The organism is Ruegeria sp. HKCCD4884, assembly GCF_013110855.1.
Lineage (GTDB): Bacteria > Pseudomonadota > Alphaproteobacteria > Rhodobacterales > Rhodobacteraceae > Ruegeria.
Genome location: NZ_WVRJ01000012.1, coordinates 1 through 115,343 on the forward strand (window position 1 = coordinate 1; position 115,343 = coordinate 115,343).

Sequence of the window (115,343 nt, forward strand, 5' to 3'; positions counted from 1 at the left end):
GATCGAGCCAAAAAGCTCAGGGTCACGGTCCGATAGGGACTGGGTGAAAAATCCGTCTGTACGGTGCGGCGCATTCACGGGGCAATTCTCCTGTGGGAAGGGGTCGATGCAGTCCTCAGGGCCGCATCGACAAATTCGATTGGTATGTTGGGTGGATCAGATCACCCGATCGCGTGGCTCTCGGCCTTCGAAGAAGTCACTCAGGTTATCCAAAACCCTGAACCCCATTGCCTCACGCGCCTCGCGGGTGGCGCTGCCAAGATGCGGCAGCATCACGAGGTTGTCGCATTGCATCAGATCTGCACAGATGCGGGGTTCGCCATCGAACACATCCAGTGCTGCACCGCCGATCATTTCGAACATAAGCGATTGGACCAGCGCCCGTTCGTCGATGACTTCACCACGCGCCGTGTTGATCAGGAACGCGTCAGGTTTCATAAGGTCCAGCCTGCGCGCATTGATCATGTGGCGGTTCGCAGCCCCGCCGGGGCAATGAAGTGAGACGAAATCGCATTGCGGCAACAACTCATCAATTGACGTGACCTGAGTAGCATTGCACCGCGCCAATACAGCCGGGTCCACCGGGCTGCGGTTATAGACCAGCACGTCCATGCCAAAGCCGTGATGCGCACGGCGGGCCATCTCCTGACCGATGCGCCCATAGCCGATGATGCCAAGCGTCTTACCGCTGACTTTGGTCCCCACCAGATGCGTGGGTCGCCAACCGGTCCAGTTTCCGGCGCGCAACTCGCGTTCGCCTTCGCTGGCGCGGCGGGCCACCATCAGCAGAAGTGTCATGGCAATGTCCGCCGTGCACTCGGACAGAACATCGGGCGTGTTCGTCACGGTCATACCCAGTTCGCGGGCAGACGGCTCACAGATATGGCTGTAGCCCACTCCATAATTCGCAAGGATTTTTGTCTGCGCGCCAGATACGTCCAGCGCCTCGGCGCTGAGCGTATCGGTTACCGTAGGCAAGACCGCGTCATAGGATTTCAACGCCTGCCGGATTTCGGACGGGGACAAAGGTTTGTCCCCGGTGTTCAGCACGGTGTTATAGTTCTCGGCCAACTGCGCCTCGACGGCAGCAGGCCAGCGACGGGTCACAAGAACCGAAGGTTTGACCATCACGCAGCCTCCATCACACGCGCAATTGTTTCACCAATCACGGCAGGGTTTTCCGCCACGGTCACTCCAGCGGCAGACAGGATTTCGACCTTCTCGCTGGCGCTTTCGCCAAAGGCCGAGATGATCGCACCTGCATGGCCCATGGTCCGCCCTTTCGGAGCAGTCAGGCCCGCAACATAGGCGATCACCGGTTTGGTGATGTGGTCACGAATATACTCTGCCGCCTCGGCTTCCTGCGGGCCGCCAATCTCACCAATCATGGCGATGACATGGGTGTCTTCGTCGTCTTCGAACCGTTGAAGGATGTCCTTGAACGATGACCCGTTGATGGGGTCGCCCCCGATCCCGACGCTGGTCGAAACACCAATCCCGCGCTCTTTCAGCTGCGCTGCGGCCTCATAGCCCAGCGTGCCCGAGCGACCGATGATCCCGACATGCCCCGGCAGGTAGATGTGACCCGGCATGATCCCCAGCAACGCCTTGCCCGGCGAAATGGTGCCCGCGCAATTTGGACCAGTCAGAACCATACGTTTGTCCTTGGGATAGCGGTACATGTAGCGTTTCACCCGGATCATGTCTTGCGCCGGGATACCGTCGGTGATGCAAACGCAGTACCGGATACCGGCATCCGCTGCTTCCATGATCGAATCCGCTGCAAACGGTGGGGGAACAAACACAAGGCTAGCATCTGCGCCGGTCGCCTCAACGGCCTGCTTGACAGTGTCAAAAACCGGAACGCCTTCGACGGTTTCGCCTCCCTTGCCGGGAACAACGCCGCCTACGACATTCGTACCATATTTCAGCATGTCCTTGGTGTGAAACCGCGCCATCCGGCCGGTGATGCCCTGTACGATGACACGCGAGTCGCGATCGAGAAGAATGCTCATTACACAGCCCTCATCTTGGTGCCTTGGGTAAGGTCGTTTTTCCATGCGCCCACGGCGCGTTCTGCCGCTTCCATAAGTGTTGTGGCGCGAATGATCGGAAGGCCGGACTTGGCAAGGATTTTCTGGCCTTCTTCGACATTGGTACCAGCGAGCCGGACAACGACCGGAAGGTCGATATCCAATTCTTTCAGCGCCTGAACGACGCCCTCGGCCACCCAATCGCAGCGGTTGATGCCTGCGAAAATGTTGACGAGGATGGCCTGGACATTGGTGTCCGACAGAACGAGCCGAAACGCCTTGGCGACCCGTTCTGGCGAAGCCCCGCCCCCAATGTCGAGGAAGTTTGCAGGCTCACCCCCTGCCAGCTTGATCGTGTCCATTGTGGCCATCGCCAGACCGGCGCCATTGACGATGCAACCGATGTTTCCGTCCAAACCCACGTAAGACAGCCCCCGGTCCGCCGCACGGCTTTCGCGCGGGTCTTCCTGGCTTTTGTCGCGCAGTTCGGCGATCTGCGGGTGGCGGAACAGAGCGTTGTCGTCAAAGCTCATCTTTGCGTCCAACGCCAGAACGCGGTCGTCGCCGGTGATGACCAGCGGGTTGATCTCGACCATGGTGGCATCCAAGTCGCTGAACGCGGCATAGCAACCCTGCAGTGTGCGCACCATCTGCTGGATCAGCTTGGGTTCAAGACCAAGCTTGAACGCAATTTCACGCGCTTGGAATTCCTGAAGCCCAACTGCCGGTTCCACAATGGATCGCACGATGCTGTCCGGACGGTCGGCCGAGATATCCTCGATTTCCATACCACCCTCTGACGAGGCAACAATCATCACCCGCTGGCTGGATCGGTCCAGAACAAAGCCCAGATAAATCTCGCGATCAATCGGCACGGCGGCTTCGACGTAAACGCGGTAGATCCCTTTGCCTTCCGGCCCCGTTTGATGCGTGACCAGCTTGCGACCAAACAGGTCATCGCAGGCCTGATAAATCTCGTTTTCAGTGTTGCACAGCTTGACCCCTCCGGCCTTGCCGCGCCCACCCGCATGGACCTGCGCTTTGACGATCCATTTGTCACCGCCCAGCTCGCGCGCCCGATAGGCCGCCTGTTCCGGGCTGTAGGCAAGCGCGCCCGCAGGGACGTCCACCCCGAAATTGGAAAGAAGTTCTTTCGCTTGGTACTCATGAATATCCATCTGCAATCCTCCCGTTCATGCAGTGTGGTTAAGCAGCGATTGAAGTGCCGTAGCGGCTTTCAAGCAAAGCCTCGATCGCATCTCGATCAACCTCTCCGCCAAGCTCGCGCAGGGCTTCGGCGAATAGACGTACGATCCGGCTGACCGCGTCGCGGTTCAACTGATTGAGGATTCCGATCCGTACCTGTACCGGAGCGCTGAGAGTCGGCCAGATGCCAAATCCCCGTGCGCGGCAGTTCTGGACCAGCTCCATCTCACGCCCCGCCAGTTCCGGCGGCAGGTTCAGCACGACGAGGCTGGGCATGTCCGATGTCACTTCGCAGCCCATTTCGATCACCGCATCGCGCAGAACCTTCTCATGGGTACGGTAGGCCATGGCCCGCTTTGCGAGGCTCTCTTGCAGGGTCAGTCGCAGGGCTTCGTGGAACGCCGCAACGGCGTACCCCGAATGCGTCCGGTGGTATGTGCCTTTTTCTACGTCCTGCCCATCGACAATGCCCCAATGGCGCGCTTCAAAGATCGGGTTGTGAACATAGGAGTATGCACCTGACGCCTTCAAACTTTCGATATAAGCATCCGTAAAGCTGACCGGCGCGTAGGTCAGCGGCAGACAGCACAGACCTTTTTGCGGGCAAGACGCCCACCCGGCGATCCCGGGGTACTCGTCAATTGAAAAGTTATCCGCACCCAACGACGAAACCGCATCGATCAGGCCCATGACACCATTGCGTTCACAGGCATCCGAAAAGCCGCGCAGATCATTGACACGCCCGGATCCGGTTTCCCAATGCGCCATGAACGCCCATTTGGGCTGACGCTCCGCCAAAGCGGCGTCAACCAGTTCACCCGTCACCGGCTGACCGTGCGGAACCTCGATCACGGTGACACTGGCGGCTTGCGGGTCAAGCGGGTTGGATGCGTGTTCTTGAGGTGTAGCTGCCTTGATCCGCAGGGTCAGAGCGTCGATACCCGAGAATGTCCCGTTGGCAAACGCCACAACCTTGTCGCCAGGCATGACGGCAGAGAACATAGCGTCCAGAGCGCTCCAACCGGTGCCTGCGACCGCAAAAGTATACGTGTTGGACGTTCCCCAGATTTTCCGCAGCATGTGTTTGCACTCGATCATGCCCCGCAGAACGTCACCCTGCATGTGATCCGCCACGCCAGCGCTGCTGAAGGCGCGCAGGACACGGGCGTCGGTGTTGCCCGGTCCCGGGCCAGCGGCCAGAGTCTCGGGGATCTCAAGAGGAGGGAAAATCTGAAACGTCATTGTCTGTCATCCTCGGCGTTGGTCGGGCTCTTGGACCCGTCGTGTTTCGTTGCCGGACAGAAAACGCCGCCTTGCGCGATGACGCAACGTAACTTACTACTGCTTTAGGATGGCCAAAAGGATGGGGAATTTCCCACCCGAATTGGTAAAAATACCAAGGTATACTGAGTTTTCACCTACCCGTTTAGGTAGGAAATTGCGAAAGTTGGGTAAAAACAGATGATTGGCGCGCCAAGTACCCCTATTGATGTCATGCTGGCAGACGGCAATCCGCTGGTTCTGTCTGCCATGTCTGAAATCTTTGAACGTGACCCGCGATTCTCGTTGGTGGCGACGTCAGCCACCGCCGAAGGGTTCCTGGGAACCGTCATGCGAGTTCCGGTTCAGGTCGGGGTGGTCGACTGGAACCTCCCGGTGCTCGGAGCAGCAAAGCTGATCGAGGTTCTCCGAGAACAGGCCAATGCTCCACGGTTTGTGGTGTATGGGGATGTCACCAGCGAAACGCCGCGGCTGGCCATGCAAGCCGGGGCTGCCGGTTTTGCGGCGCGATCCGGCGAGGTCGAAGGCTTGCTTGAAACCTGCGCCGATGTGGCGGCTGGCAAAATGGTCTTTCCATTCATCGACGTTCGGAAAATGCAGCAGGACCCAATCCAAAGCCTGTCCCGCAAAGAACGCACCATTCTTGAAGCCTTGGCCCAAGGCATGTCAAATCGGGACCTTTCAAAAGAGCTTCAGATTTCGACGAATACGGTCAAATTTCACCTGTCCAATATCTATGACAAGCTGGCCGTGAAAAACAGAACTCAGGCCATAGCGTTTTACTATTCGTCCAGATCCGCACTGGATTAGGACCATGGTCCGAGGTCTGCTGTCCAGAATGCCCAGCGGCGCAGTGCTCACTAATTCCGTTTCTCCAAAGCCCAATCGTCCTTTATCCTGATCTTGAAAAAGCAGGAGCACCCCGATGGACATCACACCCCTCACCGGCGGCTTAGGCGCCGAAATCGACGGCGCCGATATTCGAGACAACGGGCAATTCCCTGATATCCACCAAGCCTTTGCCAAGTATTCCGTTATCGTCTTAAGGGGTCAAACTGCCACCCCTGAAGACCATCTGAACTTTGCTCGCAGCTTTGGCGCGATCAACGTCAACCGTTTCTTCAAACCGGTTGACGGCCATCCCGAGATTGCGACCGTTCTCAAAGAAAAAGACCAGAAAGAAGCGGTGGGTGAAGGGTGGCACACCGATCATTCCTATGACGAAGCGCCAGCCATGGGATCGATCCTGCATGCGATTGAGATGCCGCCTTATGGCGGAGACACGCTGTTTGTGTCTATGGCGGCCGCGTATGAAGCGCTCTCGGCCCCAATGCGTCAGTTTCTAGACGGGCTGACTGCTGTGCATTCTTCACGTCACGTCTTTGGTGCCGCCATACAAGACAGCGAAGCCGCCAAGAGCGGTCGATTGGGCAACGCAGACGCCGCAACACAAGATGCGCACCATCCCATTGTCATCACACATCCACTCAGCGGGCGTCGTGGTCTTTTTGTGAACCCTGTCTTCACAACGCATATCGAAGGGCTCAGCAAAGACGAGTCAGATGCAATTCTTGCGATGCTGTACGAACACTGCAAACAACCCGAGTTCCAATGCCGCGTGCGCTGGCGCGCGGGCGACATAACAATGTGGGACAACAGAGCCACATGGCACAAGGCAATCAACGACTATCACGGTTTTCGACGCCTGATGCACCGGGTCACGGTTGAAGGCGTGGCTTTGTCGACCCCTGCTGAAAACAAGGACAGCTAAGGAACAAATCCACTGGGCACGCCAAAAATCGGTGCATCCACACTGGAACCTGTCAAAGCGTCCATAAAAGCGATCAGATTCTGAATTTCCATGTCCGAGAGTTCAATCGGATCAATGTCAGTTTTGCTGCGTTGGCGTTCCATTTCCAGTCGATCATCCCAAACCAGAAAGTCAGCGTCGTGCAACCACGGAACCTGAGGCAACCCGGCCATATCGGGCGTCCAGGCATTAAAACTTGCTTGAGGGTTAAGATGATGGCGAATGACGCTTTCAAGGTCGGGGAAAGCCCCGTTGTGACCGTAAGGGGCTGTCAAAGCAACGTTGCGCAACATGGGGGTGCGAAACCTGTAGGCATCTTCCAACCGATTGCTTTCACCCATACGACCAACGTCACGCGCATACGGATCCCATTGACGGGTTCGACCCGGACCAAAAGGCGGAATGGCCAAAGCATGGAATTCCTGATCGGACATCAACGGTCCCGCGTGGCACGCGGAACAGTTTGCCTTACCATAGAACAGATCCATCCCGTCTTTTTGAACGGTTGATAACGCATTCATGTCCCCAGCAAGATAGCGATCAAATAGGCTGTCGGTGCTCCTCCACTCGATGGCCATGAACGCGGCCAAAGCGTTGGCGATATGGGTGATTGTGATGTCTTCCGTGGTTTCAATCTCATCAAACGCTGCGACCATTGCCGGGCCGTAATGGGGATCCGTTCTTACGCGTTTGGCAAGGATCGGCCACCCTTTGTCGATCCGATCATGGACGGCCCCGGTGACTTGGTTTTCGGCCACATTGCCCGCCATTTCGAATTGCGAGGTTAGCGGAAACAGCGCTTGCGCAGCGAGTAGTGAGTTCAAACCTTCCGGTAACCACTCCTGCGCGGGTGAGTTGAACCCGTTGCCGTAGACATCCGAAATGCTCAACCGGCCATCGTGAAAAACAGTGTGGATGTCTTTCGCACCGAGGTTCCAAAGCCCTGGCGAGTTTCTGGGAATGCGTTTACGGATCCTGTCTGCGCCGATGCCGGGTGTGCGCTCTGGCCCCAACCCCTGTCCGCCTTCCCCGATGCCAAGCGACAGCCCATCTGAAGTCCCGAAGTCCGGATGATGGCAATGCGCGCAGGATATATTCTGATTGCCCGACAGGATCGGATCGTAAAACAGTTGATGACCGATGGCGGCCTGTTCCATATCAAAAGGCAGGAAGTCATCATCTGTCAGAGGGCGCGGCACATCCTGTGCCGCCGCGCTCCCGGCCAAGAGGAAAGCAACCCAATGCGCCAGTTTGTACTTGCCCTTTGTCTGCTTGCCAGCCCGGCGCTCGCCGAACTGGAACAGGCGCGCGATTTGATGGAGGCCGGCGAGTTTGATGCCGCGCGCAAAGAACTGCTGCCCGCCGCCCGCTCGGGCAATGCCGAGGCCGAGGAATTGATCGGCGTGATGCACGGGCTGGGCCTGGGCGTCGAACGGGACTATGAGCGCGCGTTCGAATGGTATCTGCGCGCCTCGATGAAGGGGCATCCGGGGGCCCAGTCGGGGGTTGGCTGGTATTATGAGCTGGGTCTTGGGATGCCCGCGCCTGATCTGGTCAGGGCTTACATGTGGTACACGCTCAGCGCCATTGGGGGCGATCCCGACGCGGCGATCAGCCTTGAGGAAGTAATCAAGAAAATGTCGCCGGAGCAGATCGAAAGAGCGCATGTTTTGGTCAATGATTACAAAGGGTGGATGTACCCTTTCAGATGAGGGATCAAGCCTTAAGCGGTTTTGCAAACCGTTTCGGGGCATTGGTTACAGGGTCGATAATCGGGCCTGAGGAGTATTGGCACACAAAAGCCCGTCGTGGATTCGCAGTCGTATTCGCACCCGAGCTATGGAGCGTGAGGCTGGAAAACGCTACGATCGTGCCCGCCTTGCAGGTCATCGGCTTACCGGTTTCCTTGCCAAAATACCCGTTGAGTTCGTTACTTTCATCCTGCCATTCATGCCGTTCCAGACCCGGCTCGGCGTCCAAATCGCGCGGCAGGACATAGACACAGCCATTTTCTTCTGTCGCGTCATCTACTGCGATCCAGACGGTCAGATAGGGTGTGTGATCAAAGCCGACATAGGCGCCATCCTGATGCCAGGCAAAACTCGCGCCTTTGCCCGCACCTTTGACCACGAATTGTTCGTTAAACAGCATCGGATCTTCGATCCCGCAGGCGCTGGTGATCTCGGCGATTTTGGGGCCGAGCAAGAACTCTTCCAGCGAAGGAAACTCGGCGTGACGATGGCGCAGAAAGCGTCGCGCGTCGCCTAGCCCAATTTTGTGCACGTTGCCGCCGCCATCGTGGGCTGGCTCTTCCAGAAGCGTGTCGCAAGTGCCGCGTAGCATCTGCAGGTCTTCCGGGCTGAGTGCATCTTCGAAAACGAGGTAACCTTGGCGGCGAAATGCATCGGTTTGGTCGAGCATCTGAGTTTCTCCGGCAGCGGGGGCAGGCTTGCGCGCGACTGGGCCGCGCGCAGGGTTTTCTTGTAAGACAGCCTTACTGCGTCTCGGCAGCGCGCGTCGCCGCAATCTCGGCTTCGGCTTCGGCAACCGCTGCGGTCAAGGCGTCAAAGGCGGCTTCTCCGCCGTCGACATTGGCCTTGAACCAATCATAGACAGGTGCCGCAGCTTCCTTGAACGCGGCCTTCTCTTCCGGGGTCGGTACATAGAGATCGCCACCTTCGGCGACGAATTCCTCATACGCCTGGATCGACTTGCGCTTGGGCGAAGCAAATGTGGCCTGCTGCAGCTGATAGAATCCATCGACGATGACATTGCGCAGCTCTGGCGGCATCGACATGAACTTTTCGTTGTTCATAAACCACAGCGCACCCATATATGCATGCCCGTCCAGAGTGACATATTTCAGACCGGCATCAGGGAACTTCATGCTCATGATGTCGGTAATGCCGTTCTTGGATCCTTCAACAACACCGGTTTGGAACGAGGTGAACAACTCCGGCCACGGGATCGGTGTTGGGGCCGCGCCCAGCGCTTTGACCAGTTCCTGCGGCAGGTCTGCTACCACGGTGCGGATCTTCAGCCCTTCCATGTCGCCGGGACTTTGGATGCGGCGCTGCGTGTTGGCAAAGTTGCGCCAGCCGCCAGTGTTGCCAATTGTCATCAGACGCAGCGCGCCGCCCGAGTTCTCGGCGACCATTTCCTGCATTTTGGTCACAAAGGGCGAGCCGTTGGCCAGCGCAGCTTCAGCAACACGGTCATCCGACATCAGATATGGCAAGTCCAGAACCTGAACAAAGGGGAAGATGCCTGACGTGCCGCCCGAGGTTTGGATGACGATGTCGATTTGACCCTCGGCCACACCTTGCAAGCACTCGGCCCCGTTCGAGCACAGTTGTGTGCCGATGAACAATTCGACTTCAATCGCGCCGTTCGAGGCGGCCTCGACATAGTTCTTGAAGACGATCAGGCCGTCATAGTCCTCGTCGTTTTCGTTCGAATTGGCAGTGGCGCGCAGCGTGTAGTCGGCAGCTGTTGCCGCGATGGCAGACGCGGCCACAAGCGAAGTGGCCACCGCTGCGGTTTTGATGAAGTTTCTGAGCATGCGTTTCCTCCCTGTGGAACTCAGTTAGTTGGCAAATCCCGTTATCCTCGGGATCGTCATGGATAGTGCGGGGATATAGGTGATCAGGAAGATCACGATGATTTCGACCGCCAGGAACGGCAGGATCGCTTTGGCGATGGTTTCGACCCGTTCGCGCGAGACAGCAGCAGCGACAAACAAGACCAGGCCCATGGGCGGGGTGGCGAGGCCGACGGTCAGGTTGACGCTCATGATGATGGCGAAGTGGATCGGGTCAACACCGAGGCTGGTAAAGATCGGGCCAAGGATGGGACCAAGGATGATGATCGCAGGGCCTGCATCCAGAAACATGCCGACGATGAACAGCAGCAGATTGATCAGGAACAGCAGGATCAGCGGGTTTTCCGACAGGCTCAGGATCAGCGAGGCCAGTTGCTCCGGCGCATGGCTGAGGCTGACGACCGTCTTGAACGCCATCGCCGCGCCGACCAGCAGAAGGACAACGGCCGATGTCATACCTGCGTTGCTCAGCACCTCGGGCACTTCTTTCCATGTCAACGTGCGCAGAACGAAGAAACCGATGATAAAGGCATAGCCTACGGCGACGGCTGCAGCCTCGGTCGGGGTGAAAATACCGCCCAGAATACCGCCCAGAATGATGACCGGGGTCATCAGCGGGAAGAAGGCTTTAAGGCTGGCCTGACGCCGCTCGGGCCACGTGTATTTTCGGCTGGCAACGGGGAAGTCATATTTGTCAGCCATCAGTTTGATCATCAGCATCAGGCCGACGCCCACCATCACGCCCGGCACGATACCCGCAAGGAACAGGGCGGCCACGCTTTCGCCCATCACATAGGCGTAGATGATCATGATACCCGAAGGCGGAATGATCGGTCCGATCACAGAACTGGCCGCTGTGATCGCAGCGGCGAATTTGCGGGTATAGCCCTGTTTCTCCATCGCCGGGATCAGCATCGACCCCAAAGCGGACGTATCGGCCACCGCAGATCCCGAGAGGCCTGCGAACAGGATCGAACTCAGCACGTTCACATGTGCCAGACCGCCGCGCAGATGGCCCATAAGCGCCTGTGAAAATTCAACAAGACGGATGGTGATGCCGCCTCGGTTCATGAGCTCTCCGGCCAGCATGAAGAAGGGGATCGCCATCAAAGGAAAGCTGTCCATACCGTTATAGACATTGCGGTAGAGCAGCGTGATGTCGTTGGTCTGGCCGTTCAGCCACAGCAGGATACCGGGCGCGGCCAGAAGGGCGAAAAAGACCGGCAGGCCGATCAGCAGGAAAACCAGAAAGGTGGGCAGGAACCAGATTAGCATTTATTCGGCCCCCACTGCCGCATCAGGAATTTCGGGCAACAGGTGACCTCCGCCCAGCAGAGTGATGAAGGATCGCAGGATCAACTCGATATTCACCGAGATCAGCAAGATGATCCCCACCAACAGCGAGGCCATCATCCAGCTGCGCGGGATGCGGTACCATTCGTCGAACCCGAAAGATGTGGGCAGGTACAGCGCGGCGGTGGCGAACCTACCGCCAAAGCCAGTCACTTCGGACCAGCCGATATTGACGGCGACCAACAGCACGGCGAGCGAGATTACCAGCAGGAACAAGTTCAGCGTTTGGCCAATAAAACGCGGCAAAAAGCGCTCCAGCATGTCGATGGCCACAAAACCCCCGCGCCGAAACGCCGTGGGGGCCATCAGACCGGTCATCCACAACATGCAGAACCGCGCGGCCTCATCCGGCCAGGGCAGCGCATTGCCCAGAACGTATCGGAAGAACACCTGAATCAGGATTGCGATTACCATGAGTGCAATCGCAACGACACCAACCGCGCGGCCCAGACGCAGCACGGTTTCGTTCACGAATGCAATCGGCGCAAGCACCGATGCCAGTCCGCCCATGCGGATCCTCCCTTGTTCAGCCGCGGGTATGCCCACGGTCGTCAGATCGCGCTTAGTGCTGCGCGAATTGGCCGAGTTTCCCGGCGTAAAAGGTCAGCGCGTCTCCATCCGCCATGCTGGCCCGCAGAACTTTTCCTACGACAATAACGTGATCGCCCGCGTCGTGATACGCATGTTGCTCGCATTCAAACCGTGCCAGACAATCCGACAGGATCGGCGTGCCGTTTTCGCAGCGCTCATGCGCGATATCGCGCAGGGCAAAAGCGTCTTTCGAACAGCCAAAGCAAAGCTCGGCCTGTTCCGCCGACAGCACATGGACGCTGAAATGGCGGGCTTTGTGGAAATAGGGGAAGCGGCGTGAGTTGCGGTCGCCTGCCCACATGATCAGCGGCGGGTCCAGCGACAGCGACGAAAAGCTGTTTGCGGTGATGCAAACCGGGCCATCTGCGCTGTCGCAGGTGACGATGGTGACGCCGGTCGCAAAGCGGCCAAAAGCGTCACGAAGGGTGCGGGTGTCGTCCTTATGCGGAACGAAAGTATGGGTCATGTCCTTTGAGATTGCGTTCATCAAGGTACCTCTTGTCCCAGCGCAGCCTCATAAAGGCGATACCAGGCTTCGCGATCCAGTTTGACCTTCAACGCGTCCGAGGCGCGCTTGATCCGATCCAGATTGTTGGTGCCCAGAACCGGCAGGATGTTGGCCGGATGGGCCAGCAGGAAGGCCACGGCGACGGCGGCGCGGTCCACACCGAACTCGGCTGCGACTTCATCGGCCACAACGCCGACCGGAGGGTTTCCGGCCATCAACAGACCTCCGCCAAGCGGCGACCACGCCATCAACGGATGGCCGTATTGCTGGTGAAACGCCAGATCGCCATTGGTGAAGGGGCTGATCTCGCCCAGCGAGATCTCGATCTGGTTGGTGACCAGTTTGGTCTTCATGGCCGATTGCAGCAGCGACCAGTCCCAGGGGCGGAAGTTCGATACACCCACAGCGCCCACCTTTCCGCTGGCAACAACTTCGTCCAGCGCGGCACCGGTTTCATGGTGGTCCATCAGAGGGTCAGGGCGGTGGATCAACAGCAGGTCGATATGGTCAATGGCCATTTCTGTCAGCGAGGTATCGACCGACTTCACGATATGCGCACGCGACGTGTCGTAGTATTTCACCTTCGCATCCGCGTAACGGCCGACCGGGGCGATGATGTCACATTTGGTGACGATCTCCATCTTCTGGCGCAAGCTCGGGTTGGCGCGCAAAGCATTGCCCAGAACAGCTTCGGCTGCGTAACCACCATAAATGTCGGCCTGATCGAAGGTGGTGATGCCCTGATCCAAGCAGGCTTGAATCTTGGCCTCAACATGGCCTGTGGATGTATCCGCGTCATCGCCCAGCCGCCACATGCCATAGACAAGGCGGCTCATCTCAAGCGAGTCAGATAGTTTCACACGTTGCATCAGCGGCGTTCTCCGTTGCCCAGTGGGGTCGCTGGGGTCATTGCTGGCACGCGCCCGTAAGCTTCGGGCAGCGAGCAGGTTTTCAAGTTGGGCAGCACCCGAGCACCAAAATGCTTGGCCTCATCCATGTGCGGGTAGCCCGAGAAGATGAAAGCGCGGATGCCCATCTTCTGGTATTCCTCGATCTTCGACATAACTTGATCAGTCGATCCGACCAGAGCGGCACCGCAGCCAGACCGCGCCCGGCCAACACCAGTCCAGAGACCGGGTTCGACATAGCCGTATTCATCTGCCAAATCGCGGTTCTTGGCCTGATGCGCAACACCCAGCGACGTCGCGTCCAGCGCCCGTTCGCGAATGGCACGACCGTATTCGTCATCCAGTTTCGAGACGATGTAGTCCGCATATTCCTGCGCCTCAGCCTCGGTATCGCGGACGATCATGTGGACGCGCAGTCCGTAATCCAGCGTTCGATTGTAATTCTCGGCAACTGCGTGCACGGCTTTCATCCGTTCGGCCAGTTGGTCCTTGGTTTCAGGCCACATCAGGTAGACGTCGCAATGTTCACCGCACAAGTCCAAAGCCGAAGGTGAATATCCACCAAAATACAACAGCGGGCCGCCGGTCTGATAGGGTTTCGCAGGATCGGTCGTCAGACCCGAGAAATTGTACACTTCGCCGGCGTGGTTGATCTCATCCTGCGTCCAGGCCTGTTTCAAAATCTCGACCACTTCGCGCGATCGCTGATAACGGAATGCACTGTCGGCTTTCTCACCGGGGAAGTCGGATGAGATGATGTTGACGGTCAGCCGCCCCTTCAGCATGTGATCCAGCGTTGCGATGGTGCGCGCCAGCATGATCGGTTGCATCTCACCGCAGCGTACGGCGGCCAGCATGTTGATCCTGTCGGTGATCGGTGCGCAGCCAGCGACAAAACTCAGGGTGTCCTGACCAACTTGATACGAAGACGGGCACAGGATGTTGCGGAATCCCTGTGCTTCGGCCTCTTTCACGATGCCCGAGCAATGCTCCCAACTGGATCGAAGATCGCCGTCCGGCACACCCAGAAACTGATAATCGTCCGAGCAGAGCGCTGCAAACCACGATACTTCAGCAGCGTCCAGATCAGGGGATGTGATGGGGACGATAGTCATCTGAGTCGGTCTCCGCGCAGCGTGTGCATTTTCTCTTGCGTAGCAATCGCTTTGATGTAGATCAATAGTGTATCAATTTTTCCCGCGACCAAGTGAAGCGACTGACTGTGCCCTCTGCTAATCGAAATCCGAACGCACTTCCGGTTTACATCCAGATTGCGGAACTGCTGATCCGAGATGTCGCGGCAGGGCGGCTGATGGATGGAGAGCGCCTGCCGCCCGAACGCGAGATGGCCGCTGATCTGAATGTCTCGGTCGGGACACTGCGAAAATCGCTCGCCGAGCTTGAAAAAAAGGGAATGCTGGAACGCATCCAGGGTTCGGGAAACTACATTCGCGAAACGGGCACGCAGAGCAGCGTCTATGCGATGTTCCGGCTTGAACTGCCCGAAGGCGGTGGCCTGCCACGCGCCGATGTTCTGTCGGTTGATCATCTGGATAAACCATCCGATCTGCCGCAATTTGGTAAGTCGAGCCGAGGATCACGCGTGCGCCGGATGCGCTATTTGAATGACACAATCATAGCCGTCGAAGAAATCTGGCTGGACGAATCAGCAGGTTTGATCGACCGGACCCTCTTGTCCGACTCTCTTTACCGCTACTACCAACGCCAATTGGGATTTTGGATCATTCGGGCCGAAGACAGGGTCTCGGTCCAATCGCTTCCCGATTGGACGCCCGAAAGTTTCACCAAACCAGCGGGCCAAACAGTAGGGTATATCGAACGTTTCAGCTGGTCAGAGACCGCTGAACCCGTTGAATTCTCGAAAACATGGTTCGACCCGGATCGGGCCAACTACGTCCAACGTTTGAAGTAAAAGGAAACACGCATGACCCGGACCATCAACTACGGGCTGATAGGATGCGGCATGATGGGGCAAGAACACTTGCACAATATCGGCCTGTTGGAAGGGACGCGCGTGGCAGCGATTTTTGAGCCGGATCCGGTGATGGCAAAAGCCGCCAAAGCCATTGCGCCGGATGCCACGATGGTGAGCTCGGTCAAAGAGCTCCTGGCCGTCGAGGACTTGGATTGCCTTGTCATAGCAAGCCCTAATCACTTGCACGTGGACCAGATCTGCGAAGTCGCGGAAACGCGACCCCTGCCGCTGCTGGTGGAAAAGCCGTTGTTCACCGACCCAAAGGATGCGGCCCGGTTAGAAGAGGTTGAGCGTAGCTATCCCTGCCCAATCTGGGTTGCGATGGAATACCGATACATGCCCCCAATTGCTGCTTTGATCGACAAGGCGGAAGCAACAGGTGGCGTAAAGATGCTGTCTGTCCGCGAGCATCGTTTCCCATTTCTGGAAAAGGTCGGCCACTGGAACCGGTTTAATCGCAATACCGGAGGCACCTTTGTTGAAAAGTGCTGTCATTTCTTCGACCTCATGCGCTTGATCCTGCAATCCGACCCGGTGCGGGTTACCGCAAGTGGGGGGCAAGCCGTCAACCATCTGGACGAAAGCTACGAAGGCGAAACACCGGATATTCTGGACCACGGGTACGTTATTGTCGATTTCGCCTCGGGCGCACGCGCCATGTTAGAGCTGTGCATGTTTGCGGAAGGCTCTCGGTATCAGGAAGAAATTTCGGCTGTTGGACCCGACGCCAAAGTTGAGGCACTGGTTCCCGGACCAGGACGCTTTTGGCCTGATCATCTGGGGGAACCGCCTGTGCCCAAGGTCATCGTAAGCCCCCGCAACCCCAAGGGGCCTACGTCAATAGACGTCCCCGTAGACGCCAGAATACTGGCGGCCGGAGACCACAATGGATCGACCTATTATCAGCACCAAGGGTTTCTGGCCGTGCTGCGCGGCGAAAAGGCCCAACCCGATGTCAGCCTGAAGGACGGTCTTTGGGCTGTCAGGATGGGACACGCCGCACAACAGGCGATGGAAAGCGGCGAAACCGTACGCTTAGGCGGCTGACAAAAGCGTCATAAAGGGTTGAGTTCTCAAATCGTTTGGAACTCAACCCTTCTCGTACGACCGCCCGAAACCTTTGTGGATGTTGCTTGCACGGGATCCGCAAGCAGACATGGTCAAGGTTCATTTTGTCCGCGATGGTTTCCTCATCGGACGCGCATCTGGGCCTTTTTTCGCACGCACTTTAAAGGTCTTGGGCTTATCGCCGTCCTGTCGACTTTTGTGGCGTTCGGTCCGTGACCCCATCGGTTTCGACGGATCGGCCGCGTTTTTGCGCCGTTTGTTTTCCGCACCGCCGCTTTTACCCGTTGGTTTCTTTCCGGGGTTGCCCTGACCTACCTTCGGCTTTGCAGACTTTGGTTTGTCCGGGTTTTCCCGGCGCTTCTTCGGTTTTTTTGGGCTTGGTTCAAACTCAGCTGGTTTCGACGCGCCAGCGGGCTTGCTGTCTCGACGCGATGTGTCCGCTTTCCGATCTGGGCGTGGCGTTTTACGTGGTGCTTTCGGCGCAGCCGGGGGGCCTTTGGGCGAGGCGTCGAAATCCGGAACGCCCGGCAATTCGGTCAAGCGCGCGCCCTGTTCAAGATCAAGCTCAGGGCCAAGCTCGTTCTTCATCGCCGGTACTGCGTCGCTGAGGATTTCAACGAATGTTTCCTGGTACTGGACACGAATGGCCCCAATCGCATCTTTGGAGATCCCGGCATTTCGACACAGCATCGGCAGCAACCAACGCGGCTCAGCCCGCTGTTTGCGGCCCAAAGACAACGAAAACCAAGTGCTGGGCCCGAAATCCGAAGCCTCCCGCTTTTTACGGGCACCCGGTTCAGGCACGTCACCCAAAATCTCGGGCGCGGAATTGCGCTTGCGGTAGAGCCGCAGAAACGCCGCCGCAATTTTCTCGGCTGAATGCTCTTGCAACAGCCTTTGCGCAAAAGCCTGTTCTTCGGCGCTTGGCGATTGGCTCCATCCCGGATCGGACATCAGCCGTTCTTCATCGCGCGCAAGGACCGCTTCGGCGGAAGGTGGCGTACCCCATTCCGCCTCTAGTTTGGCGGATTTCAACAGGCGTTGTGCCTTTGACCGTTGGCGCCCAGGTACAATCAGCACCGAAGTGCCCTTGCGTCCGGCGCGGCCTGTTCGCCCGGACCGGTGCAACAGGGATTCCGCATTGGACGGCAGATCCGCGTGGATCACAAGTTCCAGCCGGGGCAGGTCAATGCCGCGTGCAGCCACATCTGTTGCGATACATACACGCGCCCGCCCGTCGCGCAGGGCCTGCAAAGCGTGGGTGCGCTCGGACTGGCTCAGTTCACCCGAAAGCGAAACCACCGAAAACCCCCTGTTGGAGAACTTCGCAGTCAAGCGGGCCACCATAGACCGGGTATTGGCGAAGATGATCGCCGTTTGCGCATCATGAAAACGCAAAAGGTTGATGATCGCCTTTTCGATGTCTGACGGGGCCACGGACAGCGCAAGATAGGAAATGTCAGCGTGCTGGGCGTCTTTGTTGCCGACCTCAATCCGACGGGCGTCTTCTTTCTGATAGGTCTGCGCAAGCTTGGCGATACCGCGCGGTACCGTTGCGGAAAACAGCAAAGTCCGACGGTTTTCCGGAGTGTGATCCAGAATGAATTCGAGATCCTCGGAGAACCCCATGTCCAGCATCTCATCCGCTTCGTCCAGGACAACCGCTTTGAGATCACCCAGATCGATCACGCCTCGCGACACGTGGTCTCTGAGACGACCGGGCGTGGCGACGATGACGTGTGCGCCGCGCTCAATCGCTCTGCGTTCCGTGCGCGCATCCATACCACCCACGGCAGATGCGGTAACGATCCCGGCTTCAGAGAAAAGCCAGTCAAACTCTCGCTGAACCTGCATGGCCAGTTCACGTGTGGGCGCGATGACCAAGGCCAAAGGGGCTGCCGGTCGATCAAACCGGCCGTCTTTGTCCAGCAGGTCCGGTGCAATTGCCAACCCAAAGCCAACCGTCTTTCCTGATCCGGTTTGCGCTGACACCAAAAGGTCAAGCTGGGCCAGCTCAGGCTGCGTCACCGCCACCTGAACGGGCGTAAGTTCGCTGTAACCTTTGTTGGTCAACGCCTGCGAGAGCGTCGTTGGCAGGTCGAAGGGGTTGGGCATACATCACCTTGCAGAAGAAAGATCACGCCCTTAACGACGATGGCAGAGTTTGTACAGCCTCGTTTGGGCCTGCAGGTTCGATCAGCAATGAAACAAACCGGAACCAGCAGGATTTGACTTTTTTGAACTGTTGATGCTCGCAGTCTTGAAGCCGTCAGTGAAATCCGCGCGGGACGCTTTCCGTCCACTCTTTGACCAAGACTTCGGCACCCTCGGCGCCTTCGATAGCCCGCAGTTTTCGTGTCAGGTAGAAATTCTGCGCATCACAATGTATCGAACTCTCGGTCTCAATCTCCACGTTCCAGTCCCCCCTCTCGAAGGTGAAACGCCATTGGCTGTTGAAACTGGCGGACGCCGGGTCGTCGGGGTGGATGCTGTAATGCATGGCGACATGGCTGCCAACGACCAGTCCGTGATAGGGATCGCGCGCTTTACCATAGTCGTCGAACGTGTCCAGAACGAGGGTCCCATCGTCAAGCACATGCTGATCGGATCGACCGGACGGCGCGCGCAGTACTTCTGTTTCCAGTACAGGAAAATCCCGTGCCGGACCCGGGTTCTGCGGTTCGATTTCCGCCTCAACCTCGCGCACGGGCAGTTGCAGAACGCTGCGGTCCAGATGAAGCGTGACCTTGGCCTGTTCCGGTGCGGGCCAAACAACGGGCCAATAGCTGGTCGACAGCGCCAGCCGCAGCCGGTGGCCTGCGCGCAGGTGATGGGCGCATTCGTTCAGCAGGATTTCCGCCTCATAAACCTGTCCCGGCACAAGGGTTTCGGGCGTTTCATGACTGGCATAATGGCAAAGATTGAGCGGCCTGTAGCTGATGCGCTGGGACACCCCTTGGGGAGAAACATCACACAGCCGCGCCATCAGTTGCGCAACCGGTTTATCGACGCTGAATGCAATGCGCAGCCGCGCCCGTCCCAAAATCTCTAGCGGTTCATCCAGCACGGCAGTGTCAAAGCATTGCGACAGCACATCATCGGGGGCCTGATCCCCGCACAGTTCATTGTCAAAGCGCATTCCCGGACAGAAATATCCGCTGGTCGCTCCAACACTGGCCGGGCTGCTTACGGTGACTGTACCGTTTGTAGGTCCGGCACCAAACCCGTCCTGCGTCAGGTACAGAAAGCGATCCTTCACATTGTCCGACGGCCAGTTCTGTTCGGCAATCCAGCGCCCTTTGCGTGGGCCATTCTGTTTGGTCGGTTGGAAGTGTTCCTGCATGAAAGTACGATAATCTGGCAGGTCCTCGGCCCCGTTCTGCCGCCCTTTGAGCCAGCGATCAAACCACGTAATCACTTCCGAGTGGAAATCGGATGGTGCAAGTTTTGAGATGTGTGGATAACGATGCTCCCAAGGGCCAACCATTGCTTTGGCCGGGACTTTCAAATGGGTCGCAATCGCGGAGGGCGCGTTGACATAGGCATCAGCCCAGCCTGTCATGGCCAGCACCGGAACTTTGATTGCATCCCAGTCCTCACACACGGATCCGTGTTTCCAAAACGCATCACGCGTGGGATGCCGCAACCAATCCACTGCGGAAAAGGGCAGCGTTTCCATCCGGTTCAGCCAATCCTCACGCCAATCCTCACGCAAGTCCGGATCCGCCGGTCGCGACAGATAGGCAAACATCTGACTGGCCCAGTTTGCATTATCGCTCAGCAGACAGCCGCCCATAAAATGGATGTCATCAGCATAACGATCCACGGTCGAAGCAACGGAAACTACGGCCTTGAGCGCCTCAGGCTGACGGTACGCCAGTTGCAGCCCATTGAAGCCACCCCAGGAGATCCCGATCATACCAATATTGCCGTCACACCAATCCTGCGCGGCAATCCACGCCAAGACCGCCTCGCCATCGCTCAGTTCCTGTTCGGAATACTCGTCATCGAACTGCCCGTCGCTGTCACCGGTTCCCGTGATATCCACCCGGACACATGCATAGCCCGCGCGGGCAAACACGGGGTGAGTAGATTCATCCCGAGGTGCCGTGCCATCGCGTTTGCGATAAGGCAGGTATTCCAGAATGGCCGGGCTTGGCCCAGTGACCGGCAACCAGATCCGAGCGGCCAGGTTGCGACCATCCGCCATTGGGATGAAGACATTTTCAATTACGCTATGATCATTTGTCACGAAGTATTCCCCTAGCGATTCTCTGGCACCCTAACCCCTTTTGGCTGCCGCACTTAACAACACCAGCGACACCGAAGCCCAAAAAAGACATTTGAAACAGAAAGCGCAGATCACCACTGGCCCGTTTGTCGGCAGGGTGAACGATACCACTGAATTTAACAGCTTCCCTACGGAGCGGCGGCAAGCACCTCGACTTCGACCTTGAACTCCGGCCTCGTAAAACCGCTGACGATCAACAGCGTCGAGCTTGGTAAGCGGCTGGTCGAAGCAATAAATTCATCCCGGGCGCGCATGTAGCCTGCCATGTGCGATCGGTCGGTTACAAAAGCTTTGATATGCGCTACATCCCCTGCACCCATACCCGCTGACCGCAGAATTTTTTCGATGTTTTGAAAACAGACAATCGCTTGATCATATGCGCCTTCCGGGACGCTTTCATCGGCGCGAATCCCCAATTGCCCTGAGGTTTGAACAAGCCTCCAATCGCGGGGAATTTCGACCCCATGCGCATAGCGCGCGAACGGAGGTGACATATCGGATGGGTTTAACTCTTTCATTTTCCTGTACTCTTTTCTGATTTTGAATTTTTCTTGCGAGTTCAAACTTTCTTTGCAAGTCTTAGCGCACTTCTCTGGCACGGATAATCCAAGGGCCACGTATTCCAGTTTCGTCAAGGAGGGCGATATGGGCAAACGTGGTCATTTGCTGTGTGTCGTGTACGCACTCTACTTCAATTTCGGTCCAATACCGGGGATCCACCCGCCTTGTCATACATCAGGGCGGGCGAACGAAGTCACCCGGTTGATAAGCGAACACGACCGACCTCCATCCAGTCGTTTCTGCCGTTCATCGAGCCGCCTGTTTGGGAGGCTCGCATGAGCATTCAAGGCTATTGGGCCAATCACAAAGCGCCGGATTTTCGCGATCTGCCAGATGATCTGGTTGCCGTTCTGCCAATCGGAGCCACAGAACAACACGGTCCCCATCTGCCGGTATCCGTTGACAGTGACTTGGTGGCCGCTGTGGTCGAGCGTACTTTGCCTCGCCTGCATGCGGAGCAGAACGTGCTGATCCTGCCGGGTTTGACCGTCACCAAAAGCGGCGAACATGATCGGCATCCCGGAACCCTCAGCCTGTCTGCGGATACTTTGCTGGCGGTGTTGCGCGACATCGGGGCCTCGATCGCGCGAGCAGGTGTACAGCGGCTTGTTCTGTTCAACGGCCATGGGGGAAACACAGCAGTGTTGGAAACCGCCGCGCGTGATTTACGGATCGCGCATGAGATGATCGTTGTTACATGCTCGTGGTTCGGTTTTTCCGATTGGGAAAACATCCTAGACCCCGATACTGCCTCGGTAGACTTGCATGCCGGAGAGTCCGAGACCTCCTCCATGTTGGCAGCTAAACCGCATCTGGTGGATATGAGCCGGGCGCAGAACTTTGTTCCCGCCATCCGCACATGGGAAAAGCAATTCAACCATATTGGTCTGACGGGGCAAGCCGCGCGGCCGGGCTGGATCATTGATGACCTGCATCCGGATGGGGCTTGCGGGGATGCCTCTGCCGCGACTCTGGAAAAGGGGGAACGCCTCTTGGATACAGCCGCCGACAATTTCGCCCAATTTCTGGCCGAGTTCGCCCGGTTCGATCACCGGAGTGGCGCGACATGAACATGCTGAATGCAACAGATTCGTATGTTGTCGAGAACGTGCTTGTCCCTGTCTCGCTCCTCTTGGACCCGCATGGTTTTGGGGGCACGCAGATTTCGGATTGTTTGGCGGGCGATCTGATTATCCGGGGCGGACAGGCAGTTTGCTTACGCCCTAGCACCGCGCCTTGTAATCCATCAGGTTTGATCACCCCGCGCCTGACCGAATGCCATGTGCATTTGGATAAATGCCACACAATCTCAAGAATGGGCCGGATTGGCGGAGATCTTAATGCCGCCATGGACGCCCAGCGCCGCGACCGCATGTTTTGGACGGAAGACGACCTGCGCCAGCGGGCCGAACGGGGACTACAAGAGTTGATGTCCTCGGGGTGCGGCATCGTTCGAAGTCATTTCGACTGGGCCGCTGATCCGGAAAGCACCTCGCCGCCTTTGGCATGGTCCGTGCTACAAGAGCTCGTGGTGGACTATCAGGATACGGTCCACCTACAAGTCGCTTCGCTGTTGAACACAACCGATTTGGCCGACCCGGCCAAAGCAGCTGCGATAGGTCGCGAGATCGCCCGTGGCAATGGGGTGCTCGGGCTGTTCGTTTTGAACCAACCGGATCGCCACGCCGCGATACAAGTTGCGGTTCAGCTGGCTGAAAAGCATGGCCTCGCATTGGATTTTCACGTTGATGAAGGGTTGCACCAAGGGCTGGACGGGCTGGAGATCATTGCAGACACCCTCATCGAGACCGGGTTTCAGGGCCCCGTGCTATGCGGTCACGCCTGCAGCCTGATCAACGTGGCGGGCGAGCCTTTGCAAGCGCTTTTGGACAAGATCGCACGGGCGGGGCTGACCATAGCCAGCCTGCCAACGTCCAACCTGTATCTGCAGGGGCGCAGCGCAGGCACACCAGACCGGCGCGGGATCACGCGGATCGGCGAACTGCGCGCCGCTGGTGTGCCTGTTGTCGTTGGCACCGACAACGTGCGCGACGCTTTTTGCCCCCTTGGACGCCATGACCCACGCAAAAGTCTGGAACTGGCAGCGCTTACGGCCCATCTGGACCCGCCATTTGGTGATTTACTGCCCATGATCACCACAAATGCGCAAACAGCGCTGGGTCTGTCACCAACCAACGTGGATGGGGCCGCAGTCGAAGACCTGCTGATCTTTGATGCCGCATCAACCTCGGACTGGCTGACCGGGACATCCGCACCCAAACCCTTGAAGCACGCTCTGACAGGAGAGATTGCATGACGTCGATTTCAGGAAAAAGCGATCTGGACTGGGCCGCGTTTGCCGAACGCCTCGCGCCGGTCGAAGTGATCGACGAACCCGTTCTGGTCAAGAAACGGTCGCGCGATTTCTTCTGGTACAGCCCTATTCTGAATCAACAGCTCAAACGCAGTTTTGGCGATCTGGTCGCCCTGCCGAAAACCGTTGAAGAGATGGCGCATTGCCTCAAGACCGCGTATGACGCAGATGCCCCCGTCGTGCTGCGTGGCGGCGGGACGGGCAATTACGGACAGGCCGTGCCGTTGCACGGTGGTCTGATCATCGAAACCACCCGGATGAACCGCGTATTGGAAATCGGAGACGGCTTTGTCCGCGCCGAAGCAGGCGCGCTGATGGCCGATGTCAACGCGGCGCTGATGGCGCAGGGGTGGGAAATGGCCATGTTCCCGTCGACGCAGGATATCGCAACGATCGGCGGGTTTGTCGCGGGCGGTTCTGCGGGCATTGGCTCGATTGCGAACGGTGTTCTCAGAGAGCCCGGCAACATCCTGCAGCTCAAGGCTCTGTCCGTCGAAGAAAACCCCCAGGAATATGTGTTCGAAGGTCAGGACGTTCTGCAAATACATCATGCTTGGGGCTTGAACGGGGTCATTACCGAAGTGACGCTGCGCACGGTTCCCCACCCGGATTGGATCGGGTGCATGGCGACGTTCGACAGCTACCAAGACTGCTACGCCGCCGGGTACGCGGTTGCGACCGACGATCAGATCGGATGTAAGCTGGCCAGCACTGTCGACGCGCGGATCGTGGAGTATTTCCCCCGACTGAAAGGCCATGTCCGGCCCGACAAGCACCTTCTTGTTTCGCTGGTACCCGCGACCGATATGGCCCGGTTTCGCGGCCTCATTGCGGATCTGGGCGGAAGTCTTGATCTGGAATTGACCGAAGATGACCGGAAGGCAGCATCACTGCCCCATGTGTTCGAATTTGCCTATAACCACACCACTCTGCAGGTTCTGAAAGCGGACCGGTCAGCGACCTACCAACAAATCGGCGTACCGGATGCATCCGACGCGGGCGCGGTTGCAAAGGTTGGTGCAGCCTTGGGTGACGATGTCTGGCAGCATCACGAATTCTCGTTGCTAAACGGCGAGGTCGTCGCCTTTGATCTGCCAATCATCTGGTACTCCACCGAAGATCGCCTGCGAGAGATCGGTCGAATTTACGAAGAACACGGGCACGGCGTGTTTGACGCCCATAGTTTCCATGTGGAAAGCGGTGGTTTGAAAACCGCTGACTATCTGCACCTCGCCTGGAAAAAACGACTGGACCCAAAAGGTTTGCTGAACCCCGGCAAATCCCGCGCCTGGGATCTGGTCAAGGATCTGCCACCCGAAGAAATCGAAGCCAAAGCAACCGTGTAAGAGGTCGCCATGTCCGCATTTGAAACACGCCCCCTGAACCCGCATTTTGGAGTTGAAGTGACCGGGATCAATCTGACTGACGCAACCGACAGCCGGTTGTTCGGGCAAATACGCGCGCTATTCGAAGAACATTCAGCCCTTTTGTTCCGCGGTCAGGACATCTCGGACGCCCAGCACAAGCAACTGGCCGAACTCTTCGGTCCCATCGAGGATCGCAAAGCTGACGAGCGCAAAAAGGGCGAAAAGTTCGAGGTTCCAACCGTTTCCAACGTGCGGGACGACGGTTCGATCACCGAAGAAATGGACCTGCACACGCTGAACCTGAAATCGAATTTTCTTTGGCATTCCGACAGCACATTTCTCCCCACACCGGCGCTGACGAACATCCTGATCAGCCGTGTCGCCACGACCGAGGGCGGTGCCACGGAACTGGCCAGCACCCGCGCAGCCTGGGCGAACATGCCCGAAGACATGAAGGCAAAGGTGCGCGGACGCGGCATCTGGCATCGCTATAGCCATTCGCGCAGCAAAATCTCGCCCGAACTGGCTGAATTGCCGATGTTCAACAAATGGCCGGACCAGCATTGGAATGCGTTGTGGCGCAATCCGGTCAACGGGCGCGAGGCGCTTTATATCGCGTCACACGCCTTCAAACTGGATGGCTACGACGAAGCCGAAGGCCAGTCGATCATCGAGGAACTCATCGACTTCTGCACGCAACCGCAGTTTGTCTATTCCCACAACTGGCAGGTTGGCGACGTACTGATCTGGGATCAGCGTGCGGTGCTCCATCGCGGCACGCCCTGGCCCTACGAACAGCCGCGCGTTCTGTCGAGTATCTGCTCGACCGTCACGGAAGCCGACGCAATCGAAACCATGCGCAGATCACATTAGAACCCGGCAACCCGGCCGGGCACCACATGGCGAAACCACGCCGCACACACCGAGGGGTCCACCTCACGACCAACAGAGAGGAAAACACATGACTTTCAGAACCCGTACAGGGAAACCACTGCCGCAAGTGATCACCGATCAGGCCCGGAAGGTCGGCAACGATGCGGTGAACCGCCGTGAATTTTTGGCCATCGCCAGTTCATTCGGTGCAACAGCAGCAACAGCTTATGCGATGCTGGGTCTGCCCGCGCCCGCCCAGGCTGCCACTGAACCAAAACAAGGCGGTACGGTGCGTATTCAGATGGATGTACGCGGCCTGAAGGACCCGCGTACATTTGACTGGAACGAAATCGCGAATTTTGCCAAAGGCTGGCTGGAAAACCTTGTCGCATACGAAAACGATGGAACCTTTTCGCCCGCGCTGCTGGAGAGTTGGGAGATTTCGGATGATGCGCAAACCTATACTCTGAACGTTCGAAAAGGTGTGACCTGGAATAATGGCGACGAATTTACCGCCGACGATGTGGCGCGCAACATCACCGGTTGGTGCGACAAGTCGGTGGAAGGTAACTCCATGGCCGGGCGTTTCTCGGTTCTGGTCGATCCGGAAACAGAGCGCGCGCTGGAAGGTGCTATCGAAGTTGTCGACACTCACACGGTTCAGCTGACCCTGCCGCGCCCGGACATTTCGCTGATCGCGGGCATGGCAGATTATCCAGCGGCCATCGTGCATTCGTCCCATGACGCGGAAAATATGCTGGGTAACCCGATTGGGACCGGTGCCTACTTGCCGGAAAGCCTTGAGGTTGGCGTAAAAGGCGTTCTGGTCCGCAATGACGACCACACCTGGTGGAATGCCGGCAACGGCGCCTGGCTCGACCGCGTCGAGTTCATCGACTTCGGAACCGACCCATCGGCCCACCTTGCGGCGGCGGATGCCGGAGAGATCGACATGGTCTATATCTCGGAAGGCGAGTTCATTGACATCCTGACCGGGCTGGACGGCTGGGTTGAAAACGAGGTTGTGACCATGGCGACCATCGTCATCCGCCCAAACCAACAGGCCGAAGTTGACGGCGTGCAGCCTTATGCCGACAAACGTGTCCGTCAGGCCCTTTCAATGGCGGTGGATAACGCCGTTCTGCTTGAACTTGGGTACGGTGGACGAGGAGCTGTTGCCGCCAACCACCATGTCGGTCCTGCGCATCCGGAATATGCCGATATCGGTATGCCAACCTATGATCCTGCCCAAGCACTGGAATTGATCAAAGAAGCCGGGATGGAAGACTATGAGCACGAGCTGCTGTCAATCGACGATGCGTGGCGCAAAGACACCACGGACGCCGTTGCTGCTCAACTCAGAGACGCCGGTATCAAGGTCAAGCGCACGGTTCTGCCGGGATCGACGTTCTGGAATGACTGGGCAAAGTACCCGTTCAGCTCAACCAACTGGAACCACCGTCCGCTGGGCGTCCAAATCTGGGCGCTGGCCTATCGGTCAGGTGAGCCATGGAACGAGTTCGGCTGGTCCAATCCGGACTTCGACGCAATCCTCGAACAAGCGCTTGCGACGCCAGACGTTGAGAAACGTCGCGAACTGATGGCGCAGGGCGAACAGATTGTCCGCGAAGACGGTGTCACGATCCAACCGTATTGGCGGTCGCTTTATAACCACACGCGCGAAGGGCTTGGCGGGGCAGCGCAACATATTTCCTTGGAAATACGCCCGGCCCAAATGTACTGGAGCTAAAACGCGACGGGGTGGCACAGACCACCCCGTCACATTGGCGGAGTAGGTTACTTTGTTAGAAACAATGGTCCTTGTTGCGCAATCCGCGGCTGTCTTTTTCCTTGCGGCTTGGTTGAGCACTGGGTTCGTCGAGAACGTCTTGCATCCGGACCTCAACGAAACGTTCACCGCGCAAGTGCTCAGCATGGAGCGGATGCAAGAAGAGTACCCCGAGGCGTATGAGGTCGTCGCCCATCGCAGCATCGAAAACCCCGCGATTCAAAAGATTCTGTTCAAACTGATTGTTTGCTGGGAGGGCCTCGCGACGCTTACGCTTTGGATCGGAGTCGCTTCGCTGATCCTCGCCACCATAGGTGTGATTGAGCCAGCCAACGCCAGAGCAATCGGGGTGCTGGGGGTTTTGTTGTTCACCGCCACCTGGGCTGGCTTTTTGATCGTAGGAAACTGGTTCTGTTATTGGTTTTGCCACGAAGGCGCGCAGAATACGCACTACCAGATGACGCTATGGGGTCTGGCAACGATAGTGCTCTTGATTGTCTTTTGAATCGTCACACTTGGTTTCACCCGCAAGCCAATTGCCACTAATGTCGCGACTATCCGCTGGGTCCAAACGCTGCCAAGGTTGTACGCCATGCAAAATGCGCGGTCTTGATCGTGCAGGGCTGAAATCTGGACGCGCTGTTTAAGTGGCCTCAATCGCTAACCACCCCAGGTATCTGACAGTCTGAAACCATTTGGAAACGGATCGCTTGGATCCAATCCGATCTGGCTGATCCCATAGATCCAACATTGCCCGGAAACACGGTTTTGGGTGGCTTGATAGGGCCCCACTTTGGTGAGGCTCAACAGCTCGGTTGTGAACTCTCCGCCGATAATCGAACGTGACACGACCCTGTCGCCGGGCAAGGCCAACCCCGTTGCGTGGCGCACTGCCATGTTGGCATTCGATCCGGTGCCACAAGGCGATCTGTCCGCGCGGCCCGGACGCAGTGTTGTGCAGGTTCGCACAGCGCCATCAGGATCTGTCGACCGGAACATGACATAGGCCAAACCGTTCAGGGCCGACGTGGTCGGGTGCGGAGCGTCCTCGATTTCGGCAATCAGATTGCGCAGGGCAACGCCCTGCGTTGCAAGCGCGCGGGCGTTGTCCGGCGTAATCGACAACCCGACCTGATCCACATCGACCAGTGCATAGAAGACACCGCCGAAACACAGATCATAGCGGATTGTTCCCCAATCGGGCGTTTGAATTTCAACGTCCTTCTTGGCCACAAAAGCGGGCGGCATATCCAGCGAAACCCGCGTTACCTTCCCGTCTTCACATGTGGCCCGTGCCCGTACAAGGCCCGCCGCTGTGTCCAGCGTGATAACGGTTTCGGGGCCGGTTATCGGGATCATCCCAGTTTCCAACAGAGCCGTCACAGCGCACATGGCGTTCGAACCTGACATCGCGTGCGCCTGATCCGGCTGCAGCACAATGAACCCAATATCTGCCTGCGGATCGCAAGCTGGAACCAACAGGCAAAAAGATCCTGCCGGGGCAGAACGAGGTTCCGAACAAAGCAGCTGGCGCAAGCTGTCATCGACCTTGTTCAGATGGTCCAGCTTGTCAGCCATTGTTGCGCCGGGGATGTCCAGCACTCCTCCTGTAACCACCCGGCCAATTTCACCGGCACAATGCACATCGACTGTTTGCAGCGTTCTGGACCAGCGCATGGTTTCTCCCTTCTCGTTACTTCAGGCCACCGCCTGAGCACCCGTGATTTCCACCACCGACCCACACAGATATTGCGCCTCGTCCGATGCCAGGAAGGCAACAAGCGCGGCGATCTCATCGGGCTCGCCAATCCGACCAAACGGCACCAGCGCATTCAGGTCATCAAGACTTCGGCCCGAACGCGCCAGATTGCTTTCCAACATCGGTGTCCGAACCTCGCCCGGGGCCACACCATTCACCCGAATGTTGTCAGGCGCATAGTCGCGGGCCAGGTTTTGGGTAAAGGCCACAACCGCAGCTTTGGTGGTGTTATAGGCAATATGGCCCGGCGCCGGATGCAAGCCCCATTGCGATGCGGTATTGACGATCGCCCCACCGCCTTGAATCTGCATCACCGGTATCACCGCCTGACACATATGGAACAATGCATCGACATTGACCGCAAAAGAATGACGCCAGTCTTCAGCCGACAACTCCATCAACGCGCCCCGGCGCATCAACCCGGCATTGTTGCAAAGCACGTCGATTCTGCGCCCGGCTTCGGTCCAGCGCTGTATAAATCCACGAATATCCGCGGGGTCCGTCAGATCAAAACCAAAGGCTTCAGCTGTGCCACCATTCTTTCGGATGTGCTGTGCGACGGATTCCGCCCCGGCGAGATCTGCGTCGGCAACACAAACCAAAGCACCTTCATCAGCAAGGCGCTGACAGATCGCAGCACCGATACCCCCTGCCCCGCCGGTCACGACAACTGATTTTCCCTCAAATCGCACCATCAGGACCTCATTTGACTTGCACCATTCACATCCAGAACCGCCCCGGTAAGCGACGCCTGTGACGGCCGCAGAACAAAAGCGACAAGCTCGGCGAGTTCCGTCGGCTCGGCCATCTGGCCCAGCGGAACACCCGAAAGGGCGGCATCTTCTCCATGAGTATGGACGTAGCTTTCGGACATTTCGGTCCGGACCCAGCCCGGCGCAATAGCCACTGCGGTAATCCCGTCAGCCGCAAAGCCGCACGCGATGCTTTGGGTCAGGTTGATCAAGGCCGCCTTGGTTGCACCGTATGACATTGCCTCGGCCCGATAGCCGCCTTGCCCAGCGCGTGAAGCCATATTGATGATCCTGCCGCCGCCACGCGCTCGAAAATGCCGGATCGCTGCACGGCTCAGGTCGGCGGCTGCCATCAGGTTAAGCTGAAGATCACCCTGCCAGGCCCTGTGCCAAGCCTCCAAAGGATCGTCCACGGACGAAACGGTCAGAACCCCGGCATTGTTGATCAGCGCATCTATGTGCCCAGCCTGGGCCAAGGCAGCGTCCCAAAGCGCGTTTGGCCCCATTGGGTCAGACAGGTTGGCCGCAAGCGCAATTGCCCCCAGCCCGAGATCCGTCGCCAGAGCGTCAGCACGGGCTGCATTGCTGTTATAGTGCAGCAGAACACGCGCGCCTTCAGCCGCCAATTCGCGTGCGATGGCCTGGCCAATCGACCCGGTAGCCCCCGTCAGCAGAACGGTTTTTCCGTGCAGATGACGCGTCATTTGACGCCTCCACCAAATGTTTTGCGGGCATCAGACAACCGCTGCAAAACACTGTCGAGCCCCGCCTTTAATGCGTCGGGACCACGGGCATCTGCAAAGACTTCGAACAATTGCGCGTTCAGCCCGTCCGGAGTGGAGTGTTCAACCCGCAGCGTTTCATAAGGCTTGTCACGATCCTCCATCATCGTGTGCGCGAGCCCGGAAAAAACGCCGCTCAGATAGCGCTGCGCGTCCACCCGCCCGATCCCATTGGACTGCATCCAGTCCGCGGCTGTACCCAGAATGCCGAAATACGTGCCCATCAGCGCGCTGGCTGCAGCAAACGCATCGAACTCCTCTACCGTTTTGGCACTGACCACCGTGCCCAACGCACCAAACAGATCCTCACCCAACGGGTCATGCGGAAACAGGACTGTGACACCGCGATGGTGGGCGACCGATGGCAGAGGGATTGATCGAAACAGGCGCACGTGTGTGCCAATCCAGCCTTGCAAAACTTCATGGGTCAGCGTGGCGATCAGGCTGCACACATGTTGTCCTTCGGAAAACGTCAGCGGAGACAGCACTGACCGGGCATCTTGCGGACGGACAGCCAGAAACACCAGATCAGAGCAATCAACAACCGCCTGAGCGGACGCGTGAACCTGCACCCGCGCGCTGCTGGCGGCCAGACGCGCGGACACTTCTTGGTTGCGTTTGGTTACGTGAACCTCTGCTATTTCCAGATCGGTCGCCAAAAGGCCGGTCACAACCGCCTCGGTGATCACTCCGGTTCCGACAAATCCCAAACGCAACTGTCGGGCTGACTTTTCGACCTGCATGATCCGCTCACATATGCCGGGTGACGCCGCCATCGACGCGCAAGGATTGGCCGGTGATATAGCTGCTGTCGTCGCTCAGCAGGAAGGCAGCCGCCTTCGCTTGTTCTTCGGCCCTTGCCAACCGGCCCAGCGCGGACATTTCCGCAAATTTATGCGGCAGATCCAGACTGTCGGTGAATCCCGGCAACAAACAGTTCATGCGAATATTCGCCGGGCCATAGCGATCTGAAAACTGTTTGGTAAAACTGGATACACCCACGCGATAAACACTTGAGGTCGGAAAGGTCAGCGACGGTTCGAAGGCTGAAAATGTGGTGATATTGACGATTGAGCCACCACCCTGCGCCTCCATCACCGGGGCCAGAAGCTTGGCCATCCGTATAACGGGTTTCAGAACCATCTCATGCGCGCGGTCCCAGTCTTCTTCGGGAATATCCAGCAAATCACCCTTTGGCGGCCCCCCCACATGGATCAGGCAGGCATCAATACGATCGTAAGTGGCCATGGCCAGATCAAAGGCGGCCTGTGTATCGGCGGCATTCTCTGCCTTGCCGCGATGCGCGACGCCGCCCAGTTCCTGCGCCAGTAATTCGCAGGAATCCGAAGGCGACATCAGCGCCAATTGGTACCCCCGCGCGTGCATCTCGCGTGCCGTGGCGGCACCCATCCCGCGTCCACCACCAATAACTAAACATGTATTCTCGGCCATGATCCGCTCCTGTTTCAGTGTCAAAATCGATCTATCCGATAGGGGTTCAGATCGATATCGGGCAATTCACCCGAAATAAGTTGTCCCATCAGCTTAGCGGTTGTCGCCGCATAGGTCAGGCCCAGATGGCCATGACCTGTGGCATAATAAACCCCGGAAACCTTGGCCGACGCAGACATCACCGGCACCGTGTCCGGGAAGGCAGGGCGATGGCCCATCCATTCGCTGGAATTGTCGATCCTGAGGTTCGGCAGAGCCTTGCGGGCACGTCTGACCGTGATCTTTGAACGCCGCCAATCCGGGGCCGCGTCCAGACCGGCCATTTCAACCGTGCCGCCCACCCGGATACCGCCAGCAGTGGGTGACACCATGAATGCCATGGCAGGCCAGATGATCGAATGATCCAAACGGATGCCCGGCGCGTTGATCTGGGTGTGATAACCGCGCTCAGTCTCCAGCGGGATGGGCTCATCCAGCTTCTTTGACAACCGAGCCGTAAACGCCCCGGCGGCAAGAACGACCTGATCCGCTTTTATCTGGCGCCCATCTTCCAGCCGCACGCTGGTGACCCGCTCGGCTCGCTCAAAACCAGTCACCTTACCGCGTTGAACCTGACCCCCCAGGCTCACAAACGCCTCAACCAGACGGGTTACAAAGGCATAAGGATCGCGCACCGTTCGGTTATCGGGCAACAGTACCGCCTTTTGAATGACCGGAGAGATTTCGGGTTCCAGATCGTGCAGAGCATCCCGGTTCAGCATCTCATAGCCAAATTCATGGCGGTCCAGCATCTCCAGCCGCTCCTGATCTGCAATGAACTCGGCCTCACTTGCATAAAGCGACAGGCAGCCTGTTGTGCTCAGATCACCGGCCAAGCCCAGCTCGGCCATCAGGTTCTCGGTATCGGCCAAGGAACGCTGGCACAGGGCCGCGCCTTGTGCTTCCAGTTGGCGCAGTTTCGATGGCCGCCCGGCCCAGAAAAACCGGGCAAACCAGGGAATCAAATGCGGTGCGTATCTCGGAGAAACACGTATCGGACCTTCGGGATGCAGAAGCCAGCCGGGCGTTTGCCGCCAGACCGACGGGCGCGAGACTGGCATAAACTCCGTCACTGCAATCGAAGCCATGTTGCCGTAAGACGCCCCGCGACCCGGCGTATCGGCGTCGACCAGCGTCACCTGACCACCGCGTTTTTGCAGCTCATACGATATGGCAGAGCCTATGATACCTGCTCCGACAACAACGCTGTGTTTGGGCTGATCCGATTGCATCTGGCGCCACCCTTCGTAGACTGAATGATGACCTGTCAGTGCCATCACTCAGAGATGCGGTTACATGGCCAGAATGGGTTGCATGGCCTCAGAAAACTCGGCTTTTTCCGCCTCGGTCAATGGGCCCAGCGGCGCGCGGCATTCACCCACGTCCAGTCCCTGCAATTCAGCCCCAAATTTGATCTTCTGCACGAACTTTCCGCTCTCAAGAATGTTCATGGCCCGATACAGCTTTTTCATGAGGTCTTTGGCAGCCACCAACTCCCCCGCCTTGTAAAGCCGGTCCAGCTCGCAGCAGGCTCTGGCCATGCAATTCGACGGCCCGCAGATCCAGCTGTCAGCCCCCCAGAACATGAAATCCAACGCGATGTCGTCAGACCCCGAAACCAACTGGATCTTGCCTTCGTAACGCGATGTGATGTCGATCGCGCGCTGCAAAACACCCGAACTTTCCTTGATGCCAATCACGCGCGGATTGTCGGCAAAATGGTCCATCAGATCAAATGAGATGTCGGCACCATCCTTGAGCGGATAGCTATAGAGCACGATGTTCACATCGACCTCGGCCAGAACCGTTTCGTAATGCTTGATCAATTCGTCCTGCGTGGGGCGCGTATAAAACGGAGGCGCGAGCAGAACGTTGTCATACCCGATCTCTTTCGCCATTGCTGTCTGTTCGATCACTTCGCGGGTAGCCGGGGCATTGGTGCCTGCGATCAGGATCTCATCGTCCTTGGCGAAATCCTTGACGAATTTCAGCACCTGACGGCGCTCATCGGTGGACTGGCTGAAATATTCCCCGGTCGAACCGTTCGGGACCCATCCGGTCACGCCCGCGTCGCGAAAATGAGTCAGCAGGTTTTCAAAAGCAGTGAAATTGATTTGGTCATCCGCACCGAAAGGAGTGACCAATGCAGGCATGACGCCCGAAAGTTTGACGTTAAAGCTCATTTGCGGTCCTCTTTTCCTCGCATCGCAAATCCCCCTGCCGCCCAACAGTGGGGAAGAACCACCGTCAAAACGCGCAACCGATACTGGCGCTCTTTTCAGAGCGGGAACACGGCAACAGCAGTCGACCGGGGACTTGATTCCTTTGTGGTTCCTTTCCGTGATTTCGCATATTGTCGATTATATGTCGACAAGATTCAAACGCGCGAAACCAACCAAATGGAGCTACGGAACGGCACAGGTACAACTTGGTGTTTGGGTTGCTGGCCTCCTTCACAAAACCGCGCCACGATACGGTGCCTCAGACAGCAAGCTACCGTTTGTCAGCCGATGCCTTGTCAACATCCTGCCTAAATGCTTGTTGTTGATACAAACCTCTTCTCGGGTCTTTGCTCCACTGTGGGAAAATGGAAATGAGCAGAAAACAGATGGAAACGAAGAAACGCGCCAAGGGCGGAGGGTCAAAATACGTCTACGAGACCCTCAAACACGAGATCCTGTCCCTGGCGTTGAAACCGGGAACGCCACTCGATGAAACCGGCCTGTCGGAACGGTTTTCCATGTCGCGCTCACCCGTACGCGAAGCGCTTGTCCGGTTATCCGCCGAAGGGCTGGTGGTCATGCTTTCGAACCGCTCGTCCCTTGTCGCGCCGATCAACTTGACCGAGTTTCCCCGTTATGTCGAAGCTTTGGATTTCCTGCAGCGGATCAACACAAGGCTAGCCGCGCAAAACAGATCCGACAGCGAGATAGAACTGATGCAGAAGGAAGCAGAGGCGTTTGACCAAGCCTGTATTGCAAACGACTATCTCGCAATGTCCGCCAGCAATCGCGACTTTCACATGACCATCGCCCAGGCAGGCAAAAACCCGTATTTGGCGCGCGCCTATGGCCAGCTTTTGGACGAAGGCCGCCGTATCCTTCATATGCACTTCGACTATATTCAGTCTTCAGCCACCGACACCCTATTGGGGTCAGAACACGAGGACATGATCACAGCGATCCGGGACCGTGACATCGCGCGCGCGGACCATTTGGCCCATGAACATACGCGACAATTTCACAAACGGTTCGTTGACTTCCTAAGTGCGCAATACAACGAAGATTTTGATTTCGCTGTGTCGACTTTGACCTAGAAACCTAGGCGAAATCAGCATGTCGTTCTATTGACCGTGCCAGTCCGCACAGGTCAGCGTTTCAATCACTGCCCCGCGCGGCTTGAACAGACATCGCGTCAGCGTGCTCAGGTTTGCGAAGCAAATCAAGGCTTCGCTGTATCTCGGGTTGGCTCAGGTTGCGGCCAATCAACACGATACGGGTCCGCCGGTCATTGCCGGTCCAGTTCTTCAACGGAACTGGCGGATCAAAGATGTGCTGGACACCGTGAAACGCAAACGGTGTCTCGATCCCTTCGAGAAACAAGATGCCTTTCACGCGCAGGATGTCGTAACCCTTGTAAGCGATCAAAGTGTCAAACCACTTGTCAAAAACTGCGTCATCCAACGCCTCATCCAGCACAATCGAAACGGATGAGATATCAGTGTCATGGCGACTAAACTCGGATGTCGTCACAGGTTTTGAAACGGACGTTGCCATCAAACCTGAAAGGTTGCCCAGTGGATCGTTGGCAACCTTGGGTGTCGTCCAGGAAATAGCCTCGTGTTGATGCGCGTCCTCGCGCATGCTCGTCAGGTTCCAAAGCTTTTTCAATGCGAATTCATGATCTAACCGGCGAAGAATGTCGGCCGTCGGATTCAGATCGCGCAGTCTGTCAGTCACGGCTTTCGCTGAAGCTTTGGAAACAAGGTCTGTTTTGCTCAGCACGATCAGATCGGCCATCGCGACCTGCGATACGGCCTCGAATTGGGCATCCAGTGTCGCGGGTCCGTTCACCGCATCCACCACCGTAACGACACCATCCATGCGCGTATTGCGCGCAAGAAATGAATCCACCAGCAGCGTCTGAAGGATCGGTCCCGGATCTGCCAGGCCTGTGGTTTCAATCACCACCCTGTCAAAGCTGAGCATACCTTCATCCCGCTGCGCGAGCAGTTTGACAAAACTGTCCGACAGATCACCACGGATGGAACAACACAAACAACCCGACGACATCAGCATGACATCGCCGTCCACCGTTTCGATCAGGTCATGGTCCAGCCCTGCTTCACCAAACTCATTCACAATGACCGCAATACGTCCCGAAGATGAATCCGAAAGCACCTGGTTCAGCAACGTTGTTTTCCCGGCGCCAAGAAAACCAGTCAGCAACGTCACGGGAACGCGTAGGTCATCAGTTTGCTCTGGCTGAGATTGGGAGGCATGGGTCGTAAACATCGCAAGCTCTGTTTTGTAATAACATTACATCACTAAAGCGATTCAATTGTGCTGTCCAGTCAGGCACAGACCAAGTTGCTCAAGCGGCCAGGGAAAGGAACGGACATGCCAAAGACCAACGCCTTTGGTCCTCTTCACTGATCGGTCACCGGACGATCAAGCGCGCCGAAGGTGCTATGGAAATAAAACAGTGAACCGGTACTCTCGTTTTGCCGGATATTCACCACGCGTCCAATCATGAGCCTTTGATTGCCACAGGGGTGCACATCTTCGACAGCGCATTCCATGCACACCGAGAAATCCGGCAGGATCGGAAGCCCTTGCGTGCCAGCCTGCCATTCTAGATCCCTGAACTTGTCGTCGCTGCGACCAGCGAAATGCGCGGCAATCTCTTTTTGTTCGTCGCGCAGAATATGAACCGCATAAAACCGTGCGCGCGCAAAGCTATCGAAGCTGCGCGATTTGGGGCCGATCGTCCAAAGCACCATAGGCGGCGACAATGCAGCCGACGTAAAGCTGTTTGACGTCAGCCCAATTGGCCGCCCCTCAATATCCAAAGCGGTGACAATCGCGACACCTGTGGGAAAGTGACCGCAAGCTTGGCGGAACGCCGTTTCGTCCACGGATTCGTGTTCCGAAGCGGTTATTTTTGGGGTGCTCATAACTGTGCAACCTTGCGTGAGACAGAGCCACGCGCGCAACATTGCGTGGCGCGTGACCCTTGATTGCCTGGCAATAAAGACAAGAAAACCTGAACCCTAACCTGCAGTGCCGGTTTCTTTTTCATACCGTTCCGTGGCTTCAGCAACTGCCTTCAGTTGCTTCTCTGCCAGCCCATCACGGCGCGCTTGCGCGCGGTCTGCGGCTGCCTGCAAACCGCCACCGGAAGACTGGAAATGCGGCATGACTTCGCGCGCAAAAAGCTCAAAGCTTTTTGAGGTCGCAGCCTTGTTCGCCCAGTTATGCGCAAGCGTCAGGTAAGCACCGAACCCGCCATTGCTTTGTTCGACAAGTTCGTTGATCTGCTTGACCATCATCTCCGGCGTGCCGATCACTCCGAGACCGGCATTCACGAAATCTATCATCTCATCAAGATTGCCACCTTCGACGGCCATCTGCGGGAAGGCTGCCACGTTCTGGAAATACCTGAACCATTGGGTCATGCCGTATTTCACATCTTCACGGGCCTGTTCTTCGGTTTCCGCAAGGTGCATCAACCCGACCAACCGCCATTTCGCACGATCCGCGACCTGACCATATTCTGCCGCTGCCTGTTCCTGAATGGTCCAGTGATGTGCAAGAACATCCATGCCCACGGCAACGGTTGCGCCCAATGACAGCAGCCCAGCCCCGTAGCGCCCGGCCAGTTTTGCTCCGGAAGGCGAGGCCACGGCAGCTACAGCCAGATCGAACAACGGATCGGAATACGGACGCAGATGCAGCCGCGCATCTTTCAACGTCAGTCGGTCAGACTGGTAGTTGACCGGCTCGTCCGTCGTCAGCAGCTTATAGGCAATATCAATGTATTCCTCAAAGATCGGGCGCATCTGCTGAGGTTCGAGGCCAAGCATGGATGCATCCGTAGGCAAGGCACCTGGCCCCATGCCGAACATCACGCGCCCACGCGTGAGATGATCCAGCAGAACCATGCGTTCTACTGTCCACAGTGGGTTGTGATAGGGCATCGACACGACGCCTGTCCCCAGTTTGATGCGCTGGGTGCGCTCGGCGGCGGCCATGATGAAAATCTCAGGGGATGCGATGATCTCGCTACCAGCGGAATGATGTTCCCCGATCCACGCCTCATCATAGCCCAGCGTGTCCAGATGCTGGAGCAGTTCAAGATCGTCTTCCAGTGAAATCGTTGGGTTATGCCCCGGCGCGTGAAACGGAGCCATGAAAATCCCGAAGTTCATCCGCATAGGTATCCTCCCGTTAAGTCCATGCGGCGCTGCTTGCGCGCAGCGCACCTTACTGCCGCTGACGTGGGACCACCCGAAACGTCAAGGCTCAAGTTCCGCTAAGTCAATCAAGCTGGCCCGATAAACTCTTGGAGGATTCTGTGAATTTCTTGCACAATCTTGCACAGGCTCGCGTTATCCCTGCCCTGCGAGTGGATCGGGAAAAACGGTTCACGTTCTGCGCAAAGATCCTGGTGTCACGCCCTTTATTTTCTTGAACACACGGTTCATGTGCGGTTGGTCATAAAACCCGCAATCCAAAGCGATGTTCTTTATGGGTTTGCGCGTGTTGCGTAATTGGGAAACCGCACGTTCCACCCGCTGCGTCAGGACATAATCGTGAAAGGAATGCCCGAAGGTCGATTTGAACTTGCGCATGAAGTTCCAGTCCCCAAGACCCATTTCGGCCGCAGCTTGTTCGTAAGACAATTTCTCGCGCAACTGGTCCTGAACAAAAGCGACAACGCGTTTTGTTTCAGCCCGCGAGAGTTTGCCAAAACGTGCGGCAGATCCAAATCGGGTGTCAGCATATTTCCGCAGCAGTCTGACCGACATCTCCCGTGCAGCCGCTTCGACGATCAAAGAGCCCCCAACACTGTTTTCTCCGACCTCGGTTTTGATAACCGAAACGCATCTGGAAATACCGGGGTCGCGTGCCTTCAAAGTATCCCGTAAGCGAATGTCGCGCACATCCTGTTCGTAGACTTCGTTGGCGACGCTCTCGACCAGTTCCGCGCTAAGATAGACATGAGATACTTCAACCGTTTCGGACCACGCCCATTCCGATCTGTCTGACTTATTCAAAAGTGTAAGATCACCCACTCCAAGGCTGTAGTCGCTCCAAGTGTTGCCCACTTTTCGCTGCACAGGTGTGCGGCCTTTGTCGTAGGCAATCACCAGAAAATCTTCCATTGGCGGCAGCTCGATTTCCATCCCAAGATGCCTGTAGCTTCGGTAATTGATGCCAGACCATCCGCGCCCGTCGCCACTGCCCAACAAATTTCCCGGTGCGTAGTCCGGGAGCTGTTTATAGGAAATTTCGCTCATTCTCCCTCCCCCTGAAGCTGAGCGCTCAAGGGCTCAACAGGCAATCGGTCGACAAACGTGTCAGGTCAGGCAACTGGTGGATACCTGACAAAGTAAACTATGGCCCCTCGCGACCTGTCAAGTTCAGGCGCTACAAGCCGGGTCACCGTGAACCCGTCTTGTTGACGTACACTTTATCCACTTGGATCAGTCTTTCCCGTTCAGTGAAGGCTTTTGGTCAAGACCCGCTCACATCAGTCCGGCAGGCTTCACTCGGTTGATTCCACGCGCACAACTCTGACAGCGGGATCCACCCGGCTATACGCCGCAAGCAAACGCTGGCTCCACTTTTGCGAGATGTAGTCGGCCATGAAACGCGACGGCGCATTAAGGGTCACAGACCCCCCTGCCCTTTCACCTTCGGACAGGTGCTGAAACCAACTGGCCCAAAGTTCAGGATCGCGACCGTGAAGAATCGACTGAACCTGTGACCATACATCACCCTCGCCAACTTCGCTGGTTGCAGGCTTGATTGCGAAAGGCACGATGTTTGTTTCCGCTTCAGGCTCATCTGTCATTCGCGCGTGGAAATCAGAACCTATGACCGGCCAGACCTCTTGCGTGTCGATCATGATCTGCTTGAGGTCAATTTCGTAAACGGCAACTCTGCCACGCGCCGCGGGTCTTTTGACCGTTACCCAGCCTAATGCGCGAAATTTGGACATTTCGCGCTTTACCGTCCTTTCGTTCACTGTCCAAAGGCGCGCAATTTCTTCACGCCCGATCGACAATTCATTGCTTCGCCAGTTATATCGGGTCGTAATCAAAGCAATGATGCGCAGGATACTGCGCTGTCGATGTTTGTCTCCGGACAACGCATGAACGGTCAGCGCAGAGAGTATATCATATTTCAAGGCCGCTGCATTACGCCCGACCGGTTTAGCCAGCTGCATACCCGTTCTCACCGCTTCATCTGCCTCAGACGGGTTTTCCCCGCCGTGTTCGCGCCGTTTGCCAACGCTTTTCGTCATCTTGGCCTAATTAGCGTCCAAAGCTTCGATTCTGTCAAGAAGAGTCTGAATTCAGGCGAAATTTGCGCCCATTCCAATTCAAATTAAAAAAAGAATCTGGTGAAGTATTGGTGAGGGGGGACATCTTGGTTGTCCCCTTATTTGCCCGTTGTGTCCCCCTATATATGGGTTTAGGGCCTCAGGCGTCCCCCTAAATACCGGGGTGTGAGGGTCTGTGTTCCATGTGGCGGCACGGTAGGGCTGCCGAATCGATTCCAACCCCTAAAGGCTTTGTTTTCTTACCCGTGGGTAAGATTGCAGTCTCATCATATTTTCTTTTGCGTAAAGTGCAAATCGGTCGTAAATAGAAAACGAACAGAAATTTACGTTCCAAACAAAGAGACCCGAGGCATGTACACGCACGAAGACCTGAACGCATTGCGTAACCAATCCCTTAAGCTGCAGGGTTGGATCCGCCAGCAGACCTTTAGCCCCGAGATGGAGAAAACCCTCCGCCGGTTTTCCAGCTGGGAGGTGTCCGAGTTGATCTTCCGGGTCAATCAATCGACCTTCCGAGGCAAGCTGGCGGCGGATCCTTCGCTGCCTGGTGGCGAGGTCGAGCCCGACGGTCGTCAGCGCTGGTTCAGCCTGGAAGAGGTGAACGAGTTGCGCCGCCGCCTCAAAGTGAACCGCAAGTCCCTCATGCCCCCGCGCCCGGAAGGCAAGCGCGCTATTCGTGCAGCCGTCGCCAACTTCAAGGGCGGTGCCGGCAAATCGACCGTGGCGCTGCATCTTGCGCATGCGTCAGCGCTGGACGGGTATCGTGTTCTGGTGGTGGACTTTGACCCGCAAGCGACCTTGAGCCATTCGATGGGCCTGACGGATGTTGCAGAAGACTATACTGTCTGGGGGATCATGGCGCGTGACCTTATCCGCGAGACGGAGCGCATGAACAACCGCCCTGTCGCCGCGCAATCGGGAACCGCCCTGCCCCGCCGCGAATTGCCGCCAGCAATTACAGATATGGGGCTTGGCGATCTGAGGATCTCTGACTTCATTCGCAAGACGTCATGGTCCACCATCGACGCGATCCCGTCCTGCGCTAACGCAGCTTTCGTCGAGTTTGCCTCGGCCCAGTACCGGCACCTAAACCCGGAATGGTCATTCTTTGCAGCCGTGTCTCGATACTTGGATCAGATACCCGACGACGCGTATGACCTGATCATTTTCGATTGCCCGCCGGCCATCGGGTATCAGTCGATGAACGCGGTTTTCGCGGCAGACATGCTGTATATCCCTTCAGGCCCCGGATATTGGGAATACGATTCCACCACGTCCTTTATCGGTCAGCTTGCTGAAGCTTTGGAGGATCTGGCCTACGGTTTCGACAAAACCTTACCCACGGGTAAGATCGGCCTGCCGAAAACGTTTTGCGAGTTGCGGTTCCTGCTGACGCGATACGAGCCGGGTAACGCCCTTCACCTGGCGATGTTTGAGGCTTTCAAGAAAGTCTTCGGTGAGCATGTCGCCGAACATCCGGTCGAGATGACGCGCGCAGTTGAACAGTCCGGCCGCTTTCTCAGTTCAGTATATGAGATGGATTACCGAGAGATGACGCGGGAAACCTGGCGCCGCGCTCGGTCGACTTTTGACAATGTGTATGAGGAATTCCGGGGCGTCATGCTGTCGGCCTGGGACAAGCTGGAGGATGAGGCATGAGCCGCAAGCGCAGAATGTTCGATATCGATATACCGGCCATGGATGACATTCCTGTTGGCAAGGTGCCGGACAAAGTACTGGAAAAGCGACGCGGCCCTATGGCCGCAGCGATTTCGGAAAATGCTGACGCGTTGCGGGATCAGCAATCAACAGAAGAAACTATTCGTGCCGAAAATGATGCGCTGGCGCATGAACTGGTTCGTTTGCGGAACGAAGGGCTTGTCACAGAGCATGTGGCACTGGCAGACGTTCTGACCGAAAAACTGACACGAGATCGCAAGCCGGGCCCTGACCCTGAATTGGACGAGCTCAAGGCATCCATTCGCGATATCGGATTGTCCAATCCGATTCGGCTTGAACGTCGTGCGGATGGTCGGTTCGAACTGATTCAAGGGATGCGTCGACTATCCGCATATCGAGCTCTGTTTGAGGAAACCGGCGAAGAGATATATGCGAAGATCCCTGCCGGTATTTCTGAGGCAAGTGAACTCGACAATAGTTATCGGCGGATGGTGGATGAAAACCTGATCCGTAAGGATATCTCATTCGCTGAAATGGGTGCGTTGGCGCGTGCTTATGCTGAAGACCCCGCAAATGATTGTCCCGATGTGGACAAGGCCGTGTCGAAACTTTTCAAGTCAGCAAGCTATACCAAGCGCAGCTACATAAGATCTTTTGCCAGTTTGCTGATGATGATGGACAAGGCGCTCATGCATCCGAATGACATTCCGCGCAATGTTGGAGTAGAGCTAAAGCGAAAGCTCGACGCAACGCCAGGTTTGGTACGACGTGTGACCGACACGTTGTTGAGTGAGCCGGATCGTGATGGTGCTCGGGAAGTTGCGATACTGCGGTCGTTCTTGGAAGAGCAAGAGCCCAGTGTAAGCAAGAAGCCGGCAAATGAAGGCAGCAGCAAGCCACGGCGGGCAAAGACGACGTTCCAGGTTTCGGGACGGGCAGGGGTCGCAAAATGCTCCGCCTCGAGCGGGCGCATAGAGTTAAAGTACGATTTGGATTTTACGCGGGTGGATCGAAGCAAACTGGAAGAAGCGATTTCGGCTTTCATTGAAGCGCTCCCCGAAGAAGACGATCTTACCCACGGGTAAGATTTCAAGCCACCTTGTTCTCAAAGACGCGGACACCTGTCCGCGTCTTTTTCAGTTGCACAGGTCGCCGTGTTGGTTCCTGTGCCCCGGAAACAGCCAGTCGCAATGGCGCGCAACGGTACAAAATGACACCGCTTCAAAATTCGCAGAGGCTGGCATAAGCCTTGTGCAAAATTGCGAATGAGGCAGTGGCAACTGGCTTGAACGTTCGTTGTGGTCTGAAGGCTCAAACATGCCCTCTGCAAAGGGACCAGGACCATGGCACGCGTCACGGAAGAATGGCGCAGTAGATTTGCGGCGCATCATTCGTAGCAAAAGGAAGCAAGCGCTGGAGCGTCACGGTCAACGTCGGGTGGTGAGGGCAGGGGGTAGACACAGGAGAATTCTGTGTAGTCTGACTGTTCGTCGCGAGCGAAACGATGCGTTCGAGATGGTGCTTATAGCTCCGCAAGAACAGTGCGTCGCGCTAGGCTGATCGGGAATTGCTGGCATTGTTTGAACCTCGTGATTTAAGGGAGGGTGACCGGTAGGGCACTGGAAACTGCCGTTCGCGATGTTTAACTCTACGGTGCTGCTATGGGTGAAGCGGATAGGGCGACTAACAAGGGCTTTATGTAATAAGCAAAACGCTCATAAAAAGACCATTAAATTCCTTGCGGTCCTCTACTTTTGATTGTGCCTGGATGTGTTGCAACCTTTAGGAGCGGCCAGAGTCAGCGCCTTACTGGACGCACTTATCCTGCGTTCTCGGAAAACAGCCGAAAACTGGAATTCGTAATGGTGGGGAATTGCCGCGTTCGACCGTGATCTACTCCAGATCCCGATACAAAAACCGCACTCTAACTCCACTGATGCTTTGCCATCTAAAAAGTTTGCGACTGAACCGCTTCGCAGACTGCCTGAACGGACTTAAAACCTGTCCAATCTGGTCGCCGATTTGTCGTTCAACGAGAAATTGCGAATGCAAAACGAGTTTTGTTAGTCTCTGGTCCTATGAACATCAACCAACTCAGAACCCTTGTCGTCGTCATAGATCAAAAGTCCTTCGCGGCTGCAGGCGAGGTGATTGGCTTGTCTCCCTCGGCTGTCAGTCTGCAAATCAAAGCGATGGAAGATGAGTTAGGGGTTTTGCTTTTTGACCGGATCAAGCGCCCCCCGGTTCCGACGGCGCGGGGGCGAGCCTTGGCGGAACACGCAAAAAAAACGCTGGAGTTGTTTGATACCTCTGCCTCGATTGCTCGTGGAGAGCTCGTTAGGTCGAAACTGGCCATCGGTGCTGTTCCAACGGCTTTGGCCAGTTTCCTGCCAGCTGGGTTGAAGCTGTTGCAATCGACCTATCCCAGACTTCAGATCGAAGTAAAAAACGGTAGTTCATCTGCGCTGGCAGACAGTTTAGCGGACGGGAAAGTAGACGTCGTAATTTGCACCAAACCGGTGAACCCCATCCCAAGTTTGGATTGGCACAGTATTGCCAGCGAGCCATTTGTTGTCGTTGCGCCTGCACATGCCAAGGGGGAAACATGGCAGGACCTGTTACAAGATCATCCTTTCATCTGGTTTAATCGCAAGACATGGGCCGGTCACAGCATCGAAGAAGAATTACGGGCGCAAGGTATTGAGGTGAAACGCGCGATGGAGGTCGACTCTCTGGATGCGATCTCCAACCTGGTTGGCGAGGGGTTGGGCGTGTCCATCGTACCCGTTTGCAAAGGAAGACGCCCGTTTTCGAACCGCTTGCGAACGCTGCCCTTTGGGGACCCTGTGTTCCACCGTGAGATCGGGGCCCTTACAAACTCGGATGGTCGGTCAGATTTTGTGATCGATACCTTCATCGAGGCGCTGCAATCAGCATGAGAAATTCTCATGTAAAAAACAAGAAATAGTAATTAACATAAAAATTACTGTTTCTGTTATGATATACGCAGTATTTAAGGCGTATGCATCATGATCCACGACGCTATTCACCCACGCGGCCCATGTTTCGAATTGTCCGATCGGCAGCGGGACCTGCAGGCCAAGGCACGCCAAATTGCCTGCACGGTGGCAGGCCCGCTTGCCACTGAAACCGACAGGACCGAGCAGTATCCCACACAGGTCGTTCAGGCGCTGACAGAGGCCGGGTTCATGGGGATGGGCGTCCCCAAGGCTCTGGGCGGGCCGGGTCGCAGCTGTTTTGATGTCGCGCTGGTGGTTGAGGAATTGTCTGCGGCATGTGGCGTGTCCGGGCGGATCGCCGTGGAAGGCAATATGGGCGCGGTTGGGGCGATTATAGCCTATGGTACTCAACAGCAGAAACAGAGCGCCGCATCTCATGTGCTGCGTGGTGACAAGCCGGCCATTTGTATCACAGAGCCAGAGGCGGGCAGCGCGGCGACCGATATGACAAGCACCGCTGTTCGGGATGGTGATGCTTGGGTCCTCAATGGCAAGAAACACTGGATCACGGGCGGCGGCATCTCTCAACTGCATCTGATTTTCGCGCGCGTGATCGATGATGGCGTCTTCAAAGGAATTGGCGGCTTTATGGCCTATCTTGGGGAAGACGGGCTGAAAATTGGTGCGCGCGAACCAACACTCGGATTACGCGGTATTCCGGAAACCGAGGTCATTCTGGATAACCTCCGCCTGCCAATGGATCGCCTGATCACCCCGCCCGAGGGGCTGGAACACGGTTTTGCCGGGCTGATGAACGCCTACAACGCGCAACGCGTCGGGGCTGCGACAGTGGCGCTTGGCATTGCACGTGGGGCATATGAGGTTGCTGTTGATTTCGTCAAAAAGCGGCAACAGTTCGGGCGCCCGATTGCTGAGTTTCAGGGATTGCAGTGGATGATCGCCGACATGTCGATGCAGATTGACGCTGCACGGATGATGATCTGGCGCGCCGCTGCCAGCGCTGAAACGCAGACCTCTGGTTTTCCTGATCCAATGCTGGCGGCGCAAGCTAAGGTGTTTGCCTCGGAAATGGCTGTGAAGGTCACCAATGACGCCCTTCAATTGCATGGTGCGCGGGGCTATTCGCGCAACGCGCCCGTCGAGCGGATGTTGCGTGATGCACGCATGTTCACCATTGGCGGAGGCACCGCCCAGATGCTGCGCAATCTGGTGGCGGGCAAAGCGCTGAACATGAAGACGCCGCAGACACGGGGCGGCTATCTTTCGAAGTCAGGCGAGGAATGATCTTTCAGGACCAAGTTCATGAATCTCAGATACGAGATCTCAAGTCAGGTGCTGCAAAAAAGGTTGCATTTGAACGTCAGACATTCACCCTGATTACAGCCGTAGTTGGAGGGAATGCTTATGATGGACGCATCTGAAGAGATTGCCGTGCAAAAGTCCTACTTCGATTGCCGGGGAATTCCCGTTTCATACCCGGACACGAAAGCCATCGAAGGGCTGGAACGCGCAATCGAGATGTCTCTGTCGTTTCGTGGCGATGCGATTGCCGAGATCGATACCGTTCTGGCCGAGCATCCTGATTTTATCATGGGCTGGCTGTTCAAGGCGGGCTGGCTGACGCAATCAATGGAAACGCGAATCTACGGTCTGATGGTCGAAGCGCTGGATCAGGCCGAAAAACGCCTGAGCACTGCCAATGACCGTGAGATCGGTCACTACGAAGCCGTCAAAGCTTGGGTCAACGGCGATTTCTACGGGGCCGTCCAGAAATGGGAGGCCGTGCTGTTCAAATACCCAATGGACCTGCTGGCGATGGAACTGGTCCATTACACCGATGTTCTGCTGGGCGACATTGCCGGACAGCGCGATGTCGTGGCGCGCGCCTCAACGCTTTGGGATGAAAGTGTTCCTGGTTACGAATTTGTACTGGGCTTCTATGCCTTCGGGCTTGAGGAGAACCGCGACTTCTCGCACGCTGAAGAACTGGCGCGTCAGGCTTTGGCTATTCGCCCGGATCATCCTTATGCGGTGCATGCTGTGGCACATGTGATGGAAATGCGCGGCCGTCAGTTGGGCGGCGTGCGCTTCATGAATGACCGGGCCAGCCAATGGGGTACGTCCAATTTCGCCAATCACCTTTGGTGGCACACCGCGCTCTATCATCTCGACATCGAACAATATGATCGGGTTTACGAAATCTTCGACACCCATCTGGATTCCCGTCAGAAGGATGGAAACAAATACGAGGAACTCGACGCAGCGGCCTTGTTGTGGCGGATCAATCTCGTCGGGCAGGGTTCAGGGGACCGGTGGAAACATCTGGCCGACAAATGGGAGCCCGCCGCCCAGGATACGCTTTATGCATTCAACGATGTCCACGCTATGATGACCTTCGTGTCGGATAACCGAGCCGAGGCACAGGACAAGCTTCTGTCGGCCAATGAGCGGTATCTTGAAAAAGCCTCGGACGCCAATGTCGCCATGAGCCGAGAGATTGGGATGCCATTCTGTCTTGCCATGCGGGATTTCAAGAACGAGGATTACGGTGCCTGTGTCGACCGGTTGTTGCCCGTGCGATATATGACCCATCGCTTGGGTGGCTCTTTCGCCCAGCGTGACATTATTGGGTGGACACTGCTGGAAGCAGCCCTTCGCGCAGGCCGGTTTGACCTCGCTCTGGCGCTGGCCAATGAACGAACTGCGTTGAAACCAACCTCTGCACAGAATTGGCGAGCCGTTGCGCGCGCCTTCAAAGGGTTGGGGGATGCGTCCAACGCTGACCGGGCCACGGCCAAGGCACAGTCTTTGATTCACGTATAGCCCAAGATCGGACCGGCGAAGAACGACGTTGCCTTCCAAGCGCGACACGTTAGAGCCACAGGCCCTTGTATCGGTCTGTTTTGCTAAATTCTGTAGTCGGTTTCTCAATCGCTTGAATGGCGACGGATCCACTACAAGACAGATTAGCTTTTCTACAAATCGTGCGGCTGAGCGTGCCTTGATCAGATATGGCGGCGGCGTTCTTTCCGGTCGCGAAGTTCATCGACAACGCCATCGCCACACGAGCAGCTGTGATTATCGTTCGGGGTTGGCGCAAACTCGATTACCCTCAGTTGATCCGTCCTTCTTATCACGTGCAGCCAGGGGCAAGCCCTAAGTTTGGTTAGCTTGAGTTAAGTTAAACTATCGTACCCTGCTGTTCAGATGTGTCCTTCAACATATCAACCAACGGCAACAAGTGTTCCTCATACTTGCGCCATTTTTCTTTGGACGATGCATAAAGCGGCTGGCGCACCTGCTGAACACTGGCCGTACGCACCCGCCTCTTGGACTTGTGGAAGTCAAGGCACGCATCATCCCAAGGAAGACCGCAATACTCAATCAATCGGCGCGCTTCCGAGTTGATGTCGTCAACCAAGGATTCATACCGTAACTCATGGAACGAGCCGGCAGGTAGGGTTTCGCGCCAATGTGTCATGATGCGGGCGTAATTCTGGTAGTATCGGCCAAGCTCAACCAGATCATAACTGTGATATTGGCTACGTTCGAACAGCCGGGTGTAGCAGGACAAGCACGTATCAAATGGGTTACGCACGACGTGAATGATCTTGGCATTGGGCATGATACCGTGAATCAGACCGACAAGCTGAAAATTGGATGGCATCTTGTCGACAATGCGGGACGCATCCGGGGCATGTTGTCTGAGAGCCTCGATATAAGAATCCGCTCTTTTGGTTAGCTTATTGCCAGGCATGGATTTAACGGCTTGCGGCACGTTGGCGCTGCTGTCAGCCAGCCGACCGAAAATGTTCTGCAGATCGTTCAGTTCTCCGGCGCCAAACACGTGGGGATGCGCGTTCAGAATGGATTCCGTCAGGGTTGTCCCTGACCTTGGCATACCAAGTACAAAGATGGGCCGGTCGCTGGGCACCGCGTACTCTCGCAACCGGTCGATCATGCTAGCGTCGAATGTGTTGATCAGATCATCGGTCAGGCGATCGTTTTCTGACGGATCGTAGTCGATGGTCGAGCGTTTGATTCCTGCGCCGGTCCTGAACTGTTGAAATGCCTCGTCGTGACGTTTTAGCTTTTCGTAGCATTCGCCCAGGGCATAATGAAAAGCCGCCGCCTTCTGAGGCAGCATTGCCGATGCTTCCGGCAGAGCGTTTTCCAGTGCTTGAAAAACAGAATTATCTGGAGTGATTTTCTCCAGCTTTGACAAAGCAATCATCGCATTCAGTTTATCATTGGCCGTCGTGGCCGCTTGTTTAAAATGCTCGCGGGCGGTGTCAAAATTGCCGCGTTCAATCTCGAGATGCCCCAATGCCAACCTGCTGGACGACATGTCGGGTTTCAGTTCCAATGCCTGTCGGTAAGACCTGATGGCCGCTTCAATATCCCCTAAATTCGCTTTGGCCATGCCAATCTGATGGCACGCCGACGCGTTTTCGTGATCAAGACGCAGCGCTTGTTCAGCCTCGATCAGCGCCAGTTTCGGGTGGTTCTTTTCATACAGAACCTGCGACAACCCCACATAGCTATCTGCCTTTTTGCCGTTCAGAGAAATCGAGTTCCGGAACGCGTTTTCCGCTTTGTCCAGATTGTTCTCAAGCAGGAACACCCGGCCAAAGTTTCGGTGCATTTCCGCGTCACGTGGAAAACGCTCAAGCTGAACTTCAGCAACGGCGCGAGCTTCAGAAACATCCTCTTCTTCAATCAGTACCGAGATCAGATTGTTAGCGGTTTCAGCGGAATCAGGGTTGATCTCTAGCGCTTTGCGATAAAACTCCTCGGCCAGCGTCCGGTCGCCATTGTCGCGTGCGATACTGCCCAAATTGTTGATTGCCCGGTCGAACTCTGGGTCAAGCGCCAGGGCGCGCTCTTGCGAGGTCTGCGCCTCAGCGAGATCACCTCGATCATAAAAGACGAGTCCAAGGTTCGAATGCGCTGCGGCGTTGCCCGGAGCCAAGCGGACGGCGCGGGTCCCGACCTCTAAGGCTTGATCCAGACACCCGTCACTACGGAGGATTTCGGTGAAATTTGTCAGAAAGGTCACGTTCTCAGGCTGCAAACGAACGGCTTCAGTCATTGCCTTCACTGCGGGCTCAGTTTGACCCGTTTGGAAGGCAATTAAGCCCAACATCTGATGCGCCTGTGCAAATTGGGGGGCTGCGCGAACAATATCCGAAAACAACTGAAAGGCCGGTTTGATTTGACTGCCTTGATAAAGCGCCATACCTTTCTTAAAGGCTTCCTGGACTGAGATCTGCTTGCCTTGGGTCACGCTGAGAACTCCATATTGTGACGCTTTAACCGTGCCGGGTTACTTCCCCACCACTGGCGGGAGCCGACTTTTGTTAGAGCAAACCCGAAACCTCGTCCATCCATCGGCAGTTCGCCCGAGGCAACAGCATTTTGTGTGTCTTTCTCGCCACGCCACCAGACTCACGACAAATTTGTTAAAATGCCATACTTACGCCTCACTCAATTTTTACCCACTCACCCTGAACAAAAAGAAGTTCCGAGGGGAGTAATAAGTGAAAAGTGGGAAATTGGGGCGGCACGTGAAAAACCACGTGGCCCGTGGCGGTCGAGTAGTGAAATGGAAAGGGACAGTGGCGAGTATGGCGCCTTCGGTGTTCCTCGCATCGGTTTCGGTGGTTGCGCTGTCCGTGGGGATGACAGCAGCAGATACGATTTCATCGATACAGAACACCAATCAAACGGTCACCACCGACGAAAATCACACCGTTACATCTACAGGCGCCGTCGACCTGACAACAAGCGGTGGCCCGGCCGTGACGATCGACACAAACTTCAGCAGTATTGCAACGAACAACGGCAGGATCTCCGGCCCATCTGTAAGCGCGGCGGTTGGGACCGGCCTGCTGTTGAACGGCGATCTGGCGACCACCGGTCAAATTGTGAACAACGGCACAATTGACATCGACGTAAACAGCACAAGTTTCGCGGCCGCAAGTGGCGTAACGCTGGCCGGACAAACCGATGGCGCGTTTGTCAACACTGGCACCATCAATGCAGATGCTAACGCAGCCTCTAGCAGCGCATCAGCCGTTGGGGTGATGTTTGCCGGTGATGTTGGATCGACGGCACTAATCCGAAACACTGGCACCATATCTGCGACCGCTTCGGGGTCGTCTACTTTTGCAGCTGCAATGGGTTTGGTGTTCGACTTCGACGTCGATACCAACCTCAACAACAGCGGCACGATTCAGGCCACAGCAAGGAACGCATCAACCCTTTCAGCAACCGGTATTCAAATTGATCTGGAGTTGAACGGTAACCTGAACAACTCGGGCACGATCACTGCGACGGCGAACGAAAACGGCAGTTTTGCGCGCGCCGCCGGTGTCCGTATTGGCGATGATGTCACTGGCAATATCAACAACAATGGCACCGTCACCGCACAGGCTGCTGGCAGTTCGTCTTCGGTTGAAGCGTTTGGATACGATCTCGACGGTGGCCTGACTGGTAATTTCAATAACTCCGGCAGTATCGTCGCTGTCGCGACCGAGGCGTTTTCCGCTCCGTTTCCACCTTTGCCCCCATTTTTGCGCGATCCTGACGTCGCTGCTGTTTTGATCCAAGATACGGTTCAGGGGAATATCAGCACTTACGGTACGGTGACTGTCAGAGCCACCAATACCAGCACAGGAAGTGCGACGGCTTCGGGCTTCCACCTCAAGGACGACCTGATCGGAGTTTTCTCAAACTCTGGTTCGATTTCAGTATCCGCAACCTCGCCTGACGACGGCGCCGAAGCTTACGGTGTCTATATTAGTAATGACTTGGACGGCGGATTCTCGAATTCCGGTTCAATCACCGTGACAGCGGATTCAGGCGACAACGACGCAGAGGCCTATGGCCTTTATGTTTCCCAGGACGTCAACGGCGATATCTTCAACAGCGGTAGCGTGCAGACACGCGCTGTAAACGGTACAACAGCGACCGCCGCAGGCTTCTACATCAACGGCGATTTGACGGGTAACTTTGACAACTCGGGTTCGATAAACAGTGTCGCCACCAACATTACAGATGACGAAGCCGAAGCTTACGGCCTGTATGTGGATGGCGACGTGACCGGCAACATCGTCAATTCCGGGACGATTTACGCGCAGGGGGATGGATCCTCTTCTGCGACGGTGGCTGGTTTCTACTTCGACTCAAACTTTGACGGAAACTTCACCAACTCCGGTTCCATTACCGCAATTGCGACGGATCAGACCGAAGAGGCTGAGGCTTATGGGCTCTATGTTGACGGCGACGCGACCGGCGACATTGTCAACTCCGGTACGGTTATTGCACGAGGTGACGGAGAAACTTCGGCTACTGTTGGCGGTTTCTACCTTGACGGGGCTTTGGACGGAAACTTCACCAATTCAGGTTCGATCACCGCGATTGCCACCGATCAGACCGAAGAGGCTGAGGCTTACGGGCTTTATGTCAACGACGACGTGACCGGCAACATCGTCAATTCAGGAACGATTTTCTCGCGCGCCGATGGGTATTCCGAAGCTACTCTGGGCGGTATCTATCTGGACGGCGATTTCACCGGTAACTTCACCAACTCAGGTTCAGTAACGGTTGTCGGAACGGATCAGACGGAGTCTGTCGAAGCGTTCGGTTTCTACGTCAATGACGACATGACCGGGAATATTGCCAACTCCGGTTCCATATCGGTTAACGCTAATGGCGAAACCGATGCTACCGCGGCCGGTATCTACATCGATGGCGCGCTGGCTGGTGACTTCTCGAACTCGGGTGTGATTACAGCAGTCAGCACCGATGTCACCGACGATGCAGACGCCTATGGTTTTTACGTCAATGATGGCATGACCGGTGACATTACCAACTCCGGAACGATCTCGGTTCGCTCCGATGAAGCCTCCGAGGCATATAATGGAGGCATCTTCATCCGAGACGGTTACGACGGCGCATTGTCCAACTCGGGCGTAATCGATGCGGTGAGTGTCTCGATCAGCGAAGACGCAACAGCCCGTGGGGTTTACATCCGTGGGGATACCACAGGCAGTGTGTCCAACAGCGGCAGCATCTCTGTCAGCGCCAATGGTGTCGAGAGAGCGCGCGCGCAGGCCATCCTGTTGTATGACGATGTGACAGCTTCAGTGACCAACACCGGTAACATCAGCGCCACGGTAGAGCTTACAAATCCGACCAGCAGCGCAGCTGCCATCGCTGCGGGCATCTATATCGAGAGTATGCAAGGCGGCCTTTCCAACAGCGGTACGATTACCGCAACGGCGTTGGGCGACGGGGCGGATGCCTTTGGTCTTTACCTCGAAGACATGCAGGGAACCTTTGCCAGCAGCGGTGAGATCTCTGCAACGGCCTCTGGTGCAGATGGGGATGCGCTTGGGATCTACATCGAGAACTTCGATGGGGTGATTACAGACATCGGAACGGTTTCGGCTTTGTCTGAAAATGGCGATGCATATGCGATCTATCTGGAGGGCGGTACCGGTACGCTGAACGTCGATACCGAGGATCGTGTGACCGGTACCATCCGGGTTGCGGCTCATGACGTTAACCTCGACGCGCGCGGCGGCAGCAATGTGTTCTTCTTCGAAGACGCTGCCACGGACAGCGGAACCTTTACGACGACCGTGTCTGATGACAGGTCGGCCTGGTACATTGAAGGCGAAGGCGGATCAAACCCGGTCTATGCAAGCGTCGACTCCGCGGATGTTTTCACATCGGGTGATGTCATCGCATCATACGGTGGGGTGGTTGGCAATGCCGGGCAAGCGTTGGGTTACAGTGCTCCGGCTCAGGTATCGCGAGGCCTGCCCTTCGCAGGCGGATCTCTAAATGCGTTCCGCCCTTATGTGATGGTCGACGCACAAGCGAAACGGTTCGAGCAATCTGACACTACGGACACGGATGTAGACATCCTGAACGGCAGTTTCGGTTTCGCAGGGCAGTTGGAAAATGGGACAGCTCTGGCCTTTGGCATTGGCGTGTTCACAGCCGATGGGGACAGCGACACAACTTCGTTCGACACAGATGCCGTTTACCTAAGCTTTGCCGCTGGCCGCCAGTTCGGTGCCTACACGGTAGAAGCAGATATTGGGGTTGGTTTCTTGTCGAATGACAAAACAAGGGAAATTAACGGCAGCCCTGACGCAAATGGAGACTACGACTCTACTCTCTATACGGTGAATCTTGGTATCGAGCGTTCATTCGAATTGCAAAACCAGTTCGATCTTCTGGGCTTTGGCAACGTTCGCTACACTCGGCAAGAAGACGATGGCTATACTGAAACCGGCTCACTCGCAAATGCAACGATTGGCGACGCGACAACTGAGGTGATCGAAGCCAAATTGGGCGTCGAGGCCAAAAAAGCCGTGACCAAAGGCGGAGCCATAATCGGTCAACTCAGCGGTGTGGTACGTCGCGATCTGGGTGATTCATCTGCTAATGTTACCGTGTTTTCAAGCAGCAACACGCTTGTATTCCCCAGTACCGACTTCACCGGAGGCAGTGTCCTGGTCGGCTATGAACATGACTTTCCATCCGGCCTTAAACTGGAAGTAAACGCGGAACAGGAGATTGGTGACGACGCTCAGGGACCGTTTGTAAAAGCCGGTATTAAGTGGTCGTTTTGACCCCTTGCAAACAATGGAAGGCAGCCATCCGGCTGCCTTCTCAAACCTGTGTCAATCTCCGGCAAGCCCCAAGTTCAAATAGGAACGTCAGAAAGTCGATCTAATTAGTGTCTCGATGACTTGGGAATAGGACGATGTTCAAAGAATTGGTCACCGTGACTTTGCCGATTAAGTCCCCATTGCGGACATTCCCAATGTGCATGGTGCCTCAGATCTTTCATAGTCAACTAAGCCCGACAACGTTGTCAATATCGCTCGTGTCCCAAGGGCTAGCCGAGGAAGAAGTCCCCAACTTCGCCACCTGCACATTGGTTCAATAGCCGATCCTGAATGCTCCCCGCGTCACAGCGATCTCGGTCCTAGCCGGGCTGAGAAACCGATGTGGTTTTCACACATTCTGTGCGAGGTGCCGATGACAGCTTTCCGCGGACCAGGGGGCCACCTCGAAACGGCCTGTGGCCACAATAACTTTTGAAGTAGTGTCTCGCAAGCGGTATGCGATAAGCTAAGCACCCTGGCCGCTATAGTACAGGGACTGGCAGCAAGGTGGTTTGCGACTGTAGAAATTCGCTTAACTAGTAGATGTCGGCATTGGGCTGGCGTGCTTCAACCTCGTTTTGTGGAGTTCCTAACGACGAGCCGTGCTTCGAGTCTTTCGGGTTTAGGAACTTGTTGGGTTGTAATCCAACGGGCCAGCGCGTCTGCGGCGCGTTCTCCCATTTGAGAAACGGGCAAATGGACGCTTGTAAGTGGCGGAACTGACACAGCCGAGGTTGGAAGATCATCAACGCCCACCATGGAAATTTGGTCCGGGACAGCAATCTTTTGGGCCTGAAGGCCCAGCAAAACTCCCAGTGCAACAACGTCAGATAGGCATAGAACTGCGTCCGGTTTTGTGTCCAGTTTGCCCAGCAGTTTTGCTATGTCCGCACCTCCCTGATGACTGATTTGTGTCTCGAAAGTCGTGAGCTCTCCGGTGAACGGAAAGGCCCTGAGACCGGCAAGACGTTCACGTGTACGGTCATTGTCATGAACAGGGCCATGTACGACTGCTATGTTCTGATGGCCGAGGTCGGCAAGGTGTTGTAAGGCAAGTTGTGCAGCAGACGCGTTGTCATATCCGATGGTCGGTAGCGGGTTTCCAGCGTCAAAGAAAGACGTGATGATCGTTGGCAGCATTGTACGCTCGATCAGATCGTGAAAGGCGGGGTTGTGCGTGGCCCCGGTGACGATCAGACCCTCTGCTCCGATATCCACTAAGCTTTTGGCTTTCTCGGCTTCGATATCAGGGCTCGAATCGGTGGTGGCTACAATCAGAGACAACTGATGGTCCGACAGCTTGCGTTCCAGCGCGGCAAGGAAGCGGGCAAAGATCGCGTTGTCCAGAGTGGGGACCAAAGCTCCGACAAACTTGGTGCGGCCCGAATTGATTGCACGGGCTGCGGCGCTGGGGACGAACTTCAATTCGGCTATGGCAGCCTGAACTTTCTCCAGCGTGTCTTTCTTTACCACTGTGGGATCGTTTAGTACGCGAGAGACCGTGGCAACGGAAACGCCCGCCGCCTTTGCCACATCTCTGAGATTTGCGCGCTTTTTAGGCAAAGAGGCTTTTCGCATCGTGGGTTTTGGTGTCCGTCTGAGAGGTTTCTAAGGAAAGAGTTGACATATGTAACCGGTTTCATCAAGCTCTGTAACTAGTTACATACTAGGAATCCATCGCCACCATGCTGGGATCATCTGTCTTACGAAAGTTTACGAATACTGGGTTTGACGGCCCTGGTCGCCGGTTTCCAGGCTTTCCGAAGACCTCTGGCACCTGCACGCATATCCTTGCCCCGCGCGAGGCCACGCAGCTGACCTTGAAGCAGGGAGATTTGCTTTCAATAGATGGGGTTGGACCTGCGCAACCGTTGGATGTGGTTGCGTTTACCGAGGATGGGCAACCGGCTCTGGCGGCGCTGGCTCTGACGGTCAGCGGGCAGATCGAGTGGGATGGTTTTGACGGCGCACGTCTTTCAGGTTGGGTCGCGGCGCAGGGCGGCGATATGCGGCTTCTCTGTCACAGGCTGGAGCAGGTGACTGAGGCCCTGATTCTACGCGCGGACCGGGCTCTGACCGTCTGGCTTGTTCGTGCCGCCCCTGTTGCAGGTTTGATTGAGGGCAGCGGGGCAGGATGCGTCACGGTTTTGCACAAGCCGGCAGTTACAAATGGGTCGCATCTGCCGCATTTGCTGGGGGATACGCGGGATGAATTCACTGTAACGCGCGGCAGCGCATTGGCCTACGAACTGAAGGCTGGAGAATTCGTTCAGATTATTGATGTCGAGGGTCAGCAATGTTCTGATTTCATGGCGCTGCGGGCCGATGGGCTGGATCGTGGCGAAGAATGGATGATCGACTCGACCGCCACCCGCTCGATGGTACGACGCGCCTATCCCGGCCCGGGTCTACTGGATAAATTCTATGATCGCGAAATGCGACCGCTGCTCAACGTGGTACAAGACACATGCGGGCGGCATGACACATTCGGATTGGCCTGCACCGCGCGTGGATATGAAGAGCGCGGGTTTCCGGGGCACGTGAATTGCTCGGACAATATGTCAAATGCCTTGGCTGCTTACAGTGTTGCGCGGCGGGCTGCCTGGCCTGCAATCAACTTCTTCTGGAACACGTGGATCGACCCGGCGAACCATCACATTCTGACCGAAGAATCCCATTCTCGTCCCGGCGATTATGTCGCCATGCGGGCGCTGGAGGATCTGGTCTGCGTCTCAACTGCTTGTCCGGACGATATTGACCCCATCAATGGCTGGAACCCGACCGATGTGCATGTGCGCATCTACCGTCCCGAAACACCCATCCGCCGAGCGGTTGCCTATCGCGAAAAGGAAGACGCGCCCATGTCGATCAGTCAGGAGTCCGCCTTTCACGACCGCCTATCGCCGCTGACCCAGCATTTTGCGCCTGCGCGCGATCTTTGGGCGCCTGTCAGCTACCCCACTTATGGCACGCTGGGTGAATATTGGGCCTGCCGTCAGGCGGTGACTGTTCAGGACATGAGTGGGTTGCGCAAATTCGACATTGTAGGCCCGGATGCTGAGGCGCTGATGCAGCTGGCGACAACGCGCAACGTGGCGAAGCTGCCGGTTTGGCGTGGGTCTTACACGTTGATGTGCGACGAAAGCGGTTTGGTCATTGATGATGGCACTTTGTTCCGCCTTGCGCCCGAGATTTTCCGCTGGTGCTGCGGGTCCGAGGAAAGCGGTCGGGCGTTGCAGGAACTGGCTGATGCGCGCGGTTTGCAGGTACGGGTTCATGCGCTGCGCGGTGCGATGCCGAACCTCGCCATTCAAGGACCGAAATCGCGCGACTTGATGCGCAAGATTGCCTTCACCCAACCGCATGTGCCCGGCTTAGATCATCTGAAATGGTTCGGCGTCACCGTCGCGCGGCTGAACGACCGCGAGGGCGCGCCGTTCATGCTGTCGCGATCGGGATATACCGGCGAATTGGGATATGAGGTTTTCTGCTCCAAATCCGATGCCGTCGCGATCTGGGATGCAGTGATGGAGGCCGGCGAGGAATTCGGGGCCACCCCAATGGGTTCGGCCGCGCTGGACATTATCCGGATTGAGGCAGGGCTGGCTGCGGCCAATGCCGAGTTTGCACCAGGTGTCGATGCGTTTGAGGCTGGTCTGGGCTTTGCCGTTGATTTGACCAAAACCGAGTTCACGGGCAAAGCCGCGCTGGAACGCAATGCGCGAGATCCGCGCCGCGTGCTGAAGGGGCTGTTGATCGGTTGCGATGATGTGCCTGCACACGGTGCCCCCATCTATGCGGACGAGCGGCAGGTGGGTGTGGTCACATCGGCCACACGCTCACCGATGCTGGAACACGCGATCGCAATGGCGCGACTTTCTGTCGAACACGCGGAGAACGGCGCCGAGTTGGAGATCGGCCAGCTCGACGGGCGGATGAAGCGCCTGCGCGCCACCGTCTCGGACACTCCATTCATAGACCCGCAACGCAAGCGGGCGCGCGCCTGACGGCGCAGATAACTCAATACAACGGGAGATAAGATATGAAGAAACTGACGCTTACAGCAACCTTGGCTCTGGCTTTGGGCGCGACGACGGCAATGGCACAGGACAAGGTCATGGTGGGTGAACCCAGCTGGCCCGGCGCCAAAATCATGAGCCGGGTGATCGGGCAGGTCATCGAAACCCGCCTGGGCGGCGAGGTCGGCTATGCCCCCGGCGCCAACGCGGTGATCTTTGCCGCCATGGATGGCGGGCGCGGCGACATTGACGTGCATCCTGATGTCTGGCTGCCGAACCAATCCTCCTTCACCGATGAATATGTCGACCAGAAAGGCTCCGTGGGTCTGTCCTCGGGCAGCTATGAAGGCCGCGCCGGGATTTGCGTGCCGAACTACATGGTCGAGGATCACAACATCCGCTCAATCTACGATCTGGCGACACCGGAGGCGCAAGAGCTGTTCGACTCGGATGGTGACGGCATGGGTGAGGTCTGGGTCGGTGCTTCGGGCTGGGCCTCGACCAACACATTCAAAGTGCGGGTGCGGGATTATGGGATCGAGACCTTCTTGACGCCGACCACCGAGGATGAAACCGTGTTCTATTCGCGTCTGAAAGATCAGATCGACCAGAAGAAAGGCGCGGCGTTTTACTGTTATGCGCCGCATTACGTCCACGCTTTGTATGACGTGACCATTCTGGAAGAGCCCGAGCATGACGCGGCCACCTACAAGATGGTGCAGCCGGATCAGGATGCGGATTGGTACAACAAATCGCACGTCAGCACAGGTGAGCCGGTCAAAACAGTGACCGTGGCGCATTCCAAATCACTCGACCAGCGCAACCCGGCGGCGGCCTCTTTCCTTGCCAATATCGACATGGATGCCGGTGAGTTGAGCGGTCTGACCTATGAAGTCGTGGTCAAAGGCCGCGACACGGATGAGGTCGTGGCGGAATGGATCGCTGCCAATGGCGATACCGTCGACAGTTGGCTAGGTCTGACCACCAACTAAAACCTGCGCGCCCCCAAGTGTCGGGGGCGCAACACAGCACAAATCCGATGGGGTCAAAATGACAGCGCAAATCGCAATCGACGCAAAGGGCGTGTGGAAAGTGTTCGGCGCGCGCTCGCAGGAAGCTTTGAACGCCATTCACAGCGAGGGGCTGAGCAAGGCCGAGGTGCTGGAGCGCTTCAACTGTGTTGTTGGCGTGGCTGATGCCAGTTTCGAGATCGAACGGGGTGAGCTTTTCTGTGTCATGGGCCTGTCGGGTTCGGGCAAATCGACCCTTGTGCGTCACGTGAACCGTCTGCTGGAACCCACCGACGGCCGTATCTATCTGGATGGCGACGATGTGATGGGTCTGAATGATGAAGGCCTGCGTGATCTGCGCAACCGTCGCGTTGCCATGGTGTTTCAGAATTTCGGCCTGATGCCTCACCGCACGGTCCGCGACAACGTGGCGATGCCGCTGGAAATACGCGGCACCGGCAAGGCCCGTCGCTGGGAAGAGGCCGACCGGGTGCTGGAACTGGTTGAATTGAATGGCTGGGAAGATAAATACGCCCATGAGCTTTCGGGCGGAATGCAGCAGCGCGTGGGTCTGGCCCGGGCCATCGCAGCCGACCCCGAGATTTTGTTGATGGATGAGCCGTTCTCGGCCCTCGACCCGCTGATCCGCAAACAGTTGCAGGATCAGTTCATGGAACTGAGCCACAAGCTGAACAAGACCACGATGTTCATCACCCACGATCTGGATGAGGCGATCCGCATCGGCCATCGCATCGCGATCATGAAGGACGGGCGCATCGTTCAGATCGGCACGCCGGAAGAGATCATCCTCAACCCCGCCGATGACTATGTGGCCGACTTCGTGGCGGGGATTTCCAAACTCAACATGATCTTCGCCCATGCGGTTATGAAACCAGTCGACGAGTTCGAAGCACGCCACGGCGAAGTGCCGGACGATGCAAAAGAGGCGCATCCGGAAATGGATTTGGCCGATCTGATGAACCTCTGTGTGGACGGCCATGGGATCGTGGCAGTGACGCAGGATGGCAAGACCGTGGGCGTGATCAACCGGGCGGGTCTGATCCGTGCGATTCAGGACAGTCAGGCATAAGGGGACCGCTATGAAACATGTTGATATGCAACAGATCCAACCGGAAACCGCCGACCGTTTGAATGGTCTGATCGGAGATTTCGTGGGGCAGGGGCAGACTTACTATCAGAAGACCTTTGCCTATATGATGCAGGCCCCCGGCTATCGCTTTACGCTGAACAAGGCGGCGGCGGTTCTGGGGCCGATCTGGTTCGGGGCACGCGGTCTTTGGTCGTGGTTCCTTGGGTTTCTTGTGCTGGAGACACTGGCTTATATCCAGATCGGTCTTGGCTTGTTTGGTGATTTGGGCCGCGAATTCCGCGAACGGGCGGCACAAATCGAGCAGACGCTGGAGCTGCGCCAACAGCAAATCGCTGCTGCGGAGCAATCCGGATCGGCCACATTGGAGTCTTTGAAACGGGCAGCAGAGTCCCTCGAAGGGGCTCTGGCGGGGGCGCAAGAGGCCGCGCAGACGGCGGATTCGACCGGGGTTACCTATTTGGTGATCGGAATCGTTTTGTTGTTGGCAGTCAAGTTTTTGGCTGCCTCGTTGGCCAATTGGACCTTAGAAGGGCAGTTCGCACGCTGGCGCTCGGACCCCAGCGTCGCCAATGGCTGGTCATTCCCCCGATTGGTTGTTGCGACGGCACTGACCGCCGTGGTGGTGATCCTGTCGATGATCAAGTTTGCGCAGCCGGATGCGGTGGCGGTGCTCAAAACCTTCCCGACCAACCGGGATTGGCGTCTGAACGTAGGCGACGGTGTGCAGGCAGTGTTCGAGTGGACCAAAACCGCCGGGCGTGGCTTCTTTGACGGGCTGACCTATGGGATGCGCACCCTGTTGGACTGGATCGAGGTCGTACTAGTCGATACCCCGTGGCCAGTGGTTGCGCTGGTGATCATCATGCTGGCTTACCTGTCGGCTGGTCCCCGCGTGGCCATCTTTACCGGCGCTGCGCTGGCCTATCTGGGCCTTCTGGATTTTTGGGAAAAAGCGATGACCACGATTGCCCTGCTGGGCGCGGCGGCGCTGATCTCAATCACGCTTGGCATTCCTCTGGGCATTTACTGCGCGCGCCGCCCGCGCGCCTTTGCCATCGTGCGCCCCATCCTGGATTTCATGCAGTCGATGCCGTCCTTCGTTTACCTGATCCCTGTAGTCGCGTTTATCGGTTCAGGCAAACCTGCGGGCGTGGTCGCGACCATGATCTTCGGCAGCCCGCCTGTCATTCGTTTCACAGTACTTGGCCTGCAACAGGTCCCGGAAACCGTTCGCGAGGCCGCCTTGGCCTTCGGAGCAACACCCCGATACTTGCTATGGCGCGTCGACCTGCCCTTGGCGCACAAAACCATCATGGCGGGCGTAAACCAGACCATCCTGATGTCGCTGGCTATGGTTGTCGTTGCGTCGTTGATCGGGGCCAAGGGACTGGGTGAGGATGTGCTCGAGGCGCTGCAATACGCGGCGGCAGGGCAGGGGATACTGGCCGGTCTTGCGATCCTTTTCTGCGCGCTCATCCTGGATCGGATCGTGGCCGGGAAGAAATGACGAGAAATAGTCAGGAGTCGTGCGTGCAGCTTTGAGCTGAGCGCACTGCCCTGGTTGCCACGTTGAGCTTAGGTCACGGACTGAGCATAAACAGTGATCAGGTTGCTGGCCTACTAACCGATCACACTCGCGGGGGCGCTCAGATCACCATATTGGGCAGTTGATTCGAGCAGGGTAAGCATCTCGCTCAGCGGACACACCAATCTTATTGACGCAGCCAACAATCCTGGCGGGACTTCCAGAAAGTTGTTTCCCTGCTCCTTTTTAGCATTGACCGGTTTGTTCATTGCTTCGCTTACTCAAATTACTCGGTCATTCTTGTTTGGTATGAACATCCAAATGTTGGGTTAGAACTCTTGGGATGGACGGCTAAAACCTGCTGTGATCCTATGCGGTCACAGTTCATGGGCATTCAATGCGATCAACTTCGTATATTGTAGGAATATTGGTAGCCATTGCCGCCAGCATTGGCCTTTATTTGGTTTCTTACCAGTACTTCGTTTCAGAGGAGCTTTCTAAGGCTCAGGGCCGGCTCTCTCTCTATCAAAGCTCGGTAAACAGCGAACTCGAACGATTTTCCCACCTCACATATGTGCTGTCACAGGATTCCTTTGTGATTGGAACAGCCGAAGGGGACGGCACTGGTACTTTGAACCGAAGGCTCGAAGATTTTGCGGCGCAGGCGGGGCTGGATGCTATCTATCTGATGAACGAAGACGGTATCACCATTGCCGCTTCGAACTTCCGCGACGTTGGGAGCTTTGTTGGACAGAACTACGCTTTCCGACCGTATTTCCAAACTGCCATTTCTGGTGAACAGGGTCGCTTCTACGCCATCGGGGCCACAACGGGTTTGCCGGGTTACTTCATTGCGAACGCGGTGCGTAACGACCGAGGGGTTTCAACCGGCGTCATAGCGATCAAGATAGATTTCTCGGACCTTCAAGACAGTTGGAAAAACTCGGGCGAACAGGTGCTATTGGCCAATGAGGACGGTGTTGTTCTGCTGTCCTCAAACTCGGATTGGCAATACCGCGTGCTGACGCCACTGTCGGACCAGCAGAAAGACCGGATCCGAAACGCAAGGCAGTTCCCGGGACAAGACTTAGATCCAATGGATTGGGCCGAGTTGCCGGGGTATCAGGCCAGAATTGCGGGGGCCAAGCGTCTGCACCTTGCGGCTACGGACCTGCCGCATGGCTGGTCGCTGCACTATTTCGCAAGTGACGACCAGGCCGTCGCGCGCAGTTGGCTTGTAACTGCAGTTTTTGTCCTTTTGGCGGGGCTCGCATTTATCTTCATCCAGATACAACGCGCAAGACGCGTAAGCGCGGCTTTGGTGCGGTCCGAAGAGGAAGAAGTGAAGTTGCGCGAGGCAAATGAAAGGCTTGCCGTTGAAATCGACGACCGCAAGACAGCCGAGCGGAGTCTCAAACGCACCCAAAGCGAGTTGGAGCGCGCAAGCCGACTGGCGGCTCTGGGGCAACTATCCGCGTCGGTCACGCATGAACTAGGCCAACCCATTGCTGCGATGCGCAATCACCTGGTGGCAGAAGAGATCTCATCTTCCGGGGAGAGCAAGCTGCCGCAAAAAATCGGAAGCCTCGTGGACAGGATGGAGGCGATCACGCGCCAATTGCGGTTCTTTGCACGCTCAGAGAGCGAGGCGTTCGACGACGTAGACTTCTGCACGTCGGTTAACGCTGCATTGGCTCTGGTTGCGCCAAACATCGAGCAGGGCAAGGTGAAAGTCTCAATTGATGCGCCGACCGATCCGGTCTTTATCCGGGGCAGTGCCCTAAGGATCGAACAGGTCATCACGAACCTCTTGCGCAATGCCATAGACGCCATGGATGACGCGGACGCGCCTGAAATCCATATCGCCGTCAAGGCTCTTGATGATGAGGTCGTGTTGGAAATTCAGGACAACGGTCATGGGTTGGGTGAGGCAACGCTGGCTGAGTTGCAAGAGCCATTTGTAACCACAAGAGAGAGCGGGAGAGGCATGGGCTTGGGACTGGCCATTTCCACCAGCATTGTCAAAGATCACGATGGCACAATGACGGCCCGAAATCGTGATGGCGGCGGAACAATTTTCCGTGTCAGCTTCCCGATAGACTCAATTAATGAAGAAACGGACGAATGACCCAGCAGCAACCCTTCAAAGTTCTGGTCGTTGACGATGACAAATCAATGCGGCAGTCCCTTGTCGAGTTGCTCGAAGCCGCCGACTGGGCAGTCAGCGCCTTGCCACGTGCGACACAGGTGACGGAACACTTGGCCAATGCCTCGCCCGATGTCATTTTGTCCGATGTGCGTATGCCCGGCATGTCGGGTCTCGAATTGCTGGCCAATCTGGACAGGGACGTGGCGCCTCCGGTGGTATTGATTTCGGCGCATGGCGACATCCCGATGGCTGTTCAGGCCATACAGGACGGGGCGTATGGGTTCATCGAAAAGCCTTATGAACCACGACGATTGCTTACGGTGCTGAGGCACGCGGCTGAACAGAACCGGATGCGAAGAAGTAATGCCCGCCTCAAAGATCGGCTGTTCAAACTGTCCGGCCTTGACCGCATCCTGCTGGGCCAAACAGACACCATTGCAGACTTGCGACAAGACGTACTTGATCTTGCTGATACATCGGTTGCGGTTTTGTTGAAGGGGGATACGGGCACCGGGAAAGAGCTGGTAGCTCATGCGTTACATGATTTGGGCCGCTCGCCCGAGGCACCGTTTCTGGCGTTGAATTGCGCCGCATTGTCGGCTGATACGTTTGAAGCGGAGATGTTCGGCGTCGCGGGCGAATCCGATGGAAGACTTGTGGCGGCATCAGGTGGGACCTTGTTTCTGGATGAAATCTGCTCGTGCCCACCGGCGGTGCAGGCCAAGCTACTAAGGGTCATCGAAGAACAGCAGGTGCTGCCCGTGGGCGCAGTGTCGCCGGTGCCGGTCAGCTTCAGAGTCGTGTCGGCAACCAACGAAGATGTTGTGCTGGCAGCTGAGGAAGGCCGCCTGCGTCAGGACCTGTTGTTTCGATTGAATACTGTCGTTCTGTCCTTACCTCCGCTACGACAACGACGGGACGATCTGGTTCTGTTGGCAACGCATTTCTTGAACGAATACGCGCAGGTTTATGAGATAGACGCGCCAGAACTCGATCAGGACGACTTGGCCGCCTTGCTTGCACATGACTGGCCTGGAAATGTGCGTGAGCTGCGCCATGTCTGCGAGCGGCGTATTTTGACGGCGCGACGCGGATCAGGGTCGGTGGCGCAGGCGATCCAAAGCGACCAGCATATTGACGATGTCCCGGATACATTGCGCGAAGCAGTGGCTGCTTTTGAACGCGAGCTCATCGGTAAAGCCATCAAGGCGCACAAAGGCCGCATGGATGCCGCCGCCGAAGCGCTTGGGATTGGGCGTCGGACACTTAACGAAAAGATCGTCAAGCTCGGTCTCGACAAAGAATCTTTGTTGTAAGTGAAACCACCCTGCGGAATCCCGCAGGGTAACCTGAATTCTGCCCGCATTTTCCTTCATAGTCAGGCTGCTGCGCCTCCTGAATACTCAACCCAAACGAATTGCGTGATCTGGGAGGAGCCACTATGCGCAAACATCTGAACCGGGCAGCCATTGCTGCCCTGTCGCTGACCGTTGCATCCGAAGCACTGGCTGTCGAATGGAACGTTTCCCTGTGGGGCAAGCGTCGTGCCTTTACTGAGCACGTCGAGAAACTTGCCGAACTGGTGAACGAAAAGACGGGCGGTGAGTTCACACTCAACATCAGCTATGGTGGCTTGTCGAAAAACAAAGAAAACCTTGATGGGATCTCGATTGGCGCGTTTGAAATGGCCCAGTTCTGCGCGGGCTATCACCGCGACAAGAATCCCTCGATCACTGTTCTGGAACTGCCGTTTCTGGGCGTGACATCCCTTGAACAGGAAGTCGACCTGTCGATGGCCGTTTATCAACATCCGGCCGTTGTCGAGGATCTGGCCCGTTGGGACGCAACTCTGCTGATGCCTTCGCCACTGCCGCAGTACAACCTCGTTGGTGTTGGCGAAGCGCCGAAATCTCTGACCGATTTTGAAGGTCTGAGCGTACGGGCGACAGGTGGTATCGGCAAGGCGATGGAGACGGTTGGGGCCGTTCCGACCTCGATGTCCGCATCCGAAGTGCGTCAGGCAATGGACAGCGGTATCGTCAAAGCGGTCAGCTTTGCACCACACGCGCATATGTCGTTCGGCACCATTGAGAATGGCACGTGGTGGACGACGAATCTCAACCCCGGCACCGTCAACTGCCCTGTCGTGGTGAACACGCTGGCGCTGGAAGACCTATCTGACGAACACCGCGAAGCGCTGCTGGGATCGGTGGAAGAGGCACTGGATCACTACGTGAGCCACTACCAGACAAAAACGATGGAAGCGTGGGGCCCTGAGCTGGATCAACGCGGCATAGAGCGGGTCACTTTCAGCGATGAAGAAATCGCAGCGTTCAAAGACGCCGCTGCCGCCCCCGCCGCCGAGGCCTGGATTGCAGAAAACACCGAGCGTGGCCTACCAGCACAAGAGCTTTATGACCTTGTGACTGGGAAGATCGCAAACGGCAGCTAATCCACTCACAACCCGGCGTCGACTAAGCTGGCGTCGGGTACCTTTTCTCCTGACAGCGGAGTACAACGATGGCCGGGTCTTCCCTGGTGCTGTCTGATGACAGCCGTCTGAGCATTCTCGATCAACGCCTCTACAAACTGGAAAGCTTTCTGGCTCTGATCAGCGGTCTTGCGGTTTTTTCGCTTATGGTCATGGCCGTAGTCTCCGTTGGTGGTCGGAATTTCGCCAATGCGCCACTTCCCGGTTACGTGGACTGGATCGAGCAGGCCATGCCTTTAATCGCCTTCATGGGGATTTCATATGCGCAGCGTGATGGCGGCCATATCCGAATGGACATGGTTGTCGGAGCGCTTAAAGGCCGGATGCTCTATGTCGTCGAGTTCGTCACGACCGCTGTCATTCTGGCGCTGATCGTCCTGCTGATTTGGGGGAGCTGGGCGCATTTCGCACGCAGCTTTGACTTTGGTGCTCCACTCTGGAGCCGCGACAGCTCAATCGACATAGGTATCCCGCTATGGCCCGCAAAGCTGTTGGCCCCCGTCGCCTTCAGCGTGCTTTGCCTGAGGCTTGCTCTGCAGCTCTGGGCCTATGGTCGCGCGATCAGGCACCCCGATCAGGCCCCTATTGCCGTCCCGCTCATAGCCGATGCAGCCACTCAAGCTGCGATGGAAGCCGAGCACGTCTCGGGCCACGACAACTGAGGTTAAATCTGATGGAACCCATTGATATTGGTCTGATCGTCTCGGGCGGTATGCTTGTTCTTGTGGTGTTGGGTATGCGCGTGGCTTTTGCCGCCGCGACGGCTGGCATGGTTGGTCTGATCTGGATCTTCTGGGCCAAGTTTGGGTACGACCCGGCGCGGTTCGGCAAGGCTGTGACTGTGGCCGTCAAAACAGCGGGGCAGGTGCCGCACTCCAAGATTTCAAGCCAGGCGTTGAGCCTGATCCCGACCTTCATCCTGATTGGTTACCTCGCCTATTACGCGGGCTTGACTAAAGCATTGTTCGAAGCCGCAAAACGTTGGCTGGCATGGGTCCCTGGCGGGCTGGCGGTTTCGACTGTTTTCGCAACCGCAGGGTTCGCGGCGGTATCCGGGGCCTCGGTCGCCACTTCTGCTGTGTTCGCCCGTATTGCCATCCCCGAGATGCTCAAGATCGGCTATGACAAGCGTTTTGCTGCAGGTGTCGTTGCTGCAGGCGGTACGCTCGCCTCTCTCATCCCGCCTTCGGCCATTCTGGTCATCTACGCGATTATCGTTGAGCAGGATGTGGGCAAACTGCTTTTGGCTGGATTTGTTCCCGGCATGTTCTCGGCGGTGATTTATGGCTTGCTGATCATCGGCATGGCCGTCGTGATCAAAGGATTTGGTCCCGCAGTCACCGGATTTACATGGAAGGAACGCCTCCTCTCGTTGCCGCCTGCATTGCCCATCGTGATTGTCGTCGTCACCATCATTTTCTTTGTCTACAACCCGTTCGGCGGCGATGCCTGGGGTACACCAACCGAAGGTGGCGCAATCGGAGCCTTCGTAGTGTTCCTGATGGCGCTGTATCAGGGCATGCGCTGGTCCGAACTCAAAGACGCGCTTTTGGAAACCGCCAAGCTGAGCGTCATGATTTTCACGATCATCTGGGGCGTTTTGGTTTACGTTCGTTTTCTTGGTTTTGCCGAACTGCCAAGTGCATTCTCCGACTGGATCACCTCGCTTGAGATGTCTCCGATGCTCATCCTGATCTGTATTCTTCTGGCTTACGCTGTACTGGGCATGTTCATGGATGCGATAGGCATGCTGCTGTTGACGTTGCCGGTAGTTTACCCCGCCGTCATGGCGTTGAATGGTGGAGAAGCCGTAAGCGCAGCTGATAGCACCTTTGGTATGTCCGGGCCTATGTGTGCTATTTGGTTTGGTATTCTGGTGGTCAAAATGGCCGAGTTTTGCCTGATCACCCCACCCATTGGGCTGAATTGCTTTGTAGTGGCTGGTGTGCGTGATGACCTTGGCGTTCAGGATGTTTTCAAAGGTGTAACGCCTTTCTTTCTGGCGGATGCCGCAACCATCGCACTGCTCGTTGCCTTCCCTGCCATCGTTTTATGGCTTCCAGGACAGGTTTGAACCACATGGAATGATTTTGGAGTGCGGTTTGCTGGTGCAGCTAAAGCCTGCATCAGTCAGCTGTGCGGAGGGTGGTCACTCGTATCATGAATAGTCAATCGCGTGCGGCGCAGACTACAAATTGCGCTAAAAGGAACCACGCCACGGTGCTTGTGCCAGCGGCCAATCTTTGAACGCGTAAACGACGGCGCGCTGGTAGTGAAAGAGTGTATCGACAACATGTACCAACGAATTAATCTGGGTGTCGAACTGAATGATTACTGAACCCTCCAACTAAACTCCGCTGAAGACGCCGATCCGTCTTGTGCGACGGGCTGGCTATCAGGTGAATTTTGCTTCCTCGGCAGACCCGCTGAACCAAACCTTGACCGGGGTCGCGCGCCCACGGATCGGTTCGGATTTTCCACCTGTTAGATTTGGTGCGATATCGGACGGATCGACCCCTTCGTCTCGGATCGCTTGGATCAGTGCATCGCTGGTGACCAACGATGTCTTCAGCCTGCGCGTCAGCTCCTCCAGACGGTTGGCAACGTTCACTGTATCGCCCAGCACCGTGTACTCCAGCCGTTGCGCATCACCGATATTTCCGACGATGACCTCACCATAGTGTAAACCGATCCCGACGCAGATCGGTTTCTGTCCCGCCGCGTCGCGGGCACGGTTCCAATCTTTGATATCTTCGATCATTCGAGCAGCGCAGGTCAGCGCCCGCACCGCGTCGTCTGGTCTTGGGTCCGGAGTCCCGAAATGCACCATGATCGCATCGCCGATATACTTGTCGATGGTCCCGCCATGCGCAATCGCCTGACGGGCCAGACGCCCATGGAACGCACGCAATAGGTTCAAAAGTTCAACCGGGGTAAGCTGCTCGGAGATTTCGGTGAAGCCCTTCATATCAGCAAACAAAACCGCGACCGGTTGGAGCCGGGGTTGATTGAGCCTTTGCGCATTTTGGGTCAGCTCATTTACAATATTTGGGGAGAAGTAACGCGATAGCGCCGCGCGTTCCCGCTCAACCGCCATCTGTCGGTGCACAAGATTTCGCGACCGCCATACCGCCAAGGTCAGGATCAAAGTGACGGCGATCAGAAAGACGATCTGGTTCACCCAACGCGCCACCCCCACTGCCGCGGGGTCCAGGATCAGGTCCAAAGCAGCCTCAAGTCGCAGACCGGCGTCCAGCACATCGCGCGATAGGAAGACCAGCGTGTCGGGACGGCTGGCGACCCAGAAATACCCCATGCTCCAGCTCAGGATGGCTGCGATCCCGGCCCAGATGACATGCGCGGGCCGGTAGCTCAGCGACATATAGGCAAGGAAGATACCAAGATACAAAAAACCCGGTCCACGCAGGTTCATCTGTGGCGACCAGCCGTCAAGGCCATAGGGGTTCGGGACGATGAGGATGTAACTCAGCAGTCCCGCATCCAGAAACAGGCACAACGCATACGGCAAGCTGCTGCCGTAACCCCGGCGCGCAATCAAGACCGGGACGATACCCGATAGCAGAAAGGTCAGAATGACCGCGAGGTACAGCACCGACCGTTCCGCCGGCAGGGTCACCGCTACCCAGATCGCCATCAGGGCCAGCACCGCCGCTCGGCCCCGGACCATAAAGGTCAGGTTCGCGCGCTCTTCGCGCGCGAAGGCAGAGTGCTGCGGATCGGGCATCCCGGGCTTCAGACAGACAGTGCCGTTTGAGTCATTGCGCCCCGGCGACCTGATAGGTGCCGACGGTTCGGACATAGAGAACGCAGCCCGCGTCACCCGTGCAAGACAGGGTGTGGGCAACCACGCCATCCGAGCCGAAATAACTGCCCGGCTCCAACGTCGTCAGTGCAGACAAATCTCCGGCCTCATGCGCAATATCGCCCTGAATGACCACGGCTTTCAGCTCATCCGCACCGGCCTGCAATGCGGCGGAGTAACCGTTTGGCAGGCGCAAAAATGTGCCGTTCAACGCTCCGGCCTCGGGCGTGCCCCACAGGAAGGCGACATCGGGTGCGGGGCCTTCACCGGTATGCTCCAACCATGTCAGGTCGGACGGGTTCAGCCACACAAGGTTGCGGGCCTCGACATTGATCGGGCGCTCATTGTTGTCGAACGCCTCGTCCGAGGGCTGAACCAGATAGGGGCCGGACAGGATTTCCAGAAACGCAAACCCGCCACCAGACCCGACCGAGGTGACATGCACCTCACCCGCAGGCTGCGTCCAGAACGAGCCCGGCCCCATCCACAGATCGGCGGCGTCCGGGTCATCATTGTGCACCGTGCCTTCGATCACCACGCCGCGATAAGTGATGTTGTGGATATGCGGCGGTGAGCGAAAGCCACTGGCAAAGGAGATCAGCGCCCCGCTGGCATTGTCTTCGCGGATGTTGCCCCACAAAACACCCGCCTGTGGGCTGGCATCGCCACGGGCCGGGTTCAGGTGGATGAAATTCACATCAGCGCGTTTGACCACCTCGACGGTAGCTTCGGAAAAGACCGGGTTGGCAATGAAACCAACGCCCAACATAAGCGTTGAGAGGAACATTCGGATGGTCATGATATCTCCTGTCCGTACAAAATGCCCACCGGCGTGTGGGATGGGTTGGCATAAGGTAGGGCTCCGGCGGATGCGGATAACCTTCTTGTTTGCGGCTTCACAATTCCCTAATTCGGGATAATGGACTTCGATCTGAAATCGCTGGAACTGTTCGTGCGCGTGGCCCGATTGGGTGCCATCGGCAAAGCGGGTACCGAACTTGGTCTGTCACGAACCGCCGCCTCGCAGCGCATTCAGGATCTTGAGGCGGTTGTCGGAACCCAGTTGCTGCACCGTACCACGCGATCCGTCTCGCTGTCTGCGGACGGAGAGGCGTTTCTGGTCCATGCCAAACGCATTCTGCAGGATGTCGAGGACGCCTTGTCCGACCTGCAAAGCGATCCTCATGCGATCGGCGGGACGTTGCGCGTGGCCGGGTCAGCCTCGTTCGGGCGAAAGTATCTGGCTCCGTTTGTTGCTGAGTTTCTGGACCTCTATCCGAAACTCTCACTACACTTGCATCTGAGTGATGCACCATTTGATATCGTGGATAACGGCTTCGACCTCGCCATCCGATTGGGGAACCTGACGCCGTCTACGTTGAAAGCACGTCGTATCGGGGAAAGTCCCCGCATCGCCGTTGCGGCCCCGACCTATCTTGAGCGTTACGGCACGCCGCAGGTGCCGGCTGCTCTGGAACACCACAACTGCCTGATCCGATCAGATCTGCGCAACTGGGTCACGCGCGGACCGGATGGCCGCATCGAAGAGGTCAAAGTGTCGGGCAATTTCGCCACCAATCTGGCCGAAGCCGTGACTGAGGCCGCGCTGACCGGCGTTGGCATCGCGCGAAAATGCCGGTGGGAAATTGATGAGCACCTTGCCTCGGGCGCCTTGGTGCCAGTTCTGCCGGACCATTTCGTTGTGCCCGAATGGGGCATTCATGCTGTCCGCTCGCCGTCACGCACGCCACCCGCCCGGGTGCGGGCATTCACGGATTTCATCGCGCGAAAATTCCAGAAGATCCCTGAGCTGAATTGAAGCAGGCGATGTGAGCGCAACAATTCACACATCTTTTTCTGCTCAACGCCCACCAAGTTTGAACGCAGGTTGTTCAGGTCTACGCTCATGACCAATTTAGTTTAGATCTGCTTGCCACTTTGAACCCAGTTGGCTTTTCGGCGTATTTGGTTGCTAAGAAAGTCAGTTATCCTAACGATGGGCGACATCAATTGCAGGCCATTTTGAACCGGTGCGCAAGATTGTAGTCGCGCACCAATCCAAAGCGGATCAGGTCACAGTTCTACTACAACTTTCCCGACCGCAGTTCCATTTGTCAGATGCGCATAAGCGGCACCGACGTCAGTCCATCCAAACAATTGTTCATCAACAATTGGTTTAAGTGCGCCCGTATCCGCCAAATCTGCCAGTGACTTCAGGATGTCGCCATGGGTTTGCTGCCCGACGTCATGCATCATGGGGAGCAGCATGAAGACGACATGCAGTGACAGGCCTTTGAAATGGACAGGCGTCAAATCAATCTCGACCATCGCGACCGTCGAGGCGACATGGCCATTGAGTTTGGCCGCGTTGAACGAGTTCGTCATGTTCGGCCCGCCCACGCTGTCAAACACTACATCGAAACCTATGCCACCGGTATGCTCGGCCACATAATCCTCGACTTTTTCCGTGGTGAAATCCACAGCTCGGGCACCGAGACCTTCGATCAGGGCCATCTGATCTGCGCCGCGACCTGTAGCGGACACGGTTGCACCAAGGTGGCGGGCGATCTGGACCGCGACATGGCCCACGCCACCTGCACCGCCGTGGACCAGAACGGTCTGGCCTTCGCCAACACCGGTGCGGGACAGCCCTTCGTAGGCGGTGATGCCGACGAGAGGCAGCGCTGCGGCTTCCCGCATGGTCAGCGACTTGGGTTTGTGTGCAATCAGGCGGGCATCCGCATTGATGTACTCGGCCAGAGAGCCTGGCAGGTCCATCAAACCGCCGGCGCAACCGTACACCTCATCGCCTACGGCAAAACCTGTCACACCGTCGCCAATTGCAATGACCGTGCCAGCAAAATCCATGCCAAGCACGGCTGGCAATTGGGGAGACAGAGGCAGGTCTGCACCCATGCTTCGGATCATTGTGTCGACGGTGTTGACGCTGACAGCGGCCACCTTGATGACCACATGCCCAGACGTCGCGACCGGGTCGGGCATTTCGACAAGCTCGAACGGTGCATCGGGTCCGTAAGAACTTAGAACCAGTGCTTTCATTGGGATTTTCCTTTTGAGAGAGAGTGTGTCGGGCCCACGCGGAAACCACGCACGCCTGACGAGTTCATTGTGTTGAAGAGTGGTCAGTTGATGTCCTGCACCTGCATCACCAGATCGCCCCATTTGCGCTGGTTTTCGATGTCGTGTTCCAGACCTTGTTCATCCGCTATGGTGAAACGTTTGACCGCAGGGGTCTTGCTGGTGGCCTGATACAGCCAATAGGCTTCGGCCTTCAGCGCCTCATCAATCGGCTTGTCGATGGATTCATAAACCATCTGTTTACAGGCATTGATCGATTCCGCCGGGAATTTTGCGATCCGTTCAGCCAGCGCGGTCACATACGGGCCAATTTCATCCGGCTCCAGAGCCTTGTTGATGGTGCCCAGGCGTTCTGCGTCATCCGCGCCATAGTCCTGCGCACTCAGAATAATCTCAAGAGCTTTGCCAAGGCCGGTCTGACGTGCCATGCGCGAGGCGCCACCACCGCAGGGCAGAATTCCCATGCCGACCTCCATCTGCATAAACTTGAACTTACCCCGCGCGGCAAAGCGCATGTCGAGCGCCAACGCCAGCTCGTGCCCGCCGCCGCGTGCAAACCCTTCCAGCTTAGCGATAGTGGCTTGCGGCACCTTGCTCATCCGTTCGCATACTGACTGGAGATCCAGAAGCTGTGCATCCTGCCGGGATACCGCCTCGGTCGACATGTCCTTGAGCAGGTCGGTGTCATAATGGCAGACCCAGATTTCCGGATTGGCGGATTGAAAGATCACGACCTTGGTGTCGCGGTCCCGCTCCAGTCGCATGGCCAAGCTGTTGAGGTCGGCTAACATTTCCTGGCCTTGCACGTTCACAGAGCCGAAGTCGAATGTCACCGTGGCGATGCCGTTTTCGACGGCGACCTCAAAAGTTTGAAAGTTCTCATATTTCATCAGGCTGCCCTTTCTTGGGCCTCGACGCGATACGCGCGAGGGGGTTGGGGGGGTAAAGGTGATTGTGTTTGGCGCGGTCGCGCCGCTTGGGTCAGCCCGTCTGGCTGATCAAGGTTCTGATGGTGTTCATGACTTCGGCGGTGTGGTCCTTGTCGCGTGCAGCAGCGTGTGGATCAGCGAAATCCCCGCTGTCATTGTCAAAGTAGGCGCCGGACGCGCCAGCGAACCGCTCACCCAGTGCCGCATCAGTCAGGATATCAGCGCCGATGTTCATGTCGTTCCCTGAGATGCCAAAGCCCTCTTGCACCATCTTTGAGGCGAGTAATGATCCGGGATTTACAGCGACCATCATCGGCGCATCGGTTAGCGCTTTGGCCCATTCAAGGGTCCAGATGGTGATCGCCAGCTTGCTTTGCGCATAGGCGTCCATATCCGCCAGCGGGACTTGGCCCAGCATAGCCTGAATGTTGACCGGGGCCTGCGCCGCTGACGACAGGTTCACAACGCGCCCGTCGGCGGGCATGATCGGCAACAGCAATTCGGTCAGCAGATACGGTGCAAGCGTGTTGACGACAAAGCGAATGTCCTGCCCGTTCTCAAGCACGGTTTGCGGGGCTTTCAACACACCTGCGTTGTTGATCAGCACATCCAGTTGGTCATGTTTGGCGCGTATGTTGTCGGCCAGCTTTCGAACCGCGGACAGATCGCTCAGATCAGCAGAATAGGTTTCAACATCGCCACCAACTTCGGCGGCGGCGCGCTCTAACTTGGAGGCGCTGCGTCCGTGCAGCAGTACCTTGTGCCCCTCGGCGGCCAGTTTCTTCGCCGTGAGCAAGCCAATGCCGTCAGTGGAGCCAGTGATAAGAATAATCTTGGTCATCGGTCTGATCCTTCAGGAAAAGTGAGGCAGCACAACGTCCGCCAGATGGTCGAGGGTTGCGTCGATGGGTGCTTGATTGAACCTCAGGTTCAGCGCGACGTGATTGACCCCGAGCGTTTCAATCTCGCTCAGATATTTGCATAGGAAATCCGTTCCCGACTGAAACCCAAGGTGGATCGGACGCGGAGGTGCAGCAGGGTCGGCAACGACATCGACATAGAGCGATTGCATAACGGGCTTATTCGGTTGGCCCGCCGCCTTCACGCGTTGTCGGTAATCCGCAATGACTTGCCCTTGGGCCAACGCGTTGCGCGGATAGGTCATCCAACCGTCGCCGTTCTGTGCCACCCAATCGGGTGTTTGCTGGCTGCCACCAGTGATGAGCATCGGCAGGCGGGTTCCATGCGGTTTAGGCAACAGGTCAATCCCACCAGATAGCGTACCTTGCGCATTCTCATGTGTGGGGTAATCCGATCCAACCGCGCGAATGTATTCCACGCTATCACGAAAACGCGCGCCCCGGTCGTCGTAGCTCTGGTTCATTGCAGGGTACTCTTCGGGCCGATCGCCAGAAGCGATACCCAATAGCAATCGCCCACCCGAGAGCTCATCTGCCGTCGCCGCTGCCTTGGCGACATGTGCGGGGTGGCGCAATGGAAGGATCACACTCGACGTTCCAAGTGCAATTCGATCCGTCGCCGTTGCGAGCGCACCCAGATAGACAAACGGATCGAATACCTGCCCGGGATCACCGAAGCTTGGAACATTGAAGGGCACGTCGCGTAGCCAAAGTGCTGCAAACCCAAGCTTTTCGGCTTTCTGAGCAGCTTCCAGATGCCCCCGCAGTGTCGGCTCTGCTCCGACGGCGTAAGATTCGAGCGGCAATACAAGGCCAATGCTCAACCGTCCGGGACGAAACACCCTGTTATATGCCAAGTTGATCTGCGCAAACTCAGTAGGCTGCATTTCATCCAACATGTCTATGCCCCTTTAATAGCGCACCAAAATGCGGCTCTCGATGCTTTTGCGAATAGTCGTGACGTTTGGGTCTTCGACCATATCAAGCGCGCTATGCGCAATCGAAGGCAGGCCGTGATTGTCGTAGATATTGAAGATCGCGACTTCACCCGGTGTCATCTTGGACTGATACACCCACTTATGGTTCGGGTTTCCTACCAGTCCCATGATCTGTCCTTTTCGGTTGGGATAGATCAGGTCAATTAGAATCCAGTCAGACGGGTCGACAGACGACGGGAGTACAAAACCCAGGGGTGCCGAATTGATCGCATGCTCTACAGGACGCCATACGTTGACAAAGGCATAATGACCTCGCGCCCATTCCTCTGCGGTCTCTGCGCCTAACAGGTCGACAAGGCGTTTTTCGGCTCCACTCTTGCTGTAGTCACTATGGACGTTGCGCGAGGGTTTACGTGTTGCTTCCGGGTCATCTACCCGAACGGTATGGTCAAAAACCACAACCTCGCGTGCGCCCAGTCTGTCCAAGAGCATCGCTGTCAGTTCAGCGTCGTAGGTCTGTATCCAGTCGTCACCTGCGAAGTCTTGCACTTGCGTTTCAAGACGCACGAATTCAACCGCGTCGGATTCAAAGTCAATTGTTTTGGTCGTTGCGCGTGTATCTTCCAACGCAACGGTTGTAGAGGCCAGTTCGGGGGAAATCAGGTTACCCGCAATCCCGCCTGCATCCAGTTCAAAGGCTTGCCGATAGGGCTTGTGAACGTGGTAGTTGACTGTGGCTGTCCGCGTCATTTGCGCCTCCGTCTTATACTGTGCTGCATCGATGAAAGGGATTTAACGTTGATCGAATTCAATATAAACTGCCTAACTAGGGATTTATAATTCGGGTTTTGTATATAATGGGGTTTGATACAGACGCGCTGCGATTGTTCGTAAGAGCAGCAGAAATATTGAACATCAGCGCTGCGGGGCGCGCATTGGGCATGGCACCGGCCGTCTCGAGCGCCAAGCTCGCCAAGTTGGAACAAAACTTGGGTTCCGAACTGTTGCATCGAACAACGCGCAAAGTGTCGTTGTCAGTGGAAGGTGTCGATTTCCTGCCTTTCGCAAAAGAAATCATCGCGCAGGAAGAGGCCGCACTTGCTGCTCTAGGCAAGCAAGCTGCTACCATCCGAGGCACACTCCGCTTCGCCGCGCCCAGCTCTTTTGCTCAATTGTACATCGCGCCGATTTTGCCGAAGTTTTTGCAACAACACCCCGATCTCACGCTCGACTTGCGTTTGTCGGATGTCCAGTTCGATCTTATCGAAGGAAGTTATGACCTGGCCCTTAGGAACGCGCCGCTTGTCGACACCAGCCTGAAAGGCCGGAAACTGGCTGATGACCGGCGCATTTTGTGTGCCGCGCCGCATTATCTCGACAAATTCGGAACCCCAAAAACACCTGGCGATCTGACAAACCACCACCTGATCGCTTTTCAAAATCGCCAACCGCGCCCGCTGACCGGATTGGCAGGCGAAACCGCAGTTTTCGATCCCGCATCGGCCAAGGGTCAACTAATTATCGATGACGGCCAAAGCCAAGTTCGCGCTACGCTGGCCGGGGCTGGTATTTCGTTGAACGCCCTATGGAGTGTGCATGATCACCTGAAATCAGGCCAGTTGAAACGGGTTCTGTCAGACTTCGAAGCCGCGGAAGCCAACGTCTTGTGGCTGATTTATCCTAAGTCCAACGTGTTATCTCCCAAAGTGCGGGTGTTCATGGACTTTCTGATCACAGAGGTTGGCGCAAGACCGCCGTGGGAAGCATGAGCGCCAAATAGATCATGCGCGCATTCAGAAATCAGGATGCTCAGGTTGGGGATCAAGCGCTAAGTTGATAGGTTTTGTGCAACCGCGAAAGTCTGGTTTGTCCACCGCCCTGCCGCTCATGCTTCTCGTAGCTCAGGTCGGCAGAGAGCCCATGCCTCCCGATTGCTACTCTCTGCGCAAGCGGTGGCGACGCGCCGAAAGCAGCCATTAGCCGCTGCAACCTCGACCTAAACCTGCCGTTCGTTCGATACCTCGATGCCATAGTTCACAGCAGCGAAGCTATCGTTTTGGCAAAGGTAAATTCTTCTGAAAATTACCACGGAATACAAACAGTTAGCTATTTCCTATTTTCCAACTGCGGGTGAACTGATGAGGTGAAAGCCCGTACTTCCTCCGAAACCGTTTGGATAGAGAACTGGCACTTTCGAACCCTGTGGCCGCACTGATTTCGGCCACTGAAAGACTCGTTCCGGACAACAGAGCGTAAGCGTGTGACAACCTCAGATCAGCATAAAACATAGCAGGAGATTGATTGGCGTGAGACGCAAACAATCGTTCCATTTGACGTCGGGACAGACCGGCCTGATCAGCGATTTCCGGTAAGGAAAGTGGGGCTTCGATGTTGTTTTCCATCAAAGTGATTGCTGCAGCCAGCTTTGGATTGCGACTTCCGATTAGCGCAGAGCGCATTGTGCGTTGCGTTGGGTTCAGTTCACCGGGGCGATTGTGGATGCACATCTCGGCCACAAGGCTGGCAAGCTTATTGCCATGTTGGTTGGCTATGGCGTGCAGCACCATGTCCAGCGATGCGGTCCCGCCGGAGCAGGTATACAAAGGACCGTCGACTTCCAACAGGTTGGGCGAGGGCGCAAGATCGGGAAAGACCTCGCGGAATGCAGGCTGGTTTTCCCAGTGGAGCGTGAATTTCCTGTTCCTAAGCACACCAGCCTTGGCCAGAGTAAATGCTCCGGTACAAATGGCTCCGACCGGATGACCGTGGGACCATCGCCGCCGCACCCAGTTGGTCACGGACTTATCGATTGTCTCTTCCGGTTCGACGCCGGAACAGATGAAACACGCTCCGTCGTTGGGGACATCTTCCAGCGACAGATCGGGCAAAAGGCGCATCAGATTGGCACCCTGAACGACCTGTTTTCCTGGGGAAACTGTGTACCAGCGGTAGAGTTCCGAGTTGGTGAGCTGGTTGGCAATTCTTAACGGCTCAATGGCAGCGTTCACCGCAAGCATTGTGACTTTGGGCAAAAGAACAAAGTAGAATTCAACGGGCTTGGCCTTAAACCCATGCAAGATGGCGTGGGCCCCCTTTTGTACGAATTCTGATCGTTCCATTTAGTCTCACCGTCTGAGATCTGCTATTTGCTCACTTTCGCATAGATTTGTGTATGGGGCAGCCCTGACACGCCGTCCATCGACTTTCGCGTCAATAGCCATTCGGCCCAAATGAGCCGAACGTAAATAGTATGAGGTCAAGGAATGCCTAACCATTGTATTTCTCAGTCATTCCAAAGCCCAAGGACACATCATGCCCCGCGGTATTAGAATTTCAGCTCATACTCACCGCCCAGGCTCAAATACCCTGCCGCATCTACACCGGCGCGGGCGCTGACCTGCCCAACATGCAATCGCCGCGACACGTCGGCGGCAACGGACAGGGCCGTGAAGCCGTCTCCACGCTCCCCGCTGATGCGAACGCCATGCTGCCAGCCATTTGCCGTTTCATTGAAGCTTTCATATTCAAGCTCGGCTCCAATGCTACAGGCATTGTCGAAGCTTCCCGACGAGGCGTAGCAGGCCACAACCGGGGTGAAGGCGAGAAGCGATGCGCCGCTGTTCACCTCACGCTCGATCCTCAGTTCTGCAAAGAGCCGCGTGTTGGTCAGCGAGGCCAGCTCGACCAACCCCGATTCCGAGATGCTCTGGAACCGTGCAACCACATCCACGTTTACTGAAGGCGAATAGGCATAGTCGATCCCCGCGCGCGGTATGAAACGATAGACTTCCCGTTCGATCTCACCTGACAGGGCCACACCCGCGAACCCGGCAAAATACCTGTAATCGCCGGATGCCGCGATGGTGTCAAAGCTTCTTTGGAAATCCAGATCGAATTCGTGACGGCCGACGGCACCACCCAGATAGTAGTCGAGATACAGGTCGTTGTTGAACCGGTTCGCACCGAAGACACCGGCATTGATACCAAATCCTTGGATTTCGCCATTTGCCCTGCTGGTCACGTCGCCGGTGCTTCCATAAATCCCAACAAAGTAACCGTTTACCCTGTTGTCGCTGACAAACCGCTCGCGACGGTAGGACAGGTTCAGCACGGTTTGCGACAGGCCGCTATCGGTCTCAAGGAAGTTCAATGAGCCCTCGATGGTTTCCCATACGTCGCGCGCGCAGTTGTAATTCTGGTGGAACAATCCACCATCTACCGTCACGTCCGAGCCGTTGGCCTGCAAGTTGAAGGTATGGTCTCGGTCCCTTGTGTTCTTGCAGGTGTCGTACTGTTCCTGCGCTTCGATCGGAACAAACTCGACCCGACTATTACGTGCCTTGCCCTGTGCAGTCGCGTTTGTGTCAATTGGACGGCTTTCGCCATAGCCGAGTGCGCGATACCCGACGGCGTCGACGCCACGGACTTTCAAAGCTTGCAAGACCGCATCGACCCGCCGTTGGCTGAGCGCCAGATTGTACGTATCCGATGCGTCGCTGTCGGTATGACCTGCAATCTCGAAGGCACTGCCTTCACAGCTTCCTAGAATCTCGGCGATCTCGTCCAGAATGGGGTCGCTTTCCGGTTTGATGAGCGCCTTGTCGGTATCAAACAGGATCGGTCTGTTGTTCAGATGATCGTTCACGGCGGTCGCACATTGACGTGCGCTGCGCTGTCTGAGGCGATCCAGCGCGCCAGAGGCAAAATCGCGGGCCTGCTGGCTTTGCAATTCGACGGTCGCGTCGCGATCATCCTCCAGAACTGCAATCAGATCCTCGGCAATCTCGTCGATCAGCGATGGGTTCAACACTTCCACACTGATGCGCGCCGTGTCGCAGTTGGTCGGGTTCAACGTCTCGCAGATTTCATAGGTAAAGACATATGTGCCCGCTGACGTGCCCGGCGCCACCACGATCTCGCCCACCGCGTTCATCGTCACCGAACCCGTCGCAAGGGTCACGTCCAGACCCGCCGTTGTTACGCCGTCATTCGCCGTGCCCGAGGTGCCCAGCGAAATGTCCGCAGGGTTCAGAACCGATCCGTTCAACATGTCGTTGCCCAGAACCGAGGCCGTCGTTGTGCGTGTGATCCCATTCACCGCCGTCGACGCGTCGTCCACCGCGTCGATCACCGCCGCATCCACTACAACCGTTGCCTGCGCCGTGTCGCAGTTCGTCGGGTTCAACGTCTCACAGATCTCGTAGGTGAAGACATACGTTCCCGGAGCCACGATGATCTCGCCCGCCGCGTTCATCGTTACCGAGCCCGCCACCGGGGTCACGTCCAGACCCAGCGTTGTTACGTCGTCCTTCGCAGTGCCTGAGGTGCCCAGTAAGACATCCGCCGGGTTCAGAACAGACCCGTTCAGCGTGTCATTGCCCAGAACAGACGCCGTTGTCGCCCCAGTGATCCCATTCGCGGTTGTCGGCGCGTCGTCCCATTCAGTTTTTGGGAGGTTCGTAGGGATCCGGCGTTCCGGGCGGGATTGGCGGGTGCTCTTTGAACGTTGCGATGTGTTCCTGCAACTGCGGCAACGCCTTTTCGACCGCCCATGTGTAAGGGAAAAGTACGCTTTCACGCTCGTGCGGATCATTCAGAAGATTGTAGACCCGTGGTGTATCGAAAGACTCCGTCGCACCAAAAGCCGTTGTGTTCTCTTTGAACAGGACTTTCCAGTCCTTCCATTTGACGCCGAATATCTGCTCGCCCATGTAGACGATCACGCCTTCTCGGTTAGAACGCGGTTGGATGCCCAGAAAGAACTTGGATTGGTCGATGCCATCAAAGGCCCTGTCATCAGGCACCTTGCCACCTGCAAATGCGGCCAGTGTTGGATAAAGGTCCATCGAGTGGACAACGTCATTGCTTTCCGAACCAGCGGGAATCTTGCCCGGCCACTTGATTGCGAAGGGCACGCGCATGCTTCCTTCGAGACTGGTGAACAGAGTACCGCGCCAAGGCCCGGCTGTACCATGTACTGCAGGAACCGGCGAGACATTTGCGTTTCCAACCGGAAGAGCTTCGGGGCCGTTGTCAGCAGTAAAAATCACCACCGTTTCGTCGGAAACACCAGCATCCTCAAGCGCATCAACGATGCGTCCAATATAGCTATCTGTTTGAAGTAGAATGTCAGCCCAAACGCCGTTTCCCGTGGCGCCATCAAATTCTTCGGACACGATGTTTGGATAGTGGGTCTGCGTATAGGCAAGATAGATGAAGAATGGTGCATCTTCCCCGCTCTTGGTGTCGATGAAATCAATGGCCTTCTTTGTCAGGTCGCCATCTATCTCGCCGCGATAATCCAGATCATAGTCGCGCGCTATGGTTGCTGGCGCACCTGCAACTCCCTGCATCACAACCGGTTCTTCCATGTTGGCCTCGGCAAAGCCCGGCAGCGAGCGCCAGACTGTGACATCAGTGGTTTCAACGCCGTAAAACTCGTCGAATCCTTGATTCGTTGGATAGCGTCCCTCGGTCCAGCCAAGGTGCCATTTGCCATACATGGCCGTGTTATACCCTGCTTCCTTGAGCATCTCGGCCATTGTGATTTCCCACTGGGTCAGACCGTAGACGCCACCTCCAAGTGGCACCGTATGATTGCCACTCCGAATGCCGTACCGACCGGTCATAGTCGCTGCACGGGACGGCGTGCATTGACTTTCAACGTTGAAGTTCGTGAGTCGTAATCCTTCCGCGGCCAGGTCGTCCATCTCAGGGGTCGCTGCACCACGGATTATGCCGCCTCCATTAAATCCGGGTTCGCCCCAACCAAAATTATCTAGAAATATGAATACGATGTTGGGTTTGTCTTGAGCTGAAGCGACGGTGGCAAACAGAAGAGATAGGCAAAGTAGGAATGTGCGAGAAAACAATTTCATGACAGCGGCTCCGATCAAGATCACGTGCTCAAGACTGACGAACCAAGTCACCAATCGTCAAGAACGACCATTCGCTACAGAGTTTTGAAGCAGCAGCTGGGCGTCCAGTTACGGGCGAAGCTTCAATCTGCGATCAATCGAATCTCCTCCGCGATCCCTTGTGATCAACTAAGAAAAACCTTTGTTTTCCTTGACGAACAGCCCACTCAGATGTTGCCATAGTCTGGCATTCAGCTCGGCTGGGAGGTTCAAATGAAGTTTTTTCTGACGACATCGACAGCAATCGTTTCCGCAGCATTCATAACAAGCCCTTCAAATGCTCAAGAGGCCGCACAAGGCGGGCAAGTTGGAGAGATGACCATATCGGTCGATGATATGCGTGAACCCGCGCCCGCCGATTTCTCACCCTATGCAGGTCGAGACTTTCCTACACGACCTCTGTGGGGTGACACTCACCTGCACACGTCAAACTCGCTCGACGCCCGCGGATTTGGCGTCATTCTGAGCCCCGACGATGCCTATAGGTTTGCGCGAGGTGAGGAAGTCACCACGTCGCACGGTTTGCGCGTGAAGTTGTCGCGACCGCTCGACTGGCTTGTCGTATCTGATCACTCTGACGCCATGGGCGCTATGAATGAGATCGTTGCGGGTAACTCCACGCTGATGCGTGACCCGACGCTTCGAGACTGGCACGAACGCCTCAACGCTGGGGGGGACGTCGCTCTCGGCGCAACAATGGAAGTTATCGAAACCTTTGCTGGCATCACCGGGGACGCTCTTCCTGAGGCTGTTTCAGATCGTAGGTTCGTACAATCCGTCTGGGACGAGTTCACGCAAACTGCGGATCTTCACAACGCCCCCGGCACATTCACAGCGTTCATCGGATATGAATGGACGTCCACCGAAGCCGGCAACAACCTCCACCGCAACGTGATCTACCGGGATGATGCCATTCGCGCACGGCAGATGCTGCCTTTCACTACCGCAGAAACCTTTAATCCGGAACGGTTATGGGACTGGATGGAAACATACGAACAAGAGACTGGCGGTCGTGTGCTGGCCCTTGCCCACAACGGCAACGTCTCTAACGGTCTTATGTTCCCGGTCGAAACCAACCCGGAAACGGGTGAGCCGTTGACAGGTGACTATGCAGAACGGCGCGCGAAGTGGGAACCAATGTACGAAATCACCCAAATCAAAGGTGACGGAGAAACACATCCGTTTCTAAGCCCTAACGATGAGTTCGCAGACTATGAAACTTGGGATAAATCCAACCTGGGTCCAACGCCCAAAGAAGACTGGATGCTCCAATATGAATATGCGCGTGAGGCATTGAAGAACGGTCTCAAGCTAGAGGCTCAGCTTGGCACCAATCCATACAAATTCGGAGTAGTGGGATCGACCGACAGCCATACGGCTTTGGCAACGGCGGAAGAAGACAATTTCTTTGGCAAACACTCTGGCGTCGAACCAGAGCCCGGTCGTTGGCAGCATGTTGTTGGTGAGTTTGAAGCAACAAGAATTCTTGGATGGGAGATGGCAGCCTCTGGCTATGCAGCGGTCTGGGCTCAGGACAACACGCGCGAAGCAATATTCGATGCAATGGAGCGGAAAGAGGTCTATGGGACAACCGGCAGTCGCATCGCGGTTCGTTTCTTTGGTGGCTGGGACTTTACCGAAGATGATGCAAGATCTCGTTTGCCCGCGGAAATCGGATATGAAAAAGGCGTTCCGATGGGTGGGGACCTCGCAGACGCGACAGAAGGCGCAGACGCCCCAACATTCTTGGTTGCCGCGCTGAAAGATCCGTTCTCCGGCAATCTAGACCGCGTTCAGATTGTGAAGGGTTGGTTAAATGCCAGCGGTGAAACTGAAGAGCGGGTTTATGACGTGGCTTGGTCAGGAGACCGAGAACCCGATGCGGACGGTAACCTGCCAGCAGTGGGGAACACCGTGGATGTTGCAGCGGGTACGTTCACCAATTCGATAGGGTCTCCAGAGCTGATCACTGTTTGGACGGACCCTGAATTCGATCCTTCAGTGCGGGCTTTCTACTATGCCCGCGTCTTGGAAATCCCCACGCCGAGGTGGACAATTTACGACGCCGTTCGGTTCGGAGACGAATTGCCTGCCGACGTGCCCACGTCAACACAGGAACGCGCTTACACGTCGCCAATTTGGTATACTCCCGAGGACTGAGGGCAAAGAGCTCTCGTTGGTCACGACTAATGCTTAGCAACCCCTCGGCTCACATCGGTTGGCATACTCTGTCCAATCGAATGTGCGTTTACGGGCTCACTGCTGCCGTCGGCGGCGGCGCTGCATCTTGTGTTATGACGCCTGCATCAACATCGGGCTTTCGTTAACGGAAAGCTTGGCGGATCGGAGCACCAGTCATGGAGACACCAAGCTTATCTGCCTTTCGCGCGCGTCGCATAGCTTGGAACAAGGGTCGAATTGTCAGTTAGGACAACGAATATTGTCACCGCGGTACGGTCCGTCAGAGGAGATATTCACTGCAATAGCGAAATTTGATTGCTGAAGAAGTCAAAGTCTGTGCAAAAGCTGACGTTTCTCAAGGCGACTATTGTTCAAACGACAGTCAACCGCCACCTACAACAACTAAGCTCTGCGTCACCGCCCGTTGCCGATAACACGTTCGAGGAACTCGGCGATCCGTCCTTCCACGGACATGCTCAAGGCATCGCTGCCCAAACTGGCTGCACCAGCAGGATAGAAGTGGCCAAAGCCCGGTACCCACGCAAACTCATGCTCCACGCCGACTTTTTCGTAGTGAGCGACAAGGAGGGGAACTGAAGACAACGCGCCCGGCAGATCATACTGACCCATGAACATGAGTATCGGCGGTCTGTCTGACGAAGCTGTAACCGCCTTGTTCACGTCAAACCCGGCGTCTGTGCCCGAGAGGAGAAAAACACCAGAGACAGGAACTCCCATACCATGTGCAACATTCCAGGACGTCACTGCGCCTGCGGAAAACCCTCCAAGTACAATACGGTTCGGATCGATGTTGTAAGCGGCCGCGGAGTCCCGGATATGCAGTACCGCTTCGCGCAAATCCTCGGCAGCCGAGATCACACCATCAACCATTGTCTTCTCTTGTTCGGGGATGCTGAAATCAAGCGGCGGCAGGTCCATAGTTCCCCGAATATGGTTGGCCTGGGGCAATAGAGGCAACAGGCTGTCGGGCGCGATCCAGTCTGCTTGATAACCTTCACCCGATGGCACAGGCCCTTCGGGTGTCAGCCGATAATCGATTGCAAAGCAGGTATAGCCCCGCGCGGCAAAACGGCGGCAATAATTGCCCATGGAGGTGTCCTGAGCACCACCAGACTGAAACGTAACCCGTGGACTGCCGCGATGGAATGCGCCGCTGAAGGTGAGGATCACAGCAGGTCGCGGCATGGCCGTGGCTTCTGTCGGATGATAGATGTCCATCCACAAATCGCGCGAAACCTCCTTACCCTCTTTCGTCACGACCCCCTGTCCCTAAACCACGTTTGCTTCCAGCGCATAGGTCACCGGGGCGGCCTCCTGCGCTTCAAGAGGGGTAGCAATCAGTGCATGTGAGATGAATACAGCTGCCAGAAGACCTAAGTTAATTTTGCTAAACTCTTCCAACTTGGAACCTCCCAGAAGCATTGAGACAGGATTTCACGGAAAAGGGTCATGCAATTGAATTGTTGGGGACTCAGAGCTTAACCGTCCGGTTGGAGAAAACTCAACCCCTCGCGGATGGTCAAATTTGTCGTCCGTAGCTGGCTGGCGAAGTGTGCCTTTTACACTTCGGCGTTGGACTCGGAGCAATCGCGGCATCATTTCGACCACCCCGACTCGCTTAGGGTTGGATGACTCGTTGCCACCATATCTCATGCCATTTTGCTCCTTGGTGTACCTTCCCCAAACCAGCCAACCTTTCTGTGCGTGGCTTCAACCCACCTGAAGGTAAAACCACGGCACTTGGATTCCGGGTGTTGAGAGGTTTTGAAACCAAACAATAATGAATGGATATTAAAAGACATGTCGTCATTTTGATGAACCAACCGTCGATTTTGGCAACGTCTATTGCTGCTGCGTTGGTTTGGGTCAGGTTTCATAACCAATAAATGACGGTCGAAGCGAGAACGGTTTCTGGACAGACCTTTGGGCATCCGTCGTGGCGTATCGCTACGCGCCACCAATCCTTCAGCCTACCGGACATGATCTCAAATCATTGCCCGGCATTGCATCGCGCAGTACCGTCCCGAGAGGGGCGGTTCCGTCGTTGGTATCAGCTTTAGGCTTACCCTGGGATTTGGAAGAAAGGGCTCCAGACCAGCCGTCTGATCGCCGTTTGGCCAGAATAGATCAGACAAACCACCGTTTCGTTTTGCACTGCCGTGAAACGCGCCGTACAGCGGAAATCAATGGGTCCTGAGCCTAGAATCTGCGACCGAACCTATCCGGAAAATGTCACCATGATTTTGCCTGGGGTATTTCGAGCCGGATTTATGCGTGGACAGTTGTGTTTGTTTGTCACCGGAATTACTTGGCTTTCGAAATCCCCAGACCTCCTCCTTTCACCAGCAGATCCACGATTGCGTCGACCCCATTTCTGTGTCGAAGCGACGAGAACAAGAAAGGTCGTCCTTTACGCATTTTCTTAGCATCACGTTCCATAACCTCCAGCGAAGCGCCAACATACGGCGCCAGGTCGGTTTTGTTGATGATCAGGATGTCCGATTTCGTAATCGCCGGCCCACCTTTTCTGGGGATTTCCTCGCCCGCCGCGACATCGATAACGTAGATGGTTAAATCCGCCAGTTCCGGGCTGAATGTGGCCGACAGATTGTCGCCACCGCTTTCAATCAACACCACGTCGAGATCAGGGTGGCGTGTCTGCATTTCAGCAACGGCCGCCAAATTGATCGAGGCATCTTCGCGAATTGCAGTATGAGGGCAACCACCGGTTTCAACGCCGATGATCCTGTCCCGCGGCAGAACCTGCATGCGCATCAGTGCCTCGGCGTCTTCCTGCGTGTAAATATCATTGGTGATAACACCCACAGAACAAACATCGCGCAGCGCTTCGGACAAAGCAGCGGTCAACGTGGTTTTTCCTGCTCCGACCGGGCCTCCGATACCGACGCGAAGTGGGCCGTTCATACTGGTCATGTGCGAAAGATCCTCGAATACTGTGTTTCGTGTTTCATGGACGCCAGATCTGCCAGGAACGCGGTAGAGCCCAATTCGTCAAGACTCGCCTTTTGTGCCCTTGCAGCAACCTGAGCGCACAGCGGCGTCAACTGGCGGATTACCCTTTGAGCATCAGTTTGCCCCAGTGGCACGAGGCGAGTTGCACAGGCGACAAGGTTACTTGCGAATGCTTGCAGAAACATCTTGGTTGTTAGCGCAACAGGAAGGTTTTGTAATCTTGCAGCCTGACCGACAGAGACCGGATATGTGAACTGTCCAAGGTCCAGTTCCCAAACGCCCTTCGTGACATTTCCGAATGCCTGACCCAGTAGATCGGTTTCCATAAGCCTTTCGGATGTGGCACAAAAGGCCCGCGCGATGCTATCGGTATTGATGAGCTCATCTTTGTCCTGCGCGTTGTACGCAGCCACCAGAAACAATGCGTCATTCCACCCAGAGCCATGTTCAAGCACATCTGAAATCCAGGCTTCGGTATCCCGAGAATTCGCGACAGTTCCCGCGTCAATCGCCGCTTCCAGCCCGTGCGAATAGGCAAATCCCCCGACAGGATAGGCAGGAGACAACCATTGGGTCAGCGTTAGAATGTCCGCGTCAGTGGGTGTGGCCATGGGTCCTGCCGTGGCCATAGGCTCCGCCTTCGGGGGTGAACGGTTCATGCACTTCTTTTACCGATGCACCAATTTTCAACAGCATGTCCCGGATAACGTGATCGACCTGAATCAAAAGTCGATCCTTTTCGATCTGGCAGGGCGTGTGGCGATTGCCGATATGCCATGCGATACGCGTCAGATCCGGGGCATTTACTTCAAGCAACGCTTCGGGTGCGGCCTGTATCTCCACTTCGCGCCCATCATCTAGAACCAATGCGCCGCCGTGGTTCAACGACGTCGTTTGTGCCAGATCGATGAGGATCTGTTCACCGCTTTCACAGGTCAGAACCTTGCGGCGCAAAAACCGGTCATCGTAAGTCAGAGACAAGCAATCTGCCGGATCGCCATGCGTGTGATCCGAATAACGATGCGCAGTACAGAGCAGGGCGGTCATACCAGTACCTCCTCTGTAGAAGTGTTGGTCAGAGCCAGATTGAATCCGCAAAGACCCGGTGCACGATCCGTTCGCGTGTCAGACCGCGTTTTTTCAATTCCTCGTCGCTGAGCGATTGCAGGAATTCGACTTGCCGGACGCGTGATTGGGCTTCGGCTAGCCTGGTCAGAGCCGAGTAAATCGACGACCCGACGGATGCGATCAAACCGGGCAGCGAAAAGCGCGCGTTCGTATGTGTTGTTGAATGTGCCATTTGGACCCTCGTAAACGTTGGTCCTCCCATGGGGTTTAATATTTGTCATATCGGCCTCACTCAGTAGATAGTGTTTGGTCATTTCCGCCTTGCGCGTGCCGCAACGCAGCACAATTTTTGGTCAGAATAAAAAGTATCGTTGCGCCATTGGCAGCGTTTCGGCGGGTTGACAGGTCAGCAATTCGCCATCTGCCCGGACCTCGTAGGTTTCAGGGTCGACTTCGACATGAGGTGTCGTGTCGTTTAGCAAAAGATCCTGTTTGCCGATCTCTCGCGTGTTTTGGACGGCGACGGTCTTTTTTGCCAATCCCAGTGTATCACCAAGCCCGTCTGCGTAGGCTGCTTGCGAGACAAAAGTGATCGCCGAGTTTTCTACCGATCGCCCATACGCGCCGAACATAGGGCGACTGTAAACTGGCTGCGGCGTAGGGATCGATGCGTTCGGATCCCCCATCTGCGCGCAGGCAATTGTGCCACCCAGCAAAACCATCTCTGGTTTCACCCCGAAGAAAGCAGGATTCCAAAGAACAAGATCAGCGCGTTTACCTTCCTCGATACTTCCGATCTCGTGACTCAGGCCATGGGCAATGGCTGGGTTGATGGTGTATTTCGCGATGTAACGACGGACGCGAAAATTGTCGTTCTCACCGGTTTCCTCGGGCAGTCGCCCACGCTGTTTCTTCATCTTGTCCGCAGTTTGCCAGGTGCGGATCAAGACCTCTCCGACGCGGCCCATGGCCTGACTGTCAGACGCGATGATCGAGAAAGCCCCCATGTCGTGCAGGATATCCTCGGCCGCTATAGTCTCGCGTCGGATGCGGCTTTCGGCAAAGGCCACGTCCTCGGGGATGGATTTGTCGAGATGGTGACAGACCATCAGCATATCCAGATGCTCCTCGACCGTGTTTACGGTGAAGGGCCGCGTAGGATTGGTCGAGGACGGCAGAACGTGATTTTCACCGCAGATCTTGATGATGTCCGGGGCGTGGCCGCCGCCTGCGCCTTCGGTGTGGAACGCATGGATTGTGCGGCCTTTCATGGCGGCCACGGTGTTCTCAACAAAGCCCGATTCATTGAGCGTATCGGTGTGGATCATCACCTGCACGTCCATTGCATCAGCGACCGACAGGCAGCAATCGATGGCGGCGGGGGTCGTACCCCAGTCTTCGTGCAGTTTCAGGGCACAAGCACCGGATTTGACCTGTTCTTCAAGTGCTGCGGGCAATGAGGCGTTGCCTTTGCCTGCGAAGGCCAGATTCATCGGAAACGCATCCGCTGCCTGCAACATCCGCCCGATATGCCAGGGGCCGGGTGTGCAGGTGGTCGCCAGTGTCCCATGCGCCGGTCCGGTGCCGCCGCCCAGCATCGTGGTCAGGCCGGAATGCAGCGCGTCTTCGATCTGTTGTGGGCAGATAAAATGGATATGACTGTCGAACCCGCCTGCGGTCAGAATGCGACCCTCGCCCGCGATAATCTCGGTGCCGGGGCCGATGATGATGTCGACGCCGGGTTGCGTATCGGGATTTCCGGCTTTGCCGATCTTGGCGATGCGCCCGTCTTTCAGCCCAACGTCCGCTTTGTAGATGCCGGAATGATCGACGATCAGCGCGTTGGTGATCACCGTATCCACCGCCCCTTCGGCGCGTGTGACCTGAGACTGCCCCATCCCGTCACGAATGACCTTGCCGCCACCGAATTTGACCTCTTCGCCATAGACGTCTTCGCGGTGGCCGGTTTCGCTGAAACGCGCAGCTGTTGCGCGCTCGACGATCAGGTCTTTCTCGACCTCGATAATCAGATCGGTATCTGCCAATCGTACTTTGTCGCCGACCGTTGGGCCGAACATGGAGGCATAGTCACTCCGGCTGATCTTGCCCGGCATCTTTCAGAGCCCCCATAATATGTGCATTGAAACCATAGATGTGGCGGCGCCCGTCGTAGGGTACCAGCATAACTTCGCGCGTTTGACCCGGTTCAAATCGCACAGCAGTGCCTGCCGGAATGTCCAATCGCATCCCCAAGGCCACATACCGATCAAAATCCAAAGCAGAGTTCGCTTCGGCAAAATGGTAGTGGCTGCCGACCTGCACCGGTCGATCACCCGTATTGGCGACGACAACAAGGCGACTGCTGCGCCCTGCATTGAGCGTCAGTGAACCTTTGGCAGGTATGATCTCGCCTGGGATCATTTCGGAAGCTTCGTGATCACGACCAGTGCGGCCAGCGCGATAACAGCAAGGCCAACGCCCAACGCGGCGTAGTCTGTGGCATGGGCGTGGATATGTGTGTCCGTATGGGCCGCAGCGGGGCCAGCAAGGATCAGGGCGGGGAAAAGCATACGTGTCATAACTGTGGTCCTTTCTTAGCGAATGGGATTGTGGACGGTCACAAGTTTGGTGCCATCGGGGAAAGTGGCCTCGACCTGCACCTCGTGGATCATTTCGGGCACGCCCTCCATGCATTGGTCTCGGGTGATTACTTCGGCCCCGGCTTGCATCATGTCAGCGACAGACCGACCATCGCGCGCGCCTTCGACCACGGCGTCGGTGATCAGGGCGATGGCCTCGGGGTGGTTCAGTTTGACGCCGCGGGCCAGTCGTTTGCGGGCGACCTCGGCGGCCATGGCGACCAGCAGTTTGTCTTTCTCACGCGGTGTCAGGTTCATGTCAGAGCATCCAGCATCGGGGTAATGTGTCGGTGTTCAGTCGCCGCAGCAGGGGCAACAGGCTTTTGCGGAGGGTGAAACCGTTTTCGGCCAGCAGCCGGATCACCAGCAGGTCGGGCCGGACCAGGGTGGCCCCGGCTGTTTCGGGCAACATCTTGCGGATCGGGACCAGTTGGCTCTCGGCGGTGGGGGAGGCAAACGCGACCAGTGCCATGGCACCCGCGCCATTGGCGATATGGGGTTTGGCCAGATGGGCGGCCAGGTCGCCGGTGAAACGGGTGGCGTCCAGAAACTCCATGACCCCGTCGCGCCTAATCTCGATCCGATCGCTGAGGCGGATGTCAGTCAGTGTCTCGCCCATTGCCGCGCGGCCAAAGATCAAAGGCTCGACTATTAGCGCCGAGGCATGCTTGGCCAGGTCAATCTGCAAGCGCCGTGTCAACGCGCTGCCATTATACAGGATCGTCTCTTGCGGCAGCCAGTTCAGTCGCGCCTGCGGCCCGACGCTCAGGGTGTTGACGATCCGCGCCGTCTGACCGGGTTTTGCTTTATACGCCCGTTCACAGGCCTGAGTTGTTAGTGTCAGGCCCGTGCCCTCACCGGCATGGCCCGAAAAGTGGAACGCGTCGCCGCCGGTTACTCCTCCGGCCGTGTTCAAAAGCACCGCATTCAGAAGGGGGTCGTGTCCCCGTGGAAACAGGCATTTGAACGAACCCGCCTGCCGTAGACGATCGATTACGCTGCGCTCCCGAAACAGCTTGGCGGACAGTGTAACCCGTCCTTCGGCGCGCGGCGGCGTCGCATGTGACGCAGGCGGTATGGGGGCGAACTGATTGATGGCTGCGGCTTTCACGTCGTGAACATCAGGCGTTTTTCACCGCTTGGGTGTCGAAACTCTATCCGCATGGGCTGCTTTTTGATCAAAGCTCGTCCGGGAAGCTCAATTTTTGACCACACCCGCAGCATGTAGTCTAAAAATTAAGCATTAAAGCCTGTCTCGCTTCAGTCGGGATATGCCGGGCCCGCCCAGTTCGCCGAGGCAAGCAATCGAATTTGATTATGAAAAGACAAAACCCCGAACGCGTGGTCCGGGGTTTACTTGAACGAATGTTTTGGGTGCCGCTGGACGCTTTTGGATTACCCGGCCACAACGTCCTGTCGCTGTACGCCCAAACCTTCGATGCCAAGTTCCATCTTGTCACCGGGTTTCAAATAGGTCTGAGGGTTCTGGCCCATACCAACACCTGGAGGCGTTCCTGTTGAGATCACGTCCCCGGGCTGCAGCGACATGAACTGCGACAGGTGTGAGACCACCGTTGCAACGCCAAAATGCATCGTTTTGGTCGACCCGTCCTGATAGCGGTGCCCGTTCACCTCAAGATACATCGCCAGGTTTTGAGGATCAGGCACTTCGTCACGTGTCACAAGCCAAGGGCCAATCGGGCCGAACGTGTCTGCGGATTTTCCTTTGACCCACTGGCCCGAGCGATGAAGCTGAAAGTCCCGCTCGGACAAATCGTTGACCACGCAGTATCCGGCGACGTGGCTCATGGCTTCGGCCTCGGAGACGTATTTGGCCTCTTTGCCGATGACGACGCCCAGTTCCACCTCCCAGTCGGTTTTGACCGACCCGCGCGGGATTTCGACCGTGTCGTTGGGTCCAATGATGGCAGAGGTGGCCTTGAAGAAAATCACCGGCTCAGCTGGTAATTCCATGCCGCTTTCTGCCGCGTGATCCGCATAGTTCAGACCTATGCAAACAAATTTGCCGACATTGCCAACGCAGGGACCGACGCGCGTATCGCCATTCACCGCTGGCAGGCTGTCCACATCGAGTGCACGCAATTTGTCAAGAACGGCATCGCCAAGAGCGTCGCCCGAAATGTCATCGACCACACCGGATAGATCGCGAACAGAGCCGTCCGACGCCAAAATACCGGGTTTCTCGGCCCCTGTTGGGCCGTAACGTAGCAGTCTCATTGCAAGGTCCTTCCGTTTAGATCGTCCAGCCGCCATCAATGGCAAAGGGCTGACCTGTGGTGTATTTACTGGCGTCACTGGCCAGGTACAGCGCCAGTTCTGCAATTTCGTCCGCTGTGCCAATCCGGCCCATCGGTTGACGGGCGATGAAATCGGTCATTGCCTGTTCATAATCTCCCGTGGCGCGCAGCCTGTCATGCAGGCTGGGGCTGTCGACGGTCCCGGGGCAAATCGCGTTGCACCGAATGCCTTGCGTGACGTAATCGGCTGCCACGGATTTTGTCAGGCCAATGACCGCAGCTTTTGACGCGCAATAGGCAAACCGGTTTGGAACGCCTTTGATGGACGATGCGACCGAGGACATATTGATGATCGATCCGCCACCATTTTCCAGCATCCCTGGCAGGGTCAGTCTGATCAGTCTGAACATGGCCTTGACGTTGAGGTCGAAACTGAAATCCCAATCCTTCTCTGGGCACTCAAGAATTGACCCTGCTGCGACATAGCCCGCGCAGTTAAACAGAACGTCGAGGTGCGGCAGGTCGGCGACGGCGGCTGTCACCGCTTCATTGTCAGTGACGTCTAGCTTCAGCGGCTCGATACCCGCAATACTTCCCAGTTCGGCAAGCGAAACATCGTTGATGTCGCTGGCGATCACATGTGCGCCTTCCATTGCGAACAATTCGGCGGTTGCGCGGCCGATGCCTTGTCCGGCAGCTGTAATCAGAACGGTCTTACCTGCAAGTCGGTTGGATGGGTTGAAAGTTGTCATTGGTGCCTCACAGTTTTTCGGGCAGCAGGTCAGTTGGGATGCCCTGATAACAAACCGGCCGAAGGAAACGGCGGATCGACAGAGTTCCTACAGACGTCGCGCCAAAGTTGGTTGAAGCAGGGTAGGGGCCGCCGTGAACCATGCTGTCGCACACTTCGACGCCGGTCGGGAAGCTGTTGGCCAGCAGACGCCCCGCCTTGCGTTCCAGCAGCGGAAGCAGCGCCTGAGCCTCGGGTTTGTCACCCGCGTCCAGATGCAGCGTGCAGGTCAGTTGCCCTTCGATGGCCCGCGCGATCTGTTGCATTTGCGAGACGTCTTTTACGCGCACGATGATGCCCAATGGGCCAAAAACCTCTTCCTGCAATTTTTTGTCGGCCAGCCAGTCATCGCCGGCAACAGTAAACAAGTAAGGGGCCGCATCGCGTGTCGCGCAACTGGTGCCCATAACTTTTGAAACACCTGTTCCGGCGGCAACACGCGAAACGCCGTCCCGATAGGCTGAGGCAATACCATCGGTCAGCATTGTCTGGTCAGCGACCGAAGACAGCCCGGTCTGGGCTGCCGACTGAAACGCGTCGGCATCCGGACCTTCAATGATCACGGCGACACCGGGATTGGTGCAGAACTGACCGGCACCCATCGTCAGCGAAGCCGCCCAGCCTGTGCCAATTTCAGCCCCACGCGCAGCTGCGGCTTGTGGCAGAATGAACATTGGATTGACCGAACCCAGTTCGCCAAAGAATGGAATGGGTTCCTCCCGCTGCGCGCACAAATCGAACAACGCGCGTCCACCTCCAAGGCTGCCAGTGAAACCTACTGCCCGGATCAGAGGATGCTGCACCAGACGCGTGCCCACATCGCGTTTGCCGCCTTGAACAAGGGAAAACACTCCGGGATGAACCCCTGTCGCTTTGATGGCCGCGTCAATGGCCTGAGCCACAATCTCGCCCGTGCCGGGATGGGCCGAATGGCCTTTGACGACAACGGGGCATCCGGCGGCAATTGCCGCGGCGGTATCGCCCCCGGCAACCGAGAAAGCCAACGGGAAATTCGACGCGCCGAACACCGCAACAGGACCCAGCGGACGCTGGATCATGCGCAGGTCGGGGCGGGGCAGGGGCGCGCGATCCGGCATGGCCGGGTCGTGGCGTATGTCCAGATAGTCGCCCGCTTCGATGTGATCGGCAAACAGACGCAGCTGGCCGACGGTGCGGCCACGTTCCCCTTGTAGGCGCGCCTCGGGCAGGCCAGTTTCCTGAGTGCCAATCTCGGTTATCGCATCCCCGCGCGCGTCGATCTCATCTGCGATCATGCGCAGCAGCGTGGCGCGCTCGGTACGCGAGGACCACCCGAACGTGGCAAACGCCGCCTCGGCCGCTTCTACTGCGCTATCGACCAATGCCGCTGTCCCGACAGAAAAGTCGTGGCTTGGTCCATGCGCGGGTTCGGACGCAAAAGTCGCATCTGAGCCGACCCATTCGCCAGCGATCAGGTGTTTTCCAGTCAACATGTTCGTTCTCACTTAAAGCAGGCCGCGATGGGCAAGGTTTCGCATCAGGTGTGACGCCCCAAAGGTCCATTTGGGGCATTCGGTCGACAGGCGCACTGTGTTTGTCAGCGCCCCAAGTTGTGCATTGGCGATGGTGACGACGTCGCCAAGTTTGTGTGTGAATCCACCGCCCGGAGTATCCCTGTCCTGGGTCGGAGCAAAGAGCGTGCCGAGAAACAGCATCAACCCATCAGGATATTGGTGGTGACGTCCGATTGTCTGCTTCACAAGATCGGCAGGATCGCGGCTGATCTGGGACATGGATGAGCTGCCGTTCAGAACAAACCCGTCTGGTCCGGTGACGGTCAGCGTCAGTTCGGCTTGCCGTACATCGTCCAGAGTGAACCCATCATCGAACAACCGGATCATCGGCCCGATCGCGCAAGAGGCATTATTGTCCTTGGCTTTGCTCAGCAACAGAGCTGAACGCCCTTCGACGTCGCGCAGGTTCACATCGTTGCCCAGTGTTGCGCCCTTGATCTCGCCCCGTGAGGTAACGGCCAGAACAATTTCGGGTTCGGGGTTGTTCCATGTCGAGATCGGGTGAAGCCCGATTTCCGCGCCGAACCCGACTGAAGACAGGACCTGCGCTTTTGAAAAAACCTCGGCATCGGGACCGATCCCGACTTCAAGGTACTGACTCCAGAGACCTTCGGTGATCAGTGCTTCTTTGACCTCTGCCGCCGCGTCCGATCCCGGAACAATGTTGGAAAGGCTTTCCCCAATCCGGCCCCCGATGCGCGCCCGGATCGCGTCGGCTTTGGCGGGATCGCCTGCAGCCTGTTCTTCTATCACGCGCTCGACCATGGATCCGGCAAATGTAACTCCGCAGGCTTTAACCGCTTGCAGATCACACGGTGCGAGCCATTGGTGGTCGGCGTCCAAGGGGCCGATATCTTCACCTTGGGCGTTGCGCACGTAATCCGCTGCGTCTTCGCGTTCCAGAATGTCCCGGACGGTTGGAGCCGTTTTCGATGTGATATCGACAACCCGACCATTGCGCAGTGTTACCACGCTGGGGCCGACCCCGGCACGCTCAATACGGCCGAGCCACAGCCCGTTGGAATCCAATGTGGATATGGTCATTTCAATCCCTGAGGTTATAGGCGCGGGCGGCATTGCCACCCATGATCGCCTGGCGTTCTGTGCTGTTTAGCTGGTTCAGCAACGTGTCGGTTGTCTCACACCAGCGCTCGTAACTGCTGGCCAATGTGCAAACCGGCCAGTCGCTGCCCCAAATCAAACGCGACGGGCCGAAGGTGTCCAGCAGGTGATCCACGTAGGGACGCAGATCTTCATTAGTCCAGTCTGCAGAAGCCTCAGTCACGAGGCCGGACAGCTTGCACCATGCATTTGTATCGCGGGCCAAGACCGCCATGTTGTCGGACCAGCCGTCCAAGATCGCGTCTTTGATCAGCGGTTTCGATCCATGGTCGATGACCACACGCAAATCAGGCTGACGTTCCAGAAGTTGCCTGAGTGGGCCCAGATGTTGAGGTAAGGTCAGTGCATCGAATGTCAGGTCGTGCTGCTGAACTGCTTCAAAAGCGGGCGTTAACGCGTCACCGAGCATCCACAAAGGGTCAGCAATGTCCTGTATCATCGGACGGATACCAACGAATGCCGGGTGGGCGGCCAAGGCTGCAATCTGCGCGTCCACATCAGCGGCTTCAAAATCGACCCAGCCCACAACACCTTTGACGAACGCATGCTGGTCGGCCAGAGCGAGCATATATTCGGTCTCGGCCGCTGTGGGTGCCGCCTGGACAAGGACCGTGCCATCAATCTCGGCAGCTTGTAGCAGCGGCATTAGATCGTCCGGCGTAAAATCCCGGTAGATCGCGCCCAGATCAGGCGTCAACCAGCCATAGTCGCCCCGCGCCAAAGCCCAGAAATGCTGATGCGCGTCGATTCTCATCCGATCACACCCTTTTTCAGGATGATGTTGCCGTAAAGCCTGCGTTCGCCTGTCTGAACAATGGCAAAAGCGTTTGCCGCCCGCGCGTAGAAAGCAAACCGTTCCAGCCCCTGTACTTTGGTTGGGTTGTCGGCGGTTGCGTCTATGATGCGTTGAAAGTCCGCGACTGCGTCAGGAATTGCCTTTGGGTCGCCCACAACCTGCATGCTCAACGCCGGATCAGGTACGAAAGTATCCAACGGCATCACGGATAAAACAGCTTGCAGCACTTCACTGGCCGAAGACCCATCGGCCCGGATGCAGTCCGGTCCGCTGCTGGAGCCGGGGAAATTCGCATCTGCAATAACGATCTCGTCCCCGTGGCCCATGGCCCTGAGGGTATAAAGAAGTTCAGGTGAAAGGATCGGGTCGATGTTACGCAGCATTTGCAGCCTCGCTTGGCAGGGGCGCGTCCGAACGGATCAGGCCCTCGGACCGCAGATCCGACCACAGGCCGGGGGGAATGTCGCGCTCCATCAATGCGACGTTGGATTGGACTTCGGATGCGTTAACGGCCCCCGGTACCACGGTTTTGACGCAAGGATGACCCAGAACAAATTGCAACGCCGCGGCGATCAGCGGAGTATCGTGCGCCGCGCAAACGGCTTCGATCTTGCGTACCCGCTCGAGTATATCCTCGGGCGCGTCGGCGTAGTTGTATTTGGCACCTGGTACAGCTCCGGTCGCGAGAATGCCCGAATTGTAAGGTCCTCCAAGGATAATGCCGACATCGCGCTGCTCACAAAGTGGCAGGAAACTGTCGAGGGCTTCCTGTTCCAGCAGTGTGTAGCGCCCGGCCAGCAGGAAGCCGTCGAAATCCCCGAGTCCAAGCAGTTTTTCGCAAACCTGCCATTCGTTTACGCCCGCCCCAATTGCAGCGATTTCACCTGCATCGCGCAACTCGGTCAAAGCCTTGTAACCGCCGCCATCAAAAAGCTCGCGGACCTTGGCATCAGACACTTCCTGACTGCCTTGACTGAAGACACAGACATCATGGACCAGAAGAATGTCAGAGTTGGCCACGCCAATTCTGTCGCGGCTGGCCTCGTAAGATCGCATGACCCCGTCGTAAGTGTAGTCGAACACGATCCGTTTCTGCGGCACATCGACGAAAGCTTCGGGTGTCACTTCATGCGGTTCGCAATCCAAAAGCAGCCGGCCAATTTTGGTCGACAGTTGAATGTTTTCGCGACCAAACCGGCTAATCGCCTGCCCAAACCGTTGCTCTGACCGACCAAGCCCATATTGGGGCGCGGTATCGAAAAACCGGATGCCGGCGTCATAAGCGGCCTGCAATGCCGCCTGCGCGTCCTCATCCGAGACTTTGCGATACAGGTTTCCCAACGGCGCCCCGCCAAACCCCATGCGGGTCAATGGAACAGGCCGCGCGGTCCGATTGTTCAGAAATTCTGTCTGAGAAACTGTCATCCTGCCTCACTGTGCAGTTGTGGTGTAAGGTTGAACAAATGAGGCTTTTGCTGTTCCAGCAGTTCGATGCGTGGCATCAATTGTCCAAGGTGAGTGCGCATAGCATCCTGCGCAGCCTGTTCATCGCGATTGCTGATTGCCTCGAAAATGGCCCGATGCTCTGCCAAAGTCTCGGCGATCCGGCCGGGGGTGGGCAGCAGCAGCATACGAGCGCGACTGACTTGCAATGAAACGGTCTGTGCGACATCCGCGAGTCGGCGAAAGCCAGTGAATTCCATCAGCAGGCCGTGGAACTCTTCATCGGCCTGATAAAAGCCCGGAATATCCTCGTCCTCGATCAGCAGTTCCTGAAGGCGCATATTGCGGCTTAGTCTTTTGCGCTGATCGTCGGTCAGGTCGCGGGCAACCTTTGCAACGGTCGCAAGTTCCAGCGCTTCGCGGAGGAAGACGCCTTCGCGGATTTCATCCATCGAAAAGTAGGACACACGGGTGCCCGATTGCGGCACCACATCCACCAACCCTTCCGACGCCAGACGTGCAATCGCGTCGGCCACAGGCGCGCGCGAAACACCCAGCCTTTCACACACAGGTGCCTTCCTGAGATTCGCGCCGGGTGGAAAATCCAGCGATAGAATCGCCTGTTTCAGTGAGTGGTGAACACGCTGCGCAAGCGGCCCTTCGATTGTCGTGATCTCAGGCAGCAGTGCAGCGTTTATGTCTTGTTGCTTGCTCATGTTTGGTAATTTAGCATTCTAACATGTTAGTTGACAAGTAGTGAATTTGAGATTAGCAACATGGGCCAAGCAAGCGGGGAAAAGATGCAAGCACATAGCGGCATAAGTGTTTTGGAAGGGGCGACGCGCGATGTCGTGAAGCTCAACCCGCGAGACAATGTTGTCATTGCATTGCGCGATCTGAACGCAGGCGAGCAGCCCGTATTGGTTCCCGTGCCGCTTACCGTATCAGTCTCTCGCGGTCACAAGATCGCCGTGGTCTCAATTCAAGCCGGGGAAAATATCATTCGTTACGGTCAGATCATCGGTCAGGCCAAGTGCGATATCGCGCCGGGTGAGCATATCCATGTGCACAACCTCGGCATGGGGGCGCATCAGCAGGACTATGCGCACGCAAGCGCCAACGCTCCGCTGCCTGCCTTGACCGAAGAGCGGACGTTCGACGGTTACCACAGGTCCGACGGCAAAGTGGGCACTCGCAATTACATCGGGATTCTGACCACCGTGAATTGCTCGGGGTCTGTGGCGCGTTTCATTGCCGAGGCGGCGGAAAAATCCGGACTGTTGGACAGCTTTCCCAATGTCGACGGTGTGGTCCCAATTGTGCACGGAACCGGCTGCGGTATGTCCGCCAGCGATGAAGGCTATGCCACCCTGTTCCGGACGCTGGCCGGGTATGCGCAGCATCCGAATTTCGCAGGCATTCTGCTGATTGGTCTGGGGTGTGAGGTCATGCAAGTGGCCGACCTTGTCGGTGGGCGACCAATCCGTGCTGACGGCGCCCTGCGTTACATGACAATTCAGAACGAGGGCGGAACCCGGCGAACCATCGAACGGGGGCTGGAGGAGCTGCGCGGCATCGCCGAGTTGGCTGATCAGGCCGAACGCGCGCCTGCGCCGATCAGTGCCATCACGGTGGGTATGCAGTGTGGGGGATCGGACGGGTATTCAGGGATCACGGCAAACCCGGCTTTGGGATACGCCTCGGATCTGCTGGTGCGCCACGGCGGTACAACGATCTTGTCTGAAACCTCGGAAATCTACGGGGCAGAGCACTTGCTGACGCGCCGTGCTGAGACCGTGGAGGTCGGTGAAAAGCTGATCGACCGCATCCACTGGTGGGAGGATTACACCGCCCGCAACGGTGGTGAGATGGACAACAATCCAAGCCCTGGCAACAAGCGCGGTGGCCTCACGACCATATTGGAGAAATCGCTGGGGGCGGTCGCCAAAGGGGGCACAGCCCCTCTGCGCGACGTCTATAAGTTTGGTGAGAGGGTGGACAAACACGGGTTCGTTTTCATGGACAGCCCCGGTTTTGATCCATGTTCTGTTACCGGCCAAGTCGCCTCGGGCGCGAACCTGATCGTGTTCACCACTGGGCGCGGCTCGGTTTCAGGGTACCAACCAACGCCCTGTATCAAGCTGGCCACCAATTCCGAAATGTACGCGCGCATGGCCGAGGACATGGACCTGAACTGCGGTGACGTTGTGACCGACGGGATCAGCATCGAGGCCAAGGGCGAAGAGCTGTTCGAAATGCTCATCCGCGTCGCCTCGGGTCAGAAAACCAAAAGCGAGGAACTTGGCTTTGGGGGCGTTGAATTCGTCCCCTGGCAAATCGGCGCGGTGATGTAGTGCGCGCTGGGCCCAAGGGAGAGGGGCACATGGGAGGGCAAATGCAAAAATTGGTCGAAATGACGGGGATTGATAAGTTCTTCCCCGGCGTGCACGCGCTGAAATCCGTGCAGTTCGATCTTGAACCGGGCGAAGTTCACGCGCTGATGGGTGAGAACGGTGCCGGTAAGAGTACGCTGATGAAGATCTTGTCGGGTATTTATCAGCGCGATGGCGGGACGCTGAAGATCGAAGGGCGCGACGTCAGCCCGACAACCCCGCGCGAAGCGCAGGATCTGGGCATCGGGATCATCCATCAGGAACTGAGCTTGATGAACGATTTGACCGTCGCTCAGAACATCTTTATCGGGCGCGAACCGCGCAAAAGCTTTGGTCGTTTGGACGAGGCTGCGCTGAATGCGCAGACCGCCGAAATCTTTGCTTCGATGAACCTCAGCCTTGATCCAAAGGCTTTGGTGGGCAGTCTGACCATCGCGAAACAGCAGATGGTCGAGATCGCCAAGGCACTATCGTTTCGGTCCAAGGTGCTGATCATGGACGAACCCACGGCTGCCCTGAATGACGCCGAGATCGCCGAGCTGTTTGTGATCATTCGCCGCCTCAAGGCCGAGGGCGTGGGCGTAGTCTACATCAGCCACAAGATGGACGAGCTCAAGCAGATCTCGGATCGCGTAACGGTCATGCGCGATGGGGAATATGTCGGAACGGTTGGGGCCGCTGAAACCCCGATCAGCCAGATCATCGCCATGATGGTGGGGCGCGAGGTCAAGGAAGAACCGCTGGAGGTCCCTGATCTGGGAGACGCCGAGATGTCTTTACAGGTCGTCGGGCTGAGCCGGAGCAACGAAATTCAGAACGTCAGCTTCTCGGTCCAAAAGGGCGAAATTCTGGGTTTCGCCGGGCTGATGGGAGCTGGTCGTACAGAGGTTGCACGGGCTATCTTCGGGGCCGATCCCAAGGATAGCGGCGAAATTCGGGTACATGGTCAGGTGGTGTCGATTAAGTCACCAACTGACGCTGTCAAAGTCGGGATCGGATACCTGTCCGAGGATCGAAAGCATTTCGGCCTCGCCACTGGCATGAACGTGCGCGACAACATAGCGCTTGCCTCGATGGACTTGTTCACGGGCGCAGGCGGGGTTCTGCACGATGGTGAAATCAGCGACACCGCCAAAAGCTACATCCAGCAATTGGGCATTCGAACGCCGTCGGATGTGCAGGAAGTTCGACTGCTGTCAGGCGGGAACCAACAGAAGGTTGTCATCGCCAAATGGCTGCTGCGCGACTGCGACATACTGATCTTTGACGAGCCGACCCGCGGCATCGACGTTGGCGCGAAATCCGAAATCTACAAGCTGCTGGAAGAACTGGCGGGGCAGGGCAAGACGATCATCGTGATCTCATCCGAACTGCCCGAGATCATGCGCCTCAGCCATCGCATCGCCGTGATGTGCGAGGGGCGGCTGACCGGGATACTGCCCGGCGGAAAAGACACCACTCAAGAAGACATCATGCATCTGGCCACGCAACGTACCGCGGCGATGCAGGTAACAGGGACAGTTCAATGACCACAGCAACCGATATCGAAAAGAAAAAGCCACTGGCGGGGCTTGCGGACAGCGGCGCCTATCAAAAGCTGTTGGCTTTCGCCAGTTTGATCGTTCTGCTGATCGGCTTTTCCATTGCATCACCCAACTTCATGCAGACCTCGAACATGATCGCCATTCTGCAGGCGACGTCGGTCAACGGGGTTCTGGCCGTCGCGGCAACGTTGGTCATCATTACCGGAGGAATTGACCTGTCGGTCGGAACGCTGATGACGTTCTGCGCAGTCATCGCTGGCGTGGTTTTGACCTATCTCGGGATGCCGCTGCTGTTGGGTGTTATTGCAGCAATTGCAGCAGGCGCATTTTGTGGGCTGTGTTCCGGTACTTTCGTCGCCAAGATGAAGATCCCGCCCTTCATCGCCACGTTGGGGATGATGCTGATCCTCAAAGGTCTGTCACTGGTGATTTCGGGGACGCGACCAATCTACTTCAACGACACGCCGGGCTTTGACCAGATTTCGCGCGGGTCACTGATCGGAGAGGTCTTTCCATCGCTGCCCATTCCCAACGGTGTGCTGATCCTGTTTCTGGTGGCCATTGCAGCGTCTTACATTCTGGGTCGCACGGTTCTGGGTCGCTACACCTTTGCGCTGGGCTCTAACGAAGAAGCGGTGCGCCTGTCCGGCGTGAACACCGACATGTGGAAGATGCGCATTTACGCCCTGGCCGGAGCGATCTGCGGCATCGCCGGTATCCTGATCGCCTCGCGTCTGAATTCAGCGCAGCCGGCACTTGGGCTGGGCTACGAGCTGGAGGCGATTGCAGCCGTGGTCATCGGCGGTACGTCTTTGTCCGGCGGGCGCGGGACCATCCTGGGTACGCTGATTGGCGCTTTGATTATGGCGGTGCTGACCAACGGGTTGCGCGTGCTGTCCGTCGCGCAGGAATGGCAGACCGTCGTGACCGGCGCGATCATCATCCTGGCCGTCTACGCCGACATGGCGCGACGCAAGAAGTCGGGGTGACCAAACAACTCAATCAAAGGCTAAAACGACCAACTGGAGGAGAAAACATGTTATCACGTCGTTTCATTCTGGGTGCGCTGAGCGCGGCTACCCTGGCAGGACCCGCCTCAATGGCGGCAGCCGAAGAAATCTACATCCCACTGGTGTCCAAAGGTTTCCAGCATCAGTTCTGGCAAGCGGTGAAGTCGGGCGCGGAACAGGCGGCAGATGAGTTTGACGTCACAATCACCTTCGAAGGCCCGGATAACGAGACCATGGTGGACCGCCAGATCGACATGCTGGCCGCAGCTTTGGCGAATAACCCCAAGGCTATTGGTTTTGCCGCTCTGGACAGTCAGGCCGCGATCCCGCTTTTGAAACAGGCCAACGATAAGGGAATTCCGGTCATCGCTTTCGACAGCGGTGTAGACAGCGACATTCCGCTTTCTACCGCGACGACGGATAACCTGGCGGCAGCCGGGCTGGCCGCAGACAAGATGGCCGAAAAAATCGGTGGCAAGGGTAAGGTGGCGGTTGTCGCCCATGACCAGACCAGCCGCACCGGCATCGATCGTCGCGACGGCTTCGTCAATCGCATGGCCGAGAAGTACCCGGATATCGAAGTTGTGACGGTTCAATACGGCCAGGGCGACCACCTGAAGTCGACCGAAGTCACCAAAGCAATTCTGACGGCAAACCCTGATCTGAATGGGATCTTTGGCACCAACGAAGGCTCGGCCATCGGTGTGGTAAACGGCGTTCAGGAATTGGGGACCGAAGGTCTGGTGATCATCGGCTATGACAGCGGCAAAGCCCAGAAAGACGCAATCAAGAGCGGCCTGATGGCGGGTGCCATCACGCAAAACCCGGTGGGCATCGGATATGAAACGGTGAAGGCAGCGGTTGCGGCCCTGAACGGAGAAGAGGTTCCGGCGCTGATCGACACAGGCTTCTACTACTACGACGCCTCAAACATTGACGACCCGAAGATCTCGGCCGTTTTGTACGACTAAGCAGAACCACTCACTTTGTCCGGCCTGCCTGTTTAGGTGGGCCGGAGCGAGGCTCTAAAATACCGTTTGCGAACGAACTATAAAAGGGCAATTGAAAGATCACTTCGATCTTCAGCATGGTCTAACGCTGGGATGACTCAGCGGCACAGATCATCACATCGCAGAATAGCCGCCGTCTACGGGATATACGGCACCGGTTACGAAAGCGGCTTCATCCGACAGCAACCACGCTGCCAAGGCTCCGACCTCAGCAGGTTTACCCCAACGGTCCAGCGGTGTACGGCCCAGGATCGGCTGGTTGCGGGCCGGATCGGCACGTAGGGCTTCGGTCATTTCCGTTTCGATCCATCCCGGTGCTACGGCGTTGACGCGGATGCTGTCAGCGGCCCATTTTCCGGCAAGCGCTTTGGTTAATTGCGCCACACCGCCTTTGGACGCTGAATAGGCCGGAACAAGGGGCCCGCCGAAATAGCTGAGCATCGATGCGGTGTTCACGATTGACCCACCCGACGCAGCCAACAAAGGACGCGCAGCCAAGCAGCAGCGCATGGTGCCGGTAAGGTTAATGTCGATCACCTTCTCGAAGGTTTCGAGATCATATTCTGCGTCTCGCGCTAGTATTCCGGCGCAGTTCACCAATCCGTCCAAGCGTTGCATATTGGTAAAGAAGGTGTTCACGGCAATGGTGTCGCGTACATCAAGCTGCGTGCAGGTGTCATTTGGATTCAGCTTCGCGTGGCGGCTCACTTCGTCTGCACCAACGCCCGTAGCTGTGATACGCCACCCCTTTTGTCGCAACGTGTCAGCGATCCCGGCGCCTATCCCGCGCGTTCCACCAATGACAACAGCGTGTTTCATGGGTCAGTCCCCTTCGGCCAAAAACGCCTCGACCGCGTCCTTGTACGGCATCGGAGCAACCGCGCCATATCCTTGGGTCGACAGGGCAGCAGCGGCGTTCGCGTAGCGGGCCGAGGTGAATGGGTCGTCTCCGGCAACAATACGCGACAGGAATGCCCCGTCAAACGTATCGCCAGCAGCGGTGGCATCCACAGCTTCGACCCGGCGGCCTTTGACGCGCTCGCGTTTATTCGGGGTGGCTACCAATGTGCCCTCTGCCCCAAGGGTCAAGGCGACGATATTTGCGCCAAGGTTCAGGTAGAAATCTGCAATGGCATCCGGATCAGACAGCCCGGTGAGATGTTCTGCATCATCCAAACCCGGAAGCGCAATATCGCATTGCGCCATCGCCGCATGGGTCACGGCGCGGGCGCGCTCGATCGGCCAAAGTTTCAGGCGCAGGTTGGTGTCGTACGAGACCAGACCGCCGACTTCTTTCACTATCTTGATGGCGGCGAACACGGCATCGGCGGCAACGTCCGAAATCGCCTGGCTGATGCCCGAAACATGCAGGATTTTTGCCGACTGTAAGGCCTTGACGGGCAGGTCTTCTGCTCTCACCCGGCTACTGGCGGAACCAGCCCGGAAATAACTGAATTCGTGCCCATTCGCGCCGTGGGTCACAAAGTAGACGCCGGTATGGGCGTCTGTCACTTGGCGTACGGTTGAAGTGCCGATGCCTTCCGCCTTCCACAGATCCATGAATGAATTGCCGAACGTATCGGCTCCGATATGTGTCACAAAGCCCACGGACGCGCCTTGGCGGGCTGCAGCGATGGCACAGTTCGACGTGTCGCCGCCATGTCCGGGCAGGTAATTCCCGTCGGGCTGCTGGTTGAACTCCAGCATCGGTTCGCCAAGACATAGAATATCAGGGGTCATGGTCATCTCGTTCTCAAAAAGGGTCAGTCAGGCCGGGCCGACCAAGGCGTTAGGGAGGATTATTCGGTCGAACGACTTTCGCCAATACCCGGACTCTTCCCGGTGCGGAAATTCGCGATTACAGGGTCTCGAAAATTCATTTCGCCATCGCCCTACATGTGCAGGTGTCTCCAGACCACATACATTTCGACATCCAGTCCCCATGCCAAGGTATCAGGCCAGTTCGCTTCGGGGTGATGGGCGAAACTGCTGAAGCAGAATCTTTCAAAAACCAGGCAGACCGGTGCAAGTATCGCATCCGCCGCCTTCGTATCTTTCATGTCATCGGGCTTGAGCCCAACCAGACAGATTTTGGGAGATACCGCCATGAAAACCCTCGCCCTTAACACCGCCGCTGCGCTGATGGCTTCGACTGCCGCGATTGCGCAGGTCGAAACCCGCACTGTAACCTTTGAAAACGAAGGGGCTATCCTGACCGGCACGCTGTATTTGCCGGAAGAACGCGGTGACGCGCCTTTGCCCACGGTTGTTGTCACCGGGGCCTGGACATCGGTGCAGGAACAGATGCCTGCCAACTACGCCCAGGAAATGGCGTCGCGCGGGTTCGCCGCCTTCACCTTCGATTTCCGTGGCTGGGGCAAGTCGGGCGACCTGCCCAACAATGTGCGCTACGTTGAAAGCCCCGAGGCCAAAACCTCGGACATCAAGGCAGCGTTTGCATATGTTGCGACCCTGCCCGAAGTGGATGCCGATCACATCAACGGGCTTGGGATCTGTGCTTCGGCTGGTTACATGGTCGATGCCGTTTCCGGAAATCCTTTGGTTCAGCGCGTCGGCCTTGTCGCACCCTGGCTTCAGAATGAAGAGATTGTTGAAGCCGTCTATGGGGGCAAAGAAGGCGTTGCCGGGTTGATCGAAGTCTCCCACGCTGCCGAAGCCGCGGGTGGGCAGATCATTCCTGCGGCCGGGCCGGAAGGTGCCGAAGGTGTTCTGATGCCGATTGGTGGGTATTACTATGAGGCCGACCGTGGTGGCATCCCCGAATATGACGACAAGTGGAACAATGCAGGCTGGGAAGGTTGGCTGACCTATCACCCTGCCGACAATCCGCAGCGTTTGGACAAACCGCTGGCCATTGTGCACTCGGAAAGCGCGGCCATCCCGCAGGGCGTACAGACTTTCCTTGCAGGATTTGCGGGCAATGCGACGGCTCAGTGGCTGGAAGACGTCACGCAGTTCGACTTCTATGACAACCCCGAGGATGTGACCCGTGCGGCGGATACCGTGGCCGATCACTTCCGCGCTGATCTGGACAGCTGAACACCTTATCAGGCGTCGAAGTTGACTTCGGCGCCTGCCCTTTACCCCGGAGTAGACCGATGCCCAAAAACCTTACAGCCACACTTGCAGCTGCCACCATGATCGCAAGCGCAGCCTTCGCCGATCAGCAAGCCACCATCTCAACCACGATCACCGATATCGCAGCGGGCGCTGACCGTCACGACTGGGCACGCGTGCGCAGTGCCTTTGCCGATACGGTGACGACCGATTACACCAGCCTTTGGGGCGGTGACCCAGTCACCCAACCCGCCGACGACCTTGTCGCAGGTTGGTCTGCATTCCTGCCTGGGTTTGAAAGCACCCACCACATGGTCACCAACCATGCCATCACGTCACTTGCCGAAACCGAAGCCACGGCGCAGGCTGATTTCACCGCAACCCACCGCATTGAGGATGGCTTGTGGGTTCTGGGCGGACGCTATGATTATGCGCTGGAAAAATCCGGGGACCGCTGGGTTGTAACCTCTCTGACCATGACGGCGCTTTGGGAAACCGGAGATCGCGGCCTTGTCGCCATTGCTGCCGAGCGTGCAAATCAAGGAAATTGATAGATTGAAGGACTGCCACACCGTTCCACTTTTAGGAGTGGACCGGTGCTGGCTGCATTGCCACGATCTATTTTAGATATGCCGGCTGACACAAAGTCATAGGGATCTGCATGACCAACCAACGCATCGCACTTGTAACCGGCGCCAACCGAGGCATCGGAAAAGAAGTCGCCAGACAATTGGCCAGAGATCATGGGGTAAAAGTTCTGCTCGGTTCTCGAAACCTGGATAAAGGACATCGGGCCGCAGATGAGATCGGGTACGGGGTGGAAGCCTTGCAGTTGGACGTATCGAACCCGGACTCTGTCGCCGCCGCCTTTATTCTGAAGATTGAACCCAGCTACGGGCGTCTCGATATTTTGGTCAATAACGCAGGTGTGGATTACGACACGGATCAGCAGGCGCATTGCGCCGACCTGCATCGCGTGCGGCGTGCCTTTGACACCAATCTTTTTGGTGCTTGGGATACCATAATCGCAGCGACTCCTCTTTTGCGACGTGGCGAGAGTGCCCGGATCGTCAATGTGTCTTCCGGTTCAGGCGCGCTGAGCGACATGTCCGGTGGTACGGCTGGTTATGGTGTATCCAAGGCGGCATTGAATGCGCTGACCATCAAAACCGCAGCCGAGCTGAAACACGAAGGTATTCTTGTCAACGCCGTTTGCCCCGGTTGGGTTGCCACGGACATGGGCGGGGGTGGCCGCCCGGTGTCTGAGGGGGCGAGGGGTGTTGTTTGGGCGGCAACTCTGCCGAACAACGGCCCGACAGGCGGTTTCTTTCGCGATGGGGCGCCAATCGAATGGTAGGCGCTATCCCGGTGCCATGAAATCAATCAATGCTCTGACCCGCGCGGGCAGCAGGCGGCGGCTGGGATAAACGGCGAACATTTCTCGTGTCAAAGGTCGCGCATCCTGAACCTCAAGCTCGTGCAAATCTCCCCCCATCATGTCCAGAGGCAGCATTGCAACGCCCAGATTGCGACGCGCGGCGAGTGCGATGACGTCAAGGTCGATTAAACTGTGGGCGACGTTGCTGGGTTGCAGTTTGTCGCCGTTTTCCAAAACCCACGGCTGACCAGCGGTCAGGGCAGGTAAGCTTTGAAAAACCTGCCGAGAAATCGCGCCCTTCAATCCGTTCTCCTCAATAAATCCCAACCCGGCGCAAAAACAGTAAGGAACCGACCAAAGGCGTTTTGCGACAAGGCTGGAATCCGTCAGTGGACCGACCCGAAAGGCCAAATCGATATTGTCGCTGAAAAAATCCAACATGACGTTCGTGGGTGTCATTTCCAGCTGCACATGTGGGTTTTGCTGTGCAAACTCCAGCAAACGCGGGCCAATCGTTGCACGGGCGGCCAGGGGCGGGGCCGTAATGCGTATGGTCTGGCGTCTGGTTTCGTCAGCAAATCCCGCAACCTCTTGCAGTGCTTCGAATGGCTCCTGGCAGCGATCCAGAAGGCGGCGGCCTTCTTCTGTCAGACGCACTTGGCGGGTCGTGCGCTCAAACAGTTTGGTGCCGAGATGGTTTTCCAATTCGGCAACTCTTCGGCTGACCCGGCTCAGAGGGATACCAAGTTGGTCCGCAGCTTTGGAAAAGCTGAGATGGTCAGCGACAAGAGTGAACAGGGCAAGGTCGTTGTAGATCATAATTCTATTTTTGAGATAATAACTCCTGAAATCAACGATTATCATTACAACTGACGGTCTCTACTTTCTGCACAACAGAAGGAGACACGTTATGTCCTATGCAATCGAAATCACGCGAACCGGTGGGCCCAATGTTCTGCGCAAATCCAACCGCGCCGTTCCTCAGCCAGCCCCCGGCGACGTCTTGATCCGTAACCATGCCGGAGCCGTTAACTTTATCGACACGATCATCCGACGGGGAGAGATGCCAGAAGGTATGGTGCCTGCCCTGCCGCACGTACCAGGCGTCGAAGGCGCCGGAGTTGTTGAAGCGCTGGGCGAAGGGGTCGAAGGCTTTGCCATAGGCGAACGTGTGGCTTGGATGGGGCCGATCGGTGCGGGCGGTTATGGCACGCATTCCGTGATTGGGGCACCTTACGTGACCAGGCTATCTGACGATGTCACCTTTGAAACCGCTGCCGCGGCCCCGGTTAACGCGATGACCGCCTATCATATGCTGGTCAATCTCGGTGGTGCAGTGGCAGGAAAATCCGTGCTGGTTCACGCGGCGGCGGGCGGTGTTGGTACGATGGCTCTGCAAATCGCCAAACATCTGGGTATGACCGTGATTGCCTCTGCCAGCACCGACAAGCTTGGCTACGCATATGAGCAGGGCGCTGATCACGTCATTGATTACCGCCAAGAAGACGTCGCTGCGCGAGTTTTGGAGATCACTGAAGGACGTGGTGTTGATCTGACGTTGAATCCAATCTCGGGCGAAACACTGAAATCGGACCTCGACGCGCTGGCACCGCTAGGTACGGCCGTATTGTTTGGGTTCCTTGCGGGACCGCCCGCAGGTGGCTTTGCGGATGATCTGACAAAGCATTTCCAGAAATCCGTTTCAGTGCGGGTGAGCGATATCTACACGTATTTCCTGAACCGCCCCGATGCCTTCAGCGCTGATATGGCGACCGTGTTCAACCTGCTGGAAACCGGCGTTCTGCGTCCTCAGATCACCATGTTGCCGATTGGCGAAGCTGCTGAGGCCCATCGCCGTCTGGAAGCAGGCGAGACGACCGGCAAGCTTGTGCTGAGCATCAACTGACCCGAACAGGTAACCCTAAAGACAAGGAACCAACACAATGAGTACGGTTTTTGAAACCGCCCTTGCAGGCAAACACGTCGTCATCATCGGCGGCAGTAGCGGTATGGGTAAGGCTACGGCCAAGATGGCAGTCGCCCTTGGGGCAAAAGTCACACTTGCCAGTCGCAGTCTGGCCAAACTTGAGGCGGCGGCGGCAGAGGTCGGGGGTGTTGTGCAAATCGCGCCCGTAGACACTACGGATGAGGTAGGCGTGAAATCCTGGGCCGCCAGTCTCGGGGCCGTGGACCACTTGGTGATCTCGGCCTCAAGCGCTGCGCATGGGGCCTATGAAGAGCTGCCCACTGACGCATTGCGTGGTATGTTAGAGGCTAAGTTTATCGGCCCATATGTGGCCGTGCGTGAGGTCCTGCCTGCTTTGACCAAAGGTGCCTCCATCACATTCTTTTCCGGTGTGCTCAGCCGCCGCCCGTCTGCCGGGACAACAGGTCTGGCTGCGGTGAACGCGGCGGTTGAAGCCTTAGCCAAAGGGCTGGCGCTGGAACTGTCGGGCCGTGCCCGTGTGAATTGCATCAGTCCCGGTATGGTTGACACGGAAGCCTATGCTGCGATGCCGGAAGAGGCACGAGAGGCAATGTACGCGCAAGTCGGCGGCAGCTTGCCCGTCGGCCGCGTCGGAACCGCGGAAGAAGTCGCACAAGCTGTTGTCCTGTCCATGACAAATAACTTTCTGACCGGCACCGTTCTGGACGTGGATGGTGGGCACTTGGTGCGCAGCTGATCCGGTCAAAACGGCGGCAAATTGTATGGCTGGGGATATTGGAAACGGGTCGAGCAGGTTCCTGGGACTTGCTCGCCCGGATCGCCATTTCACTGGCCAAGGTGCCAGAGCCCGAAACAACACCGTCAAATCCGATGGTGCCAAAAACGGATTTAAGACTTTCAGTTGCGCGCGCGGGCTTGCAAAAACTATGGGCCGTGCTGCGCTGCCAATACATGTGCGGCCACTTCCATAAGGCCGGGCGTGAAATTGGGGATGTACGCGATCAGTAGGTCGCTCTTCCGCCTGAAAGATCAAAAACGGCACCAGTGTTGAACGTGCAATCTTCCGAGCTTAGCCACATCACCATGCGCGCAGCCTCTTCAACCCAGCCCAGGCGTTTCATTGGTGATTTGTCGATCATGATCTGCACAAACTCTGGCGTCATCTGATCCAGAATCGCCGTTTTGATGGCAGCAGGTGCGATGCAATTCACGCGGATATTAGTCTGGGCCAGTTCCTTGGCCAGTGACTTGGTAAACCCGATGACGCCGGCCTTGGACGCCGAATAGGCCGAGGCGTTGGGGGTGCCTTCCTTGCCCGCAAGCGATGCCATGTTGATGATCCGGCCAAAGCCTGCCTCTTGCATGAGGGGAACAATGGCATGAGCCAAGTGAAAGGTTCCGGTCAGATTAACCTCGACGACGCGCGCCCAGATTTTCGGATCGCTTTCCACGACGCTCAGGGTCGGACCGGCGAAACCTGCATTGTGCGACAAAAAATCAACGCCGCCGAAGGCACTTCTGGTCTTTGCAACGGCTGCGGCGATTTGGTCTGGGTTACTGATATCCACTTTGCATGAGATCACGCCTTCAGGGGCGTCGTCGGGTTCCGACAAATCCCAGATCGCCACGTTGGCGCCTGCTGCCGCATAGTGGCGTGCGATTTCTGCCCCGATCCCGGCTGCCCCATTTCACTGCCCACCGATACAATGTGACGGGGTTAACTCGCACGCCGTGCCGCAGATGGAAAAAATCAGCGTAAAAAGAATCCTTGGGAAGGTGAAAGCCTTTCAAGAAAACCATGCTGAACCCTGTCGGGAAACACTCCGCGGACGACAAGCGTCAAAATCTGTGTGTGCGCCAATTCAGACCCAAAACTTGCGGCACTTCTCTTC

102 protein-coding genes are annotated in these 115,343 nt (G+C 56.8%); 39 read left to right on the forward strand and 63 right to left on the reverse strand.

Features of this window, described 5'->3' with window-relative positions; genetic code table 11:
• Positions 1-156: 156 nt before the first annotated feature.
• Genes GS636_RS16700 through GS636_RS16715 form a run of 4 tightly spaced genes read right to left on the reverse strand, consistent with a single transcriptional unit; the run spans position 157 to position 4,481 of the window.
• Complete coding sequence (locus GS636_RS16700) at positions 157-1,128, reverse strand: D-glycerate dehydrogenase (RefSeq protein ID WP_171670854.1); 972 nt, start codon at positions 1,126-1,128, stop codon at positions 157-159.
• On the reverse strand, positions 1,128-2,015 hold the full coding sequence (sucD, locus tag GS636_RS16705) for a succinate--CoA ligase subunit alpha (RefSeq protein ID WP_171187157.1): 888 nt from the start codon (positions 2,013-2,015) through the stop codon (positions 1,128-1,130). Before sucD ends, GS636_RS16700 begins: the two co-directional genes overlap by 1 nt.
• Complete coding sequence (locus GS636_RS16710; RefSeq protein ID WP_171187159.1) at positions 2,015-3,211, reverse strand: malate--CoA ligase subunit beta; 1,197 nt, start codon at positions 3,209-3,211, stop codon at positions 2,015-2,017. Before GS636_RS16710 ends, sucD begins: the two co-directional genes overlap by 1 nt.
• 28 nt (positions 3,212-3,239) lie before the next feature.
• A complete protein-coding gene (locus GS636_RS16715; protein ID WP_171670857.1) occupies positions 3,240-4,481 on the reverse strand; it encodes an aminotransferase class V-fold PLP-dependent enzyme in 1,242 nt (413 codons plus the stop codon).
• A 219-nt stretch (positions 4,482-4,700) separates the two neighbouring features.
• Between GS636_RS16715 and GS636_RS16720 the strand changes: the two genes are divergently transcribed.
• Positions 4,701-5,330, forward strand: a complete 630-nt coding sequence (locus tag GS636_RS16720) for a response regulator transcription factor (RefSeq protein ID WP_253284794.1) — start codon at positions 4,701-4,703, stop codon at positions 5,328-5,330.
• 115 nt (positions 5,331-5,445) lie between these two features.
• Complete coding sequence (locus GS636_RS16725; RefSeq protein WP_171670859.1) at positions 5,446-6,291, forward strand: TauD/TfdA family dioxygenase; 846 nt, start codon at positions 5,446-5,448, stop codon at positions 6,289-6,291.
• Here the strand turns inward: GS636_RS16725 and GS636_RS16730 are convergent.
• Positions 6,288-7,556, reverse strand: a complete 1,269-nt coding sequence (locus GS636_RS16730; RefSeq protein ID WP_171670862.1) for a cytochrome-c peroxidase — start codon at positions 7,554-7,556, stop codon at positions 6,288-6,290. The genes GS636_RS16725 and GS636_RS16730 overlap by 4 nt on opposite strands.
• A gap of 15 nt (positions 7,557-7,571) precedes the next feature.
• Here GS636_RS16730 and GS636_RS16735 point away from each other — a divergent pair, with 15 nt between their 5' ends.
• Positions 7,572-8,042 carry a tetratricopeptide repeat protein gene (locus GS636_RS16735; protein WP_171670864.1) on the forward strand — a complete coding sequence of 157 codons (471 nt, stop codon included), beginning with the start codon at positions 7,572-7,574 and terminating at the stop codon, positions 8,040-8,042.
• Positions 8,043-8,046: 4 nt separating this feature from the next.
• Here GS636_RS16735 and GS636_RS16740 read toward each other — a convergent pair whose 3' ends face one another.
• The 7 genes from GS636_RS16740 to GS636_RS16770 form a co-directional block, all read right to left on the reverse strand.
• Complete coding sequence (locus tag GS636_RS16740) at positions 8,047-8,751, reverse strand: phytanoyl-CoA dioxygenase family protein (RefSeq protein WP_171670867.1); 705 nt, start codon at positions 8,749-8,751, stop codon at positions 8,047-8,049.
• A gap of 73 nt (positions 8,752-8,824) precedes the next feature.
• Entirely contained in the window at positions 8,825-9,892 is a 1,068-nt protein-coding gene (dctP, locus tag GS636_RS16745) for a TRAP transporter substrate-binding protein DctP (RefSeq protein ID WP_171670869.1), read from the reverse strand.
• A gap of 24 nt (positions 9,893-9,916) precedes the next feature.
• Complete coding sequence (locus tag GS636_RS16750) at positions 9,917-11,206, reverse strand: TRAP transporter large permease (protein WP_171095379.1); 1,290 nt, start codon at positions 11,204-11,206, stop codon at positions 9,917-9,919.
• Positions 11,207-11,794: a TRAP transporter small permease gene (locus tag GS636_RS16755; RefSeq protein ID WP_171095381.1), complete on the reverse strand. Its 588-nt coding sequence runs from the start codon at positions 11,792-11,794 to the stop codon at positions 11,207-11,209.
• A gap of 52 nt (positions 11,795-11,846) precedes the next feature.
• Positions 11,847-12,362 carry a flavin reductase family protein gene (locus GS636_RS16760; protein WP_171187168.1) on the reverse strand — a complete coding sequence of 172 codons (516 nt, stop codon included), beginning with the start codon at positions 12,360-12,362 and terminating at the stop codon, positions 11,847-11,849.
• Complete coding sequence (locus GS636_RS16765; RefSeq protein ID WP_171670872.1) at positions 12,362-13,252, reverse strand: aldo/keto reductase family oxidoreductase; 891 nt, start codon at positions 13,250-13,252, stop codon at positions 12,362-12,364. Before GS636_RS16765 ends, GS636_RS16760 begins: the two co-directional genes overlap by 1 nt.
• Positions 13,252-14,406: an LLM class flavin-dependent oxidoreductase gene (locus GS636_RS16770; RefSeq protein WP_171095386.1), complete on the reverse strand. Its 1,155-nt coding sequence runs from the start codon at positions 14,404-14,406 to the stop codon at positions 13,252-13,254. The genes GS636_RS16765 and GS636_RS16770 overlap by 1 nt, the downstream gene beginning before the upstream one ends.
• 107 nt (positions 14,407-14,513) lie before the next feature.
• On the opposite strand from GS636_RS16770, the gene GS636_RS16775 reads away from it, so the two are divergent.
• Both GS636_RS16775 and GS636_RS16780 read left to right on the forward strand, forming a co-directional pair.
• Positions 14,514-15,224: a GntR family transcriptional regulator gene (locus GS636_RS16775; RefSeq protein ID WP_171095670.1), complete on the forward strand. Its 711-nt coding sequence runs from the start codon at positions 14,514-14,516 to the stop codon at positions 15,222-15,224.
• A 12-nt stretch (positions 15,225-15,236) separates the two neighbouring features.
• Positions 15,237-16,334, forward strand: coding sequence for a Gfo/Idh/MocA family protein (locus GS636_RS16780; RefSeq protein ID WP_171647993.1), 1,098 nt, complete (start codon positions 15,237-15,239; stop codon positions 16,332-16,334).
• A 120-nt stretch (positions 16,335-16,454) separates the two neighbouring features.
• On the opposite strand, the gene GS636_RS16785 is transcribed toward GS636_RS16780, so the two are convergent.
• From GS636_RS16785 to GS636_RS16795, 3 genes are all read right to left on the reverse strand, one after another.
• The gene (locus tag GS636_RS16785; RefSeq protein WP_253762846.1) at positions 16,455-18,470 is read right to left on the reverse strand and encodes a DEAD/DEAH box helicase; all 2,016 of its coding nucleotides are present in this window, start codon (positions 18,468-18,470) and stop codon (positions 16,455-16,457) included.
• Positions 18,471-18,624: 154 nt separating this feature from the next.
• Positions 18,625-20,565: a CocE/NonD family hydrolase gene (locus GS636_RS16790; protein ID WP_216602946.1), complete on the reverse strand. Its 1,941-nt coding sequence runs from the start codon at positions 20,563-20,565 to the stop codon at positions 18,625-18,627.
• Positions 20,566-20,774: 209 nt separating this feature from the next.
• A complete protein-coding gene (locus GS636_RS16795; protein ID WP_371808740.1) occupies positions 20,775-21,281 on the reverse strand; it encodes a RidA family protein in 507 nt (168 codons plus the stop codon).
• Between the two features lie 201 nt (positions 21,282-21,482).
• Between GS636_RS16795 and GS636_RS16800 the strand changes: the two genes are divergently transcribed.
• From GS636_RS16800 to GS636_RS16825, 6 genes are all read left to right on the forward strand, one after another.
• Positions 21,483-22,277, forward strand: a complete 795-nt coding sequence (locus tag GS636_RS16800) for a creatininase family protein (protein WP_171670877.1) — start codon at positions 21,483-21,485, stop codon at positions 22,275-22,277.
• Positions 22,274-23,524 carry an amidohydrolase family protein gene (locus tag GS636_RS16805; protein WP_253762849.1) on the forward strand — a complete coding sequence of 417 codons (1,251 nt, stop codon included), beginning with the start codon at positions 22,274-22,276 and terminating at the stop codon, positions 23,522-23,524. The genes GS636_RS16800 and GS636_RS16805 overlap by 4 nt, the downstream gene beginning before the upstream one ends.
• The gene (locus tag GS636_RS16810) at positions 23,521-24,927 is read left to right on the forward strand and encodes an FAD-binding oxidoreductase (RefSeq protein ID WP_171670879.1); all 1,407 of its coding nucleotides are present in this window, start codon (positions 23,521-23,523) and stop codon (positions 24,925-24,927) included. The genes GS636_RS16805 and GS636_RS16810 overlap by 4 nt, the downstream gene beginning before the upstream one ends.
• A gap of 9 nt (positions 24,928-24,936) precedes the next feature.
• Positions 24,937-25,821 (forward strand): TauD/TfdA family dioxygenase, encoded by an 885-nt coding sequence (locus GS636_RS16815; RefSeq protein WP_171670882.1) that lies wholly within the window; start codon positions 24,937-24,939, stop codon positions 25,819-25,821.
• A gap of 88 nt (positions 25,822-25,909) precedes the next feature.
• Positions 25,910-27,571, forward strand: coding sequence for an ABC transporter substrate-binding protein (locus GS636_RS16820; RefSeq protein WP_171670885.1), 1,662 nt, complete (start codon positions 25,910-25,912; stop codon positions 27,569-27,571).
• Positions 27,572-27,623: 52 nt separating this feature from the next.
• Entirely contained in the window at positions 27,624-28,115 is a 492-nt protein-coding gene (locus GS636_RS16825) for a DUF2165 family protein (RefSeq protein WP_171670887.1), read from the forward strand.
• Positions 28,116-28,270: 155 nt separating this feature from the next.
• On the opposite strand, the gene GS636_RS16830 is transcribed toward GS636_RS16825, so the two are convergent.
• The 7 genes from GS636_RS16830 to GS636_RS16860 are packed head-to-tail and all read right to left on the reverse strand — an operon-like array spanning position 28,271 to position 34,577.
• Entirely contained in the window at positions 28,271-29,287 is a 1,017-nt protein-coding gene (locus GS636_RS16830; RefSeq protein ID WP_171095402.1) for a proline racemase family protein, read from the reverse strand.
• Positions 29,288-29,308: 21 nt separating this feature from the next.
• Complete coding sequence (locus tag GS636_RS16835) at positions 29,309-30,064, reverse strand: SDR family NAD(P)-dependent oxidoreductase (RefSeq protein WP_171670890.1); 756 nt, start codon at positions 30,062-30,064, stop codon at positions 29,309-29,311.
• Positions 30,064-30,825, reverse strand: coding sequence for an SDR family NAD(P)-dependent oxidoreductase (locus GS636_RS16840; protein WP_171670893.1), 762 nt, complete (start codon positions 30,823-30,825; stop codon positions 30,064-30,066). The genes GS636_RS16835 and GS636_RS16840 overlap by 1 nt, the downstream gene beginning before the upstream one ends.
• The gene (locus GS636_RS16845) at positions 30,822-31,646 is read right to left on the reverse strand and encodes a pyrroline-5-carboxylate reductase (protein WP_171670895.1); all 825 of its coding nucleotides are present in this window, start codon (positions 31,644-31,646) and stop codon (positions 30,822-30,824) included. Before GS636_RS16845 ends, GS636_RS16840 begins: the two co-directional genes overlap by 4 nt.
• Before the next feature lie 7 nt (positions 31,647-31,653).
• Positions 31,654-32,355 (reverse strand): SDR family oxidoreductase, encoded by a 702-nt coding sequence (locus tag GS636_RS16850; protein WP_171670898.1) that lies wholly within the window; start codon positions 32,353-32,355, stop codon positions 31,654-31,656.
• Positions 32,356-32,375: 20 nt separating this feature from the next.
• Entirely contained in the window at positions 32,376-33,626 is a 1,251-nt protein-coding gene (locus tag GS636_RS16855; RefSeq protein ID WP_171670900.1) for an FAD-binding oxidoreductase, read from the reverse strand.
• 60 nt (positions 33,627-33,686) lie between these two features.
• Positions 33,687-34,577: a dihydrodipicolinate synthase family protein gene (locus GS636_RS16860; RefSeq protein ID WP_171670902.1), complete on the reverse strand. Its 891-nt coding sequence runs from the start codon at positions 34,575-34,577 to the stop codon at positions 33,687-33,689.
• A 410-nt stretch (positions 34,578-34,987) separates the two neighbouring features.
• On the opposite strand from GS636_RS16860, the gene GS636_RS16865 reads away from it, so the two are divergent.
• Positions 34,988-35,710, forward strand: a complete 723-nt coding sequence (locus GS636_RS16865) for a GntR family transcriptional regulator (protein ID WP_171670905.1) — start codon at positions 34,988-34,990, stop codon at positions 35,708-35,710.
• 61 nt (positions 35,711-35,771) lie between these two features.
• Here GS636_RS16865 and GS636_RS16870 read toward each other — a convergent pair whose 3' ends face one another.
• The 5 genes from GS636_RS16870 to GS636_RS16890 all read right to left on the reverse strand — a co-directional run bounded on the left by GS636_RS16870 (position 35,772) and on the right by GS636_RS16890 (position 40,926).
• Positions 35,772-36,908 (reverse strand): GTP-binding protein, encoded by a 1,137-nt coding sequence (locus GS636_RS16870; protein WP_171670908.1) that lies wholly within the window; start codon positions 36,906-36,908, stop codon positions 35,772-35,774.
• Positions 36,909-37,042: 134 nt separating this feature from the next.
• Positions 37,043-37,570, reverse strand: a complete 528-nt coding sequence (locus tag GS636_RS16875; RefSeq protein WP_171187195.1) for a flavin reductase family protein — start codon at positions 37,568-37,570, stop codon at positions 37,043-37,045.
• A gap of 96 nt (positions 37,571-37,666) precedes the next feature.
• On the reverse strand, positions 37,667-38,830 hold the full coding sequence (locus tag GS636_RS16880; RefSeq protein WP_171670910.1) for an LLM class flavin-dependent oxidoreductase: 1,164 nt from the start codon (positions 38,828-38,830) through the stop codon (positions 37,667-37,669).
• Positions 38,831-39,040: 210 nt separating this feature from the next.
• The gene (locus GS636_RS16885) at positions 39,041-39,916 is read right to left on the reverse strand and encodes a helix-turn-helix domain-containing protein (RefSeq protein WP_171670912.1); all 876 of its coding nucleotides are present in this window, start codon (positions 39,914-39,916) and stop codon (positions 39,041-39,043) included.
• A 248-nt stretch (positions 39,917-40,164) separates the two neighbouring features.
• Complete coding sequence (locus tag GS636_RS16890) at positions 40,165-40,926, reverse strand: DnaA N-terminal domain-containing protein (protein WP_253762851.1); 762 nt, start codon at positions 40,924-40,926, stop codon at positions 40,165-40,167.
• Positions 40,927-41,316: 390 nt separating this feature from the next.
• Here GS636_RS16890 and GS636_RS16895 point away from each other — a divergent pair, with 390 nt between their 5' ends.
• The 5 genes from GS636_RS16895 (at position 41,317) to GS636_RS16915 (ending at position 48,449) form a co-directional block, all read left to right on the forward strand.
• The gene (locus tag GS636_RS16895; protein WP_171095421.1) at positions 41,317-42,624 is read left to right on the forward strand and encodes an AAA family ATPase; all 1,308 of its coding nucleotides are present in this window, start codon (positions 41,317-41,319) and stop codon (positions 42,622-42,624) included.
• Positions 42,621-43,730 (forward strand): ParB N-terminal domain-containing protein, encoded by a 1,110-nt coding sequence (locus GS636_RS16900; protein WP_171670915.1) that lies wholly within the window; start codon positions 42,621-42,623, stop codon positions 43,728-43,730. Before GS636_RS16895 ends, GS636_RS16900 begins: the two co-directional genes overlap by 4 nt.
• A gap of 993 nt (positions 43,731-44,723) precedes the next feature.
• Positions 44,724-45,584 (forward strand): LysR family transcriptional regulator, encoded by an 861-nt coding sequence (locus tag GS636_RS16905; protein WP_171187206.1) that lies wholly within the window; start codon positions 44,724-44,726, stop codon positions 45,582-45,584.
• A 90-nt stretch (positions 45,585-45,674) separates the two neighbouring features.
• Positions 45,675-46,910, forward strand: coding sequence for a 3-sulfinopropanoyl-CoA desulfinase (gene acdA / locus GS636_RS16910; protein WP_171187208.1), 1,236 nt, complete (start codon positions 45,675-45,677; stop codon positions 46,908-46,910).
• A gap of 120 nt (positions 46,911-47,030) precedes the next feature.
• Positions 47,031-48,449 (forward strand): tetratricopeptide repeat protein, encoded by a 1,419-nt coding sequence (locus tag GS636_RS16915; protein WP_216602939.1) that lies wholly within the window; start codon positions 47,031-47,033, stop codon positions 48,447-48,449.
• Positions 48,450-48,807: 358 nt separating this feature from the next.
• On the opposite strand, the gene GS636_RS16920 is transcribed toward GS636_RS16915, so the two are convergent.
• Entirely contained in the window at positions 48,808-50,865 is a 2,058-nt protein-coding gene (locus GS636_RS16920; protein WP_256369074.1) for a tetratricopeptide repeat-containing sulfotransferase family protein, read from the reverse strand.
• Between the two features lie 301 nt (positions 50,866-51,166).
• On the opposite strand from GS636_RS16920, the gene GS636_RS22920 reads away from it, so the two are divergent.
• Complete coding sequence (locus GS636_RS22920) at positions 51,167-55,276, forward strand: autotransporter domain-containing protein (protein WP_171670919.1); 4,110 nt, start codon at positions 51,167-51,169, stop codon at positions 55,274-55,276.
• Positions 55,277-55,882: 606 nt separating this feature from the next.
• Here the strand turns inward: GS636_RS22920 and GS636_RS16930 are convergent.
• Positions 55,883-56,893 (reverse strand): LacI family DNA-binding transcriptional regulator, encoded by a 1,011-nt coding sequence (locus GS636_RS16930; protein ID WP_171670922.1) that lies wholly within the window; start codon positions 56,891-56,893, stop codon positions 55,883-55,885.
• Between the two features lie 107 nt (positions 56,894-57,000).
• Here GS636_RS16930 and GS636_RS16935 point away from each other — a divergent pair, with 107 nt between their 5' ends.
• From GS636_RS16935 to GS636_RS16975, 9 genes are all read left to right on the forward strand, one after another.
• Positions 57,001-59,322 (forward strand): DUF1989 domain-containing protein, encoded by a 2,322-nt coding sequence (locus GS636_RS16935; protein WP_171670924.1) that lies wholly within the window; start codon positions 57,001-57,003, stop codon positions 59,320-59,322.
• Positions 59,323-59,357: 35 nt separating this feature from the next.
• The gene (locus GS636_RS16940; RefSeq protein ID WP_171670926.1) at positions 59,358-60,326 is read left to right on the forward strand and encodes a glycine betaine ABC transporter substrate-binding protein; all 969 of its coding nucleotides are present in this window, start codon (positions 59,358-59,360) and stop codon (positions 60,324-60,326) included.
• A 58-nt stretch (positions 60,327-60,384) separates the two neighbouring features.
• Positions 60,385-61,434, forward strand: a complete 1,050-nt coding sequence (locus GS636_RS16945; RefSeq protein ID WP_171647965.1) for a glycine betaine/L-proline ABC transporter ATP-binding protein — start codon at positions 60,385-60,387, stop codon at positions 61,432-61,434.
• Between the two features lie 10 nt (positions 61,435-61,444).
• Positions 61,445-62,962 carry a proline/glycine betaine ABC transporter permease gene (locus GS636_RS16950; protein WP_171670928.1) on the forward strand — a complete coding sequence of 506 codons (1,518 nt, stop codon included), beginning with the start codon at positions 61,445-61,447 and terminating at the stop codon, positions 62,960-62,962.
• Positions 62,963-63,377: 415 nt separating this feature from the next.
• Entirely contained in the window at positions 63,378-65,108 is a 1,731-nt protein-coding gene (locus tag GS636_RS16955; protein WP_171670930.1) for an ATP-binding protein, read from the forward strand.
• Complete coding sequence (locus GS636_RS16960) at positions 65,105-66,445, forward strand: sigma-54 dependent transcriptional regulator (RefSeq protein ID WP_171670933.1); 1,341 nt, start codon at positions 65,105-65,107, stop codon at positions 66,443-66,445. Before GS636_RS16955 ends, GS636_RS16960 begins: the two co-directional genes overlap by 4 nt.
• A gap of 125 nt (positions 66,446-66,570) precedes the next feature.
• Complete coding sequence (dctP, locus tag GS636_RS16965; protein ID WP_171096765.1) at positions 66,571-67,581, forward strand: TRAP transporter substrate-binding protein DctP; 1,011 nt, start codon at positions 66,571-66,573, stop codon at positions 67,579-67,581.
• 68 nt (positions 67,582-67,649) lie between these two features.
• Positions 67,650-68,282: a TRAP transporter small permease subunit gene (locus GS636_RS16970; protein WP_171670935.1), complete on the forward strand. Its 633-nt coding sequence runs from the start codon at positions 67,650-67,652 to the stop codon at positions 68,280-68,282.
• A gap of 11 nt (positions 68,283-68,293) precedes the next feature.
• Positions 68,294-69,694, forward strand: coding sequence for a TRAP transporter large permease (locus tag GS636_RS16975; RefSeq protein WP_171670938.1), 1,401 nt, complete (start codon positions 68,294-68,296; stop codon positions 69,692-69,694).
• Between the two features lie 321 nt (positions 69,695-70,015).
• On the opposite strand, the gene GS636_RS16980 is transcribed toward GS636_RS16975, so the two are convergent.
• Together GS636_RS16980 and GS636_RS16985 are read right to left on the reverse strand one after the other, a co-directional pair.
• Positions 70,016-71,365 (reverse strand): adenylate/guanylate cyclase domain-containing protein, encoded by a 1,350-nt coding sequence (locus tag GS636_RS16980; protein WP_171670940.1) that lies wholly within the window; start codon positions 71,363-71,365, stop codon positions 70,016-70,018.
• Positions 71,366-71,396: 31 nt separating this feature from the next.
• Positions 71,397-72,242 carry a DUF4437 domain-containing protein gene (locus GS636_RS16985; RefSeq protein ID WP_253762856.1) on the reverse strand — a complete coding sequence of 282 codons (846 nt, stop codon included), beginning with the start codon at positions 72,240-72,242 and terminating at the stop codon, positions 71,397-71,399.
• Between the two features lie 120 nt (positions 72,243-72,362).
• Between GS636_RS16985 and GS636_RS16990 the strand changes: the two genes are divergently transcribed.
• On the forward strand, positions 72,363-73,262 hold the full coding sequence (locus GS636_RS16990) for a LysR family transcriptional regulator (RefSeq protein WP_171670943.1): 900 nt from the start codon (positions 72,363-72,365) through the stop codon (positions 73,260-73,262).
• Positions 73,263-73,516: 254 nt separating this feature from the next.
• On the opposite strand, the gene GS636_RS16995 is transcribed toward GS636_RS16990, so the two are convergent.
• From GS636_RS16995 to GS636_RS17015, 5 genes are all read right to left on the reverse strand, one after another.
• Complete coding sequence (locus GS636_RS16995) at positions 73,517-74,503, reverse strand: zinc-dependent alcohol dehydrogenase family protein (protein ID WP_171670945.1); 987 nt, start codon at positions 74,501-74,503, stop codon at positions 73,517-73,519.
• Between the two features lie 83 nt (positions 74,504-74,586).
• A complete protein-coding gene (locus tag GS636_RS17000; protein ID WP_171670947.1) occupies positions 74,587-75,432 on the reverse strand; it encodes an enoyl-CoA hydratase/isomerase family protein in 846 nt (281 codons plus the stop codon).
• Positions 75,433-75,523: 91 nt separating this feature from the next.
• Positions 75,524-76,312 (reverse strand): SDR family NAD(P)-dependent oxidoreductase, encoded by a 789-nt coding sequence (locus GS636_RS17005; RefSeq protein ID WP_171670949.1) that lies wholly within the window; start codon positions 76,310-76,312, stop codon positions 75,524-75,526.
• A gap of 12 nt (positions 76,313-76,324) precedes the next feature.
• Positions 76,325-77,290 carry an LLM class oxidoreductase gene (locus tag GS636_RS17010; protein WP_171670951.1) on the reverse strand — a complete coding sequence of 322 codons (966 nt, stop codon included), beginning with the start codon at positions 77,288-77,290 and terminating at the stop codon, positions 76,325-76,327.
• Positions 77,291-77,302: 12 nt separating this feature from the next.
• A complete protein-coding gene (locus GS636_RS17015) occupies positions 77,303-78,079 on the reverse strand; it encodes a CmcJ/NvfI family oxidoreductase (protein WP_171670953.1) in 777 nt (258 codons plus the stop codon).
• A gap of 107 nt (positions 78,080-78,186) precedes the next feature.
• Between GS636_RS17015 and GS636_RS17020 the strand changes: the two genes are divergently transcribed.
• Positions 78,187-79,098: a LysR family transcriptional regulator gene (locus tag GS636_RS17020; protein ID WP_171670954.1), complete on the forward strand. Its 912-nt coding sequence runs from the start codon at positions 78,187-78,189 to the stop codon at positions 79,096-79,098.
• A 333-nt stretch (positions 79,099-79,431) separates the two neighbouring features.
• On the opposite strand, the gene GS636_RS17025 is transcribed toward GS636_RS17020, so the two are convergent.
• The 3 genes from GS636_RS17025 to GS636_RS22745 all read right to left on the reverse strand — a co-directional run bounded on the left by GS636_RS17025 (position 79,432) and on the right by GS636_RS22745 (position 84,207).
• Positions 79,432-80,448, reverse strand: coding sequence for a GlxA family transcriptional regulator (locus GS636_RS17025; protein WP_171670956.1), 1,017 nt, complete (start codon positions 80,446-80,448; stop codon positions 79,432-79,434).
• A gap of 206 nt (positions 80,449-80,654) precedes the next feature.
• Positions 80,655-82,583 (reverse strand): OmpA family protein, encoded by a 1,929-nt coding sequence (locus tag GS636_RS22590; protein ID WP_371808743.1) that lies wholly within the window; start codon positions 82,581-82,583, stop codon positions 80,655-80,657.
• Between the two features lie 187 nt (positions 82,584-82,770).
• A complete protein-coding gene (locus GS636_RS22745) occupies positions 82,771-84,207 on the reverse strand; it encodes an arylsulfatase (RefSeq protein WP_171670959.1) in 1,437 nt (478 codons plus the stop codon).
• A gap of 252 nt (positions 84,208-84,459) precedes the next feature.
• Between GS636_RS22745 and GS636_RS17035 the strand changes: the two genes are divergently transcribed.
• Entirely contained in the window at positions 84,460-86,406 is a 1,947-nt protein-coding gene (locus GS636_RS17035) for a DUF3604 domain-containing protein (RefSeq protein ID WP_171670961.1), read from the forward strand.
• A gap of 435 nt (positions 86,407-86,841) precedes the next feature.
• On the opposite strand, the gene GS636_RS17040 is transcribed toward GS636_RS17035, so the two are convergent.
• The 19 genes from GS636_RS17040 to GS636_RS17125 all read right to left on the reverse strand — a co-directional run bounded on the left by GS636_RS17040 (position 86,842) and on the right by GS636_RS17125 (position 101,806).
• Positions 86,842-87,705 (reverse strand): alpha/beta hydrolase fold domain-containing protein, encoded by an 864-nt coding sequence (locus tag GS636_RS17040; protein WP_171670962.1) that lies wholly within the window; start codon positions 87,703-87,705, stop codon positions 86,842-86,844.
• Positions 87,706-87,717: 12 nt separating this feature from the next.
• Positions 87,718-87,849 carry a hypothetical protein gene (locus GS636_RS22810; protein ID WP_256369073.1) on the reverse strand — a complete coding sequence of 44 codons (132 nt, stop codon included), beginning with the start codon at positions 87,847-87,849 and terminating at the stop codon, positions 87,718-87,720.
• A gap of 903 nt (positions 87,850-88,752) precedes the next feature.
• A complete protein-coding gene (gene ureG / locus GS636_RS17045; protein WP_171670963.1) occupies positions 88,753-89,382 on the reverse strand; it encodes an urease accessory protein UreG in 630 nt (209 codons plus the stop codon).
• Entirely contained in the window at positions 89,379-90,032 is a 654-nt protein-coding gene (locus tag GS636_RS17050) for an urease accessory protein UreF (RefSeq protein WP_171670964.1), read from the reverse strand. The genes ureG and GS636_RS17050 overlap by 4 nt, the downstream gene beginning before the upstream one ends.
• Positions 90,016-90,468, reverse strand: a complete 453-nt coding sequence (ureE, locus tag GS636_RS17055; RefSeq protein WP_171095435.1) for an urease accessory protein UreE — start codon at positions 90,466-90,468, stop codon at positions 90,016-90,018. The genes GS636_RS17050 and ureE overlap by 17 nt, the downstream gene beginning before the upstream one ends.
• A gap of 28 nt (positions 90,469-90,496) precedes the next feature.
• Complete coding sequence (locus GS636_RS17060) at positions 90,497-90,721, reverse strand: hypothetical protein (RefSeq protein WP_171095437.1); 225 nt, start codon at positions 90,719-90,721, stop codon at positions 90,497-90,499.
• A 121-nt stretch (positions 90,722-90,842) separates the two neighbouring features.
• Entirely contained in the window at positions 90,843-92,603 is a 1,761-nt protein-coding gene (ureC, locus tag GS636_RS17065; RefSeq protein WP_171670965.1) for an urease subunit alpha, read from the reverse strand.
• The gene (locus GS636_RS17070) at positions 92,578-92,910 is read right to left on the reverse strand and encodes an urease subunit beta (protein WP_171187293.1); all 333 of its coding nucleotides are present in this window, start codon (positions 92,908-92,910) and stop codon (positions 92,578-92,580) included. Before GS636_RS17070 ends, ureC begins: the two co-directional genes overlap by 26 nt.
• The gene (locus GS636_RS17075; protein ID WP_171095443.1) at positions 92,907-93,068 is read right to left on the reverse strand and encodes a hypothetical protein; all 162 of its coding nucleotides are present in this window, start codon (positions 93,066-93,068) and stop codon (positions 92,907-92,909) included. The genes GS636_RS17070 and GS636_RS17075 overlap by 4 nt, the downstream gene beginning before the upstream one ends.
• A 15-nt stretch (positions 93,069-93,083) precedes the next feature.
• Positions 93,084-93,386: an urease subunit gamma gene (locus GS636_RS17080; protein WP_171095445.1), complete on the reverse strand. Its 303-nt coding sequence runs from the start codon at positions 93,384-93,386 to the stop codon at positions 93,084-93,086.
• 1 nt (position 93,387) lies between these two features.
• Positions 93,388-94,239 carry an urease accessory protein UreD gene (locus GS636_RS17085; RefSeq protein ID WP_371808741.1) on the reverse strand — a complete coding sequence of 284 codons (852 nt, stop codon included), beginning with the start codon at positions 94,237-94,239 and terminating at the stop codon, positions 93,388-93,390.
• A 284-nt stretch (positions 94,240-94,523) separates the two neighbouring features.
• Entirely contained in the window at positions 94,524-95,366 is an 843-nt protein-coding gene (locus GS636_RS17090; protein WP_171670967.1) for a fumarylacetoacetate hydrolase family protein, read from the reverse strand.
• A 16-nt stretch (positions 95,367-95,382) separates the two neighbouring features.
• Positions 95,383-96,138, reverse strand: a complete 756-nt coding sequence (locus tag GS636_RS17095) for an SDR family oxidoreductase (protein WP_171670970.1) — start codon at positions 96,136-96,138, stop codon at positions 95,383-95,385.
• 7 nt (positions 96,139-96,145) lie between these two features.
• Positions 96,146-97,648, reverse strand: a complete 1,503-nt coding sequence (locus GS636_RS17100) for an aldehyde dehydrogenase (NADP(+)) (protein ID WP_171670972.1) — start codon at positions 97,646-97,648, stop codon at positions 96,146-96,148.
• A gap of 12 nt (positions 97,649-97,660) precedes the next feature.
• The gene (locus tag GS636_RS17105; protein ID WP_171670974.1) at positions 97,661-98,773 is read right to left on the reverse strand and encodes a fumarylacetoacetate hydrolase family protein; all 1,113 of its coding nucleotides are present in this window, start codon (positions 98,771-98,773) and stop codon (positions 97,661-97,663) included.
• 1 nt (position 98,774) lies between these two features.
• Positions 98,775-99,605: an amidohydrolase gene (locus GS636_RS17110; RefSeq protein WP_171670977.1), complete on the reverse strand. Its 831-nt coding sequence runs from the start codon at positions 99,603-99,605 to the stop codon at positions 98,775-98,777.
• Complete coding sequence (locus GS636_RS17115) at positions 99,602-100,030, reverse strand: RbsD/FucU family protein (RefSeq protein ID WP_171095457.1); 429 nt, start codon at positions 100,028-100,030, stop codon at positions 99,602-99,604. Before GS636_RS17115 ends, GS636_RS17110 begins: the two co-directional genes overlap by 4 nt.
• Positions 100,020-101,072: an aldo/keto reductase gene (locus GS636_RS17120; RefSeq protein WP_171670979.1), complete on the reverse strand. Its 1,053-nt coding sequence runs from the start codon at positions 101,070-101,072 to the stop codon at positions 100,020-100,022. The genes GS636_RS17115 and GS636_RS17120 overlap by 11 nt, the downstream gene beginning before the upstream one ends.
• Positions 101,069-101,806, reverse strand: coding sequence for a GntR family transcriptional regulator (locus tag GS636_RS17125; protein WP_171095461.1), 738 nt, complete (start codon positions 101,804-101,806; stop codon positions 101,069-101,071). Before GS636_RS17125 ends, GS636_RS17120 begins: the two co-directional genes overlap by 4 nt.
• An 84-nt stretch (positions 101,807-101,890) precedes the next feature.
• Here GS636_RS17125 and GS636_RS17130 point away from each other — a divergent pair, with 84 nt between their 5' ends.
• The 4 genes from GS636_RS17130 to GS636_RS17145 are packed head-to-tail and all read left to right on the forward strand — an operon-like array spanning position 101,891 to position 107,008.
• The gene (locus GS636_RS17130; protein WP_171670981.1) at positions 101,891-103,444 is read left to right on the forward strand and encodes a UxaA family hydrolase; all 1,554 of its coding nucleotides are present in this window, start codon (positions 101,891-101,893) and stop codon (positions 103,442-103,444) included.
• 41 nt (positions 103,445-103,485) lie between these two features.
• Complete coding sequence (locus tag GS636_RS17135) at positions 103,486-105,012, forward strand: sugar ABC transporter ATP-binding protein (protein WP_171670983.1); 1,527 nt, start codon at positions 103,486-103,488, stop codon at positions 105,010-105,012.
• Positions 105,009-106,016, forward strand: a complete 1,008-nt coding sequence (locus GS636_RS17140) for an ABC transporter permease (RefSeq protein WP_171095465.1) — start codon at positions 105,009-105,011, stop codon at positions 106,014-106,016. The genes GS636_RS17135 and GS636_RS17140 overlap by 4 nt, the downstream gene beginning before the upstream one ends.
• Before the next feature lie 47 nt (positions 106,017-106,063).
• On the forward strand, positions 106,064-107,008 hold the full coding sequence (locus tag GS636_RS17145) for an ABC transporter substrate-binding protein (RefSeq protein WP_171095467.1): 945 nt from the start codon (positions 106,064-106,066) through the stop codon (positions 107,006-107,008).
• Between the two features lie 153 nt (positions 107,009-107,161).
• On the opposite strand, the gene GS636_RS17150 is transcribed toward GS636_RS17145, so the two are convergent.
• The 3 genes from GS636_RS17150 to GS636_RS17160 form a co-directional block, all read right to left on the reverse strand.
• Entirely contained in the window at positions 107,162-107,866 is a 705-nt protein-coding gene (locus GS636_RS17150; protein WP_171670986.1) for an SDR family NAD(P)-dependent oxidoreductase, read from the reverse strand.
• 3 nt (positions 107,867-107,869) lie between these two features.
• Positions 107,870-108,793 (reverse strand): sugar kinase, encoded by a 924-nt coding sequence (locus GS636_RS17155; protein WP_171670988.1) that lies wholly within the window; start codon positions 108,791-108,793, stop codon positions 107,870-107,872.
• 146 nt (positions 108,794-108,939) lie between these two features.
• Positions 108,940-109,155: a hypothetical protein gene (locus GS636_RS17160; RefSeq protein WP_171670991.1), complete on the reverse strand. Its 216-nt coding sequence runs from the start codon at positions 109,153-109,155 to the stop codon at positions 108,940-108,942.
• Here GS636_RS17160 and GS636_RS17165 point away from each other — a divergent pair.
• From GS636_RS17165 to GS636_RS17175, 3 genes are all read left to right on the forward strand, one after another.
• Positions 109,154-110,107 carry an alpha/beta hydrolase gene (locus GS636_RS17165; RefSeq protein ID WP_171095474.1) on the forward strand — a complete coding sequence of 318 codons (954 nt, stop codon included), beginning with the start codon at positions 109,154-109,156 and terminating at the stop codon, positions 110,105-110,107. The genes GS636_RS17160 and GS636_RS17165 overlap by 2 nt on opposite strands.
• 59 nt (positions 110,108-110,166) lie before the next feature.
• On the forward strand, positions 110,167-110,676 hold the full coding sequence (locus tag GS636_RS17170) for a nuclear transport factor 2 family protein (RefSeq protein WP_171670993.1): 510 nt from the start codon (positions 110,167-110,169) through the stop codon (positions 110,674-110,676).
• 110 nt (positions 110,677-110,786) lie between these two features.
• The gene (locus tag GS636_RS17175; protein WP_171670996.1) at positions 110,787-111,482 is read left to right on the forward strand and encodes an SDR family oxidoreductase; all 696 of its coding nucleotides are present in this window, start codon (positions 110,787-110,789) and stop codon (positions 111,480-111,482) included.
• A 3-nt stretch (positions 111,483-111,485) separates the two neighbouring features.
• On the opposite strand, the gene GS636_RS17180 is transcribed toward GS636_RS17175, so the two are convergent.
• A complete protein-coding gene (locus GS636_RS17180) occupies positions 111,486-112,322 on the reverse strand; it encodes a LysR family transcriptional regulator (RefSeq protein WP_171670998.1) in 837 nt (278 codons plus the stop codon).
• 91 nt (positions 112,323-112,413) lie between these two features.
• On the opposite strand from GS636_RS17180, the gene GS636_RS17185 reads away from it, so the two are divergent.
• Together GS636_RS17185 and GS636_RS17190 are read left to right on the forward strand one after the other, a co-directional pair.
• Positions 112,414-113,409 carry a zinc-binding dehydrogenase gene (locus GS636_RS17185; protein ID WP_171671001.1) on the forward strand — a complete coding sequence of 332 codons (996 nt, stop codon included), beginning with the start codon at positions 112,414-112,416 and terminating at the stop codon, positions 113,407-113,409.
• 37 nt (positions 113,410-113,446) lie between these two features.
• Positions 113,447-114,187: an SDR family oxidoreductase gene (locus GS636_RS17190; protein WP_171671004.1), complete on the forward strand. Its 741-nt coding sequence runs from the start codon at positions 113,447-113,449 to the stop codon at positions 114,185-114,187.
• 265 nt (positions 114,188-114,452) lie between these two features.
• On the opposite strand, the gene GS636_RS17195 is transcribed toward GS636_RS17190, so the two are convergent.
• A complete protein-coding gene (locus tag GS636_RS17195; protein ID WP_171671099.1) occupies positions 114,453-115,124 on the reverse strand; it encodes an SDR family oxidoreductase in 672 nt (223 codons plus the stop codon).
• Positions 115,125-115,343 lie beyond the last annotated feature (219 nt).

Bases quoted from the DNA above. Each gene is read 5' to 3' on its own strand.
- GS636_RS16700 (WP_171670854.1), bottom strand. From the start codon at position 1,128: ATGGTCAAACCTTCGGTTCTTGTGACCCGTCGCTGGCCTGCTGCCGTC.
- GS636_RS17185 (WP_171671001.1), top strand. From the start codon at position 112,414: ATGTCCTATGCAATCGAAATCACGCGAACCGGTGGGCCCAATGTTCTG.
- GS636_RS16835 (WP_171670890.1), bottom strand. From the start codon at position 30,064: ATGGTGCGATTTGAGGGAAAATCAGTTGTCGTGACCGGCGGGGCAGGG.
- GS636_RS17000 (WP_171670947.1), bottom strand. From the start codon at position 75,432: ATGAAATATGAGAACTTTCAAACTTTTGAGGTCGCCGTCGAAAACGGC.
- GS636_RS17180 (WP_171670998.1), bottom strand. From the start codon at position 112,322: ATGATCTACAACGACCTTGCCCTGTTCACTCTTGTCGCTGACCATCTC.
- GS636_RS17020 (WP_171670954.1), top strand. From the start codon at position 78,187: ATGGGGTTTGATACAGACGCGCTGCGATTGTTCGTAAGAGCAGCAGAA.
- GS636_RS17060 (WP_171095437.1), bottom strand. From the start codon at position 90,721: ATGGCACATTCAACAACACATACGAACGCGCGCTTTTCGCTGCCCGGT.
- GS636_RS17155 (WP_171670988.1), bottom strand. From the start codon at position 108,793: ATGACCATGACCCCTGATATTCTATGTCTTGGCGAACCGATGCTGGAG.
- GS636_RS16935 (WP_171670924.1), top strand. From the start codon at position 57,001: ATGCTGGGATCATCTGTCTTACGAAAGTTTACGAATACTGGGTTTGAC.
- GS636_RS16880 (WP_171670910.1), bottom strand. From the start codon at position 38,830: ATGCGGATGAACTTCGGGATTTTCATGGCTCCGTTTCACGCGCCGGGG.
- GS636_RS16710 (WP_171187159.1), bottom strand. From the start codon at position 3,211: ATGGATATTCATGAGTACCAAGCGAAAGAACTTCTTTCCAATTTCGGG.
- ureC (WP_171670965.1), bottom strand. From the start codon at position 92,603: ATGCCGGGCAAGATCAGCCGGAGTGACTATGCCTCCATGTTCGGCCCA.
- GS636_RS16855 (WP_171670900.1), bottom strand. From the start codon at position 33,626: ATGCAATCGGATCAGCCCAAACACAGCGTTGTTGTCGGAGCAGGTATC.
- GS636_RS16980 (WP_171670940.1), bottom strand. From the start codon at position 71,365: ATGCCCGATCCGCAGCACTCTGCCTTCGCGCGCGAAGAGCGCGCGAAC.
- GS636_RS17105 (WP_171670974.1), bottom strand. From the start codon at position 98,773: ATGACCATATCCACATTGGATTCCAACGGGCTGTGGCTCGGCCGTATT.
- GS636_RS17125 (WP_171095461.1), bottom strand. From the start codon at position 101,806: ATGAGCAAGCAACAAGACATAAACGCTGCACTGCTGCCTGAGATCACG.
- GS636_RS17110 (WP_171670977.1), bottom strand. From the start codon at position 99,605: ATGAGAATCGACGCGCATCAGCATTTCTGGGCTTTGGCGCGGGGCGAC.
- GS636_RS16890 (WP_253762851.1), bottom strand. From the start codon at position 40,926: ATGACGAAAAGCGTTGGCAAACGGCGCGAACACGGCGGGGAAAACCCG.
- GS636_RS16945 (WP_171647965.1), top strand. From the start codon at position 60,385: ATGACAGCGCAAATCGCAATCGACGCAAAGGGCGTGTGGAAAGTGTTC.
- GS636_RS16940 (WP_171670926.1), top strand. From the start codon at position 59,358: ATGAAGAAACTGACGCTTACAGCAACCTTGGCTCTGGCTTTGGGCGCG.
- dctP (WP_171096765.1), top strand. From the start codon at position 66,571: ATGCGCAAACATCTGAACCGGGCAGCCATTGCTGCCCTGTCGCTGACC.
- dctP (WP_171670869.1), bottom strand. From the start codon at position 9,892: ATGCTCAGAAACTTCATCAAAACCGCAGCGGTGGCCACTTCGCTTGTG.
- GS636_RS16765 (WP_171670872.1), bottom strand. From the start codon at position 13,252: ATGCAACGTGTGAAACTATCTGACTCGCTTGAGATGAGCCGCCTTGTC.
- GS636_RS16915 (WP_216602939.1), top strand. From the start codon at position 47,031: ATGATGGACGCATCTGAAGAGATTGCCGTGCAAAAGTCCTACTTCGAT.
- GS636_RS16720 (WP_253284794.1), top strand. From the start codon at position 4,701: ATGATTGGCGCGCCAAGTACCCCTATTGATGTCATGCTGGCAGACGGC.
- GS636_RS17100 (WP_171670972.1), bottom strand. From the start codon at position 97,648: ATGTTGACTGGAAAACACCTGATCGCTGGCGAATGGGTCGGCTCAGAT.
- GS636_RS16975 (WP_171670938.1), top strand. From the start codon at position 68,294: ATGGAACCCATTGATATTGGTCTGATCGTCTCGGGCGGTATGCTTGTT.
- GS636_RS17075 (WP_171095443.1), bottom strand. From the start codon at position 93,068: ATGACACGTATGCTTTTCCCCGCCCTGATCCTTGCTGGCCCCGCTGCG.
- GS636_RS16870 (WP_171670908.1), bottom strand. From the start codon at position 36,908: ATGTTTACGACCCATGCCTCCCAATCTCAGCCAGAGCAAACTGATGAC.
- GS636_RS16770 (WP_171095386.1), bottom strand. From the start codon at position 14,406: ATGACTATCGTCCCCATCACATCCCCTGATCTGGACGCTGCTGAAGTA.
- GS636_RS16810 (WP_171670879.1), top strand. From the start codon at position 23,521: ATGACGTCGATTTCAGGAAAAAGCGATCTGGACTGGGCCGCGTTTGCC.
- GS636_RS16985 (WP_253762856.1), bottom strand. From the start codon at position 72,242: ATGACCATCCGAATGTTCCTCTCAACGCTTATGTTGGGCGTTGGTTTC.
- GS636_RS16990 (WP_171670943.1), top strand. From the start codon at position 72,363: ATGGACTTCGATCTGAAATCGCTGGAACTGTTCGTGCGCGTGGCCCGA.
- GS636_RS17120 (WP_171670979.1), bottom strand. From the start codon at position 101,072: ATGACAGTTTCTCAGACAGAATTTCTGAACAATCGGACCGCGCGGCCT.
- GS636_RS16830 (WP_171095402.1), bottom strand. From the start codon at position 29,287: ATGCGCTGGTCCAGAACGCTGCAAACAGTCGATGTGCATTGTGCCGGT.
- acdA (WP_171187208.1), top strand. From the start codon at position 45,675: ATGATCCACGACGCTATTCACCCACGCGGCCCATGTTTCGAATTGTCC.
- GS636_RS16725 (WP_171670859.1), top strand. From the start codon at position 5,446: ATGGACATCACACCCCTCACCGGCGGCTTAGGCGCCGAAATCGACGGC.
- GS636_RS16905 (WP_171187206.1), top strand. From the start codon at position 44,724: ATGAACATCAACCAACTCAGAACCCTTGTCGTCGTCATAGATCAAAAG.
- GS636_RS17175 (WP_171670996.1), top strand. From the start codon at position 110,787: ATGACCAACCAACGCATCGCACTTGTAACCGGCGCCAACCGAGGCATC.
- GS636_RS17190 (WP_171671004.1), top strand. From the start codon at position 113,447: ATGAGTACGGTTTTTGAAACCGCCCTTGCAGGCAAACACGTCGTCATC.
- GS636_RS16755 (WP_171095381.1), bottom strand. From the start codon at position 11,794: ATGGGCGGACTGGCATCGGTGCTTGCGCCGATTGCATTCGTGAACGAA.
- GS636_RS17145 (WP_171095467.1), top strand. From the start codon at position 106,064: ATGTTATCACGTCGTTTCATTCTGGGTGCGCTGAGCGCGGCTACCCTG.
- GS636_RS16895 (WP_171095421.1), top strand. From the start codon at position 41,317: ATGTACACGCACGAAGACCTGAACGCATTGCGTAACCAATCCCTTAAG.
- GS636_RS16735 (WP_171670864.1), top strand. From the start codon at position 7,572: ATGCGCCAGTTTGTACTTGCCCTTTGTCTGCTTGCCAGCCCGGCGCTC.
- ureG (WP_171670963.1), bottom strand. From the start codon at position 89,382: ATGACCAGTATGAACGGCCCACTTCGCGTCGGTATCGGAGGCCCGGTC.
- GS636_RS17010 (WP_171670951.1), bottom strand. From the start codon at position 77,290: ATGTTGGATGAAATGCAGCCTACTGAGTTTGCGCAGATCAACTTGGCA.
- GS636_RS16850 (WP_171670898.1), bottom strand. From the start codon at position 32,355: ATGGCCGAGAATACATGTTTAGTTATTGGTGGTGGACGCGGGATGGGT.
- GS636_RS17165 (WP_171095474.1), top strand. From the start codon at position 109,154: ATGAAAACCCTCGCCCTTAACACCGCCGCTGCGCTGATGGCTTCGACT.
- GS636_RS17115 (WP_171095457.1), bottom strand. From the start codon at position 100,030: ATGCTGCGTAACATCGACCCGATCCTTTCACCTGAACTTCTTTATACC.
- ureE (WP_171095435.1), bottom strand. From the start codon at position 90,468: ATGACCGCCCTGCTCTGTACTGCGCATCGTTATTCGGATCACACGCAT.
- GS636_RS16930 (WP_171670922.1), bottom strand. From the start codon at position 56,893: ATGCGAAAAGCCTCTTTGCCTAAAAAGCGCGCAAATCTCAGAGATGTG.
- GS636_RS17140 (WP_171095465.1), top strand. From the start codon at position 105,009: ATGACCACAGCAACCGATATCGAAAAGAAAAAGCCACTGGCGGGGCTT.
- GS636_RS17015 (WP_171670953.1), bottom strand. From the start codon at position 78,079: ATGACGCGGACAGCCACAGTCAACTACCACGTTCACAAGCCCTATCGG.
- GS636_RS17035 (WP_171670961.1), top strand. From the start codon at position 84,460: ATGAAGTTTTTTCTGACGACATCGACAGCAATCGTTTCCGCAGCATTC.
- GS636_RS16760 (WP_171187168.1), bottom strand. From the start codon at position 12,362: ATGAACGCAATCTCAAAGGACATGACCCATACTTTCGTTCCGCATAAG.
- GS636_RS16950 (WP_171670928.1), top strand. From the start codon at position 61,445: ATGAAACATGTTGATATGCAACAGATCCAACCGGAAACCGCCGACCGT.
- GS636_RS17080 (WP_171095445.1), bottom strand. From the start codon at position 93,386: ATGAACCTGACACCGCGTGAGAAAGACAAACTGCTGGTCGCCATGGCC.
- GS636_RS17005 (WP_171670949.1), bottom strand. From the start codon at position 76,312: ATGACCAAGATTATTCTTATCACTGGCTCCACTGACGGCATTGGCTTG.
- GS636_RS17090 (WP_171670967.1), bottom strand. From the start codon at position 95,366: ATGAGACTGCTACGTTACGGCCCAACAGGGGCCGAGAAACCCGGTATT.
- GS636_RS16865 (WP_171670905.1), top strand. From the start codon at position 34,988: ATGAGCAGAAAACAGATGGAAACGAAGAAACGCGCCAAGGGCGGAGGG.
- GS636_RS17150 (WP_171670986.1), bottom strand. From the start codon at position 107,866: ATGAAACACGCTGTTGTCATTGGTGGAACGCGCGGGATAGGCGCCGGG.
- GS636_RS16820 (WP_171670885.1), top strand. From the start codon at position 25,910: ATGACTTTCAGAACCCGTACAGGGAAACCACTGCCGCAAGTGATCACC.
- GS636_RS16785 (WP_253762846.1), bottom strand. From the start codon at position 18,470: ATGCCCAACCCCTTCGACCTGCCAACGACGCTCTCGCAGGCGTTGACC.
- GS636_RS17170 (WP_171670993.1), top strand. From the start codon at position 110,167: ATGCCCAAAAACCTTACAGCCACACTTGCAGCTGCCACCATGATCGCA.
- GS636_RS16885 (WP_171670912.1), bottom strand. From the start codon at position 39,916: ATGAGCGAAATTTCCTATAAACAGCTCCCGGACTACGCACCGGGAAAT.
- GS636_RS17095 (WP_171670970.1), bottom strand. From the start codon at position 96,138: ATGACAACTTTCAACCCATCCAACCGACTTGCAGGTAAGACCGTTCTG.
- GS636_RS16920 (WP_256369074.1), bottom strand. From the start codon at position 50,865: ATGGCGCTTTATCAAGGCAGTCAAATCAAACCGGCCTTTCAGTTGTTT.
- GS636_RS17135 (WP_171670983.1), top strand. From the start codon at position 103,486: ATGCAAAAATTGGTCGAAATGACGGGGATTGATAAGTTCTTCCCCGGC.
- GS636_RS16780 (WP_171647993.1), top strand. From the start codon at position 15,237: ATGACCCGGACCATCAACTACGGGCTGATAGGATGCGGCATGATGGGG.
- GS636_RS16740 (WP_171670867.1), bottom strand. From the start codon at position 8,751: ATGCTCGACCAAACCGATGCATTTCGCCGCCAAGGTTACCTCGTTTTC.
- GS636_RS16750 (WP_171095379.1), bottom strand. From the start codon at position 11,206: ATGCTAATCTGGTTCCTGCCCACCTTTCTGGTTTTCCTGCTGATCGGC.
- GS636_RS16875 (WP_171187195.1), bottom strand. From the start codon at position 37,570: ATGAGCACCCCAAAAATAACCGCTTCGGAACACGAATCCGTGGACGAA.
- GS636_RS16715 (WP_171670857.1), bottom strand. From the start codon at position 4,481: ATGACGTTTCAGATTTTCCCTCCTCTTGAGATCCCCGAGACTCTGGCC.
- GS636_RS17070 (WP_171187293.1), bottom strand. From the start codon at position 92,910: ATGATCCCAGGCGAGATCATACCTGCCAAAGGTTCACTGACGCTCAAT.
- GS636_RS16815 (WP_171670882.1), top strand. From the start codon at position 24,937: ATGTCCGCATTTGAAACACGCCCCCTGAACCCGCATTTTGGAGTTGAA.
- GS636_RS16790 (WP_216602946.1), bottom strand. From the start codon at position 20,565: ATGGCGGATGGTCGCAACCTGGCCGCTCGGATCTGGTTGCCGGTCACT.
- GS636_RS22590 (WP_371808743.1), bottom strand. From the start codon at position 82,583: ATGAACGCGGCGGGCGAGATCATCGTGGCTCCGGGAACGTATGTCTTC.
- GS636_RS16900 (WP_171670915.1), top strand. From the start codon at position 42,621: ATGAGCCGCAAGCGCAGAATGTTCGATATCGATATACCGGCCATGGAT.
- GS636_RS16960 (WP_171670933.1), top strand. From the start codon at position 65,105: ATGACCCAGCAGCAACCCTTCAAAGTTCTGGTCGTTGACGATGACAAA.
- GS636_RS16800 (WP_171670877.1), top strand. From the start codon at position 21,483: ATGAGCATTCAAGGCTATTGGGCCAATCACAAAGCGCCGGATTTTCGC.
- GS636_RS17025 (WP_171670956.1), bottom strand. From the start codon at position 80,448: ATGGAACGATCAGAATTCGTACAAAAGGGGGCCCACGCCATCTTGCAT.
- GS636_RS16995 (WP_171670945.1), bottom strand. From the start codon at position 74,503: ATGAAAGCACTGGTTCTAAGTTCTTACGGACCCGATGCACCGTTCGAG.
- GS636_RS17130 (WP_171670981.1), top strand. From the start codon at position 101,891: ATGCAAGCACATAGCGGCATAAGTGTTTTGGAAGGGGCGACGCGCGAT.
- GS636_RS22745 (WP_171670959.1), bottom strand. From the start codon at position 84,207: ATGAAATTGTTTTCTCGCACATTCCTACTTTGCCTATCTCTTCTGTTT.
- GS636_RS16970 (WP_171670935.1), top strand. From the start codon at position 67,650: ATGGCCGGGTCTTCCCTGGTGCTGTCTGATGACAGCCGTCTGAGCATT.
- GS636_RS17050 (WP_171670964.1), bottom strand. From the start codon at position 90,032: ATGGCCACACCCACTGACGCGGACATTCTAACGCTGACCCAATGGTTG.
- sucD (WP_171187157.1), bottom strand. From the start codon at position 2,015: ATGAGCATTCTTCTCGATCGCGACTCGCGTGTCATCGTACAGGGCATC.
- GS636_RS16840 (WP_171670893.1), bottom strand. From the start codon at position 30,825: ATGACGCGTCATCTGCACGGAAAAACCGTTCTGCTGACGGGGGCTACC.
- GS636_RS16805 (WP_253762849.1), top strand. From the start codon at position 22,274: ATGAACATGCTGAATGCAACAGATTCGTATGTTGTCGAGAACGTGCTT.
- GS636_RS16860 (WP_171670902.1), bottom strand. From the start codon at position 34,577: ATGAGCTTTAACGTCAAACTTTCGGGCGTCATGCCTGCATTGGTCACT.
- GS636_RS16955 (WP_171670930.1), top strand. From the start codon at position 63,378: ATGCGATCAACTTCGTATATTGTAGGAATATTGGTAGCCATTGCCGCC.
- GS636_RS16845 (WP_171670895.1), bottom strand. From the start codon at position 31,646: ATGCAGGTCGAAAAGTCAGCCCGACAGTTGCGTTTGGGATTTGTCGGA.
- GS636_RS17160 (WP_171670991.1), bottom strand. From the start codon at position 109,155: ATGGCGGTATCTCCCAAAATCTGTCTGGTTGGGCTCAAGCCCGATGAC.